Annotated in this window: 86 protein-coding genes, 1 tRNA gene and 13 pseudogenes; 58 read left to right on the forward strand and 42 right to left on the reverse strand. The window is 67.2% G+C overall.

Features of this window, described 5'->3' with window-relative positions:
- Positions 1–365 precede the first annotated feature (365 nt).
- A pseudogene (locus CDN38_RS33030) lies at positions 366–1,106 on the reverse strand (transposase).
- 104 nt (positions 1,107–1,210) lie between these two features.
- Positions 1,211–3,529, reverse strand: coding sequence for a DEAD/DEAH box helicase (locus CDN38_RS15755; protein WP_075510277.1), 2,319 nt, complete (start codon positions 3,527–3,529; stop codon positions 1,211–1,213).
- Positions 3,530–3,778: 249 nt separating this feature from the next.
- Here CDN38_RS15755 and cspA point away from each other — a divergent pair, with 249 nt between their 5' ends.
- From cspA to CDN38_RS33035, 7 genes and pseudogenes are all read left to right on the forward strand, one after another.
- Complete coding sequence (cspA, locus tag CDN38_RS15760; protein ID WP_007772268.1) at positions 3,779–3,982, forward strand: cold shock protein CspA; 204 nt, start codon at positions 3,779–3,781, stop codon at positions 3,980–3,982.
- 211 nt (positions 3,983–4,193) lie between these two features.
- Positions 4,194–4,772 (forward strand): hypothetical protein, encoded by a 579-nt coding sequence (locus tag CDN38_RS15765; protein WP_075510252.1) that lies wholly within the window; start codon positions 4,194–4,196, stop codon positions 4,770–4,772.
- A gap of 194 nt (positions 4,773–4,966) precedes the next feature.
- Positions 4,967–7,771: a type I DNA topoisomerase gene (topA, locus tag CDN38_RS15770; RefSeq protein WP_075510251.1), complete on the forward strand. Its 2,805-nt coding sequence runs from the start codon at positions 4,967–4,969 to the stop codon at positions 7,769–7,771.
- A gap of 434 nt (positions 7,772–8,205) precedes the next feature.
- A pseudogene (locus CDN38_RS15775) lies at positions 8,206–8,472 on the forward strand (alpha/beta fold hydrolase); the annotation flags it as partial.
- Positions 8,473–8,551: 79 nt separating this feature from the next.
- A complete protein-coding gene (locus CDN38_RS29495; RefSeq protein WP_161951613.1) occupies positions 8,552–8,728 on the forward strand; it encodes a hypothetical protein in 177 nt (58 codons plus the stop codon).
- A 27-nt stretch (positions 8,729–8,755) separates the two neighbouring features.
- Complete coding sequence (locus CDN38_RS15780; protein ID WP_075510250.1) at positions 8,756–8,995, forward strand: hypothetical protein; 240 nt, start codon at positions 8,756–8,758, stop codon at positions 8,993–8,995.
- Positions 8,961–9,239 (forward strand): annotated as a pseudogene (locus tag CDN38_RS33035) (response regulator transcription factor); the annotation flags it as partial. The gene CDN38_RS15780 and the pseudogene CDN38_RS33035, both read left to right, overlap by 35 nt.
- Before the next feature lie 21 nt (positions 9,240–9,260).
- Here the strand turns inward: CDN38_RS33035 and CDN38_RS15790 are convergent.
- Positions 9,261–10,865 carry an adenylate/guanylate cyclase domain-containing protein gene (locus CDN38_RS15790; protein WP_075510249.1) on the reverse strand — a complete coding sequence of 535 codons (1,605 nt, stop codon included), beginning with the start codon at positions 10,863–10,865 and terminating at the stop codon, positions 9,261–9,263.
- Between the two features lie 155 nt (positions 10,866–11,020).
- Here CDN38_RS15790 and CDN38_RS15795 point away from each other — a divergent pair, with 155 nt between their 5' ends.
- The 3 genes from CDN38_RS15795 (at position 11,021) to CDN38_RS31875 (ending at position 12,679) form a co-directional block, all read left to right on the forward strand.
- Positions 11,021–12,235, forward strand: coding sequence for a DNA polymerase III subunit delta' (locus tag CDN38_RS15795; RefSeq protein WP_099319408.1), 1,215 nt, complete (start codon positions 11,021–11,023; stop codon positions 12,233–12,235).
- 55 nt (positions 12,236–12,290) lie between these two features.
- Positions 12,291–12,366: transfer RNA gene (locus CDN38_RS15800), tRNA-Thr, on the forward strand.
- A 187-nt stretch (positions 12,367–12,553) separates the two neighbouring features.
- On the forward strand, positions 12,554–12,679 hold the full coding sequence (locus CDN38_RS31875) for a hypothetical protein (RefSeq protein WP_267888236.1): 126 nt from the start codon (positions 12,554–12,556) through the stop codon (positions 12,677–12,679).
- Between the two features lie 35 nt (positions 12,680–12,714).
- On the opposite strand, the gene CDN38_RS15805 is transcribed toward CDN38_RS31875, so the two are convergent.
- The gene (locus CDN38_RS15805; protein WP_075510247.1) at positions 12,715–14,529 is read right to left on the reverse strand and encodes a hypothetical protein; all 1,815 of its coding nucleotides are present in this window, start codon (positions 14,527–14,529) and stop codon (positions 12,715–12,717) included.
- On the opposite strand from CDN38_RS15805, the gene CDN38_RS15810 reads away from it, so the two are divergent.
- Positions 14,495–15,439 (forward strand): NAD-dependent epimerase/dehydratase family protein, encoded by a 945-nt coding sequence (locus tag CDN38_RS15810; protein WP_075510246.1) that lies wholly within the window; start codon positions 14,495–14,497, stop codon positions 15,437–15,439. The genes CDN38_RS15805 and CDN38_RS15810 overlap by 35 nt on opposite strands.
- Positions 15,440–15,449: 10 nt before the next feature.
- Here CDN38_RS15810 and CDN38_RS30895 read toward each other — a convergent pair whose 3' ends face one another.
- The 8 genes and pseudogenes from CDN38_RS30895 to CDN38_RS33040 all read right to left on the reverse strand — a co-directional run.
- Positions 15,450–16,079: a hypothetical protein gene (locus CDN38_RS30895; protein ID WP_233026899.1), complete on the reverse strand. Its 630-nt coding sequence runs from the start codon at positions 16,077–16,079 to the stop codon at positions 15,450–15,452.
- Positions 16,080–16,112: 33 nt separating this feature from the next.
- A complete protein-coding gene (locus CDN38_RS33565) occupies positions 16,113–16,964 on the reverse strand; it encodes an ATP-binding protein (RefSeq protein ID WP_497755997.1) in 852 nt (283 codons plus the stop codon).
- A gap of 127 nt (positions 16,965–17,091) precedes the next feature.
- Entirely contained in the window at positions 17,092–18,132 is a 1,041-nt protein-coding gene (locus CDN38_RS30900) for an AfsR/SARP family transcriptional regulator (RefSeq protein WP_244307470.1), read from the reverse strand.
- Positions 18,129–18,371: an AfsR/SARP family transcriptional regulator gene (locus CDN38_RS30905; RefSeq protein WP_233026901.1), complete on the reverse strand. Its 243-nt coding sequence runs from the start codon at positions 18,369–18,371 to the stop codon at positions 18,129–18,131. The genes CDN38_RS30900 and CDN38_RS30905 overlap by 4 nt, the downstream gene beginning before the upstream one ends.
- A gap of 220 nt (positions 18,372–18,591) precedes the next feature.
- Positions 18,592–18,930 (reverse strand): DUF2304 domain-containing protein, encoded by a 339-nt coding sequence (locus CDN38_RS15820; RefSeq protein ID WP_023368557.1) that lies wholly within the window; start codon positions 18,928–18,930, stop codon positions 18,592–18,594.
- Complete coding sequence (gene ppgS, locus CDN38_RS15825; protein ID WP_075510245.1) at positions 18,927–19,622, reverse strand: polyprenyl-phospho-N-acetylgalactosaminyl synthase PpgS; 696 nt, start codon at positions 19,620–19,622, stop codon at positions 18,927–18,929. The genes CDN38_RS15820 and ppgS overlap by 4 nt, the downstream gene beginning before the upstream one ends.
- Positions 19,623–19,657: 35 nt before the next feature.
- Complete coding sequence (locus CDN38_RS15830; protein WP_099319043.1) at positions 19,658–20,941, reverse strand: hypothetical protein; 1,284 nt, start codon at positions 20,939–20,941, stop codon at positions 19,658–19,660.
- A gap of 170 nt (positions 20,942–21,111) precedes the next feature.
- Positions 21,112–21,213 (reverse strand): annotated as a pseudogene (locus CDN38_RS33040) (hypothetical protein); the annotation flags it as partial.
- A 281-nt stretch (positions 21,214–21,494) separates the two neighbouring features.
- Between CDN38_RS33040 and CDN38_RS15840 the strand changes: the two are divergent.
- Positions 21,495–22,565, forward strand: a complete 1,071-nt coding sequence (locus tag CDN38_RS15840) for a DUF475 domain-containing protein (protein WP_075510275.1) — start codon at positions 21,495–21,497, stop codon at positions 22,563–22,565.
- Between the two features lie 11 nt (positions 22,566–22,576).
- Here the strand turns inward: CDN38_RS15840 and CDN38_RS15845 are convergent, their stop codons facing one another.
- Positions 22,577–23,065, reverse strand: coding sequence for an inorganic diphosphatase (locus CDN38_RS15845; RefSeq protein WP_075510244.1), 489 nt, complete (start codon positions 23,063–23,065; stop codon positions 22,577–22,579).
- 164 nt (positions 23,066–23,229) lie between these two features.
- Here CDN38_RS15845 and dacB point away from each other — a divergent pair, with 164 nt between their 5' ends.
- The 4 genes and pseudogenes from dacB to hpt all read left to right on the forward strand — a co-directional run bounded on the left by dacB (position 23,230) and on the right by hpt (position 27,262).
- Positions 23,230–24,615 (forward strand): D-alanyl-D-alanine carboxypeptidase/D-alanyl-D-alanine endopeptidase, encoded by a 1,386-nt coding sequence (gene dacB / locus CDN38_RS15850; RefSeq protein WP_099319045.1) that lies wholly within the window; start codon positions 23,230–23,232, stop codon positions 24,613–24,615.
- Positions 24,612–25,673, forward strand: coding sequence for a zinc-dependent metalloprotease (locus tag CDN38_RS15855; RefSeq protein WP_075510273.1), 1,062 nt, complete (start codon positions 24,612–24,614; stop codon positions 25,671–25,673). Before dacB ends, CDN38_RS15855 begins: the two co-directional genes overlap by 4 nt.
- On the forward strand, positions 25,652–26,626 hold the full coding sequence (tilS, locus tag CDN38_RS15860) for a tRNA lysidine(34) synthetase TilS (RefSeq protein ID WP_075510243.1): 975 nt from the start codon (positions 25,652–25,654) through the stop codon (positions 26,624–26,626). Before CDN38_RS15855 ends, tilS begins: the two co-directional genes overlap by 22 nt.
- Positions 26,623–27,262: pseudogene (hpt, locus tag CDN38_RS15865) on the forward strand (hypoxanthine phosphoribosyltransferase). The gene tilS and the pseudogene hpt overlap by 4 nt, the downstream one beginning before the upstream one ends.
- 3 nt (positions 27,263–27,265) lie before the next feature.
- Here the strand turns inward: hpt and CDN38_RS15870 are convergent.
- The 3 genes from CDN38_RS15870 to CDN38_RS15880 are packed head-to-tail and all read right to left on the reverse strand — an operon-like array spanning position 27,266 to position 29,545.
- On the reverse strand, positions 27,266–28,015 hold the full coding sequence (locus CDN38_RS15870; protein WP_075510242.1) for an SIMPL domain-containing protein: 750 nt from the start codon (positions 28,013–28,015) through the stop codon (positions 27,266–27,268).
- 3 nt (positions 28,016–28,018) lie between these two features.
- A complete protein-coding gene (locus tag CDN38_RS33045; protein ID WP_099319047.1) occupies positions 28,019–29,230 on the reverse strand; it encodes a PPE family protein in 1,212 nt (403 codons plus the stop codon).
- Between the two features lie 15 nt (positions 29,231–29,245).
- Positions 29,246–29,545 carry a PE family protein gene (locus CDN38_RS15880; RefSeq protein ID WP_075510240.1) on the reverse strand — a complete coding sequence of 100 codons (300 nt, stop codon included), beginning with the start codon at positions 29,543–29,545 and terminating at the stop codon, positions 29,246–29,248.
- 1,119 nt (positions 29,546–30,664) lie between these two features.
- On the opposite strand from CDN38_RS15880, the gene CDN38_RS15885 reads away from it, so the two are divergent.
- The gene (locus CDN38_RS15885; RefSeq protein WP_075510239.1) at positions 30,665–30,964 is read left to right on the forward strand and encodes a PE family protein; all 300 of its coding nucleotides are present in this window, start codon (positions 30,665–30,667) and stop codon (positions 30,962–30,964) included.
- 13 nt (positions 30,965–30,977) lie between these two features.
- Entirely contained in the window at positions 30,978–32,216 is a 1,239-nt protein-coding gene (locus CDN38_RS15890) for a PPE family protein (protein ID WP_082277060.1), read from the forward strand.
- A gap of 159 nt (positions 32,217–32,375) precedes the next feature.
- Here the strand turns inward: CDN38_RS15890 and CDN38_RS15895 are convergent.
- Positions 32,376–32,874: pseudogene (locus CDN38_RS15895) on the reverse strand (adenylate/guanylate cyclase domain-containing protein); the annotation flags it as partial.
- Positions 32,875–32,879: 5 nt separating this feature from the next.
- Here CDN38_RS15895 and CDN38_RS15900 point away from each other — a divergent pair.
- Positions 32,880–33,060 (forward strand): annotated as a pseudogene (locus CDN38_RS15900) (type VII secretion protein EsxI); the annotation flags it as partial.
- On the opposite strand, the gene CDN38_RS15905 reads toward CDN38_RS15900, so the two are convergent.
- From CDN38_RS15905 to CDN38_RS15915, 3 genes are read right to left on the reverse strand one after another with little or no spacing between them, the layout of a single operon-like run.
- The gene (locus CDN38_RS15905) at positions 33,057–34,076 is read right to left on the reverse strand and encodes a zinc-binding dehydrogenase (RefSeq protein WP_075510236.1); all 1,020 of its coding nucleotides are present in this window, start codon (positions 34,074–34,076) and stop codon (positions 33,057–33,059) included. The pseudogene CDN38_RS15900 and the gene CDN38_RS15905 overlap by 4 nt on opposite strands.
- Entirely contained in the window at positions 34,076–35,269 is a 1,194-nt protein-coding gene (locus tag CDN38_RS15910) for an LLM class flavin-dependent oxidoreductase (protein ID WP_075510235.1), read from the reverse strand. The genes CDN38_RS15905 and CDN38_RS15910 overlap by 1 nt, the downstream gene beginning before the upstream one ends.
- Entirely contained in the window at positions 35,263–36,228 is a 966-nt protein-coding gene (locus CDN38_RS15915) for an alpha/beta fold hydrolase (protein WP_075510234.1), read from the reverse strand. The genes CDN38_RS15910 and CDN38_RS15915 overlap by 7 nt, the downstream gene beginning before the upstream one ends.
- Positions 36,229–36,414: 186 nt before the next feature.
- On the opposite strand from CDN38_RS15915, the gene CDN38_RS15920 reads away from it, so the two are divergent.
- The 19 genes from CDN38_RS15920 (at position 36,415) to CDN38_RS16015 (ending at position 55,095) form a co-directional block, all read left to right on the forward strand.
- Complete coding sequence (locus CDN38_RS15920) at positions 36,415–36,828, forward strand: VOC family protein (protein ID WP_075510271.1); 414 nt, start codon at positions 36,415–36,417, stop codon at positions 36,826–36,828.
- Positions 36,829–37,185: 357 nt separating this feature from the next.
- Positions 37,186–39,447: an ATP-dependent zinc metalloprotease FtsH gene (gene ftsH, locus CDN38_RS15930; protein WP_075510233.1), complete on the forward strand. Its 2,262-nt coding sequence runs from the start codon at positions 37,186–37,188 to the stop codon at positions 39,445–39,447.
- A 17-nt stretch (positions 39,448–39,464) separates the two neighbouring features.
- A complete protein-coding gene (folE, locus tag CDN38_RS15935) occupies positions 39,465–40,073 on the forward strand; it encodes a GTP cyclohydrolase I FolE (RefSeq protein WP_075510232.1) in 609 nt (202 codons plus the stop codon).
- Positions 40,070–40,912: a dihydropteroate synthase gene (gene folP / locus CDN38_RS15940; protein WP_082277059.1), complete on the forward strand. Its 843-nt coding sequence runs from the start codon at positions 40,070–40,072 to the stop codon at positions 40,910–40,912. The genes folE and folP overlap by 4 nt, the downstream gene beginning before the upstream one ends.
- A complete protein-coding gene (gene folB / locus CDN38_RS15945; protein ID WP_036415847.1) occupies positions 40,905–41,306 on the forward strand; it encodes a dihydroneopterin aldolase in 402 nt (133 codons plus the stop codon). The genes folP and folB overlap by 8 nt, the downstream gene beginning before the upstream one ends.
- Complete coding sequence (gene folK, locus CDN38_RS15950) at positions 41,303–41,830, forward strand: 2-amino-4-hydroxy-6-hydroxymethyldihydropteridine diphosphokinase (RefSeq protein WP_075510230.1); 528 nt, start codon at positions 41,303–41,305, stop codon at positions 41,828–41,830. The genes folB and folK overlap by 4 nt, the downstream gene beginning before the upstream one ends.
- Complete coding sequence (locus tag CDN38_RS15955; protein ID WP_099319049.1) at positions 41,830–42,306, forward strand: DUF3180 domain-containing protein; 477 nt, start codon at positions 41,830–41,832, stop codon at positions 42,304–42,306. The genes folK and CDN38_RS15955 overlap by 1 nt, the downstream gene beginning before the upstream one ends.
- A 110-nt stretch (positions 42,307–42,416) precedes the next feature.
- Positions 42,417–43,784, forward strand: a complete 1,368-nt coding sequence (locus CDN38_RS15960; RefSeq protein ID WP_075510228.1) for a DUF6779 domain-containing protein — start codon at positions 42,417–42,419, stop codon at positions 43,782–43,784.
- An 83-nt stretch (positions 43,785–43,867) separates the two neighbouring features.
- Positions 43,868–44,779, forward strand: coding sequence for a Rossmann-like and DUF2520 domain-containing protein (locus CDN38_RS15965; protein WP_075510227.1), 912 nt, complete (start codon positions 43,868–43,870; stop codon positions 44,777–44,779).
- A complete protein-coding gene (gene panC / locus CDN38_RS15970; protein WP_075510226.1) occupies positions 44,776–45,714 on the forward strand; it encodes a pantoate--beta-alanine ligase in 939 nt (312 codons plus the stop codon). The genes CDN38_RS15965 and panC overlap by 4 nt, the downstream gene beginning before the upstream one ends.
- Entirely contained in the window at positions 45,714–46,133 is a 420-nt protein-coding gene (gene panD / locus CDN38_RS15975; RefSeq protein ID WP_075510225.1) for an aspartate 1-decarboxylase, read from the forward strand. The genes panC and panD overlap by 1 nt, the downstream gene beginning before the upstream one ends.
- Positions 46,134–46,135: 2 nt before the next feature.
- Complete coding sequence (locus tag CDN38_RS15980; RefSeq protein WP_075510224.1) at positions 46,136–46,954, forward strand: type III pantothenate kinase; 819 nt, start codon at positions 46,136–46,138, stop codon at positions 46,952–46,954.
- Positions 46,955–47,060: 106 nt separating this feature from the next.
- On the forward strand, positions 47,061–48,560 hold the full coding sequence (lysS, locus tag CDN38_RS15985) for a lysine--tRNA ligase (protein ID WP_075510223.1): 1,500 nt from the start codon (positions 47,061–47,063) through the stop codon (positions 48,558–48,560).
- Between the two features lie 115 nt (positions 48,561–48,675).
- Entirely contained in the window at positions 48,676–49,014 is a 339-nt protein-coding gene (lsr2, locus tag CDN38_RS15990; protein WP_036419552.1) for a histone-like nucleoid-structuring protein Lsr2, read from the forward strand.
- A gap of 300 nt (positions 49,015–49,314) precedes the next feature.
- Positions 49,315–51,861: an ATP-dependent protease ATP-binding subunit ClpC gene (gene clpC1, locus CDN38_RS15995; protein WP_075510222.1), complete on the forward strand. Its 2,547-nt coding sequence runs from the start codon at positions 49,315–49,317 to the stop codon at positions 51,859–51,861.
- A 142-nt stretch (positions 51,862–52,003) separates the two neighbouring features.
- A complete protein-coding gene (locus CDN38_RS16000) occupies positions 52,004–53,293 on the forward strand; it encodes a PE family protein (RefSeq protein ID WP_099319050.1) in 1,290 nt (429 codons plus the stop codon).
- A gap of 277 nt (positions 53,294–53,570) precedes the next feature.
- A complete protein-coding gene (locus CDN38_RS16005) occupies positions 53,571–53,780 on the forward strand; it encodes a CbtB domain-containing protein (RefSeq protein WP_075510220.1) in 210 nt (69 codons plus the stop codon).
- 8 nt (positions 53,781–53,788) lie between these two features.
- Positions 53,789–54,574: a CbtA family protein gene (locus CDN38_RS16010; RefSeq protein WP_075510219.1), complete on the forward strand. Its 786-nt coding sequence runs from the start codon at positions 53,789–53,791 to the stop codon at positions 54,572–54,574.
- Positions 54,575–54,591: 17 nt separating this feature from the next.
- Positions 54,592–55,095, forward strand: a complete 504-nt coding sequence (locus CDN38_RS16015; protein WP_075510218.1) for a histidine phosphatase family protein — start codon at positions 54,592–54,594, stop codon at positions 55,093–55,095.
- Here CDN38_RS16015 and CDN38_RS16020 read toward each other — a convergent pair whose 3' ends face one another.
- Together CDN38_RS16020 and mhuD are read right to left on the reverse strand one after the other, a co-directional pair.
- Positions 55,096–56,472 (reverse strand): serine hydrolase, encoded by a 1,377-nt coding sequence (locus tag CDN38_RS16020; protein ID WP_408633018.1) that lies wholly within the window; start codon positions 56,470–56,472, stop codon positions 55,096–55,098.
- Positions 56,435–56,752, reverse strand: a complete 318-nt coding sequence (gene mhuD / locus CDN38_RS16025) for a mycobilin-forming heme oxygenase MhuD (protein WP_023368509.1) — start codon at positions 56,750–56,752, stop codon at positions 56,435–56,437. Before mhuD ends, CDN38_RS16020 begins: the two co-directional genes overlap by 38 nt.
- A gap of 14 nt (positions 56,753–56,766) precedes the next feature.
- Between mhuD and CDN38_RS16030 the strand changes: the two genes are divergently transcribed.
- The 3 genes and pseudogenes from CDN38_RS16030 to CDN38_RS16040 all read left to right on the forward strand — a co-directional run bounded on the left by CDN38_RS16030 (position 56,767) and on the right by CDN38_RS16040 (position 58,649).
- Positions 56,767–57,543 (forward strand): alpha/beta fold hydrolase, encoded by a 777-nt coding sequence (locus CDN38_RS16030; protein WP_099319051.1) that lies wholly within the window; start codon positions 56,767–56,769, stop codon positions 57,541–57,543.
- Between the two features lie 150 nt (positions 57,544–57,693).
- A pseudogene (locus CDN38_RS31880) lies at positions 57,694–58,123 on the forward strand (PE family protein); the annotation flags it as partial.
- 202 nt (positions 58,124–58,325) lie between these two features.
- Entirely contained in the window at positions 58,326–58,649 is a 324-nt protein-coding gene (locus tag CDN38_RS16040) for a helix-turn-helix transcriptional regulator (protein WP_063468853.1), read from the forward strand.
- Positions 58,650–58,687: 38 nt separating this feature from the next.
- Here the strand turns inward: CDN38_RS16040 and CDN38_RS16045 are convergent, their stop codons facing one another.
- From CDN38_RS16045 to CDN38_RS16065, 5 genes are all read right to left on the reverse strand, one after another.
- Positions 58,688–59,449, reverse strand: a complete 762-nt coding sequence (locus CDN38_RS16045) for a hypothetical protein (RefSeq protein ID WP_201258265.1) — start codon at positions 59,447–59,449, stop codon at positions 58,688–58,690.
- Between the two features lie 79 nt (positions 59,450–59,528).
- Positions 59,529–60,467, reverse strand: a complete 939-nt coding sequence (locus CDN38_RS31885) for a putative inorganic carbon transporter subunit DabA (protein WP_267888237.1) — start codon at positions 60,465–60,467, stop codon at positions 59,529–59,531.
- 65 nt (positions 60,468–60,532) lie between these two features.
- Positions 60,533–61,453, reverse strand: coding sequence for a putative inorganic carbon transporter subunit DabA (locus CDN38_RS31890; protein ID WP_075510214.1), 921 nt, complete (start codon positions 61,451–61,453; stop codon positions 60,533–60,535).
- Positions 61,450–63,012 (reverse strand): proton-conducting transporter transmembrane domain-containing protein, encoded by a 1,563-nt coding sequence (locus CDN38_RS16060; RefSeq protein WP_075510213.1) that lies wholly within the window; start codon positions 63,010–63,012, stop codon positions 61,450–61,452. The genes CDN38_RS31890 and CDN38_RS16060 overlap by 4 nt, the downstream gene beginning before the upstream one ends.
- A gap of 246 nt (positions 63,013–63,258) precedes the next feature.
- Positions 63,259–64,170: an HhH-GPD family protein gene (locus CDN38_RS16065; RefSeq protein WP_075510269.1), complete on the reverse strand. Its 912-nt coding sequence runs from the start codon at positions 64,168–64,170 to the stop codon at positions 63,259–63,261.
- Here CDN38_RS16065 and CDN38_RS16070 point away from each other — a divergent pair.
- Both CDN38_RS16070 and CDN38_RS16075 read left to right on the forward strand, forming a co-directional pair.
- Positions 64,169–64,792, forward strand: coding sequence for a carbonic anhydrase (locus CDN38_RS16070; protein WP_075510212.1), 624 nt, complete (start codon positions 64,169–64,171; stop codon positions 64,790–64,792). The genes CDN38_RS16065 and CDN38_RS16070 overlap by 2 nt on opposite strands.
- A gap of 117 nt (positions 64,793–64,909) precedes the next feature.
- Positions 64,910–65,704 (forward strand): hypothetical protein, encoded by a 795-nt coding sequence (locus tag CDN38_RS16075; RefSeq protein ID WP_099319409.1) that lies wholly within the window; start codon positions 64,910–64,912, stop codon positions 65,702–65,704.
- A 4-nt stretch (positions 65,705–65,708) separates the two neighbouring features.
- On the opposite strand, the gene disA is transcribed toward CDN38_RS16075, so the two are convergent.
- Genes disA through CDN38_RS16090 form a run of 3 tightly spaced genes read right to left on the reverse strand, consistent with a single transcriptional unit; the run spans position 65,709 to position 68,834 of the window.
- Entirely contained in the window at positions 65,709–66,785 is a 1,077-nt protein-coding gene (disA, locus tag CDN38_RS16080; RefSeq protein ID WP_099319053.1) for a DNA integrity scanning diadenylate cyclase DisA, read from the reverse strand.
- Positions 66,786–66,805: 20 nt separating this feature from the next.
- Entirely contained in the window at positions 66,806–68,218 is a 1,413-nt protein-coding gene (gene radA / locus CDN38_RS16085; RefSeq protein ID WP_075510209.1) for a DNA repair protein RadA, read from the reverse strand.
- A gap of 58 nt (positions 68,219–68,276) precedes the next feature.
- A complete protein-coding gene (locus CDN38_RS16090) occupies positions 68,277–68,834 on the reverse strand; it encodes a copper chaperone PCu(A)C domain-containing protein (RefSeq protein ID WP_075510208.1) in 558 nt (185 codons plus the stop codon).
- A gap of 671 nt (positions 68,835–69,505) precedes the next feature.
- Between CDN38_RS16090 and carD the strand changes: the two genes are divergently transcribed.
- Genes carD through rlmB form a run of 5 tightly spaced genes read left to right on the forward strand, consistent with a single transcriptional unit; the run spans position 69,506 to position 73,569 of the window.
- Positions 69,506–69,994: an RNA polymerase-binding transcription factor CarD gene (gene carD / locus CDN38_RS16095; RefSeq protein WP_007166539.1), complete on the forward strand. Its 489-nt coding sequence runs from the start codon at positions 69,506–69,508 to the stop codon at positions 69,992–69,994.
- Between the two features lie 17 nt (positions 69,995–70,011).
- Positions 70,012–70,692, forward strand: a complete 681-nt coding sequence (gene ispD, locus CDN38_RS16100; RefSeq protein WP_075510207.1) for a 2-C-methyl-D-erythritol 4-phosphate cytidylyltransferase — start codon at positions 70,012–70,014, stop codon at positions 70,690–70,692.
- Positions 70,689–71,186: a 2-C-methyl-D-erythritol 2,4-cyclodiphosphate synthase gene (gene ispF, locus CDN38_RS16105; protein ID WP_075510206.1), complete on the forward strand. Its 498-nt coding sequence runs from the start codon at positions 70,689–70,691 to the stop codon at positions 71,184–71,186. Before ispD ends, ispF begins: the two co-directional genes overlap by 4 nt.
- A gap of 43 nt (positions 71,187–71,229) precedes the next feature.
- Complete coding sequence (gene cysS / locus CDN38_RS16110; protein ID WP_075510205.1) at positions 71,230–72,636, forward strand: cysteine--tRNA ligase; 1,407 nt, start codon at positions 71,230–71,232, stop codon at positions 72,634–72,636.
- On the forward strand, positions 72,637–73,569 hold the full coding sequence (rlmB, locus tag CDN38_RS16115; protein ID WP_075510204.1) for a 23S rRNA (guanosine(2251)-2'-O)-methyltransferase RlmB: 933 nt from the start codon (positions 72,637–72,639) through the stop codon (positions 73,567–73,569).
- Positions 73,570–73,729: 160 nt separating this feature from the next.
- Here rlmB and CDN38_RS16120 read toward each other — a convergent pair whose 3' ends face one another.
- The 7 genes and pseudogenes from CDN38_RS16120 to CDN38_RS16150 form a co-directional block, all read right to left on the reverse strand.
- On the reverse strand, positions 73,730–75,217 hold the full coding sequence (locus CDN38_RS16120) for a PE family protein (protein ID WP_099319054.1): 1,488 nt from the start codon (positions 75,215–75,217) through the stop codon (positions 73,730–73,732).
- A 272-nt stretch (positions 75,218–75,489) separates the two neighbouring features.
- Positions 75,490–75,923: pseudogene (locus CDN38_RS16125) on the reverse strand (VOC family protein).
- A gap of 10 nt (positions 75,924–75,933) precedes the next feature.
- A pseudogene (locus CDN38_RS16130) lies at positions 75,934–76,221 on the reverse strand (helix-turn-helix domain-containing protein); the annotation flags it as partial.
- A gap of 53 nt (positions 76,222–76,274) precedes the next feature.
- Positions 76,275–77,005, reverse strand: a pseudogene (locus tag CDN38_RS16135) (SLC13 family permease); the annotation flags it as partial.
- A 94-nt stretch (positions 77,006–77,099) separates the two neighbouring features.
- Entirely contained in the window at positions 77,100–78,020 is a 921-nt protein-coding gene (locus CDN38_RS16140; RefSeq protein ID WP_075510201.1) for an MBL fold metallo-hydrolase, read from the reverse strand.
- Positions 78,020–78,778, reverse strand: coding sequence for a LamB/YcsF family protein (locus tag CDN38_RS16145; RefSeq protein ID WP_075510200.1), 759 nt, complete (start codon positions 78,776–78,778; stop codon positions 78,020–78,022). The genes CDN38_RS16140 and CDN38_RS16145 overlap by 1 nt, the downstream gene beginning before the upstream one ends.
- 37 nt (positions 78,779–78,815) lie before the next feature.
- Positions 78,816–79,526 carry a sensor domain-containing protein gene (locus CDN38_RS16150; protein WP_075510199.1) on the reverse strand — a complete coding sequence of 237 codons (711 nt, stop codon included), beginning with the start codon at positions 79,524–79,526 and terminating at the stop codon, positions 78,816–78,818.
- A 174-nt stretch (positions 79,527–79,700) separates the two neighbouring features.
- Between CDN38_RS16150 and CDN38_RS16155 the strand changes: the two genes are divergently transcribed.
- Complete coding sequence (locus CDN38_RS16155; RefSeq protein WP_075510198.1) at positions 79,701–80,786, forward strand: Rv3575c family transcriptional regulator; 1,086 nt, start codon at positions 79,701–79,703, stop codon at positions 80,784–80,786.
- 5 nt (positions 80,787–80,791) lie between these two features.
- Here CDN38_RS16155 and kstR read toward each other — a convergent pair whose 3' ends face one another.
- On the reverse strand, positions 80,792–81,391 hold the full coding sequence (gene kstR / locus CDN38_RS16160) for a cholesterol catabolism transcriptional regulator KstR (RefSeq protein ID WP_161951610.1): 600 nt from the start codon (positions 81,389–81,391) through the stop codon (positions 80,792–80,794).
- A gap of 278 nt (positions 81,392–81,669) precedes the next feature.
- On the opposite strand from kstR, the gene CDN38_RS16165 reads away from it, so the two are divergent.
- From CDN38_RS16165 to CDN38_RS16180, 4 genes are all read left to right on the forward strand, one after another.
- Entirely contained in the window at positions 81,670–83,829 is a 2,160-nt protein-coding gene (locus CDN38_RS16165; protein WP_075510196.1) for an acyl-CoA dehydrogenase family protein, read from the forward strand.
- 254 nt (positions 83,830–84,083) lie between these two features.
- Positions 84,084–84,620 (forward strand): fasciclin domain-containing protein, encoded by a 537-nt coding sequence (locus CDN38_RS16170; RefSeq protein ID WP_233026902.1) that lies wholly within the window; start codon positions 84,084–84,086, stop codon positions 84,618–84,620.
- 93 nt (positions 84,621–84,713) lie between these two features.
- Positions 84,714–86,468, forward strand: a complete 1,755-nt coding sequence (locus CDN38_RS16175; protein ID WP_099319055.1) for a cytochrome c biogenesis protein DipZ — start codon at positions 84,714–84,716, stop codon at positions 86,466–86,468.
- Between the two features lie 112 nt (positions 86,469–86,580).
- Entirely contained in the window at positions 86,581–87,156 is a 576-nt protein-coding gene (locus tag CDN38_RS16180) for a fasciclin domain-containing protein (protein ID WP_075510193.1), read from the forward strand.
- 208 nt (positions 87,157–87,364) lie between these two features.
- On the opposite strand, the gene CDN38_RS16185 is transcribed toward CDN38_RS16180, so the two are convergent.
- The 4 genes and pseudogenes from CDN38_RS16185 to CDN38_RS16200 all read right to left on the reverse strand — a co-directional run bounded on the left by CDN38_RS16185 (position 87,365) and on the right by CDN38_RS16200 (position 91,123).
- Positions 87,365–88,729, reverse strand: coding sequence for a flavin monoamine oxidase family protein (locus tag CDN38_RS16185; RefSeq protein ID WP_075510192.1), 1,365 nt, complete (start codon positions 88,727–88,729; stop codon positions 87,365–87,367).
- A gap of 90 nt (positions 88,730–88,819) precedes the next feature.
- Positions 88,820–89,431: a TetR/AcrR family transcriptional regulator gene (locus tag CDN38_RS16190; RefSeq protein WP_180276339.1), complete on the reverse strand. Its 612-nt coding sequence runs from the start codon at positions 89,429–89,431 to the stop codon at positions 88,820–88,822.
- A gap of 248 nt (positions 89,432–89,679) precedes the next feature.
- A pseudogene (locus tag CDN38_RS16195) lies at positions 89,680–90,519 on the reverse strand (phytanoyl-CoA dioxygenase family protein); the annotation flags it as partial.
- The gene (locus CDN38_RS16200; protein WP_075510268.1) at positions 90,488–91,123 is read right to left on the reverse strand and encodes a TetR/AcrR family transcriptional regulator; all 636 of its coding nucleotides are present in this window, start codon (positions 91,121–91,123) and stop codon (positions 90,488–90,490) included. The pseudogene CDN38_RS16195 and the gene CDN38_RS16200, both read right to left, overlap by 32 nt.
- A 154-nt stretch (positions 91,124–91,277) precedes the next feature.
- On the opposite strand from CDN38_RS16200, the gene CDN38_RS30040 reads away from it, so the two are divergent.
- The 5 genes and pseudogenes from CDN38_RS30040 to CDN38_RS16220 form a co-directional block, all read left to right on the forward strand.
- Entirely contained in the window at positions 91,278–91,787 is a 510-nt protein-coding gene (locus tag CDN38_RS30040) for an isocitrate/isopropylmalate family dehydrogenase (RefSeq protein ID WP_201258264.1), read from the forward strand.
- On the forward strand, positions 91,678–92,547 hold the full coding sequence (locus CDN38_RS16205) for an isocitrate/isopropylmalate family dehydrogenase (protein ID WP_204903244.1): 870 nt from the start codon (positions 91,678–91,680) through the stop codon (positions 92,545–92,547). The genes CDN38_RS30040 and CDN38_RS16205 overlap by 110 nt, the downstream gene beginning before the upstream one ends.
- Before the next feature lie 29 nt (positions 92,548–92,576).
- Entirely contained in the window at positions 92,577–92,996 is a 420-nt protein-coding gene (locus CDN38_RS16210) for a 2,4'-dihydroxyacetophenone dioxygenase family protein (protein ID WP_075510190.1), read from the forward strand.
- Positions 92,997–92,998: 2 nt separating this feature from the next.
- Entirely contained in the window at positions 92,999–93,202 is a 204-nt protein-coding gene (locus CDN38_RS16215; RefSeq protein WP_142361289.1) for a hypothetical protein, read from the forward strand.
- Positions 93,189–93,615 (forward strand): annotated as a pseudogene (locus CDN38_RS16220) (PE family protein); the annotation flags it as partial. The gene CDN38_RS16215 and the pseudogene CDN38_RS16220, both read left to right, overlap by 14 nt.

The following is a 93,615-nucleotide window of genomic DNA, read 5'->3' on the forward strand; positions in this document are numbered from 1 at the left end:
ACCTGAGCTAGGAAGCACTCACGACGACACAGGCCCTGCCCAACAGCCCAACCGGTCAACCAGCGTCCCCGCAATGGCCGTAAAACACCACCCTCCTAGGCCTCAAATAAGCGAGTCGGCGGCGGCTGGCCCCGGGATTGCGCGGGATGCGGATCAGGTTGGTGGCGGCGGCGGTTCTTTGAGGTGTTGGACGGCTGTCAGGGGTGTGTGAGCGGCCGTGGTTCAGCTGGATTCCCGCTTGTGCGTGGCTTTTTCGGGTATGTGGGCATGCGGGGCGACGCGGAGTGTGCCGGTGCGGCACGGGCGAGGGCGTCCGCCGGGTGCGGGCGTGGCATGGGGCGAGAAGTGAAGGGGCGGCGCGGGTGTCAGCCGTAGCGGGTGCGTTCGATGGTGCTGAAGGCGCTGAAGAATCGGTCCAGGGCGGGGTGGTAGCCGATGATCCGGATGGTGATGCCGCGGGCGCGGTGGATGACCATGGCGGGGATGAGGATGTCCTGGGTGCAGAAGCGGCGGAACTCCATGCCGATCATGTCGCGTCGGTCGGTTTTGCGGTGCAGCATCATCGCGAACCAGGACTTGATGTTCCAGGCCAAGGCGGCGATGACCATGTAGGCCCAGTTGGAGACCAGGTCATAGAGCGGCATGCGCAGCGCGTTCACCCCGTTTTTCAGCTGCTCGATGACATTTTCCTGGTCGCAGCGGTCGTGGGCGCAGGCCACGACCTGGGCGGGGGTCAGCTCGGTGCGGGTGGGCAGTGTCGCGGCGCAGCCGCTCGATGTCTTCGAGCCGGATGCCGCCGCAGGCCACGTTGTAGGCCAGGTTCAACACGTGGTCGGATTCGTGATAGGGCAGGTGCACCTTCAACACTGCAGGTCCTGGTCGATCCGTTCGACCAGCCCCAACCGGGTGACCAGCCGATGCACCGCGGCGATCCCCCCGAAGGCGGTGGCATCGATGTTGGCGCCGACCTCGTAGCGCACCGCGCCCGAGTTCAGCATCGGCGCGGGCTGCGCGCCCCAGTGCCCCGCCCGCGCATGGCGCACTGCCACCCTGCCCCGCCGGCGCGTGATGTTCCGCCGACCCTGTTCATGCGTTATCTTCTTCACCACAAAGGCCTTTCCCGCTGAGCTGCGTTGAGGTCGCAAACCCAGCCAGGGTAAAGCCTTTGCCCTATCCTCCCCAGCCGACACGCTTACTCAAGGACTACGCGCTAGCTCAAGGCTAGCTCCGCAAGCACCAGTCGTAGCACCGACACAGCCCCCGCCTTGTCTAGTGGGTCGTTGCCGTTGCCGCATTTGGGCGATTGCACACACGACGGGCATCCGTTCGGGCATTCGCAGGCCTCGATGGCCGCGGCGGTGGCTTCCAGCCAGGTGCCGGCCCGACGGAAGCCGCGCTCGGCGAACCCGGCTCCGCCCGGATAGCCGTCGTAGACGAAAACTGTTGGCAGCCCGTCGGGCCCGATCGCGGTGGACAGCCCGCCGATATCACCGCGGTCGCAGCTGGCCAGCAACGGCAGCAGCCCGATGGCCGCGTGTTCGGCGGCATGCAATGACCCGGGAATCCGTGGCGCATCAATCCCCTTGCGGGCCAGGGAATCCGGGGCAATCGAGTACATGACCGCAGTCGTGGGCAACACCTGTTCGGGCATATCCAGCTCGACGAAGTCGATCACCTCTCCGTTGAGCCGGCGGCGCAGATATCCCACGACCTGATGAGTGACGGTCACCGGCACCAGGCCCAGCGTGACGGCGCCATATTCCAACCGCTCACCGGTTCCGGTCACGCCAATATCGGTGACCTCGCGCGCGAATGTGGCATACCCCGGATCTTCGGCGCGGACGAAGGCGATCCCTTCCTCGAAATCCAGCGAGTCTACGACGTAGCTTTCGCCCTGGTGCAGATAAACCGCGCCTGGATGCACGCAAGTCGGTGCCCGGCCCGTATCGACACTGCCCAGCAGCCGCCCGGTGCCGGACTCCACGATGACGATCTGGCCGCCGATCGAGCCCCGAATGTCCACTGCCGCATGGGGTTCCACTCCCGGGGCAGGGAAGTACTTGCCGCCCCGCCGGCGCAGCAGCCCGTCGTCGACCAGTCCAGCAGCCACCTCCACCGCGCCCAGCGAGCGTACCTCGGCCTCTTCGAGGGGTAATTCGACTGCGGCGCACAGCAATTGCGGACCCAGAAGATGGGGGTTGCCCGGGTCGATCACCACCCGCTCGACCGGCTTGCCCAACAACGCGGCCGGATGGTGCACCAGATACGTGTCCAACGGATCGTCGCGGGCGACCAATACCACCAGCGCGCCCTGACCGCGTCGGCCGGATCGTCCCGCTTGCTGCCAGAACGACGCAACGGTCCCGGGGAAGCCGGCCAGTACCACCGCGTCCAGCCCGGCGATGTCGACACCCAACTCCAAAGCGTTGGTGGTGGCCAGCCCCCGCAACCGGCCCTCGGCCAGCGCGTGCTCCAACGCGGTGCGGTCCTCCGCCAGATATCCGGCCCGATACGACGCCACCAGGCCGGACAACTCCGGGGCGACGTCGTCGAGCCGCGCCCGGGCGCACAGCGCGGTCAGCTCCGCAGCGCGGCGTGACCGCACGAACGTCAGCGTCTGTGCGCCCTCGGCGATCAGGTCGGCCATCAGCCGCGCCGCCTCGGCGCCCGCGGATCGTCGAACCGGGGCGCCGTTCTCCCCGGTCAGATCGGTGCGCAGGGCGGGCTCCCACAACGCCACCGTGCGCGCCCCCTGGGGCGACCCGTCGTCAACCACCTCCGCGACCGGCTGGCCGATGAGTTCCGCGGCGGTCTGGCCGGGGGAGTCCGTTGTGGCGCTGGCGAATATCACCGTCGGGCCGCAACCCGGCTCGGCCGAGTACCGGGCGCACAGCCGCAATAGCCGGCGCAGCACCATCGCCACATTCGAGCCGAAAACTCCACGGTAGTAATGACATTCGTCAACAATCACAAAACGAAGCCCGCGCAGCAGCACCGCCCAGCGGGCATGGTTGCGCAGTATCGACAGGTGGACCATGTCCGGATTGGAGAACAGCCAGCGCGATCGTTCGCGCGCAAAGCGCCGCACCTCGGCGGGACTGTCGCCGTCGTAGGCGGTGGGGGCGACGTCGTTGACCGGGACGGCGGCGGTCAGCGCATGGGCCGCGCGCAACTGGTCGTGGCCCAGCGCCTTGGTCGGCGACAGGTACAGCACCCGGGCCCGCGGATCCGTCGCCAGCGCATTGAGCACCGGCAGCTGGTAGGCCAGTGACTTTCCCGACGCCGTGCCGGTGCTGACCACCACGTGCCGGCCCTCGTGCGCCAGTTCGGCGGCCTCGAGTTGGTGCGACCACGGCACGGTGATACCGCGGTCGACGAACGCGCGAACCACGTTGGGGGCGGCCCATTCCGGCCAACCGGTTGGTCGGCCAGGCTGCGGCGGCAGCTCGGCCAGGTGGCGCAGCGGAGACTCGCCGGGCGGGGTACCGGCGAGTGCAGCGGCGAGCAGTTCGCTGCCGAAACTCGCCATTAACACACCCTTCGACAACTCGTCCACGACAGAAGTCTGTCGCCGACGCGACGAACATGGTTGACTGATTGCGGTCGCAGCTTCTGTGTTCGTGTCAAACTTTCGCAGGATCGACGTTGCGGCCGCGGTTCCTGCGAGGTTATCGGTCGGGTTAAGTTCCGGCGACTCTGCGAGGTATGGCGGTCGCAGCTTGGCCCGGGGCACCGAGAGGCGGTGCACCGCACCCAGAAGAAAAGGAAAGATCGAGAAATGCCACAGGGAACTGTGAAGTGGTTCAACGCGGAGAAGGGGTTCGGCTTCATCGCCCCCGAGGACGGTTCCGCGGATGTGTTTGTCCACTACACGGAGATCCAGGGTTCGGGCTTCCGCACCCTCGAAGAGAACCAGAAGGTCGAGTTCGAAATCGGCCACAGCCCTAAGGGCCCCCAGGCCACCGGAGTCCGCTCCCTCTGATCCGAGCGGTTCTGACGAACCCCCCGGCGCAGCCCGCACAGCGGGTCGGGCCGGGGGGTTTTCGTTACCTCAGGTGCACCAGGTCGCGCGAGGCGCAAGCGGCTGCTGTGTCTGCTCGGCAAGCTCGGCCGGGGCCCAGCGGCACCGCACCTGGCCGCCGCGCCGGATACGCAGCAGCCGCGGATCGACTCGCTGGCCTACTGTCGGTGGCGTGAGCCAGCTTTCCTTCTTCGCCGCGGAGTCCGTGCCGCCCGCGGTGGACGATCTTTCCGGAGTGCTGGCGGCCTCGGGCCAGATCGTCATGGTCGGCACGGGTGCCCGGCTGTCGGTGGTTGTCAGCGAACTGTGGCGAGCCGTCGGTCTCGCCGAAATGATGCGCGAGGCCGGCCTGGTCGCTGAGATCGCCCGTACCGACGAGGACACCCCCCTGGTGCGCACCGCCGCGGATCCGACGCTGCGCCCGATCGCCGCGGCCTGGACCCGCGGTGCGGTGAAGACGGTGCCCCCGCGATGGCTGCCCGGGCCGCGGGAGCTGCGGGCGTGGACGCTGGCGGCCGGCAGCCCGGAAGCCGACCGCTATCTGCTGGGCCTCGATCCGCACGCTCCCGACACCTATTCGCCGCTGGCGTCGGCGCTGATGCGGGTCGGCATCGCGCCCACCCTGATCGGCACCCGAGGCGCCCGGCCGGCGTTGCGGGTCAGTGGCCGGCGCAGGCTATCGCGCCTGGTAGAGAACGTGGGGGAACCTCCGGACAGCCCCGATGCGTTGGCTCAGTGGCCACGGGTCTGAGGGCCCGCCGACGCTGGTGTCTCAGGTAGCCGGTTTGCGCAGGCGCGCCCAAGGGTGCGAAATTGTCAGGTGCCCACGGGCGAGGGGACGGTGGCGTACCGGAATTTCACCTGAGATTCAGTGCCGGTCTGGCACTCTTCCTACCGGGGGCGGTTCCGTGGGGAGCCAGGATCAGAGATGGAGCGTAACCGCAGTTGGCTGAGCCGAAGACTAGGGGCCCTCGAAGCTCCGGCAGCCGTAGTAGCAGCGGCAACGGGAGCGGCCGGCGACTTGTCATTGTCGAGTCGCCCACCAAGGCGCGCAAATTGGCCGGCTACCTGGGGCCCAGATACATCGTCGAGTCGTCGCGAGGCCACATCCGCGACCTGCCTCGGGCGGCCGCCGACGTGCCCGCCAAGTACAAGTCCGAGCCGTGGGCCCGGCTCGGGGTCAACGTCGACGCCGACTTCGAACCGCTCTACATCATCAGCCCGGAGAAGAAAAGCACCGTCAGCGAGCTGAAAGGCCTGCTCAAAGACGTCGACGAACTCTATCTGGCCACCGATGGTGACCGTGAGGGTGAAGCGATCGCCTGGCATCTGCTGGAAACCCTGAAGCCGCGCATACCGGTCAAGCGGATGGTCTTCCACGAGATCACCGAGCCGGCCATCCTCGAGGCCGCCGCCAACCCCCGCGAGCTGGACATCGACCTGGTCGACGCGCAGGAAACCCGGCGCATCATGGATCGGCTCTACGGCTACGAGGTCAGCCCGGTGCTGTGGAAGAAGGTCGCGCCCAAGCTGTCGGCGGGCCGGGTGCAGTCGGTGGCGACCCGAATCATCGTCCAGCGCGAGCGCGACCGGATGGCGTTCCGCAGCGCGTCGTATTGGGACATCGTTGCGATGCTGGACGCCAGCGTGTCCGACCCGAAGGCCCAGCCGCCCACCTTCGCCGCCCGACTGACCACTGTGGACGGCCGCAGGGTCGCCACCGGCCGCGACTTCGACTCACTGGGTCAGCTGCGCAAAGGCGCGTCTAGTTCGGCGGAGGTCGTCGTCCTCGATGAAGGGAGCGCCACCGCGCTGGCCACGCGTCTGGACGGCGCGCAGCTGACCGTGGCGTCGGTGGAGGAAAAGCCCTACACCCGCCGGCCGTACGCGCCGTTCATGACGTCGACGCTGCAGCAGGAGGCCGGGCGCAAGCTGCGATTCTCCGCCGAACGCACCATGAGCATCGCGCAGCGGCTCTACGAGAACGGCTACATCACCTATATGCGTACCGACTCGACGACGCTGTCGGAGTCGGCGATCAACGCCGCGCGTACTCAGGCGCGTCAGCTCTACGGCGAGGAGTACGTGGCCGCGGCACCGCGTCAGTACACCCGCAAGGTGAAGAACGCCCAGGAGGCGCACGAGGCCATCCGGCCGGCTGGTGAGACGTTCGCCACCCCGGACGCGGTCCGCCGCGAACTCGACGGTGACGAATTCCGGCTCTACGAGCTGATCTGGCAGCGCACGGTGGCCTCGCAGATGGCCGACGCGCGCGGTACCACGCTGAGCCTGCGGATCGAAGGCATGGCCGGCCAGCAGCAGGTGGTGTTCGCCGCCAGCGGCCGCACCCTGACCTTCCCGGGCTTTCTCAAGGCCTACGTGGAGACCGTGGACGAATTGGTCGGCGGCGAAGCCGACGACGCCGAGCGGCGGCTGCCGCAGCTGAGTCCGGGCCAGCGGCTGGCCGCCGTCGAGTTGACGCCCGACGGTCACGCCACCAATCCGCCCCCGCGCTACACCGAGGCCTCACTGGTCAAGGCGCTCGAGGAGTTGGGTATCGGGCGCCCGTCGACGTATTCGTCGATCATCAAGACCATCCAGGACCGCGGCTACGTGCACAAGAAGGGCAGCGCCCTGGTGCCGTCCTGGGTGGCGTTCGCCGTAACCGGTTTGCTGGAGCAGCATTTCGGCCGCCTGGTCGACTACGACTTCACCGCGGCGATGGAAGACGAGCTCGACGCGATCGCCGCCGGCACCGAGCGACGCACCAACTGGCTCAACAACTTCTACTTCGGCGGCGAGCACGGCGTGGCTGATTCGGTGGCCCGCTCCGGGGGGTTGAAGAAACTCGTCGGCATCAACCTCGAAGGCATCGACGCGCGAGAAGTCAACTCCATCAAGCTGTTCGACGACGCCGAAGGCCGTCCGGTCTACGTTCGGGTGGGCAAGAACGGGCCGTACCTGGAGCGCATGGTAACCGGCGACAACGGTGAGCCGGCACCGCAGCGCGCCAACCTCGACGACTCGCTCACGCCCGACGAGCTGACCCTCGAGGTGGCCGAGCAGCTTTTCGCCACCCCGCAAGAGGGACGCGTGCTGGGTGTCGACCCGCAGACCGGCCACGAGATCGTCGCCAAGGACGGGCGTTACGGGCCGTACGTGACCGAGGTTCTCCCGGAACCGGCGGCCGAGCCGGCCAAGAAGGGCAAGAAGACCGCCGCCAAGCCCCGCACCGGCTCGCTGCTGCGCAGCATGGATCTGCAGACGGTCACGCTCGAGGATGCGCTGAGGCTGCTGTCGCTGCCCCGGGTTGTGGGCGTGGATCCCGAGTCGGGTGAGGAGATCACCGCGCAGAACGGACGTTATGGGCCATACCTGAAGCGCGGCAAGGATTCTCGTTCGTTGGCGACCGAAGACCAGATCTTCACCATCACCCTCGACGAAGCGCTCAAGATCTACGCTCAGCCGAAACGCCCTGGGCGGCAAAGCGCTTCGGCTCCGCCGCTGCGTGAACTGGGCACCGATCCGGCGTCGGGCAATCCGATGGTGATCAAGGACGGGCGGTTCGGTCCCTACGTCACCGACGGTGAGACCAACGCCAGCCTGCGCAAGGGTGACGACGTCGCGACGATCACCGACGAACGCGCCGCCGAACTGCTGGCCGACCGACGGGCCCGCGGCCCGGTCAAGCGGACCGCCAAAAAGACCGCCCGCAAGGCGCCGGCTAGGAAGGCTGCCAAGCGTCCTTAGCGCCAGGTTCGCAAGTGAGCCAACAGCTGTGGGTTCTCGGAGGCTTTCGCAGGTGATCTGCCTGGTCCGGGCCGCCGCGATCAGATCTTTCACATGGATCTCAGGCGGAGTCGGTACCCAGTTTGCCCGTCTTTGAGCGACAAGCCAAGGTGACCACGAATGGGGCTGGTCAACGATGTCCTCTTGCGCAGCCTTGGCTGCCCACGCACACCTTGGGCTCTGTTATCGGCACGCCGATACCGCTCCTTCGCTCGAACCTCTTGTGACGGCGGGCGTTCGGGGGATGTCTTACGTGCTCACCGAATCGGCTGTCATGTCGCCGGATCGAGTGTGCCGTGGCGGCTTTGAGAGTGTATGGAGGGCGGGAACCGCCGCGATCGGCCGCCCTGACGGCACGCTCGGCGCCGTCAGCGCACAGTCGATGCCGCCAGCGCCGCGTGATCCTGTCGCTGTACCGCTCGGCGCGCCAACCCGCGATGGCCGAGGCGGGCCGTGCACTGGAGAATGCTGCGGCCCGGCCGGATCTGTCGCTACTTGCCACCGAGGACCCCTACATCGGCTCCGAGGAACTCCGTCGCCGTGCCGCGCGCCAGGCCGGAGCCCGCACCGAGGTGCTCGATGGGCTCGGACACTGGTGGATGGTGCCGGACCCGGCTCGTAGCGCGGAGGCTCTTACCCACTTCTGGGAGACGCTTGGCTAGGCTGCACCGGCTCGATTGCGATCACGGCAAATCGACGAGATTTGTGGTGACTTTACCGAGGTGCTCCTATGCTGTCCCGGTGCGTTTGTCGTGGCCGCTTTCGGGCCGCGCCGAGGAGTTGCGGAGCATCGGGGCCGCGATTGCGGATCCGGACTCAGCGGGCATTCCCGTGTGCGAGGCCGCGGGCGTCGGCAAGAGCCGAGTAGCCCGCGAGGCGCTGGAGGCTGCCGCATCCGAAAGCTGCATCGTGCGTTAGGTTGTCGGCACCACGGCGGGTCAGAATTTGCCATTCGGCGCCCTCTCCTCATGGGCGGTACCGGCCGACGGCGGTAATTTGCAGCTGGCCCGTGCCGTGATCGAGGCGCTGATCGCCGCACCGGACGGCGCCCCCGTCGTTGTCGGTGTCGACGACGCGCATCTGCTGGATGGGCTGTCGGTATTCGCCTGGCAGCAGATCGCCCAGCGCGCCGCGGCGAAACTTGTGCTGACTGCGCTGCTCGACGCGAGCAGCGGCGCTTGCTGAACAGTGCGGCGGCGCCAGCACCCCGGCGCTATGCCGGACTAGTGAACGGTTGCCGCTCACCGACAGGGAACGCGAGATCGCGATGCTACTCGGGCAGGGGTTGTCGGGCCGCGCGGTTGCCGAGCGACTGATCCTATCCGTTCGCACCGTCGAGGGACATATTTATCGCGCGATGGCCAGAACAGGCGTGACAAGCCGCGAGGAACTCGCGGCGCTGTTGTGCCAGCAGCGATCGCGTCGGTAGTGCGGACGGTGTCGGGCCATCCTAGCCGCGCATCTCGCTGGACACCTCTTCGCTCGAAACCTCTTCGGGCGCAGCCAGATTCAGCGGTCTAGCCAACTGGGTGGGTGCGGCGCGCCCCCGCAGCTCGACGACTTCGCCGACATCCCAGCACAGCGCCTCGGCGTCGAGCGCGCCGCTGACCGCGATGGCCGACGCCAGCACGTGGCCCGCTTCGAGCTTGGCCAGTTCGGTGAGTCGCGCGGCCTCGTTGACCGGGTCGCCGATCACGGTGTATTCGAAACGGGCTTGCGCGCCGATGTGGCCGGCGATGGCCCGTCCCGCCGACACCCCGATTCCGAATTCGGCCGACCCCAGCACCGGGATGAGCGCGTCGTGCAGTTCCCGCGCGGCGCACAACGCGGCGCCGGCACCGTCGGGGTGTTCGATCGGTGCGCCGAAGATCGCCAGCGCGGCGTCGCCCTGGAATTTGTTGACGAAGCCGCCGTGCCGGCCGACGGTATCGACCACCACCTGGAAGAACTCGTTGAGCAGATGAACCACCTCGGCGGGCGGTCGCGTGGCGGCCAGCTGGGTGGAGCCCACCAGGTCCACGAACAACACCGCGACGTCGCGTTCCTGACCGCCCAACTCGGTGCCGCGCTCGATGGCGCGGCGGGCCACGTCTTCGCCGACATAGCGACCGAACAGGTCACGCAGCCGCTGCCGCTCGGACAGGTCCCGGACCATGTCGTTGAAGCCGGCCTGCAGCAAGCCGAGCTCGCTGGCGTCATAGATCTGCATGTGAGCGTTGTAGTTGCCGCGCTGTACCTCGGAGAGGGCCCAGCGCAGCTGGCGCAGCGGATCGGCGATCGACATGGCCACCAGCAGGGTGCTGACGAACCCGATGCCCAGCGCCGCCAATGCCAGCAACAGGATGGGATCGAACAGCTTCTCCGGTGTGGTGTGCAGCAACGCGATCTTGTCGGAGACCACCGCCAGCACGATCGCCAGCAGCGGCACCGCGGTGGACAGCACCCAGGCCAGCATCAAGCGCAGGATGACGCCGGGTGTCCGCAGGTTTTCCGGCACGCCGCTGCGCAGCGCGGCCACCGCGACGGGCCGCAGGACCCGCTCGGACTGCAGGTAGCCGATGATCGCGGTCGCGGTGGCCCCCAGCGCCGTGGCGACCACGACGACGGGCGCGGCGTAGCGGGCCACCGACCAGCTGGCGACGATGAAGACCACACTTCCGATGGCCCACACCACGAGGCTGATCGCGGTTCGGTAGAAGGGCATCCGCAATACGCGCCTGCGGGCCAGCTCGGTGGCGGCCGGATCAGCCTCGGCGAGAAGGTTGTCGCGCCGCTGCCATCGGAAAACTGGTACCAGCAGTTTGAAGTTCGCCGCGACCCCGGCGAAAAACACGACGTGCGCCGACAGTACGAAGATGACCAGGTTGAGGCGCGGCAGGTCCTGCAGCTGGATCCGATCACCCGGTGGCAGGCCGTAGCGGAGGAAGCCGAGGACGAAGAGCGCCCCAATGATGTCGGACTGCAGCATGCTCAGCGAAAACACCGGCCACGGGGTGCGCACCACCCACCGGACGAACGCGCTGATCCGCCTGGGCAATGCTGCCACGGTAGCCACGAGCCCACCGTATCCGGCGGTAGTGACTGGCCGGAAACTTACGGCCGCCCCGGCACGTCGCCGCGGACCGGCCGAAGCGTCGAAAGGTTACGAGATGGTCGCGAAACGGCGGCCAATCGGTCTCTGTCGGCAGGGACTAATAATGTGCACCAATGATGTCCGGGGTGTTTACGAGGCTGGTAGGCCAGGACGCGGTGAAAAACGAGCTGATCGCCGCCGCCAGGTCGGCTCGTGGTGACAACCGTCACAGCCTCGCCGGCGACGGAAATATGACACACGCGTGGCTGATCACCGGTCCACCGGGTTCTGGCCGGTCGGTGGCGGCATTGTGCTTCGCGGCCGCGCTGCAATGCACCGGGGATCCCGAGGACGGGGGTCCCGGATGTGGACGCTGCCGGGCCTGCGCGACGACGATGGCCGGCACCCATGCCGACGTACGACGCGTCATTCCCGAGGGCCTGTCCATCGGCGTCGACGAGATGCGGGCCATCGTGCAGATCGCATCCCGGAAGCCCACCACCGGACACCGCCAGATCGTGCTGATCGAGGATGCCGATCGGCTGACCGAAGGTGCCGCCAACGCGCTGCTCAAGGTGGTGGAGGAGCCGCCGGCATCGACGGTGTTCCTGCTGTGCGCGCCCTCGGTGGACCCCGAAGACATCGCGGTCACGCTGCGATCCCGATGTCGGCATGTCGCGCTGGTGACGCCCTCGACCGCGGCGATCGCCCAGGTGCTGGCCGACAGCGACGGTTTGGATACCGAAACCGCGGCGTGGGCGGCGTCGGTCAGCGGCGGTCATGTGGGACGGGCCCGGCGGCTGGCCACCGACCCGGAGGCCCGGCAGCGACGGGAGCGGGCGCTGGGGTTGGCGCGTGACGCCGTGACGCCGTCGCGCGCCTACGCCGCTGCCGAGGAGCTGGTCGCCGCCGCCGAGGCCGAGGCGCTGGTGCTGACCGCGGACCGGGCCGAGGCCGAGACGGAAGAGCTGCGCACGGCGCTGGGGGCCGGCGGCACGGGTAAAGGAACCGCCGGGGCGATGCGCGGCGCCACGGGTGCGATCAAAGAGCTGGAACGACGCCAGAAATCCCGTCACACCCGCGCCTCGCGGGATGCGCTGGACCGGGCGCTGATCGACCTAGCGGGCTATTTCAGGGACGCGTTGCTGGTGTCGGTGAACGCGGCCGCGGTAGCTGCCAATCACCCGGACATGGCCGACCGGGCCGCGGCGTTGGCCGCACATGCCACACCCGATCGGCTGTTGCGTTGTATTGAGGCCGTGTTGGCCTGCCGCGAAGCGCTGGCGATCAACGTCAAACCCAAGTTCGCGGTCGACGCCATGGTGGCCACCATCGGCCAACAGCTTGGGTGATTTGCCCGCCTGCCGTAGACTCGTGCCGCCCGGCGCGATGGCGTCATCGGGTACAGCCGCCTTAGCTCAGTCGGTAGAGCGATTCACTCGTAATGAATAGGTCGGGGGTTCGATTCCCCCAGGCGGCTCCATCTTTGCAGGTCAGACTGGGCAATGACCCTGCCTGTTCGTGTTCGACGGCTTGAAGGGCGCGGATAGGTATCGCGGTTAAATTAATACCGATACCGCCTGATTCTTGCCGACAGCGCGGGCAGTCGTCGCACCGCTGAGACGGTCCCGTGCTGAGCGGGATGAGCTAGTGAGGCGTTGAAGCTCACGGTGACCGTTTATCCCGGCCTGGTCAGAGGGCCCGGCCGGGCCCGCAAGTCCGCCGTGGCCGCCGAACGTGCCGTTGCCGTCGTTGCCGACGTCCACTTTGTCGAACCCGGCAAACGCGTGGCGTAGCTGGGTCGTCACCCCCGTTTGTCCGGTTTGCACCATCAACTGGGCGCCAGGTAACCCACCGGACCCGACGCGATGCACAGCGACAGCGCGGTGGTGTTGGCCCGCACCGTGATCGCGTCCCCGGCGCCGGGCAGCCGGGCGTAGACGCGGTTGAGGCCCGGATGCACCGGGACCTTCCGCTCGGGTCCGTCGGACAGCGACAGCGTCATCGATCCGTCGCTGTTGGCCAGGTAGTTGAGTTCGACGGTCCAGTCGGCCGGCAGCAGCGGGCCGTCGAGAAGCAGCCGTGTCGGCTGGTCCGGCTGGGTGAAATAGCCGCAGTGCGGCAGCGGGCCGGGAACAATCGTGCGGACCCAGGTCACTCGCGCGTCGACCAGGCTGCCGGAGCTGGTGAACATGCGTAATCGTGTTGTCGCCGTTTCGAATTCGGGCCGGCCGCGCAGCAGGGCGAACATGTGGCTGGCCAGGTTCTCCGGCCAGGCCACCCGCTGCAGCACCAGCGGGTCGACTTCCTGATCCAGCAACGGCGCATTCGAATCAGCCTGTGCCGCAGCCAGACTGGCCTTCGCGTTCTGCAGGTACACCTTGGTTGGGTTGTCGCGCCACCTGGCCAGGAATGTCGCCGTGGAATACAGGCTGCTGGCCAGGAACAGCACAGTCAGGCCGGTCGTCACCCCAGCGCGCAGCGGTGAGGGGTCCAGCCAGTCCAGCCAAGGCGTTTCCCGGTTTGGCGCGGCGAACGCGACAGCGCCCAGCAGCGCCAGCACAACCACGAGATCCGGGAAATACCTTAGAGTTTGGGCCAATTCGAGCGCGGTGAACCGTGACGAGCGCATCAGATAGATCGGGACCTGGCAGGCGACGGTATAGCCCGCCGCGGTCAACCAGACCGCGCCGATGCGCCGCTTGCGGATCAACGAAAGCCCCAGCATGCCAAGCAACACCAACCAGCCGAGGGCCATCACCGCCGGCGGTGGCGTGCCCCACGGCGACGACGGTGCCCAGCGATCCCAGCGCCAGGGCCCGCCGGCCAGGCCCGGCACGATGCCGTGGGTAATCGAGCGGCACAGCAGATTCCACGTCATCGAAAGGTCCGAACTCCACCGTTTCTGGTTGACCACCGCCAGATACAGCCCCACCCAGGTTGCGGTCAGGGCCAGTGCCGGCGTCCACAGCCGCAAGCCCGCCCGCCATACCGTCCGCAGCGCCCTCGGGTCGCCGCCGACGTGACGCAACAGGGCGGCCACCGCGAACGCGACAAACGGGATTACCGCGGCCTTCTCGAAGAACAGCAGACCGACGAGGTAAACCAGTACGCCGGTCACCGCGTATCGCGGGTTGCCGGTGCGGATCAGCAGGACCGCGTCGGCGCACACCCAAGCGAGCGCCGCCAGCATCGGCAAGGAGTTCAGCGCCGCCGCCCACCACGCGAACCCGGGCACCCCCAGCGGGGTGAACAACGCGAACGTCAAGGGAATCAACAGAACCGGACGCCAGCCCAGGATCACTCGCAGCGCCCGCAGCAATGCCAGCGAAGCCAGCAGCTGCAGCACCATCAGGCTGATTGCCGGGCCGGTCCAGATCAGTGGCGCCGCCCGGATGATCGCGCCGCCAACCAGGAAAGCACCCGGCATCACGTGTCCGTCATGGTCGTCGAACAGATACGACGGCGACAACAGGCCCTGGGTGCCGGCCTTCCCGACCAGGACCAGATCGTCCCAGTAGAAGTAACCGCCGAATGCCAGCACCGCACGAACCGCCAGCTGTGCCGCGATGAGCAGCGCGGCCGCCAACGCCACTCTGTATGGTGGGCCGGTGCGCGCACTCGTCACCGGGGCAGCCGGTTTCATCGGATCGACGCTAGTCGACCGTCTGCTCGCCGACGGTCACACCGTGGTCGGGCTGGACAATTTCGCGACCGGCCGGGCCACCAACCTCGAGCACCTCGCCGAGCACCTCGGACACGTTTTCGTCGAGGCCGACATTGTGACCGCCGATTTGCAGGACATCCTCGACCAGCACCGACCGGAGGTGGTGTTTCACCTGGCGGCGCAGATCGACGTCCGACATTCGGTGGCCGACCCGCAATTCGACGCAGAGGTGAACGTCATCGGCACGGTGCGGCTGGCCGAAGCGGCACGCCGCACCGGGGTCCGCAAGATCGTGCACACCTCCTCGGGCGGGTCCATTTACGGCGTCCCGCCGGTGTACCCGACTCCCGAGACGGTGCCCACCGATCCGGCGTCGCCGTACGCCGCGGGCAAGGTGGCCGGGGAGATCTACCTGAACACCTTCCGGCATCTGTACGGTCTGGACTGTTCGCACATCGCGCCGGCCAACGTCTACGGCCCCCGCCAGGACCCGCACGGCGAGGCGGGCGTGATGGCGATCTTCGCCCAGGCGCTGCTGTCGGGCAAGCCCACCAAGGTGTTCGGCGACGGCGGCAAGACGCGCGACTACGTGTTCGTCGACGACGTGGTGGACGCCTTCGTCAAGGCCTCCGGCGAAGCGGGCGGTGGGCAGCGCTTCAACGTCGGTACCGGCATCGAAACGTCGGACCGGCAACTGCATTCGGCGGTGGCGGCGGCCGTCGGCGGACCCGACGACCCGGAGTTCCACCCGGACCGCCTCGGCGATCTGCAGCGGTCCTGCCTCGACATCGGCTTGGCCGAACGGGTTTTGGGGTGGCGTCCCCGGGTGGAGCTGGCCGAGGGTGTGCGTCGCACGGTGGAGTACTTCCGGCACAAGCACTCCGGGTGATCTGCAGGTCCTAGCTGGCCGAGCTGGCGCGCCTCACCCAACGGGAGTGACGTATCGGTGCAGACTCGACCGAGCCCGAGCCACCATCGCGGCGCTGTCGCTGACTGAGACGCGGTGCGCCTCGAATCCATCCGTGCCCAAACGGTCGACCAGAATCTCCCATTGTTCGTCGCGCAACGGCGACGGCATGCCCGCCTTGATAAACGCGCAGTGGAGGAAGGCGGCATCGTCGTCGGCGCCCAATCGGACCAAACAACCGCGTGATGTACCGCAGCGCCGCCCCTTGCTCGAACCAGTCTCCGACCCGGTCCAAATGGTCGAGCACCTCGATGAACATCCGCGCCGCCTCGATGGGATCACCGTGTACGGCGCGGGTAGCTGCGGCCGACATCAATGCGGTGCCGCTATGCCAGAAGTTCTGCACCGCCGCAGCCAGCTGCGCCGCCTTGTCGAACAGGGCCGTCGCGCGCACCGGCTCCGATCTCTTGAGCAGGTAGCCCAGGGCAAAGTAGGCCATCGACCGTGCCGTCGGGTTGCCGGTGCGCTCGGCGAGCGTCACCGCCTCCAGCGCAGCGGGCAGGCCATAGTCCGGTTTGCCCAGCGCACCCGAACAGACCGCAACCTCATACAGCGTCCACACCAGTCGGATCGGGCCGGCATCAGCGCGCGCGGGTCACCTCGCCGTCCCAGTAATCCAGGGCCCACTGCGAATCGCCTTCAAAGAAAATGACGTCGGCCAGTACATCTGCCGGGTAGGCCACCCGTGCGGTACCCGGGCCGGGCACTCGCCCCTGGGCGACCCCCGCCAGCGACCGCGCGTGAGGGCATAGTCGCCGCGGGCCCAGGCGCCGCGTGCCGCCACCCCGACGGCTGTGGCGAACAACGGATGCTCGGGTCGAGTGACAGTGATCAGGCGTTCGGCCCACTCGGCCATTTCGTAGCCAATGCGTAGCCCGAGAAGCTCGGGTAATGCCGCGACCAGACGAAGGGCAAGCTCGGTGTCGGTGTCGGCCATCGCGTGCTCGAACGCGGCGCGAAGGTTGTCGTAGTCCGGCATCATCCGCTCGACCCAGTCCCGCTCCTGGCTATCGTGCAGTCCGGTCGCGGCGCGCTCGGCCAATTCGGTGTAGTAGGCCGCATGCCGGGCGGCATAGGTATCGGCGAGTCCGGCCTCGCGCAGGTGCTCGCGGCCGAAGGCCCGAAGGGTTTCCAGGACGCCGTAGCGCGTCCGGTCGGTGACGCTGCGCACCACCACCATCGACTTGTCGACCAGACCGGCGAGCAGGTCCAGCGTGTCCTCTGCGACGTCGCCGTCCGAGCCGCACACGCCGTGCGCGGCATCCAGGTCGAAGCTCCCGGCGAAGACGGACAGCCGCACAAACAGGGCTTGTTCAGCCTGGGTGAGCAGCTGATACGACCAGTCGATCGCGGCGGACATGCTTTGCTGGCGCGGCAGGCTGCCGCGTGCGCCGCCGCGCAACACACCAAGAGTGTCGAGACGCCGGATGACGTCGGTACTGCTCATCACCCGTATCCGGGCCGCCGCCAGCTCCACTGCCAGCGGTAGGCAATCCACCAGCCGGCAGATCTCCGCGACCGCGCCTTCCGGCTGATCTTGGAGATGAAAATCCGGCCGGCCCGCTCGGGCTCGGTCAGCAAACAAGTGGGTGGCATCGTCGACGGTCAGCGGCGGAACCACCACAATCCGCTCGCCGTCGATCGCAAGTGGTTGGCGACTGGTCGCCAGCACCGCCACTTTCGGGCAGTGCCGGATGATCCGCGCCAGCAGTTTGGCGACCGCTTCCACGACATGCTCGCAGTTGTCGGCGACCAGAAGCACCTCGCGGGACCGCAGGTATTCGATCACCGATTCCTTTGATGCCCAACCCCGGCTGTTGCTGCAGATGCAAGGCGGTCGCGACGGCGTGGCTGACCGCTGCGCCATGCTCCAGCGGGGGCAGTTCGCAGGTGGCTACGCCATCACTGAAACAGTCTTGCTCGCGCCGCGCGACCTCCAGCGCAAGCCGGGTCTTGCCGACGCCGCCGACTCCGGTCAACGTCACCAGCGGACCTTCGGCCATCGACTCGATCACGCGCGCCACTTCGTGTTTGTGGCCGACGAAGCTGGTCGCTCGCCGCAGCAGCGCCGAATGCGGCCGATCCGGCACCAGGTGGGGCGTCAATGCCCGGCCCGGCGGTTGCTCGTCGCCGGAAAGAATCTGCTGGTGCACCCGGTCCAGCGAGGCGCCGGGATCGACACCGAGCTCGTCGGCAAGCCGCTGCCGCATCTGCCGGTAGGTGTCCAGCGCATTCGCCTGTCGGCCACCGCGGTACTGGGCCAGCATCAGCTGTCCGGCCAGGCGCTCGTCGAGCGGGTGAGCGGCATGCGCTGCGGTGAGTTCCACCAGCACCTCGCTGTGGCGTCCCACCCGGAATGCGACGTCATTGCGGTCCAACACCACGGCCAGCCGCTCGCCCGGCAGCGTGCTGCGCAGGCCGTTGATCCATGGTGTGTCCAGCGCGGCGAACGGCTCACCACGCCAGATGCTCAGAGCGCGTTCGAACAGGTCGGCGGCTTGCAGCGGCTCCCGGCTGCCCCGAGCTTGACGTACCACGTGCCGGAACCGATGCAGGTCCACTGACATTGCGTCGGTCCGTAGCACATATCCGCCCGGCTCGCGGGCAAGCGTCACTCCCTGGGTGTCCGAAAACAGACTCCGCAGTCGAGACACGTACCCGGCCAACGAGTTCGAGCATGGTGCGGCGGATGATCCGACCACACGTGATCAACCAAATGGTCCACCGCAACCGGGTGGTTGACGTCCACTAGCAACGCGACCAGCACGCAGCGCTGCCGCGCGTGACCGATGTCGAGCCGCTGCCCGTCGACGTGCACCGCGACGTCGCCGAGCAAACAGAACTCGACTGACATGCAGTGCACCTTCTCCCCGTGCCCGTACCCGCGCCGGGCAACATCAGGGACGAACGCCGGCAACTCCCGGTGACTTCACGACGAAGTCGGAGAGCCCGCCAAACACCTGGACTTGAGCGGCAATGTACACCCAGCAGGGCGGCGACGCCGACAAATTGACGAGGCCGTTAGGTGAAGCTCAACTCGCCGAACTGCTGAATCCGCCGCTGCTGCGTTGCAGTCAGGCCTGCGGCGCTTGAGCGCCCTCGAGCGCGACTGCCCGGGCCAACCGCGCGTAGCGCAACTCCAGGTCCTTGAACCGCATATAGGTGCTCAGGGTGGTGAAACTGAACGCCATGATCAGCGCGTAGAGCATCAGGTCGGTGCCGCGGCGCACCCCGAACCAGTGGGCGACCACCGTGGTGTCGTCCGGCCGCAGCACCGCGTAGACGCCGCCCAGCACGAACAACACGTACCCCACCTTGACCCACGCCCGCGAGCGCGCGCTGCGGCGCGACCGCAGCAGATACACCAGCAGGACGACGATCGACCCGATCAGCAACACCTGGATCCAGTTCAACGCCGTATCCTTCCTCGCAAGAACCCGTCGAAAATGATGTTGACGCCGTTGAGCAGCGGCTGGCCCTTGGACTTCGAATACTCGGTGTAGAGCACCTCGACGGGCTCTTCGGCTACCCGCCAGTGGTTTTCGGCGATCAACATGATGAATTCGGTGGCGTGGCTCATGCCGCTCATGGTGAAGTTCAGGCCGTCGGCCACCGTCTTGTTGAACACCCGCAGCCCGTTGTTGGTGTCGGTCAGGCCCAGCCGCCGTCCGCGGCGGCTCAACCGCGCCGCCGTCTGCAGCACGAGTCGCTTGAGCAGCGGTGGACGGTGGGTCACGGAGCCGCCGAACCGCGTCCCGATCACCACGTCCACGTCACCGGCGGACAGCCGGTCGATCATGGCGGCCACGTCCTTGACGCGGTGCTGGCCGTCGGCGTCGAACGTGGCGAATACCTGAGCTCCGGGCTGGCTGCGGGCGTACTCGACGCCGGTCTGGATGGCCGCGCCCTGGCCCAGGTTCACCGGATGGCGCACCAGGTGGGCGCCGGCCCTCAGGGCGATGTCCCCGGTGCCGTCGGTGCTGCCGTCGTCGACGCAGACGACGTGGTCGAAGACGGACCGCACATCGGCAATCACGTCGCCGATCACAGCGGCTTCGTTGAAGGCGGGGATGACGATCCAGACGTCGGAGTAATGCGAGGTCATTTAAGTCCACAAGTTACACGTTGGGCCTGCCGTGATCATCGGCTACGCGCCAGCGCCGCCAGATGAACGCCGATGCCGATCAGCGGGCCGCACAACAGCGCGACCACCGTGCGGGTCTCCAGCGGCGTCGGCAACAATAGCAACAACCCCGAGGCCACCGTCGCGCCGACCCAGCCCAGCGAATACGCCCGGTGCAGCGCGGCCGCCACCGCCGCGGCACCGGTGAGCGTCAGCATGGCGATCGCCACCGCGGCCGCCGTCAGCCAGGCCAGCAGCGCGCCGCTGGCCTGGTACTGGGCGCCGAACAGGGCGCGCAGCAGCCACGGGCCTACCACGCCGGCCGCCGTTACCCCGATCGCGCCGATGCCGCCGATCACCGCGCCCGGCGACAGCAGCGCGCGAATCCGGTGCGTGCTTTCGTCGACGAAATGGGCGATGAGATTTCCCTGCATGGCCGTCAGCGGCACCAGCAGTGGGGCCCGGGTCAACGTCACCGCCAAGATGACCACCCCGCCCCCGGCGCCCAGCTCGTCGGAGGTCAGCTTCAGCAGCACCGGAAAACCCATCACCAGGATCGCGCTGGCACCCGCCGCGGTGATCGAATGAGCCGCGCCCCGCAGGAACGTGGCGGTGCTGCCGGGCGTCAGCAAGCGTGCGGTAACGCGCGTGGTGGGCGACGCCGCCAGCATGATCAGCCAGGCCACCGAGCCGGCCACGGTGGCCCACAGGAAACCGGCCAGGCCCCATCCGACGACGAACGTGCCCGCGGCCACCGCCACCCTGATGACCGCGTCGGTCACCATCAACGCTCCGTATTGAGTCCACCGGTTCATGCCGGCCAGCATGCCCATCAGCGTGGCGTGCAGGCAGAATCCGGCCAGCCCGACGCTGAGCAGTCCCACCGACAGCCACCGCGCCTCGACGAACATCCGCCCGCTCCACAGCGGCGCGCTCCCGGCGATGACGACGGCTGCGGCGACGCCGACCAGTGCGGCGGCCCGCAGCGGATGAATACGACCGCCGTCCGGCAATACGTCCAGGTACTGCATCGACCGGACTTCCCGGGTGGTTTCTTGCAGCAATCCGAAGGCAGCCCCGGTGACCAGCCCGAAAGCGCCCCAGAACACCCCGAAGACCGAGAAGCCGATCGGTGCGAGATTGCGGGCGGCCAAGTAGATCACCGCGTAGCCGCACAGGCCGGTGACGGCAGTGGCTATGCCGACCCGCGCAACGCTGCCGCGGGTGATTGGCCTGCCAGGGCCTGGAGCCGTGCCCGCGGAACCCCCGACGTCGGTCACCGTGGCCGCATTAGCGGCCAACCGACCCGATGCGTGCCACGTTCGCACATCTTAGGCGGGCCGGCCGCCCGCGTTCGTGAGGCTGGTTAGGCCCTGCCTTATCCGATCCCGGTGCGCGGGATCACACTCGGGCGCGCCTGCACCACATGCGGATTAGCCCCGCCACGGCCCATCATCCCGCCGGGCATCCCCGCCCCGGCACCACCGGCGCCCATCGGCATCGGCATCATCGGCATTTCCCGAGCAAAAATCCGCGCCGAATTGATCTCTGGCGGCAACCACGCGAAATCCATCACATTCTTCTCATCGTCTCGAGAGCCGCAGGGGACCCGGCTCCGGGTGACATGGCCAAACTGGTTGACAAGGGATGCTCCTTCACAAAGTTGCGGCGCCGTGGTCGCTCAGCAGGTCCACGAGAGCTTGCGACCAGGCCGCGGCGTTGCGGACCAGCCTTTCAGGGATTCATTGAGCGGCTATTGGGTAAAAATGAAATGGGCGGCCAGTCGGTATCCGGGCCGCCATCGTGAAGCCGACATCCGGCCGCGGCATTCCGGGCGGCGCTCGGAAAGGAACCATGACAACGATCCGCATTTTCGGGTTGTCGCTGCTGTTCACCGCGGGCGCGCTGGCCATCGGCTACTGGCACGGCGGGCCGACGGCGCTGTTCTTGCTGGTGGTGCTGGCCGTGCTGGAGGTGTCGCTGTCGTTCGACAACGCCATCATCAACGCCACGATCCTGAAGCAGATGAGCCGGTTCTGGCAGCAAATGTTCCTGACCGTCGGGATTCTGATCGCGGTGTTCGGGATGCGGTTGGTGTTTCCGTTGGCCATCGTGTGGGTCACCGCCGGGCTGGACCCGGTACAGGCGATGGACCTGGCGCTCAATCCACCGCCCAACGGCGCGCCGGAGTTTCCGGACGGGTCGCCCAGCTACGAAAAGCTGATCAAGGACGCCCATCCGCAGATTGCGGCATTCGGCGGCATGTTCTTGCTGATGTTGTTCCTGGACTTCGTTTTTCACGACCGAGACATCAAGTGGCTGAAGTGGATCGAAGCGCCGTTCGCCCGCGTCGGCCGGCTCGGGCAGGTGCCGGTGGTGGCGGCGTGTGTTGCGCTGGTCCTCGTCGGCACGGAGTTGACGCACTCGGGTGAGGATCGGGCGACCGTGCTGATCGCCGGGTTACTTGGTCTGGTGACCTATCTCGTCGTCAACGGTTTGAGCCGGGCCTTCCGGCCCCCGGAATCAGCAGCGTCGGACGTCGGGGGAGCGGGGGCGGTCGGCAAAGCCGGCTTCACGCTCTTCCTCTATCTCGAGGTGCTCGATGCGTCTTTTTCCTTCGACGGTGTCACCGGAGCCTTCGCGATCACCAGCGACCCGATCATCATTGCGCTGGGCCTCGGCCTGGTGGGCGCCATGTTCGTCCGGTCGATCACCATCTATCTGGTCCGACAAGAAACCCTGGACCGCTACATCTACCTCGAGCACGGCGCCCACTGGGCGATCGGGGCTCTCGCGGTGATCATGCTGATATCCGTCGACCACCGCTTACAGCTGCCGGAGTGGATCACCGCATCGATCGGGGTGCTCTTCATCGCGGCCGCCATCACCAACAGCGTGCTGCGCAATCGGCGAATCGCCAGGTGATGCCCCGATAATCAGTGCCCGCCGGCCTGGAATCGCTCCACCGAGCGCTGCACCTCGGCTTCGGCTTCCTTGCGGCCCACCCAGTCGGCGGCCTTGACGAACTTGCCCGGCTCCAGGTCCTTGTAGTGCACAAAGAAGTGCTTGATCGCGTCCAACTCGAAGGCCGGAACGTTCTCGATGTCCTGGATGTGGTCCCAGCGGTGGTCGCCGGCCGGAACGCACAGCACCTTGTCGTCGCCACCCTTCTCGTCGACCATCCGGAACATGCCGACCGGCCGGGCCGCCACCAGCACCCCCGGGAACACCGCCTCGGGCAGCAGCACCATCGCGTCCAGCGGGTCGCCGTCCTCTCCGAGGGTGTCCTCGATGAAGCCGTAGTCGGCCGGGTAGGCCATCGGGGTGTAGAGGTAACGGTCCAGGTGGACCCGGCCCGTCTCGTGGTCGATCTCGTACTTGTTGCGCTGGCCCTTGGGAATTTCGATGGTCACGTCGAATTGCACCGCGTGGCTCCTTTGGATAAGCGAGTGGATAAGCGAGGCCCAGGACAGGCTTGAGTAGGTCAAATGCCGTCGCGGGTACACCCTAGTCCAGCGATACCGTGACGCCGCCTCCCGGCTCGTTCGGCACAATAGGTCCGGAAAGGGTCCGGAAAGGCAGGAGAGTCATGGGTCCCAAACGCTGGCGGAAGACCACCCACATGTTCATCGGGGTGGCTGTGCTGGCGTTTGTTGCCGCCGTGGTCGCGGCAGCCGCTTTCTTCACGACCGGAAGTCACGGAGCCGGTGCGCGCCCGCCGGTGCCGCCACCGCGCCCGCCCACGGTCAAACCGGGGGTGACTCCGGTGGCGGACACGGCTCCGGCGCCCAGCGCGGCCGGGGTGGCCGCGGCGCTGGCCCAGGCCGCGGCGGACCCCAACCTGGGCAGGCTGGCCGGCCGGGTCACCGACGCCTTGACCGGCCAGGAACTGTGGCGCCAGCTCGACGACGTGCCGTTGATCCCGGCGTCGACCAACAAGGTGCTGACCGCGACGGCGGCACTGCTCACCCTGGACCGGCAAGCCCGGGTCAGCACCCGGGTGGTGGCCGGCACCCGCGACAGCCAGGGGCCGGTGGTTCTGGTGGGTGCCGGGGACCCCACACTGTCGGCCGCGCCTCCGGGTGTCGACACCTGGTACCGAGGCGCGGCGCGGATCAGTGACCTGGTCGAGCAGATCCGCCGCAGCGGCATGACGCCAACGGCGGTGCAGGTCGACATCTCCGCGTTCACCGGCCCGACCATGGCGCCGGGCTGGGACCCGGCCGACGTCGACAACGGGGACATCGCCCCGATCGAGGCGGCCATGATCGACGCCGGTCGGATCCAGCCCACGACCGTCAACTCGCGGCGGTCGCGCACCCCGGCGCTGGACGCCGGACGGGAGCTGGCCAAAGCCCTCGGGCTGGACCCGGCGGCCGTGACGATCGCCACGGCACCGGCCGGCGCGCGGCAGCTGGCCGTGGTGCAGTCGGCGCCGTTGATCCAACGGCTGTCCCAGATGATGAACGCCTCCGACAACGTGATGGCCGAGTGCATCGCCCGGGAGGTGGCCGCCGCCATCAACCGGCCGCAGAGCTTTACCGGCGCTATCGACGCGGTGCTCACCCGGCTGAACAGCGCACACATCGACACCGCCGGCGCCGCGCTGGCCGATTCCAGCGGGTTGTCAGTCAATGACCGGCTCACCGCCCGCACGCTCGACGGCGCGATGCAGGCCGCGGCGGGCCCGGACCAGCCGGCGTTGCGCCCGCTGCTGGATCTGCTGCCGATTGCCGGTGGCAGCGGCACGCTGGGCGAGCGCTTTCTCGACCGGGCCACCAACCTGGGCCCAGCCGGTTGGTTGCGGGCCAAAACCGGCTCGTTGACGGCCATCAACTCGCTGGTCGGTGTGCTCACCGATAGCAGCGGACGGGTGCTCACGTTTGCGTTCCTGTCCAACGATGCCGGGCCTAACGGTCGCAATGCGATGGACGCCCTGGCGACCAAACTGTGGTTCTGCGGGTGCACGACGTGACAGCACCCTCGGAGCTGACCCTAGGCAACACGGTCGATTGGCGATTTGCGGCCGCAGTGGGGGAGCGGCTGGCCCGCCCGGGCCCGCCGTCCACCGAATACACCCGCCGCCAGGTGATCGGCGAGCTGATGCGGGCGGCGGAGAAGGCAGAACCGCCGGTTCGCGACGTGACGGGGCTCCTCACCGCGGGCGCGGTGCCGCCGGCGCGCGTCTTGGACCGGCCGGCATGGGTGCGGGCGGCCGCCGAATCGATGCGGGCGATGACCAATGGCAGCGACAAGCCCCGGGGTTTTCTCACCGGCCGGGTCACCGGCGCCCAGACCGGGGCTGTGTTGGCGTTCGTGGCCTCGGGCATCCTCGGCCAGTACGATCCGTTTGCCACCGCCGACGGCGCCGGAATAGGCGGTCTGCTGCTGGTGTATCCCAACGTCATCGCGGTCGAGCGGCAACTGCGGGTCGACCCTTCGGATTTCCGGCTGTGGGTGTGCCTGCATGAGGTCACGCACCGGGTGCAGTTCACCGCCAACCCCTGGCTGGCCAGCTACATGCAGGAAGCGCTGGGTCTGCTCACCCGAGAACCGGCTGACGATCTCGGTCAGGTGGTGAGCCGGCTGGCAGACTTCGTTCGCAACCGCGGTGACTCGTCCGACGATTCCGGCGGCCACGTGTCCGGCATTCTGGGCGTGGTGCGCGCCGTGCAGTCCGAGGCCCAACGCCGGGCCCTGGATCAGCTGTTGGTGCTCGGCACGCTGCTGGAAGGCCACGCCGAGCACGTGATGGATGCGGTGGGGCCGGTGGTGGTGCCGTCGGTGGCCACCATCCGCCGTCGCTTCGACGAGCGACGTGCGCGCAAGCAACCGCCGCTGCAGCGGCTGCTGCGGGCATTGCTGGGCTTCGACGCCAAGCTCAGTCAGTACACCCGCGGCAAGGCGTTCGTCGACGAGGTGGTGGGCCGGGTCGGGATGAAGCGGTTCAACACGATCTGGACGGGTCCGCAGACACTGCCCCTGCCGGCCGAGATCGAAAACCCGCAGCGATGGATCGACCGGGTGCTGTAGCGCAGCTGCGCAGGGCTGTCGAGAAATTCGTCGCCCAATACCTCGGCTCCATCGACCGGTGGTGCGTCGGGCTGTCCGGCGGCCCGGACTCGTTGGCGCTCACCGCTGTTGCGGCGCAACTGCGGCCCACCACCGCACTGATCGTCGACCACGGTTTGCAGCCGGATTCGGCCGTGGTCGCCGAAACCGCACGGGCACAAGCTATTTCGTTGGGCTGTCGGGACGCGCGGGTGGCCTGCGTTCAGGTAGGGACTGACGGCGGGTTGGAGGCCGCGGCCCGTGCCGCCCGCTACGCCGCGCTGGAGGCCCGCCGCGACGGTCCGGTCTTGTTGGCCCACACGCTCGACGACCAAGCCGAGACGGTGCTGCTGGGGCTCGGCCGCGGTTCGGGGCCCCGGTCGATCGCCGGCATGCGCCCTTACGATCCGCCGTGGTGCCGGCCGCTGCTGGGGGTGCGTCGCAGCGTGACGCACGATGCCTGCCGGGAGCTGGGTCTGACCGCCTGGCAGGATCCGCATAACGACGACCGGCGCTTCACCCGGACCAGGCTGCGTCAGGAGGTGCTGCCGCTGCTGGAGGACGTCTTGGGCGGCGGCGTGGCCGAGGCGCTGGCCCGCACCGCGACGGCGTTGCGCGAGGACACCGACCTGATTGACACGATCGCCGCCGGGGCGCTGACCGCCGCGGCAGCCGGTTCGGGACTGGACACCGCGGCGCTGACCGCGCTGCCGGGCCCGGTGCGACGCCGGGTGATCCGCAGCTGGCTGCTGGCCGGCGGCGCGACCGGGCTGACCGACAAGCAGATCCGCGGCGTCGACGCGCTGGTCACCCATTGGCACGGCCAGGGTGGCGTGGCGGTCGGGTCGGCATCTCGGGGTCAGCGCTTGTTCGCCGGACGACGTGACGGCGTGCTGACGTTGCGGCTCGACGAGCCCGTCATGAAACCGAGTTGACGCCTGCGTTGGTTGCCGGTCGGTCGACGTCGCTACGCTGTGGTCGTGGCTGAGACCTTCACGAGACAGATAGCGGAGCTGTACTCGGGGGATATCAAGTCCGTGCTGCTCACCGAGGAGCAGATTCAGCGCCGCATCGCCGAGCTCGCCGCCCAGATCGGCGACGACTATCGCGAGGTGTCCGCGACGACCGACCAGGATCTGTTGTTGGTCACCGTGCTGAAGGGCGCGGTGCTCTTCGTCACGGACCTGGCGCGTGCGATTCCGTTGCCCACCCAGTTCGAATTCATGGCGGTGAGTTCCTATGGGTCCTCGACGTCGTCGTCGGGCGTGGTGCGCATCCTCAAAGACCTCGACCGCGACATCCACGACCGTGATGTGCTGATCGTCGAGGACGTCGTCGACTCGGGTCTGACGCTGTCCTGGCTGTTGCGCAACCTCAAGAGCCGCCATCCTAGGTCGCTGCGGGTGTGCACGCTGCTGCGTAAGCCTGATGCGCTGGGAGCCAACGTCGATATCGCCTACGTCGGCTTCGATATTCCCAACGATTTCGTGGTGGGTTACGGCCTGGACTACGACGAGCGCTACCGCGACCTGTCATACATCGGGACGCTGGACCCCCGGGTCTATCAATAGCGTCTAGTCCAACTCCCACACCGCGGTCACCGAGAAGCTGACTGTCTGTTGGCCGGGTTCCAGGGGCACCGGGGTCGCCGCGCGCGGCGGCGCCGGCGGAGCAGACCTCGTCGGCGCGGTGGAACCGGACCCCTCCGAGATGGACAGCACCTTGCCCAGGCGCAGCCCCGATAACTGCGCGTACTGCTGGGCACGGTTCTTGGCGTCGTCGAAGGCGCGGGCCCGCGCATCCTTCACCAGCTGCGAGTCGTCGGCGATGGAATAGCTGACCGAACTGATCCGGGTGGCGTCACCGCCGGTGGTGACGATCAGGGCCAGCAGCCGCGAGGCGGCATCGGTGGGGTGGATCTTGACCTCGATGGCGTTGTCGGCACGGTAGCTGGTGATCGTGGCGGTTCCGCCCGGCTCCGCGCTGCTGTACTGGGGTTGCAGGCTGACCTCGGTGGTGCGAATGTCCTTGCGGTCCAGCCCCGCTCCCACCAGCGCATTGATCACCGCCTGCTGGCGGTCGTTGGTCTGGTTCATCGCGCTGGTGACGTCGGCCGCGGTGAACTCGATTGCGACGTCGGCGGTCAACGTGTCCGGAACACCTTGCACCTGCCCCGACCCGAAGACGGTCACCTGACGCGGATTTGCTCCGGGCGGCGAGGCATCGTGGGAATCGCACGCTGACAGCGACGCGGTGACCAGTCCCGCGACGGCCAGGGCAACCGACGTGCGGACGACCCGTGGGGCGCTTTGTGTGAACGGCATGCGCTACCCTAGCGCCGCTTCGACGCCGGGAAGCGAAATCCGCGCCGTCGCTTCGGCTCTGCTAACCGCCGGCGGGCGTTCGGGGGGCGAACCTTGTCCGGGCCATCGGCGCGGCACCCGCGCGGGCGACCCCGGTTCCGGCCAGGCTGGACATGGCCATTTGGACCCACGGCGTTCGGGAGTCTGGACTGGCCGCAACCGCGCCGGGCAACAGGTCGGCGTCGGGAAGGATTGCCGGGGCTTTGACAGCCCAGCTCGGCGGTACCGACAGCCTTCCGATCGAGTCCGCGCTACCCACCGCCGCGCTGATGTGGTGAGCCGGGGCGGTGATGGGCACGATGTGGGTCGCCGCGGCGGCACCACCCAGCGCGCCTTGGCCAGCGACTTGGTCGCAAAGCTTGGCATCATGCTGCCGATGTTCATCCCGTCCATGACGGACAGGGAGAAGATGGTCGGTTCGAACGCCACCTTGCCCCTAGCAATCCCCACTCGGTCGTCTTTCGTATCGCACTCGCGGCGTCGGTTATCGCGGTCCACACTTTCGACCAAGTGCCGGACCCAGCCGGGGGAAGCGAGTGCCTGCAGTGCCGAGGGGGTCAGCTCGTGCAGCCGCGCCACATGCTGAAGTACCTCACCCGAAGCGTGTGCGGCACCGACTGCGCGCGCGGCGAACTGGCGGGCGAGTCCGCCCGGATCGGTGGTCGGCGCCGGCGCGGTGAATGGTGTCAATCGTGGTGCGGCGGCCGACGCTTCGGCATATGCATACGTGGCGGCGGCGTCCTGCGCCCACATCCTGCCGTAATCCGCTTCGTTGAGCATGATTAGCGGGGGGTTCTGGCCGAAGAAGTTGGTAGCGATCAGCACGTGGCGCACGAGCCGGTTGGTCAGGACTTCGGCCAGCGCCACCGTCATCAGGTGCGCGATCTCGTAGGCTGCTGCAAACAGCCGCGCGTGCTGTCCAGCGCGCGCGGCTTCCGCAGCGCTCGCCGTCGACCATGTCACGAAATGCGCGGCTGCTGCAGCCATTTTTATCGCCGACGGTCCTCGCCATGACATGGCCAGGTTGGCCAGCATCGACCCATACGAACCGGCCGCATCGTAGAGATTGCCCGCCATCTCGTCCCAGGCGGCTGCAGCGTCATGCAGTGAGCCGGCGCCCGGGCCGGCCCACATCCGGCCGGAGTTGACCTCCGGTGGCAACAGTGCGTAATCCATTGCGGCACTGCTCTTCTACGCCAAATCGACTTTGTTCGTGGCCTCAACGACGGTGTACGAATCCCCACAAGCGGCCAGCGTGGCAACAAACGCCTGGTGAATCGCGATGGCCGGGGTGTAGACCGCCTGAAACGCTTTCGCGTGAGCTGCGAAATGCATCGCGCTCAACGCCGAAACCTCATCGGCCGCAGGCGGAATCACATTCATGGTGGCTGCGGCCGCGGCCGCGTTACGAGAGATCATCGACGAGTCGAGCGCTTGCAGCTTGGTCGCCGCTGACTGCAGCATTTCCGGCTCTGTGGTGAGAATCGACATTAAATTTAATTTAGTGACTAAAACCTCCGCGACTTATCCAGGCGGGTAGCCGAATGGGCATCGGCGGCTACGGCGCCGTCAAGCCCGATTGGCCATACCCTGCCGAAGGTCCGTGGGGTACAGGTATGTTGGCGCGACTTCGTTTTCGGAGACTGACGCTTTCGTCCGAAAGTCGTTGTGAGCAAACCGCTTAACTAGACTGCCGCCGGTGCGGAGAATTCGGCGTCGACGCACTGGCCTAGGGGCCGTGGATGGTGTTGTGTCGTTCGATCTCGCACCAGCGTTGCGCACGGCTGGGCCGTTTGGTACGGAGCGCATACCGATGCCTCCTGGACTAGTGCGAGCTCATTGGCAACCGTCGGGTGCTGGACCTATCGTGAGCCCGATCACAACGATGCTGGAGGCGAAGGTAGCACTAGGACATGATTTTTGTCAACCGCAGTTGTCCAATGATTAGGATCGCTGCGCCGGGTGAGCCGGGGCGCGCGCCGGCTCGGCACGCGGCGGCCAGCGCCCCGGTCGCTTCGCGAACCCGGACTGCGCATTGAGCAACAATTTCCGACAGCAAATTTCCGATCGGGCATTCATGCCGAAAATCGGAGGCGTAAAGGGTGACCGCATCGGCGCACCGCGCAGGCTAGGCCCGCTGACACCGGTCGCCGTGTGCCAACCCGCAGCGCCGGAGTTCCGCGGCCATAACTTGTCACCTTGGTGGGCGCACCTTGATTGGGTCCCAGGGTGGAATGGCGATCTCAGATGGCGGTGTGTCCAGCGAGTGTGGCGCATCTGGGGCCCGATAACGCGTTGGCTGGACGGTCAATAAGGACGAGGATGCGCTGTCCAAGCTAATTACCATATCGCGCGAGCCGACGTCGCCCCGAACTTCATATCAAACTCTAATCTTATTTGATTCAGATATGTTTCATAGAATGGTTTCAACGGCCTGCATGTTTGTCTCAGCAAATGAATTGTTATCGACACAGCAGTGAACAGGCTGGGTAAAACCTGTGTTGTTCCTATCTGGCTGGCTTAGCGTGTCGTGCGATGTGCTTCAGCGATGAGCGGCGTCACTGCCCGTGAAAGTCGTTGACGCAAGGTGATATTGGGGAAGGGATATTCATGTCGATCATGCTCGCGCAGCCGGACATGCTGGCTGCGACCGCTACGGAACTGCAATCCATCAACTTCGCGGTCAGTGCCGGGAATGCCGCCGCGGCAGGCCCGACGACCGGGGTGGTTCCGGCGGCAGCCGATCTGGTGTCGCTGCTGACCGCCACGCAGTTCGCCACGCATGCACAGCTGTACCAGCAGATCAGTGCCCAGGCCGTAGCGGTGCAGGAGCAGCTGGCGACCACCCTGGGCATCAGCGCCGGCTCGTATGCGGCTACCGAGGCTGCCAACGCGGCCACCATCGGCTAGGAGACCGACAGTCATGGACTTTGCACAGTTACCACCGGAGATCAACTCCGCGCTGATGTATTCCGGGCCTGGCTCGGGGCCGATGCTGGCTGCGGCGGCTGCCTGGGATGCCCTGGCCGCCGAACTGCAATCCACCGCGTCCTCCTATGACGCGCTGGTCACCGCACTGACCGACGGGCCGTGGCAGGGGCCGTCCGCGGCGTCCATGGCGGCCGCCGCCATGCCGCAGGTGGAGTGGCTGAGGAGCACCGCCGCACAGGCAGAGCAGGCGGGTAGCCAGGCCGTGGCCGCCGCGACTGCCTACGAGGCGGCGTTCATGGCGACGGTGCCGCCGGCAGAGGTCGCAGCGAACCGAGCCTTGTTGATGGCGTTGTTGGCCACCAACTTTCTCGGCCAGAACACCGCGGCGATCGCGGCTACGGAGGCGCAATACAGCGAGATGTGGGCCCAGGACGCGGCCGCGATGTACGGCTATGCCGGCGCATCGGCGCAAGCCACGACTTTGACGCCGTTCAGCCCGGCGCTCCCCACGGTCAACTTGGCCGGGGTAGTCGCCCAAGCCAATGCGGTGGCGCAAGCGGTGAGCACGTCGGCGCCCGCGCAAGGGATGACCGAGATCACCAAGTCGCTGTCGCAGATGGCCGGCCTGACGAACGAACCACCCTGGCTCAAAAACCCTTTGGGGGCACTCGGCCTCGGCGGGAACACCTGGAATTCCAACGGCGACGGGATCGTCGTGGGCGGAGCCCTCGGCGATGTGGTTGAGGGCTTGACCGGTTCGGCAACGGTGGACGGCAGCTTGCCCATGGACGTGTTCAATAGGTGGGTTTCTCCGGCTCGGCTCGTGATCACCCAGATGAAGGACTACTTCGGCCTCGCGCACGACCTGCCGAAGTGGGCCAGTGAGGGCGCCGAATCCGCCGCCAAGGCGGCCAAGGGGGCTATCGAGGCATTGCCTGCCGCCCTGCCGAGTGCCGGGCTGGGCGGGATAGCGGGAGCTGTCGGCAAGGCGGCGTCGGTCGGCGGATTGGCGGTGCCAGCTTCCTGGGCCAACACGGTCGGGGCGGCCAACCCCATCGTGACGATCAGCAACCTCGGCGCCGCGGCGGCCGCAGAACCCGCCGCAAGCGCGTTCGGCGGGATGCCGGTGCTGCCTGGTTCTGGCGTCGGGCGCGGCATGGCGGCCCACTTCGCCGCTCCCCGATACGGATTCAAGCCGACCGTGGTGCCACAGCCGCCGGCCGGGGGATGACGGAGTCGGGCAAGAGGCAGTTCTTTGTAGCGCGGCGTAGCCGAGGCAGCGGATCTTGCGCGAAGTGGCGATGGATGACGCCTGGTCGTCGATGGCGCCCGGCTTTCCAGTCTGCTAACGGTGGTAAACGTAACCGTATTGCGGCTCAACGCAACTCGGTTATCTGCGACCGGTGGCCGCGGCGAACCGGGCCATCCCGCGCAGTATCCAGGGTGTCCGTTTCGCGATCACCGCCACTGCCCGATCCGAGCGGCGCATCGTGGAGCGAGGGCCGGGCGTGGGAGTTGACACCAGTCGCGCCTCGGCCGATCCAGCCCGCGCGCCGTGACGCTCGACCGCCAGTAGTTGCCAGGCGCCGGGCACGCCGCGCAGCTCAACGCTGCCGCGATCCTCGAAGCCGGTGCCGGAGCCGACCACGAGGTCGCGGACCCGTGCAGGAGACCAGGATGTCGCCCGCTCCTGCGTGCCCGAGGATTCGCGCCGCGATGTGTACCGCGATCCCGCCGATGTCGCAGTCCAGCAGTTCACACTCGCCGGTGTGGATGCCTATGCGGATCTCGATGCCCAGCGTCTCCGCGCCAGCGCGCAACGCTTCCGCGCAACGAATGGCCTGTGTCGGGCCGTCGAACGTGGTGAGATGCCCATCGCCGGTGCCATCACCGACTTGCCGCCCGGGGACTCTGGGGCGGCGCCGGGTCGGTGGCCTGCCAGGAGTTCATCACGCAATTGGGCCGCAACTTCCCAGGTCATCTACGAGCAGGCCAATGCTCATGGCGCCAATGTGCAAGCCAACATGGCCAACATGGCCAACACCGACGGCGGGGTCGGCTCCAGCCGGGCCTAAGCCTGGGGCGTGACCAGAATCTTGCAGTGCCGCTCGGGGTCGGTGAGGTCGTCGAAGGCCGCACCGACCCCGTCCAGGCCGACCTCCCCGGTGATCAGCGGGCTGACGTCGATATCACCCTCGGCGATCGCACGCAGTGACTCGGCGAATTCATCCGGGCCATAGGCGAGCACGAATTGCACGCTGATCTCTTTGGCAATCGCGAAGAACGGATGCATCGTGTCGGTCTGCATGCACACTCCTGCGACCACCAGCCGCGTGCCCGGCCGTGCCCGTCGCAACACCTCATCAATGATCCCCGGTACGCCGATCGCCTCGAAAACCACTGCAGCCTTGACGGTATCGAATGGCGAGCCCTGTGCGGGGTCTACCGTCCGATAGGCGCCCATCGTCGTGGCCAGTTCCCGTCGTTTCGACGAAAAATCGGATGCCACAATGGTTTCGACCCCACGCAACCGAAGTGCTGCGATGATGGACATACCGATCGGGCCGCAACCAAGCACCAGGGCCGCCTCGCCGGGGGCAATGGCCGACTTGTTGACGGCGTGCAACCCGACCGCCATGGGTTCGGCGAGGGCGGCATGTTTGGGGTCCAGGCCATTCGGAATGGGCAATAGCAGCGGGGCCGAGAGCAGCATCCGTTCTGCATAGCCGCCGATTGTGTCGTTGCTGTAGATGATCGGCTCGAAGCCCTTGGCCGACAGCAACACCGGAATCGACGTGACCAACGTTCCGGGTGGCTGGCTTTCGGTATCGGGTCCCGCTTCGAGTATTTCGGCGCTGAATTCGTGACCCATGAAGACGTCACTGTTCAGATCGACACGGGGTCCGCCGGCGCCACGTGTCATCTGATCGGTGAGCGCCAGCATTTCCTCGCCGTGCGCGGCGAAATGCAGGTCGGAACCGCAGATACCGCATGCCAGCACCTTGACCAGTACCTGGCCCGGGCCGGGCGCCGGGTCGGGCACGTCATCCCGGTACACCATACGTCCATTGCGTAACACCGAGGCGCGCATCAGCTTTCACCGCCTTGGTGCTCGGCCACGTGCTCGTTGATGGCCTTGACGACCGCCTGGCCCGCGCGGCCGATCAAGTCCTCACGCTTGCCCTTGGCCCACTCGTGCGACGCGCGGGGTGCTTCGAGCTGACCTTTGAAATATGGGATCACTTTGCGGGCGAACAGATCATAGGAGTGGAAAGTCGCCTGCGGTGCGGCCCAGTCGTGGCCGAGCAACAGCAGGGTTCCGAAGCCACCCGAGCGGTCCAGCAGGTCCTCGATGTGGGCGATAGCGTCCTCAGGTGTGCCGATGCAGCAATTCCCCTTGACGGCATACTCTTCGACGAATTCCCGGGTGGATTGCGCGCCCTCGACGGTATTGGATAGCGGGACAAACCCTGCTGCGCCAAAGTACTTCGAGAAATCGGGCAGCCCGTAGGTGCAGTCGTCGAGAGCCTGGTCGCGGGTGTCGGCCAAATGCATGATGGACAGCACCCGCCAGTCGCGACGATCGGGCTCGTCCCGTCCGACTTTGGCGGCCTGCTCGCACACCACTCCCCAGGTGTTCTCCAGTGCCGCATACCCGCCGGGAACCGACATCGACAGCGACAGCAGCGACGTGCCCAGCGCTCCGGCCAGCCTTGGCCCAGACGGCGAAATCATTGCCGCCGTTGAGATCTCAGGGTACGGCCAGGTGTACGGCCGGATGTGCAGTTGCGCCTCACGCAAGGTGAACCAGTCGGAATGACGGTCGATACGTTCGTCTGGCGCGGCACGGAACAAGGCGAGAATCGCCTCGAGAGACTCCTGCATCATCCGGCGCTGGTCGATGGGATCAATGCCCATCATGTAGGCGTCCGACGGCAGCGCGCCGGGGCCCGTGCCGAACATGACCCGGCCACGGGTCAGGTGGTCCAGCAATACCCAGCGGTCGGCCACCATCAACGGGTGGTGGTAGGGCAACGAGACCACTCCGGTGCCCAGCCGGATGTGCTTGGTCCGTTCGGCCGCGGCCGCGATGAAGACCTCCGGGCAGGCGATCAGCTCGTAGCCGCCGGAGTGATGTTCGCCGAACCAGGCCTCGTCGAAGCCCAGCCGGTCCAGCGCGACCACCCGGTCCATGTCGTATTCCAGTGCCACCGTGGGGGATTGGCCTGTCGGGTGAAACGGCGTGATGAAGACGCCGAAGCGAAGCGGTGCACCCGTCACCATTGCACCCCGTTGAGGAACTCGAGCAGTATCGCGTTCACGTCGTCGGGCCGCTCCTGCTGCAACCAGTGCCCGGCGCCATCGATCAGCACCTCCCGGTAGGGGCCGGTGATCAGCTCCGACGCGCGGTCGGTGCGGGTGAAGGACAGCACCGGATCCGCGGTCCCGGCGATAAACAGTGACGGTACCGAGATTTTGGCGTCAGCGAGTGCGGCCGTTGTCTCCCAGTTGCGGTCGAAATTGCGATACCAGTTGAGCCCGCCGGTAAAACTGGTGCGGGCGAATTCGCTGATGTAGTGGTCCAGTTCGTCCTGGCTGATCCAGTCCGGCAGCCCACCCGGTTCCGGCAGCCGGTCGATGAAGCCCTCCGGTCCGGGCGCCAGCATGCGCAATGCCGAGCTCTGGTCGCCCGGTGGCCGCAAACCGCCGATCATTCGGCGCATCGTGCGAGCCGGGTCACCGTCGAGCTCCGCATCGGCCACACCCGGTTGCTGGAAGTAGAGAATGTAGAAGAAGTTCTCGCCGAACGTCTTACGAAACGCCTCAGTGGGTGGCACCTGGGCGCGGGGCAATGGCGGAACGCTCAACGCGGCGACTCCGGCGACCCGGTCGGGGTGCAGCAGCGGCGCATTCCACACAACGACGGCACCCCAGTCGTGACCCACCCAGACCGCGCGCTCGGCACCCACGTCGTCGAGCAGTCCCACCAGGTCCGCCGTCAACTGGTGAATGTCGTAGGCCTCGATCGCCTCCGGGCGCGACGAGCCCCCATAGCCGCGTTGATCCGGAGCCAGCACGTGGTAGCCGGCGTCGGCCAGTGCGGGAATCTGGTGCCGCCAGGAGTAGGCCAGCTCGGGAAAGCCGTGGGCCAGTATCACCACGGGTGCGCCGCGATCTCCGGCCTCGATCACGCGCAGCTGCACACCATTGGTATCGACTAACCGTTCGGTTGATAGACCCACCGTCTCACCAAATCACAACGGCACCGGACCGGGGAAGGCCTCGTCGGGCTAAGGCTTCGCCGAGCGTGTACCTGCTGCGAAAATCTGCCTGGAATTTCGCAGCAGGTACACGCTGGGTGTAAGAGTCAGCACGTCGGCCGGTATGGCGGACTGGATATCGTGGCCGGCACCGCGCATCATCGGCTGATGCGGCTGGACCACATAGTGCTGTGGACAAATGACCCGCGGGCGGCGATGGACTTCTATTCCAGGGTGGTCGGGCTTACGCCGGTGCGGTTCGACGAGTTCGAGGCGGGAGAAGCACCGTTTCCCAGCGTGCGGGTGTCCGACGACTCCATCATCGACCTGATGCCCGTGCATACTGCCGCCGCTACCGAGTCGATGACGAGGGTCGTGGGCAGCGCCGGCCATCCGGTCAACCATGTCTGTCTGGCCCTGTCGAAGACCGAGTACGACGCCCTCGACGGACGTCTGCAGGCAGCGGGCATCGACACCAGCGCGCGGCTGAACCTAAGCTTCGGCGCCCGCGGGTGGGCGCCGCAGGCCTACTACTTCGCCGATCCGGACGGCAACGTGATCGAGGCGCGCTATTACGAGTAAACCACCCGGAGGTAACTCAATACGACTTTGGCCACTCACAGCCGCGCCGGTGTGACCAACGTCTTGGCATAAGTCGCCGTATTCGGGATCTGGCGGGAACCGCCGGTCGTTGACGCAGCAGGACTATGGCGACCCGCTGCGCCCGGCCAGACACATCGAGCCGGGCTGGCGATCGCCACGGGAACGATGGTGGCGACCCGCTGCGCCCAGCTGCGCTGGGCTGGCGATCGCCACGGGAACGATGGTGGCGACCCGCTGCGCCCAGCTGCGCTGGGCTGGCGATCGCCACGGGGCGGTAACCTTGACATTTCCAGCTGCGTGAATCCGGAAGGACCAGGCCGGCACGGCCGATGATCGATGAACCGAAAAAACGTGATCCGTACCATCACGGCGATCGCCGTCGTGGTGCTGCTGGGCTGGTCGTTCTTCTATTTCAGTGACGACACCCGCGGTTACAAGCCAGTCGACACCTCGGTAGCGGTGTCGCAGATCAACAGCGACAACGTGAAGAGCGCGCAGATCGATGACCGTGAACAGCAGCTGCGGCTGGTCCTGAAGAAGGGCAACAACGACACCGACGGATCCGACAAGATCATCACCAAATACCCCACCGGCTACGCCGTCGACCTGTTCAACGCGCTGACCGCGAAGAACGCCAAGGTCAGCACGGTCGTCAACCAGGGCAGCATTCTGGGGGAGCTGCTGGTCTACGTACTGCCGCTGCTGTTGCTGGTGGGGCTGTTCGTGATGTTCTCCCGGATGCAGGGCGGCGCCCGGATGGGCTTCGGTTTCGGCAAGTCCCGCGCCAAGATGCTCAACAAGGACATGCCCAAGACGACGTTCGCCGACGTTGCCGGCGTCGACGAAGCCGTCGAGGAGCTCTACGAGATCAAGGATTTCCTGCAGAACCCCGGTCGTTACCAGGCGCTCGGCGCCAAGATCCCCAAAGGTGTACTGCTGTACGGGCCGCCCGGGACCGGCAAGACGCTGCTGGCCCGCGCCGTCGCAGGTGAGGCAGGCGTGCCGTTCTTCACCATCTCCGGGTCCGACTTCGTCGAGATGTTCGTCGGCGTCGGCGCCTCGCGCGTAAGGGACCTCTTCGATCAGGCCAAACAGAACAACCCCTGCATCATCTTCGTCGACGAGATCGACGCGGTGGGCCGCCAGCGCGGCGCCGGCCTGGGCGGCGGCCACGACGAGCGCGAGCAGACGCTCAACCAGCTCCTGGTCGAGATGGACGGCTTCGACCCGCGTGCCGGCGTCATTCTGATCGCGGCCACCAACCGGCCCGACATCCTGGACCCGGCGCTGCTGCGCCCCGGCCGCTTCGACCGGCAGATCCCGGTCTCCAATCCCGACTTGGCGGGACGGCGGGCGGTGCTGCAGGTGCATTCCAAGGGTAAGCCGATCGGCCCGGACGCCGACCTCGACGGGCTGGCCAAGCGCACCGTCGGCATGACCGGCGCCGACCTGGCCAACGTCATCAACGAGGCGGCGCTGCTGACCGCCCGGGAGAACGGCACCGTCATCACCGGTCCCGCCCTAGAGGAGGCGGTGGACCGGGTGATCGGCGGTCCACGCCGCAAAGGGCGGATCATCAGCGAGCACGAGAAGAAGATCACCGCCTATCACGAGGGCGGCCACACCCTGGCGGCCTGGGCGATGCCCGACATCGACCCCGTCTACAAGGTGACGATCCTGGCCCGGGGACGCACCGGCGGCCACGCGGTGGCGGTGCCCGAGGAGGACAAGGGTCTAAGGACCCGCTCCGAGATGATCGCGCAGCTGGTGTTCGCGATGGGCGGGCGGGCCGCCGAGGAATTGGTTTTTCGCGAGCCGACCACCGGCGCGGTGTCCGACATCGAGCAGGCGACCAAAGTGGCCCGCGCGATGGTTACGGAATACGGCATGAGCGCCCGCCTCGGGGCCGTGAAGTACGGCACCGAGCACGGCGACCCGTTCCTGGGCCGCTCGATGGGCATGCAGTCCGACTACTCGCACGAGGTTGCCCGCGAAATCGACGAAGAAGTGCGCAAGCTCATCGAGGCGGCGCACACCGAGGCGTGGGAGATCCTCACCGAATACCGCGACGTCCTCGACACGCTGGCCGGTGAGCTGCTGGAAAAGGAAACCCTGCACCGGCCCGAGCTGGAGGCGATCTTCGCCAACGTCGAAAAGCGGCCCCGGCTCACCGTGTTCGACGACTTCGGCGGCCGGATTCCCTCGGACAAGCCGCCCATCAAGACACCCGGCGAGCTCGCCATGGAACGCGGCGAGCCGTGGCCGCCGCCGCTGCAAGAGCCGGCGTTCAAGGAAGCGATCGCCCGGGCTACCCGCGCGGCTGAAGCAGCACAGGCTGCCCAGTCAGGAGTCGACCGTTTCCCTGGCGGCGCCAACGGCTTGGACCGGGACAGATCCGCCTACCAGCCCGACTACGGTGCACCGGCCGACTGGCACGCTCCAGGATGGCCACCACCACCACCGCCGCCGTCGTCGCCCAGCCGGCCACAGCCGGCGCCGGGTTATCGCGTGCCGGAAAAATCCGAACCGGACTCCGACGAGCCGTCCGACCAGCAGAATAAGGACGTCAGCCGGTCCAACCCGTCGGCGCACGGCTGACGAAACGGAGGACCCTCATGACGCAGCTGGATTCCCGCCCCAAGCCGTCTGCTCCGCGGGCTTTCGACCAGCCGCGCGCCGAGGCCGCCGTGCGCGAATTGCTGTGCGCAATCGGTGAGGACCCCGATCGCGACGGTTTACGGGACACTCCGGCACGCGTCGCCCGCGCATATCGGGAGATCTTCGCCGGCCTCTACACCGAGCCCGAAACGGTGCTCAACGCCATGTTCGACGAAGATCACGACGAGCTGGTGCTGGTCAAGCAGATACCGATGTATTCCACGTGCGAACACCATCTGGTGTCGTTTCACGGTGTTGCCCACGTCGGCTATATCCCGGGCGAGGACGGCCGGGTGACCGGGCTGTCCAAGATCGCGCGGCTGGTGGACCTCTATGCCAAGCGGCCGCAGGTGCAGGAGCGGCTCACCAGCCAGATCGCCGATGCCATGGTGAAGAGGCTGGAACCAAAGGGCGTCATCGTCGTCGTCGAGGCCGAACATCTGTGCATGGCGATGCGCGGGGTCCGCAAGCCCGGCGCCGTCACGACGACGTCAGCGGTGCGTGGTCTGTTCAAAACCAATGCCGCTTCTCGAGCCGAAGCGCTCGATCTCATCCTGCATAAGTGAGCCCGGCGCCTATGCAGGTCATGGGTGTCGTCAACGTCACCGAGGACTCGTTCTCGGACGGCGGGCGTTACCTCGATCCCGGCGGCGCCGTCGAGCACGGTCTGGCGCTGGTTGCCGACGGGGCGGACATCGTCGACGTCGGCGGTGAATCCACTCGGCCCGGCGCGGCCCGCGTCGACCCGGGTGTCGAGACGGCTCGGGTCATCCCGGTAGTCAAAGAGCTTGCCGCACAAGGTGTTACGGTCAGCATCGACACCATGCACGCCGCCGTCGCGCGCTCGGCGCTGGAAAATGGCGCGCGGCTGGTCAACGATGTGTCCGGCGGCCGGGCCGACCCGGCGATGGCGCCGTTGGTGGCCGAAGCCGGGGTGGCGTGGGTGCTGATGCACTGGCGGCCGGTGTCGGCGGCCAACCCGCACCAGGTGCCCGACTACGGCGACGTGGTGGCACAAGTGCGCGCCGAGCTGATGGCGGCCGTTGACGACGCGATAGCCGCCGGCGTCGACCCAGCGAACCTGGTGATCGATCCGGGGCTCGGCTTCGCCAAGACGGGACAACACAATTGGACACTTCTTCATGCCTTGCCGGAGTTGGTCGCCACCGGGTTTCCGGTGTTGCTGGGTGCGTCGCGCAAGCGCTTCCTCGGTAGCTTGCTGACCGGGGCCGACGGCACCATCCGCCCGCCGGCCGGGCGCGAGACGGCCACGGCGGTGATTTCGGCGCTGGCGGCCCTGCACGGGGCCTGGGGCGTGCGGGTACACGATGTGCGGGCAACGGTCGACGCCCTCAAGGTGGTCGAAGCGTGGCAGCGAGTTGAAGGGACCGGGCGCGATGGCTGACCGAATTGAGCTGCGCGGCTTGATCGTTCACGGTCGACACGGGGTCTACGACCACGAGCGGGTGGCCGGGCAGCGCTTCATCGTCGACATCACCATGTGGATCGATCTGGTCGACGCCGCCCGCAGCGACGATTTGGCCGACACCTACGACTACATCGGTTTGGCGCAGCGGGCCAGCGAGATCGTCAGCGGGCCACCGCGCAACCTGATCGAAACGGTCGGGGCCGAGATCGCCGACGAGGTGATGGAAGACCAGCGCGTGCATGCCGTCGAGGTGGTGGTGCACAAGCCGCAGGCCCCCATCCCGCTGCCGTTCGCCGACATCGCGGTGGTGACCAGGCGGTCACGGCGTGGTGGCCGCGGTGCGGTGGTCCCCGCGGGCGGGGCGGTATGACGCGGGTAGTGCTGTCGATCGGCTCGAACCTCGGTGACCGCCTGGCGCATCTTCGGTCGGTCGTCGACGGGCTCGGCGATGCGTTTGTCGCCGCGTCCCGGGTGTACGAGACCGACCCGTGGGGCGGCATCGAGCAGAATCCGTTTCTCAACGCGGTGCTGATTGCCGACGACCCCGAGCGCGATTGCCACGCATGGCTGTGCCGGGTTCACGAGTTGGAGCGCGCCGCGGGCCGGATGCGCGACGAACGCTGGGGTCCGCGAACGCTGGACATCGACCTCGTCACCTGCGCCGAGATCACCCCGTCCGGCCGGGTGGACGTGCTCTCCGACGACGACGATCTGACGCTGCCGCACCCGCTGGCATACCTGCGGGCTTTCGTGATGATCCCGTGGCTGGACGTCGATCCGGCGGCTGAACTGCCGCTGCCGGATGGTCCGCGGCCCGTGGCCGAGCTGCTGGCTGAGTTGGAGCCCGCCGATCGGGCGAGTGTCCGGTTGACGCCCCTGGCCTTGGGAAACTGATGGGCCCCACCCGCAAACGCGATCTGATGGCCGCGGTGATGGCGGCTGCGGTGGTGGGTTTTCTGCTGGTCGTGGTGTTGTTCCGGTGGTTTCCGCCGATCACGGTGTGGACCGGACTGTCGTTGCTCGGCGTCGCCGTCGCCGAGGCGCTGTGGGCTCGCTACATCCGGGCCAAAATCGGTGACGGCGAGATCGGCGACGGACCCGGCCGGCTGCACCCGCTCGCGGTGGCCCGCAGTCTGATGGTCGCCAAGGCGTCGGCCTGGGTGGGCGCCCTGGTGCTGGGTTGGTGGATCGGGGTGTTGGTGTATCTGTTGCCGCGCCGGTCCTGGCAGCGGGTTGCCGTCGAGGACACCACCGGAACGGTCGTGGCGGCCGGCAGCGCACTGGCGTTGGTGGTTGCCGCGCTGTGGCTGCAACATTGCTGCAAGTCTCCGCAGGATCCCACCGAGGGCGGTGAGGGGGCCGAAACCTAACCGGTTGCTCGCCATTACTTGCTGACGTTGCTGGCGGCCCCGTCGAATCGGCCGAAGAATCGCCGGACCGGCGCGACACGCGGACGGCGCTGCCCGGGTACAGTCAGGCCATGACCGTTCTGTCCCGCGGCGCCCGGGTCCGGCGCGGCGGCCGCAGGCCGGGTTGGGTGCTCTTGACGACGTTGCTGGTTCTTGCGATTGCGGCCAGTTCGGCACTGGTTTTCACCAATCGCGTGGAACTGCTCAAGCTCGCGGTAATCCTGGCGCTGTGGGCCGCCGTCGCCGGCGCGTTCGTGTCGGTGCTGTACCGCCGGCAAGCCGATGCGGAGCAGGCACGGGCGCGCGATCTGAAGCTGGTTTACGACCTGCAGTTGGATCGGGAAATCTCGGCTCGCCGCGAGTACGAGCTGTCGGTGGAGTCGCAGCTGCGCCGCGAGCTGGCCGTCGAGCTGCGCGGTGCGGCCGCCGACGAGGTGGCTGCGCTGCGAGCGGAACTGACCGCGTTGCGGACCAGTCTGGAGATCTTGTTCGACACGGACTTCGAACACCGCCCGGCGCTGGAGCCCATGGACAAGACGGGGGCAACAGAGGCACGCCGCTCACGAGCGGTGGCCGATCGGGTCCAGAATGGCCGGGGCCCGGCTGCCGACTGGGTGTCCCTCGACCGGGTCGCGATGGTTCGCCCGGGCGACGCGGTCAGCCGTGCCGAGGAAGCGATCATCGACGTGCCCGAGGTGGGAATGCCCCCGTACGACGACCGGGATATCCCACCAGCGGGACCGCTGCCGCCGCCTGCCGAGCCCGCAGCAACGAAACACTCCGCCGAGCGGGTCGGACTGCACTACGAAACCGCGCCGGCTCCGCCCGGTCCGCGGTACGAGCCTCGTCATCGGCCACCGCCCCCGCCGGCTCCGCCGCCACAGCCGGAGCCGCAATCGGAACCGCCGTGGGCGCCCGTCGCCGCCGATGGACAGTGGTTACCCCCCGGGGCGCCCGGGAGCCACTGGGCGTCCGGGGACCCCGCCGCCGCGCCGCCTGCCCAGCCGTCGGGCCGCCGACGCCGTTACCGGCATACCGGACTGGAGGAAGACCAGGGTGACATCGGGCTGGGCCACGTCAAGGTGCCCGGAGAATCCGGTGGTCGCCGATCACGATCTCGCCATTCGACGGAGTACCGCGACCATGGCGTGGCGAGCCTGGGAGCCGTCCCCAGGGCCGACGGCACCGGGCCGGCTGCTGCTCCGCCGCCGTCCGCCGCCCCACCTCCGCCTGCGCGGCCCACTGCCCCGCCGCCACCCCGCCTGGCCGCGCCGCCGCCTCCGGAACCGGCTGCCCGCCATCGCAGCCCGGAGCCGGAGCCCGCGGCGGGAGCACATGGCTCCGACGCCCAAACCGGTGGCCAGTCGGTCGCGGACCTGCTTGCCCGACTGCAGGTCCAGCCGTCGGGTGGTGGGCGGCGTCGCCGCCGCGGCGGCTGATCGACTACAGTTCTAGTGACCGTCCGGTACCCGTTCAGCCAAGGGACTGGAACGAACGAAAGAAACCTGTGAGGTCGTCTGCGATGGTGCAGTTCGACGGATTGCGCCCGGCCAGGCTCAAAGTAGGAGTCATCTCCGCCGGCCGGGTAGGCACCGCGTTAGGAGTGGCGCTGGAGCGCGCCGACCACGTTGTGGTGGCATGCAGCGCCGTCTCCCATGCGTCGCTGCAACGCGCCGAGCGCCGGCTGCCCGATACCCCGGTATTGCCGCCGCCGGACGTCGCTGCCGCAGCCGAGCTGCTGCTGTTGGCGGTGCCCGACAGCGAACTAGCGGGTTTGGTATCCGGCTTGGCAGCCACCTCGGCGGTGCGGCCCGGGACACTTGTGGCGCACACCTCCGGCGCCAACGGGGTCGGGATCCTGGCACCGCTGACCCGGCAGGGCTGCATACCGCTGGCCATTCACCCGGCGATGACGTTCACCGGGTCCGACGAGGACATCAGCCGGCTGCCGGATACCTGCTTCGGGATCACCGCGGCCGACGGCGTCGGCTATGCGATTGCCCAATCGCTGGTGCTGGAAATGGGTGGGGAGCCGTTCAGTGTCCGCGAGGACGCCCGCATTCTCTACCATGCGGCGCTGGCGCACGCGAGCAACCACATCGTGACGGTGCTCGCCGACGCTCTCGAGGCGTTGCGCGCCGCGCTGCGCGGCAGCGAACTGCTCGGCCAACAGTGCGTCGACGACCAGCCCGGGGGGATTGCCGAACGCATCATCGGACCGCTGGCCCGCGCGGCGCTGGAGAACACACTGCAGCGCGGTCAGGCCGCGCTGACCGGGCCGATCGCCCGTGGTGATGCGGCCGCGGTCGCCGGGCACCTGGCCGCGCTGACCGATGTCGACCCGCAACTGGCCCACGCCTACCGGGTGAACGCGCTGCGGACCGCGCAGCGGGCGCATGCTCCCGAGGATGTCGTCGAGGTGCTGGCGCGGTGAAAGTCAGCTTCCGCCCGGGCGAACTCAACCGGTACTCGGTGCCGCGTGAGGTCAGCGACGTCTGCCGCGCGCTGCGGCACACCGGCCGGCGAGTGATGTTGGTGCCCACGATGGGCGCCCTGCACGAGGGCCATCTCGCGCTGGTGCGCGCGGCCAAGAGGACGCCCGGCTCGGTGGTCGTGGTGTCGATCTTCGTCAATCCGCTGCAATTCGGCACCGGGGAGGATCTCGACGCCTACCCCCGAACCCTCGAGGACGACGTGGCGCAGCTGCGTGCCGAAGGCGTGGAGATCGTGTTCGCGCCGACGGCCGCGGCGATGTACCCAGACGGCATGCGTACCACGGTGCAACCCGGGCCGTTGGGCGCCGACCTCGAAGGCAGCGTGCGGCCGGGCCATTTCGCCGGGGTGCTGACCGTGGTGCTCAAACTGCTGAACATCATCCGGCCCGATCGGGCCTATTTCGGCGAGAAGGACTATCAGCAGCTGGTGCTCATCCGGCAGATGGTCGCGGACCTGAACGTCGACGTGCAGGTGGTTGGGGTGCCGACCGTGCGGGAGGCCGACGGGCTGGCGATGTCGTCGCGCAACCGCTACCTGGACCCGGCGCAGCGGGAAGCGGCGGTGGCGCTGTCGGCGGCGCTGACGGCCGGTGCACATGCGGCTGCATTAGCGGGCGCCGGGGCCCGGGCCGCGGTGGACGCGGCTCGCGCTGTGCTCGACGCGGTGCCCGGGATCGCGGTCGATTACGTGGAGTTGCGCGACGCCGGGCTCGGCCCGGCGCCTGCTAGCGGATCAGCCCGGCTGCTGGTTGCGGCGCGCGTCGGCGCTACCAGGCTGCTGGACAACGTTGAAATCCAGATCGGAAACTTCGCCGGCACCCTCGGGCCGGACGAGTCGCGGGCTCACTATGCCCAATCACCTTGGAGGAATTGATGTTACGGACCATGCTGAAGTCGAAGATCCACCGCGCGACGGTGACGCAGGCGGACTTGCATTATGTCGGGTCGGTGACCATCGACGCCGATCTGATGGAGGCCGCCGATCTGCTCGAGGGCGAACAGGTGACCATCGTCGACATCGACAACGGGGCCCGCCTCGTCACGTATGCGATCACCGGCGAGCGCGGCAGCGGCGTCATCGGGATCAACGGTGCCGCCGCTCATCTCGTGCACCCGGGCGACCTGGTGATCCTGATCGCCTACGGGGCCATGGAGGATGCCGAGGCGCGCGCCTATAAACCGCGGATCGTGTTCGTCGACGCCCGGAACAGGCGGATCGACCTGGGCAGCGATCCGGCTTATGTGCCCGCTGACGCGGGGGAGCTACTAGACCCGCGGATCGGTGTGCGGTAGCCGTGCTGCTGGCGATCGACGTCCGCAACACCCACACCGTCGTCGGCCTGCTGTCCGGAGCCAAGCAGCACGCAAAGGTGGTGCAGCAGTGGCGGATTCGCACCGAATCCGAGGTCACCGCCGACGAATTGGCGCTCACCATCGACGGCCTGATCGGCGAGGACTCCGAGCGGCTCACCGGCGCGGCCGGTCTGTCCACGGTCCCGTCGGTGCTGCATGAGGTCCGGATCATGCTCGACCAGTATTGGCCGTCGGTCCCGCACGTGCTGATCGAACCGGGGGTGCGAACGGGTATCCCGCTGCTGGTCGACAACCCCAAAGAAGTGGGCGCAGACCGGATCGTGAACTGCCTGGCGGCCCATCACAAGTTCGGCAAGGCCGCCATCGTCGTCGATTTCGGCTCGTCGATCTGCGTGGACGTGGTGTCGGCCAAGGGTGAATTCCTCGGCGGTGCCATCGCGCCCGGAGTGCAGGTGTCTTCCGATGCTGCGGCCGCCCGCTCGGCGGCGCTGCGCCGCGTGGAGCTGACCCGGCCGCGTTCGGTCGTCGGCAAGAACACCGTCGAATGCATGCAGGCCGGCGCGGTGTTCGGCTTTGCCGGGCTGGTCGACGGCTTGGTCGGACGCATCCGCGAAGACGTCAAGGGTTTCTCCGCCGCCGACGATGTCGCGGTCGTGGCCACCGGCCATACCGCGCCGCTGCTGCTGCCGGAACTGCATACCGTCGACCACTATGACCAGTACCTGACCCTGCATGGGCTGCGGCTCGTCTTCGAACGAAACCGCGACGCCCAGGCGGGCCGGTTGAAGAGCGCGCGCTAGCACTCGCCGCGAGTCTGCGCACAGCGCGAACCGCGAGCCGGTAGTCACGCCGTCAGCGCAGGCTCACTGCCGTGAGCGCAGAGTCGACCCCTTAAGCTGGCACGTCGTGAGTGCCGCTGACCCAGACCTCCCCGAGCAGTTCCGGATCCGTCGGGACAAGCGCGCTCGGCTGTTGGCAGAAGGGCACGACCCTTACCCGGTCGCCATCGAACGCACCCACACCCTGGCCGAGATCCGCGCCGCCTACCCGAACCTGCCCGTCGACACCGCGACCGACGACATCGTCGGTGTTGCCGGCCGGGTGGTCTTCGCGCGCAACGCCGGAAAGCTGTGCTTTGCGACACTTCAGGACGGCGACGGCACCCGCCTGCAGGTGATGATCAGCTTCGATAAGGTCGGCCGGGAAGCGCTCGATGCGTGGAAAGCCGATGTCGATCTCGGCGACATCGTGTACGTGCACGGCACCGTGATCAGTTCACGCCGCGGCGAATTGTCGGTTCTCGCCGACTCCTGGCGGATGGCCGCCAAGTCGCTGCGGCCGCTGCCCGTCGCGCACAAGGAGATGAGCGAGGAGGCACGGGTACGGCAGCGCTATGTCGACCTGATCGTCCGTCCGCAGGCGCGGGAGGTGGCCCGGCAGCGGATTGCCGTCATCCGAGCGATAAGGAATGCGCTGGAACGCCGGGGGTTCGTCGAGGTCGAGACGCCCATGTTGCAAACGCTGGCCGGCGGCGCGGCAGCCCGGCCGTTCGTCACCCATTCCAACGCTCTCGACATGGACCTCTACCTTCGTATCGCGCCGGAACTGTTCCTCAAGCGTTGCATAGTCGGCGGCTTCGACAGGGTCTTCGAACTAAATCGGGTGTTCCGAAACGAAGGTGCCGATTCTACACATTCGCCGGAATTCTCGATGTTGGAGACCTACCAGACCTATGGAACCTATGACGATTCCGCGGTGGTCACCAGGCAGATTATTCAAGAGGTAGCCGACGAGGCGATCGGCACCCGACAACTTCCGATGCCCGACGGCAGTGTCTACGACATCGACGGAGAATGGGCGACAATCCAGATGTATTCCTCCCTGTCGGCGGCACTCGGCGAAGAGATCACACCGCAGACCTCGGTCGATCGGTTACGCGAGATCGCGCGTCGACTCGATGAAGAGATTCTGGACAAGGGTGGCTACCGTCACGGCAAACTCGTCGAGGAACTCTGGGAGCACACCGTGGGCAACACGTTGACCGCGCCCACATTTGTGAAGGATTTTCCGGTGGAGACAACGCCATTGACCCGCCAGCACCGCAGTATCGCCGGAGTAACCGAGAAGTGGGACCTCTACCTGCACGGAGTCGAACTGGCCACCGGGTACTCTGAATTAAACGATCCGGTGGTACAGCGGGATAGATTCGCTGACCAGGCCCGCGCCGCGGCTGCGGGCGACGACGAGGCCATGTTACTCGACGAGGATTTTCTGGCAGCCCTGGAGTACGGGATGCCGCCGTGCACCGGAACCGGAATGGGTATCGATCGGTTGTTGATGGCTTTGACCGGCCTGTCAATTAGGGAGACAGTTTTGTTCCCGATTGTTCGACCGCACTCCAACTGAACTGCCCGCCGATGTGTCCAGATTGTATAATTCACGTTCTTATGGCAGATTAGTGAGCGGGGAGTCTATCCATCCTGCACGGTAACTGCACGGGAAGAAACGCGAGGGTAAGCCAATGGCGAAGAAAGTAACCGTCACCTTGGTCGACGATTTCGACGGTTCCGGCGCCGCCGACGAAACGGTCGAATTCGGGCTTGACGGGGTGACCTATGAGATTGACCTTTCTTCTAAGAATGCCGCGAAACTGCGCGGCGACTTGAAGCAATGGGTCGAGGCCGGCCGTCGTGTCGGCGGTCGCCGGCGCGGGCGTTCCGGCTCCGGCCGCGGCCGCGGCGCGATCGACCGCGAACAAAGCGCCGCGATCCGGGAATGGGCGCGTCGCAATGGACACAACGTGTCGACCCGCGGCCGCATCCCGGCCGACATCATCGACGCGTTCCACGCCGCAACCTAGCAATCGCTCACACCGGCGCCCAGGCTCCAAGCCTGGGCGCCGGTGCTGTGTCGCTTTCGCTGGTGGCGAACCCGCCGCCGTCGGCGCCGGAAACATATCGGCGATCCTCCTCGTTGACGTGGTGCGGTTCTGAAGTAAGAGGTGCCACGCGGACATGGGTCCGCGCCCCGGAACCGCTAGGTACCGCAAGGTTATGAACCCTGGCGGGCCGACCATTACAGTGGACAGCAGGTACGCGGGGCCGAGCCGGACCGGCTCGGGGCCGACCAAAGTACCGATGAGGAGAGCAGGTAACCGCCGATGTTCGAACGATTTACCGACCGTGCCCGCCGGGTCGTCGTCCTGGCGCAAGAAGAGGCCCGGATGCTGAACCACAACTACATCGGCACCGAGCACATTTTGTTGGGTCTTATTCACGAAGGCGAAGGCGTAGCCGCCAAGTCGCTGGAGTCGCTGGGTATCTCGCTGGAAGGGGTCCGCAGCCAGGTCGAGGAGATCATCGGCCAGGGGCAGCAGGCGCCGTCCGGGCACATCCCGTTCACGCCGCGGGCCAAGAAGGTCCTCGAGCTGAGCCTGCGGGAGGCGCTGCAACTGGGCCACAACTACATCGGCACCGAGCACATTCTGCTGGGCCTCATCCGCGAGGGTGAGGGTGTAGCGGCTCAGGTTCTGGTGAAGCTGGGCGCCGAGCTGACCCGGGTGCGTCAGCAGGTGATCCAGCTGCTGAGTGGCTACCAGGGCAAGGAGGCGGCCGAGGCCGGCACCGGTGGCCGGGGTGGCGAATCGGGCACACCGTCCACCTCGCTGGTGCTCGACCAGTTCGGCCGCAACCTGACGGCGGCCGCCATGGAGGGCAAGCTGGACCCGGTCATCGGCCGCGAGAAGGAAATCGAGCGGGTGATGCAGGTGCTGAGCCGGCGCACCAAGAACAACCCGGTGCTGATCGGCGAGCCCGGTGTCGGTAAGACAGCCGTCGTCGAAGGTCTCGCCCAGGCCATCGTGCACGGCCAGGTCCCCGAGACGCTCAAGGACAAGCAGCTCTACACGCTGGACCTGGGATCGTTGGTGGCGGGCTCACGCTATCGCGGTGACTTCGAGGAGCGCCTCAAAAAGGTGCTCAAGGAGATCAACACCCGCGGCGACATCATCCTGTTCATCGACGAGCTGCACACCCTGGTGGGTGCCGGTGCCGCCGAGGGCGCCATCGACGCGGCCAGCATTCTGAAGCCGAAGCTCGCTCGCGGGGAACTGCAAACGATCGGCGCCACCACGCTCGACGAGTACCGCAAGTACATCGAAAAGGACGCCGCGCTGGAGCGCCGCTTCCAGCCGGTGCAAGTCGGCGAGCCGACGGTGGAGCACACCATCGAGATCCTCAAGGGTCTGCGGGACCGCTACGAGGCCCACCACCGGGTGTCCATCACCGACAGCGCGATGGTGGCCGCGGCGACGTTGGCCGACCGCTACATCAACGACCGGTTCCTGCCGGACAAGGCGATCGACCTGATCGACGAGGCCGGGGCCCGGATGCGGATCCGCCGGATGACCGCGCCGCCGGACCTGCGCGAGTTCGACGAGAAGATCGCCGAGGCGCGCCGGGAGAAGGAATCGGCCATCGACGCCCAGGACTTCGAGAAGGCCGCCAGCCTGCGGGACCGGGAAAAGCAACTGGTCGCCCAGCGTGCCGAGCGCGAAAAGCAGTGGCGCTCAGGGGATCTCGACGTGGTCGCCGAAGTCGACGACGAGCAGATCGCCGAGGTGCTGGGTAACTGGACCGGTATCCCGGTGTTCAAGCTCACCGAGGCCGAGACCACCCGGCTGTTGCGCATGGAAGAAGAGATCCACAAGCGGATCATCGGACAAGAAGATGCCGTCCGCGCTGTTTCTAAGGCGATACGTCGCACGCGCGCCGGGCTGAAAGACCCCAAGCGCCCGTCGGGCTCGTTCATCTTCGCCGGCCCGTCCGGCGTCGGTAAGACCGAGCTGTCCAAGGCGTTGGCCAACTTCCTGTTCGGCGACGACGACGCGCTCATCCAGATCGACATGGGCGAGTTCCACGACCGGTTCACCGCGTCGCGGCTGTTCGGTGCTCCGCCCGGATATGTCGGCTACGAGGAAGGCGGCCAGCTCACCGAGAAGGTGCGGCGCAAACCGTTCAGCGTGGTCTTGTTCGACGAGATCGAAAAGGCCCACCAGGAGATCTACAACAGCCTGTTGCAGGTGCTCGAGGATGGCCGGCTCACCGACGGTCAGGGCCGCACGGTGGACTTCAAGAACACCGTGCTGATCTTCACGTCGAACCTGGGGACATCCGATATTTCCAAGCCTGTCGGCCTCGGGTTCACCAAGGGTGGCGGTGAGAACGACTACGAGCGGATGAAGCAGAAGGTCAACGACGAGCTCAAGAAGCACTTCCGACCGGAGTTCCTCAACCGCATCGACGACATCATCGTGTTCCACCAGCTGACTCGTGACGAGATCATCCAGATGGTCGACCTGATGATCGGCCGGGTCGCCGGCCAGCTCAAGAGCAAGGACATGGCGCTGGAGCTGACCGACAAGGCCAAGTCACTGCTGGCCAAGCGCGGCTTCGACCCGGTGCTGGGTGCCCGTCCGCTGCGGCGCACCATCCAGCGCGAGATCGAGGACCAGCTGTCCGAGAAGATCCTTTTCGAGGAGGTCGGGCCGGGGCAGGTCGTCACGGTCGACGTGGACAACTGGGACGGCGAAGGCGCCGGCGAGGGTGCGGTGTTCACCTTCACCGGCACCCGCAAGCCGCCGGCCGAGCCGGATCTGGCCAAGGCCGGAGCACCTGGCGCCGGCAGTCCCGGGCCGACCGCGCCGTAGTAGCGGGCACGGTGCCCAGCGGTTACGGAATCTGATCGGTAACAGCCAGTCGACTGCGGAACATTGGGCGAAAATCCGGTCTGTCGGGCTGGGGGGCGATACCCTCTCGCCAGGTGATTACTCGATGTGGCCGGAGGTACCCATGTCGTTTGTGATGGTGGCGCAGGACGTGGTGGCGGATGCGGCTTCGGACCTGGCGAATCTCGGTTTGACGATCCGCTCGGCCAACGCGGCGGCAGCGGTGCCGACGACCGGCGTAGCTGCAGCGGCAGCCGATGAAGTGTCGGCGGCCATCGCGGCGTTGTTTGGGGCGCACGCCCAGGAGTATCAGGCGCTCAGCGCTCAAGCGTCGGCGTTTCACACACAGTTCGTGCGGTCATTGACTACAGCTGCGGCTTCGTATGTCGGCGCCGAGGCTGCCAATACTTCAGGGTTGCCGGACTTGCTGGGTCTGATCAACGCGCCCTCCCAAGCGCTGTTGGGCCGCCCGCTGATCGGTAACGGCGCCAACGCGGCGACGCCCGGCGGTAACGGCGGTAATGGAGGGATCCTGTGGGGCAACGGCGGTAACGGCGCGCCCGGCGTTGCCGTGGGCCAAGCGGGCGGTAACGGCGGGGACGCTGGGCTGTTCGGCAACGGAGGCAACGGCGGGGCCGGCGGTCCCGGCAGCAACGGCGGCAACGGCGGCAACGCCGGGCTGTGGGGCAACGGCGGATTCGGCGGGGCCGGCGGCGCCGGCGTGGCCGGCGCCAACGGGGTCAACCCCGGTACCAGCCCGGCGGCTGCTGGCTCACACGGCGCGCTTCCCCCAAACCAACCCAACGGCGGCCCCGGCCAAAATGCCCCGCTCGCTGACGTCGGGCAGGCCGGTGGCCCCGGCGGCAGCGGCGCCGACAACCCTAACCTATCGCAGGTTGGTGGCAGCGGCGGCGCCGGCGGGAACGGCGGCTCCGGCGCGCCCGGGGGTAGCGGCACCGCTGGCGGCAACGGCGGTGTCGGTGGTCGTGGCGGGTTGTTGGTGGGCGACGGCGGCGACGGCGGCATAGGTGGCGCTGGCGGGTCGGGCGGTGCCGGCGCGCCCGGCGGCCCCGGCGGGGCCGGCGGCATCGGCGGCGACGATATCGCCGGCGCCGGCAGCAAAGGCGGCCCAGGCGGCCAAGGCGGCCAAGGCGGCATCGGCGGTGTCGGCGGCAACGGCGCCAACGGGGGCAACGGGGGCGCGCCCGGCGCGGCCGGGCTGTTCGGCCGCTCCGGCAGCGCCGGGTTCGGCGGCGCCGGCGGCGCCGCCGGCAGCGGTGGTCCCGGCGGCGACGGCGGAGCATCTGGTCCCGGCGGCTCAGGGGCTCCCGGCCCCGGAGCCGCCGGGGCACCCGGTGTTCCCGGTGCCACCGGAGCCAACGGCACACCCGGCACGGACGGCAACCCTGGCTGACACCAGGCCCCGTCACCGCGGCGCCCGGGTACTGGTGAGCGCAGTGCCCAGCAGCCACTGAACAACGGCAACCAGATGTCTGCGGTGCCGGCACCGCAGACATCTGGTTTGATCATCGGCGCGGCTCACGGTCTACACTGACGGTTGTTGTCAGTTGTTGTCGATGAGCAACGGAATCTGGTGAGAATCCAGAACGGTCGCGCCACTGTACACAGTCAGACCCGGCGCTCGTCATCAGCACCCAAGGTGGGACGCGAGATCCCAGAAGGAGTGGACGGTGGCGAATCCCCAAACAGCCCAAGTCGGATCGGTTGATCTTTCGGCGGCAAGCGCTGCGCTCTGGTTGGCGGGCACCGCCTTCCTGGCGCTCTTGGCGCTCTACTTCGTCGGCATCGACCAGGGTGCGGTCTCGTTGTTCGGCAGCGACTCACACGTGCACGAGTTCTTCCACGACGCAAGGCATCTGCTCGGCTTCCCCTGCCACTGACCGTCATCGTGGAGAAGCGTCTGATCGTACGCGGTCTTCTGGCGGGTGCGGTAGCCGCGGTGCTGGCGTTTGTTTTCGCCCGCGTGTTCGCCGAGCCCGTGGTGGGCCGCGCAATCGACTTTGAGGACCGCCGCGCCGACGTCGCACACGCTCTGGGCCTGCCGCACGAGCACCGCGCTGAGCTGTTCACCCGCGGCGTGCAGGCCAATGCCGGATTGGGTTTCGGTGTGCTAATTTTCGGCGTCGCGATGGGTGCCTTATTTGCCATCCTGTTCTGCCTCGCTTATCGGCACGCGGAAGGCATTCCGCCACGGGATCTTTCGCTCCGGCTGGCGGCGGGAGCGTTTACCGCGGTGTATCTTGTGCCGTTTGTGAAGTATCCGCCCAATCCGCCGGCCGTCGGTGAGTCGGACACGCTCGGGACACGCACTTTGTGGTATCTGGTGGCGGTGCTGGCGTCGGTGGTGGTGGCGATATTGGCGGCGTGGCTGGGCCGGCGGCTAGCGGGGCGACTTGGCGCATTCAACGCCGGGCTGTCGTCGGCCGGTGCCTATGTAGTGGTGATCACGCTGGTAATGCCGGCATTGCCGGCGGTGAACGAGACGCCCGAACCGATGCGTGACGCCTCTGGTGCGATCGGCTATCCCGGTTTCCCGGCCGACGTTCTCTACGAATTCAGGCTGGTTTCGCTGGGCACGCAGCTGGTGCTGTGGGTGACCATCGGGCTGGTGTTCTCGGTGCTCGCGGGCCGGCTCCTGGATGAGGGTGCCGAAAGGGTCAAGTCATCCGGTTGACTCTGGTGTCGCATGCGATGACTGATGCGATGGCTGCCGCGCGCTTTCCCGTCGATGAGCCGCTCAGCGACATTGGCCGTCGGCAGGCCGAAGCCGTTGTCGGCCTTGATATTCGGGAAACCACGTCCCAGCTCTCCGGGCCCGAGCAGCGCGCCCGGCAAACTGCCGAGTTATTGGGGCTCAACCCAACAACGGAGTCGCGACTGGCCGACCTCGATTGCGGACGGTGGTGTGGTGAAACCCTGGCGAGCGTCGACGCCGAAAAGCTGACCGCTTGGCTGACCGACCCGGCTCAAGCGCCACACGGCGGCGAGTCGATCGTCGACCTGATCGACCGGGTGGCCGGATGGCTCGCGTCGCTGGCCGGCAACACGGTGGCGGTCACGCATCCAGCGGTGATTCGCGCGGCGATCCTGGTGGCACTTGATATTCCACCACAATCCTTCTGGCACATAGACATTGCGCCGCTTAGCCGCACGGTGATGCATTTCCGTGAACGGCGCTGGACGTTGCGGCTCTAGCTATTTCGGGCCCACCAGCGCGAAGACCTGTTTGGCGACCTCTAGCATCCATCCGGTCACCGTCGGTCCGTGATCGCGGGGCCAGTTCAGCTGAAAGCTCGCCACCCACGGCTGACCGGTCCTGTCCTCGGCATACCAGCTGAAGGTCAGGTCCCCTGGTAGGCCACCGGCTTTCGCGCCGATGTAAGGCCATTCGTTGCGATCCAGTTGGATGCCCGCGACAGCGGACAGGATCTGTCTGACGGGCGCGGCCGGGCCAACCGCATCGGCCTGCAAAGCCAGGTGCACCCGGCAGATATCCTCCGCGCTGCCGTACCACTCCGCGCCGTACGTGGAGGCCGGAGTGTGGGCACGCATCGGATCAGGTTGGTAGGGAGTAGTATTCGCCTGCTGCAGCAACTGAGCGCGGACTTGCTGGGATGCGTGCTTCCATTGGTCACGCACATCCGGTTGACCCCAGCCGACGGAGAACAGCTCGTACATTGTGGGAAACGGTGTCATGCTGGCCGGATCGTGATGGCCGGCGGTGGCCAGCGCCTCCTCGATAGCGTGGGTGCCCAGCCGCTCGATCAGTAAGTCGGTGGCCATGTTGTCGCTGGTGGCGATCATCTTCTCGGCGGCGGTGCGAACCGAAACATGCGCTCCGGGCGGCAGTTCCAGGCCCGACGAGCCCACCGCTTTGCTCTTGGCGGTCACGGTGAGCATTTCGTCCCAGGACACCGTGCCGCCCTTCACCGCGTCCGCCAGGGCGTGTAACACGTACAACTTGAAAATCGAAGCAAGCGGCAAGGATTCACGGGTATTGGTGCCCGCTACCGGGTCGCAGTTGCCGTTGGTCACCTTGGCGACTTGGTACGAGTAGCGGGCGCCGGTTCGGCTCAATACGGCGTCGACGTCGCGCCACGAGCTGACCGACGGTGGCTGGGTCTCGAGATCGAACCGATCGACCTGGCCCTGGTCGTCGGTATGGATCCGAATGTCTTGCCGCGCACCGTAAGACGAAATGAGATGTAGCGTGGCCACACTGGCGCCGATGGCTACGCCCTCGACGGTGAACGGGCGGTCCCACCACAGCTCTGCCATGGTGTGCTCGACGGAGCCGATCTGCCCGGGCGTCGCCAGGGTGCCGACGCCCACCGGACCGATCGGCCAATCCGAGTTGAGCATGTCCACCGTCTGCTGGGCGCGCAGGCCGGGTGGTGTTCTGGTGTCGACGCGGCGTCCAGGATCGGCTGCGTTAGCGGTGGGGGTGGGCGAGTGCGCGCAACCGGGAGCCAGGGTGACCACTAATGCGGCAGCGGCGCCCAACGCTAACGCACGGCGCGGCGCCGCCTGCCGGCTATTTCGCTTCGCCAGTCCCGGCAACGTCGAGTACAACCTCGAATTCCAGCAGCGAAGCGCCTGTCGCCACGGGGTTCGCCCGGTGGCCGGCATGGGCTTCGATGGCCGGCCCGTTCGCCCAGGCCTGGAATGCTTCATCGGACTCCCAGTGTGTCACCACGAAGTAGCGGTCTTCGCCCTTGACCGGACGTAGCAACTGGAAGCCGAGGAAACCGGGAGAATTCTCCACCGCATGTGCGCGGTGGGCGAAACGCTTCTCCAGTTCCGGGCCAGCGCCGGCGGGCACCTCGATTGCGTTGATCTTCACCACTGGCATGTCGCTAGGTTACCGTGCCCGGCATGCCGAGCGATCTGTTGACCCATCGGGGAGGGCGAGGTGAACCGCTGGTCCTGGTACATGGGTTGATGGGCCGGGGTAGCACGTGGTCGCGGCAGCTGCCCTGGCTGACCCGGTTGGGCAGTGTCTATACCTACGACGCGCTGTGGCATCGAGGCCGTGACGTCGACGATCCGTACCCGATCAGCACCGAACGCTTCGTGGCCGACCTGGGTGATGCGGTTGCTCCGCTGGGCGTTCCGGCGGGACTGGTCGGGCATTCGATGGGTGCTTTGCATTCGTGGTGTTTGGCCGCGCAGCGTCCGGATTTGGTTTCGGCGTTGGTGGTCGAGGACATGGCACCGGACTTCGTTGGCCGCACCACCGGTCCGTGGGAGCCGTGGCTGCATGCGCTTCCCGTCGAATTCGCCTCTGCGGAGCAGGTTTTCGCCGAGTTCGGCCCGGTCGCCGGTCAATACTTCCTGGAGGCCTTCGACCGCACCGCCACCGGTTGGCGGCTGCACGGAAATACCTCACGGTGGATCGAGATCGCCGCCGAGTGGGGCACCCGCGACTACTGGGCGCAGTGGCGGGCGGTGCGGGCCCCGGCGCTGCTGATCGAGGCCGGCAACTCGGTCACACCGCCCGGGCAGATGCGCGAGATGGCTGAAAGAGACCGTCCGACAACGTATCTGAAAGTCCCTGAAGCGGGTCATCTGGTCCACGATGAAGCGCCGCTGGTGTATCGCCACGCGGTCGAATCCTTTTTCGCTGACCTCGGTGCCGGCTGAGCCGACGCCGACGGAGATAGCGCCGAGATACATCCGCAGTCGGTCGAGCCCCTTGACCGCATTTCACCCGCGCACCTGAATCGGCTCCGATGCCACGGCGGCGACGATACGATGTGATTTGCTGTCGGTGTCGTCAATTAGGAGCGTCGGATGTTCTTCGCAATCGTAGTGCCGGAGACGCTGACGGCATCGGCTTCGGATGTCGCAAGGATCGGATCGTCACTCAGTACCGCCAACGCCGCGGCAGCCGCCCCGACCATAATTGTGCTCACGGCCGCTGCGGATGAGGTTTCCGCGGCTATCGCGACGCTGTTCGGCGCACATGCGCAGGAATATCAGCGAAGCTCAGCGCGCCGGCGGAGGCCCAATGCCTCGCCCTTGCAAACGGTAACAGCAGCTACTCAACGCGATCAATGCGCCGGCGCAAACCCTGCTGGGGCGCCCGTTGTTCGGCAATGGCACCAATGGGGCGCCTGGGACGGGGCAGAACGGTGGACCCGGTGGATTGCTGCGGGGCAATGGCGGTAACGACGGCTCAGGTGCCCCCGGTCAGGCCGGTGGGGCCGGCAACCCGGGCGGTTTCGGTGCACCGGAGCCGACGGTCAACCTGGTTGACCGGGCGGTCGCCTGCGCCCGCCGCAGCAGACGACCGTCGCCGAAGCGACCGACCCAGCGGCACTCCGCCGCCCTTACCCGTCCGGGGCTTGGGCACCCGAGCCGCTAATCCGATGGTCAATTAACGAAGTGGTTTACGCGAATCTCAAATGTCCTATAATGAGGGAATGGACGCTGCCGAAAAGCGGAGCGCGGCCGCCCAACCTGCTGTCGAAGCTCCCGACCGAACCTGGACCTTCCTGACGAACCACGCCCATGTGTTGCTGTGCGTGTCGACCGGCGAGCCCCTGACAGCTCGCGAGCTGGCGCTGCGAATCGGCATCACCGAGCGTTCTGTGCAGGCGATATTGACCGACCTGACCGAGGAGGGCTACCTCATCAAGTCCAAGGTTGGTCGTCGCAACGTATACGAGCTCAATCCGCAGGGTCGGCTACGCCACCCACTCGAAGCCAGCCATACCGTGGGTGAGCTCGTTACGGCTTTGTCCTGAACGCCTTGACATGGCCGGATGACCGCCGCGCCGGTCCGTCATGCCGACGTCCGGGCGAGCTGATGCCGCCCTGCCCGCTTGGGTAGGGGTAGCCCGGCCAGACGGCGCCATGACTGGATCGCCTCGGAGGTGACGTGGGCGTATCCGATTGGCGAATCAATCCCGGTACCGAGCATGTGGGCGCGCAGGGCGCTGCCGGTGACGGCGTCCAGTGTCGCCTGGCGGCGACCTTCGACGAGCTCGGTCGACTGGTGTGCCGCCTGCAGGGCATAGAACCCGGCGGGATTCGACGCGGGAACGAAGGCATTGGCTTCGCCCATCGCAATGTCATACGCGGTATGCCAACGGGCGAGCGACGGCATAGTGCCTCGCGCAACGCGCCGGTGCAGTTCCGCGATATCGGCGATCGCCTTGATTGTGGTGATTCTGGCGTATCGGACGAGTCCCCAGGTCGGACTGGTCAACAGCTCGGCCGCCCAGGCATGAACGACCCGGCGGGAAACCCCGGCGGTTCCCACCGTCTGCCAGCCTAGGTCGAGGGCGATAATGCTGTTTTCAGGCGTCAAGTAACCGCCCGGACCGGCCAGCAGGTCATTGCACGATTGGACGAATGCGGCCAACGGGCGGGCCGAACACGCAGGGTAGTCGGTGATCTTCGAGTCGCCGTTGATGTATGAGATGACGTTCATGGCGCAGCCGGCGCCGCTTCCCGGCTGGTGAGGGCCTTTGGCCAACCTCAACGGGTTGGTGATGCGGTCGAGATCCATCTGCCCTTCCTCCGGCGTTCGCCACTCCCTCATGCGAAAGGTATATAGCCGAAGCATTTTTCATCAATGGCATTTCGTATGAGTTTGCTATGAGTGGGGAAGTGGGAGGCCGCTAAGACGGGCCGTCGCCATCGGCGCTCATGGCCTGCGCACCTCGGCGGTGCACGTCCGGGAGATGGCTAGCCGGAACCAGGTGCTGGTCCAACACGGTGACCCGGTCGGTGGCGGTGTCGTGCTGAGCCGCGACGAACCAGGTGTCCTCGGGAATCGTGATCCCCAAGGTGCTCAATTCGGCCCGGACAGCCGCGTCGTTGAGGATCGCCGCAGCGGTACGGGCGTTGGGTCCGCCGGCCTGTCCGCCGCAGGCGCCACAGTCCAGTGCCGCCTGGTACGGGTTGTTCTCGGTGACGCTGCCGTGCCCGCACAGGACAACCAGCCGGGCGAATTCCTCCGTGAGGCCCATGGTGGTGAGTGCGACCTGTGCGTAAAGGGCGCGATGGGCCAGTGCGACGGTGTCGTTGATCGACAGCACGGTAGGAGCCGGGGGTGCCAGCCGATCGCGTAGGCGTCGCCGTAGTTTCCCGCTGCCCGTCGGGCTCAGCGTTTTGACCGCAGCCCACGGACCGGTCGCCCAACCGGCCGCCTCGGCCAAGGCGAATGGGGCGATCAGCGCCTGCTTGGCGGCATGAAATGCCGCTTCGGCGCCGGCCATGATGGTGTTTCCGTTGCGCAGCCGCTGCGCCGCAGCGGCAGCCGACGGCACCGGGCGTTCGACGACTTCATGCTCGGGACGGATCAGCACCGGGCACAGGTCGTTGGGGGATCCACCGAGCACGCTGGTGTACCGGATGGCGACGGCGAAGAAGCCGGCGAAGCCGAAAGCCCGGTATTCGCCGAGGAATTCGATGTGGCGGCGCAGCCCCTCGGAGCGGGTGTCGATGCAGCACACGATCTGGGCGGCGGCGCGCCCAATCCCGGGCGTCGGGGGGTTTTCCGCCAAGGCTCGCAGTAGCGCGTCCCGATAGTGCGCCTCGTAGGCCTGCTGCCACACCAACTGCCGTGCCGTAACCGGCAATACCGACAAAACCCTTGCGGCAGCGCCCAAGTCGGCGTCGCTTACCTCGTCGAGCCTCCATTCTCGTCCAGTGCGGCGGCCCGTTCGCGGGCCGATGGAATGCGCGGCCGGGTAGCCGCCACCGGTTCGTCCGGCACGCTGAAGGTGTTGTGGGACAGCAATACTGCTTCGTACGTCAGCCGCATGGCGAGGTAGTCCAGTAGGTCCACACCGGTGCCGCGCTCGGCAGACCAGCGGACGTGGGCGGCCCAGCCCGGAAGCCGTGTCAAGTGGGCCTGCAAGTAGATGATCCGGTCGTCGTCGGCCACGCCGAGCTGGTGCAGGGCTTGCAGCGCGGCGTCGTCGGCCCGGGTGGGCGCCTTGCGCAGCGAGGCCCGCACCCGTCGGCTCAGCTTGTGGTCGCCGGGGGCCAATGTCCGCCAGGCGCGGTAAAAGCCCAAGTGGTGGTCGGGCATCGGCCAGCCCGCTGCCGGCGATCCGAAGAAAGCCGCACACCATCTGGCGGCTTGGGCGTCGACCTGCCCGGCTACCTGTGGTGCCACCTGCTCGCTCTGAGTCATGTTGCGGCGTAACGGTTTCGGAGCCAAGCTGCCGTGCAGCAGGTCGCCGCGCAACAATTGCGAAGGTGTCAGCACGCGGGTTCCCATCCGGACGGGCTCGCCGTCCAGCAATGTGGGGTAGCGCAGCCGCAGCGTCGACTCGAGATCGGCGTCGGTGATCCGTCCGCTGCGGTACAGGGCGCGGAACGTCGTCTCATCCAGCACGCCGGCGCTGCCGTAGAGGTCGCCGGCCCGGCGGACCGCCTGCTCGAAGGGCATCGACTCCAGCCCGGCCAGCGGGTTGACCGCGATAAAGGTCTCCAGCGGGTAGTGGGTCGGTATCACGCGGGCGGCCAGGTTCACGTCGCTGCGTAACTGCGCGCGGCGGGTTTCGGTCGAGACGTTGTCAGCCACGATGGTCACTGGAGCGCTCCTGTCAGTTGTGTGGTTGGTTGGGGACGGGTCGCCGGAACATGGCCGGCGACAAGCGCTTTCGCGTACAGGGCGCGCTGCAGTCGACCGAACCAGCCGTTGGCGGGGGCCTGGGGCAGCAGCGTCAGTGCCGCAAGGACGACCGCGACCGCGACGATGCCCGCAGAAGAGGCGGACGGTACGGTGACCGCGGGTAGATCGGGAGCCAGGAATCCGGTTACCGCGCCGACCAGTGCGACGTATCCAATGGCCGCCACGAGCAGTGCGACGGCTCCGATGAGAGCGGCCCGTGCGCCCGGGCTTCGTGCCAACCAGCCCGTCAACGCCGCCGCTGCGGTCGCCCAGGTGAAGACCAGCAGCACCTGCGCCGAGCCGTGCTCGACGTTCGGCAGTCGCACGATGTTGCTGGCCGCATACAGCGCGGCAGCCGGCAGCAGCAGCGCCGAGGCATGGATTGCCGACCACCGGGTCCGGGTCAGCGTCGGCGCCGGTGGCCGAGCCGCCTTTTGGCGGCGCTTGGCGATCGCCGAGCCGGACGACAAGAACAGGGTGGCTTTGTAGAAGCCGTGGCCCACCAGGTGGAATACCGCGGCTGCGGACAGGCCCAGCCCGCAGGTCAAGATCATGAAGCCCATCTGGGCCATCGTCGAATACACCAGCGAGCCCTTGATGTCGGATTTGGTGAGCATCACGACGCCGCCGTAGAGCATGCTGAGCGTCCCGGCGGTGAAGGCCAGGCCCATGGCGATGGCCGATCCGCTGACGATCGGGCTCAGCCGCACCAGCAGCACGCCGCCGGCGTTGACGACACCGGCGTGCAGCAGCGCCGAGACGGGTGTGGGCGCGGCCAGGGTGGCCGGCAGCCAGCGGTGAAACGGAATCTGCGCCGATCGCGACAGAGCCGCCACCACGATCAGGCCCGCTGCCGCCGACAAGGCCGGTGACCAGCCCTGGTATCGGTTGGTTCCGAGGTCGAACAGGCTGACGTTGCTCCATTGCATGGTGATCAAGCCGACCGCCAACCACAGGGCTAGATCGCCCAGCAGGAACGCTGTCGCCGTCCGCAGGACGCCGTCGCGGGCGGCGGGCAGCTCCCAGTAGGTGGCCTGCAGCAGACACAGTGCGGTGCCGGCCAAGGTCCACGAGACGGCCAAGCCGATCAGAGTTCCGGAGGTCATGAGGCCGGCAGAGGCCGTCGTGAGCAGGCCGGTACCGGCGGTGAACCACCCCGATCGCCGGTCACAGGCAAGGTAGCGCAGCGCGAAAACCTGTACGACCGTGCTCACTCCGTACACCAACACCAGCAGCAGCGCGCTGAGCCGGTTGGCTCCCAGCTCGGCGATCAGGGTGCCGCGTGCTGACCGCAGGGTGGCCGAGATGGGGCCGTCGACCGCTACGTGCAGCGCCATCAGCAATGCGGAAACCAAGCCCGCGCCGGCGGCCACGACGCCCAATTGGCCGACGAGGCGTGGATGCCGAGTACCGGCCAGGAGCGCACTCAGCGACGCGAGTAGGGGCAACGTCAAGGCACCGACGAGGACGGCGTTCACCGGCCATCACCGCCGGTGCCGGTAGCGGTACGTCTGGAGTTCATGCGAAGCAAACGACGCGATATAGAATACCGCTGTTCAAACATCATGAAACAGATTTCATATCTGTTGGATCGGGAGATCTGCGAGGCGCGGCGGGATGAAGCGGCACCGCCCGTACCGCTGCGCCGCCTTACCATTCTGCTGCCGGGAACGTGACGCACCGCGAAAGAACTTGGCCCGCAGCGGGTTAACCGGCTAAGCGAGCTACTCCTCGCCCGCCAGCGCGAACCGTCCGTCGAGCGTCCGGGTCACCAGGCCGTCGACAAGCAACGAATCCAGCGCCCGGTCACGCTGCGCGGTATCGATCAGCCATGCCATGTCGAGCTCGGCGCGGGTTGCTGGAGAATCCTTGGCGCGCAATATATCTAGTAATCGCCCGCGGACCTGTCGGTCGGTTCCCGCGTACGCCTGCACGCGCCGCGGCGGACCGTCCGCAGCAGGATATCCAGCGGTCCGCCATGCGCAGCCGCCCACCGGGCACAAACCGCAGCGCAGCGCGCGGGCCGTGCACACCGTCGCGCCCAGTTCCATGAGGGCCACCGAAAAGCGTGGCGCCGACTCATTATTCGGCAGCATCGCCAGGACGTCGGCGTAGTCCCGGGCGGCGGACGGCGCACCTGCATCGGCGCGCCCGTGCACCGCACGAGCCACTACTCGGCGCACGTTGGTGTCCACCACCGGCATCCGCTGGCCGTACGCGAAACACGCCACCGCGCGTGCCGTATAACTACCGACACCCGGCAGCCTCACCAGGGTTCCGACGTCGTCGGGGACCACGTCACCGTGGTCCCGCGCGATGATGGTCGCGCATTCGTGCAAGCGTTTAGCCCGGCGCGGATAGCCAAGTTTCCCCCAGGCGCGCAGCACGTCGGCGGCAGTCGCCGCGGCCGTGGCCGACGCGGTGGGCCAGCGCCGCACCCAGTCCGGCCATATCGACAGTACCCGCGACACCGGCGTCTGCTGCAGCATGAACTCGCTGACCAGAATCTGCCATGCACTGACGTCTGGCCGGCGCCACGGCAGATCGCGACGCGATCGCTCGTACCAAGCGAGAAGATTGGCGGATGATATGTGCTGCGGAGCGGTCACCGGCCGGTACGGCAGAATACGTGACATGCCCAACACCAACCCGGTAGCCGCGTGGAAAGCACTCAAAGAGGGTAACGAGCGATTCGTCGCCGGCAAGCCCGAGCATCCCAGCCAAAGCGTCGAGCATCGCGCCAGCCTCGCCGCTGGGCAGCAGCCGACCGCAGTAATCTTCGGCTGCGCCGACAGCCGGGTGGCAGCGGAGATCATTTTCGACCAGGGCCTCGGCGACATGTTCGTGGTCCGCACGGCCGGGCACGTCATCGACTCGGCGGTGCTGGGCTCCATCGAGTATGCGGTGACCGTGCTGAACGTGCCGCTTGTGGTCGTCCTCGGCCACGACAGCTGTGGCGCGGTGAATGCTGCCCTAACGGCGCTGGACAGCGGCGCTCTGCCAGAAGGCTATGTCCGCGATGTGGTGGAGCGGGTGGCTCCGTCCATTCTGTTAGGCCGGCGCGACGGACTGAAGCGGGTCGACGAGTTCGAAGAGCGCCACATCCACGAGACGGTGGCGCAGCTGATGGCCCGTTCGACGGCCATATCGCAGCGGGTGGCCGCGGGCACGCTGGCCATCGTGGGTGTGACCTACCAGCTCTCCGACGGCCGGGCGGTTTTGCGCGATCACGTTGGTGACGTCGGCGAGGAAGGCTGACATTTCCGCCGCCAACACGGCCTCTAACACGGCCCGCTCTCGATAGGGCCCAGCTAACCTCGCGACACGCCGAGGCAGGTCAAACAGGTCGGCGTGACCTGGGCCTACGGTGTGAATGTGCTGGATCTGGAACCGCGTGGCCCGCTACCAACCGAGATCTACTGGAGGCGCAGGGGACTGGCCCTGGGTGTCGCGGTCGTGGTGATCGGAATCGCGGTTGCTGCCGTCGTCGCCTTCGTCGGCAACACCGCCGGCGCCAAACCCGTCAGCGCCGAGAAACCGGGCTCCGCGCAAAGCCATCCGGGCTCAAACGCGCCGCAGACGCCGGAACCGGCTGGGCAAAACGCCGCCAACGCTCCGGCAGCTCCGCAGGGGCAAAACCCGGAGATGCCCACTCCCACCGCCGCAGTGCAACCGCCGCCGGTGCTGAAAGAGGGGGACGACTGCCCGGATTCCACGCTCGCAGTCAAGGGACTGACCAACGCCCCCCAGTACTACATCGGCGACCAGCCGAAATTCACCATGGTCGTCACCAACATCGGACTGGTGGCCTGTAAACGCGACGTCGGGGCCGCGGTGCTGGCGGCATACGTCTACTCGCTGGATAACAAGCGGTTGTGGTCCAACCTGGACTGCGCGCCCTCCAACGAGACCCTGGTCAAGATGTTCACTCCGGGGGAGCAGGTGACAACTGCCGTGACCTGGACCGGGATGGGGTCGGCGCCGCATTGCCCATTGCCCCGGCCGGCGATCGGTCCTGGCACCTACAACCTCGTCGTCCAGCTGGGCAACCTTCGGTCGCTTCCGGTTCCGTTCGTGTTGAACCAGCCGCCGCAGCCGCCGGGGCCGCTGCCGGCCCCTGGCCCGGCCGTGGCGCCGCCGCCGGAGGCCCCGCCCGCTCAGGGCGGTTAACGCTTTACTGGTCAGCGATCGTCGACTCAGCCAACTGTGACAGGCCCTCGCGCACATGACGGGCCCACATCGCGCCGATGCCGTCGACGGATTGCAGATCGCCGGCACTGGCGGCCAATAGACCCTGCAGCGTTCCGAAGGAACGCACCAGCAGATCGGCATGGGCGAATTGCAGTCGCGGGATGACTGCCATCGCGCGGTAGCCCCGCGGGCTCAGCGCCGAGTCCTGTGCCTCCGCCGTCGTGGGATAGCCGAAAACCTTTGCCAGCGCGGTGAAATCGAGCAGCTCGGTGTCCGAGAGCGCGTCGAGCTCATCCAGGGTGGCGTCGATTTGGGCTTTAGTCGGCGGTTCCGGGTTGGCGTGGTAGTCACGGACGATCAACTCGCGGGCGGTGTCGTTGCCGCCGAGCAGCTCCTCGAGCTGCAGCCGCAGCTGGCGCCCATCGGTGCCGAGTTCCACGGCGTCGTAGTCGATCACTAGGCCGATTCGCCGGACCAGCTCGAGCCGCTGCACCACCGTCATCACGTCGCGCAGCGTGACGAAGTCTTCGATCTCGGCCCGGGAGAGTTGCCGGCTGACCTCATCGAGCCTGGTCTTGTAGCGTTCCAGCGTCGCGATCGCCTGATTGGCCCGGGACAGGATGGTCGCCGAGTCGGTCAAAACGTGACGATCACCGCCGACATAGACCGTCACGATGTTCATCGAGTGGCTCACCGAGATCACCGGGTAACCGGTCTGGATCGCCGATCGTTCCGCCGAGCGGTGGCGCGTGCCCGATTCGTCGGTCGGTATCGACGGATCCGGGACCAGCTGCACGTTGGCCCGCACTATGCGGCTGCAGTCAGTGGAGAGCACCACGGCTCCGTCCATTTTGGACAGCTCGCGCAGCCGGGTGGGGGCATAGCGGACGTCGAGGGAGAAGCCGCCGTCGCAGATGGCCTCGACATTCTCGTCGTAGCCGAGCACGATCAGGGCGCCGGTGCGGCCGCGCAGGATACGTTCCAGGCCGTCCCGTAGCCCGGTGCCGGGCGCCAGGCGGGCGACAGCCTCACGCAGGGTCGGACGTGTCACAGCGTGCATTCTGCTATGGGCGCGACCACTTAGTGACGAGTGTCCAGACGACACACGTTCGCGGGGGCGCTGGTGCGGTGGTCGGCAATGTCGATCATGTGCTCGAGCGCCGCCACGATCGTGGGCGCGCGCAGTGCTCGCAGACCCGCCGGCACCGTTTCGCGACCGGGCGGGACCAACGCGATGTTGAATCCCTGACGAGCTGCCTCGGCGAGCCGCCGGTCCATACCGTTGACCGGCCGCAGGTCGCCCGCCAGCCCGACTTCGCCGATCATCACCGCCGTGGTGGGCAGCGGCAGGTTCGCGTACGCCGAGGCCAGCGCGATCGCAACAGCCAGATCGGACGACGGATCGGTCAATCGCATCCCGCCGACGGTTGACAGATAGATGTCGTTGACACCGATGCTCAGCCCGGCGTGCTTTTCTAGTACGGCGGTGATCATCGCCGCGCGGGCGTGGTCGATGCCGCTGACGGCCCGCCGCGGCGAACCGCCGGCGGGAGTGGCCAGCAACGCCTGGACTTCCCCGATCAGCGGCCGCTTCCCGTCGAGTGTCACGGTGATGGCGGTACCGGGCACGGGAGCTGACCGCTGGTCGAGAAACAGGTTCGACGGGTCGGCGATTCCCTCGATACCGTTGTCGTGCAACAGGAAACACCCAACCTCGTCGGCGGCGCCGAATCGGTTCTTGATCCCGCGAACCATTCGTAACCCGCCGTTGCGGTCGCCTTCGAAATGCAGCACCACATCGACGAGATGCTCGAGCGAGCGCGGTCCGGCAATCGACCCTTCCTTGGTGACGTGACCGACCAGGATCAGCCCGAACCCGTCAGCCTTGGCGGCCGCGGTCAGGGCGGCCGTGACCGCGCGCACCTGGGTGACCCCGCCGGCTACGCCGTCGGCCTCGCTGGTGGACATCGTCTGCACCGAGTCGATGACCACCAGCGACGCCTGCACGGTCTCGATGTGGCCCAGTACCGCCTGCACGTCGGATTCGGCGGCCAGATACACCTGTTCGCCTTGACAGCCGATCCGGTCGGCGCGCAGCCGGATCTGCCCGGCGGACTCTTCGCCGGAGATGTACAGCGCGCGCTGCCCCGACTGCGCCCAGCGATGGGCGACCTCGAGCAGCAGCGTCGATTTGCCGACACCGGGTTCGCCGGCCAGCAGCGTCACCGACCCCGGCACCACGCCGCCGCCCAGCACCCGGTCGAGCTCGTCGATGCCGGTCGGACGGTGCCGGTTCAGGTTGGGCTGCACCGAACTGATCGGAACGGCGCGCGACGCCGGCACCGGCAGGCGGCGACCACTGCCGCCGACCCCGTTTCGTATCGACACCTCTTCGACGGTGCCCCAGCTGCCGCATTCCAGGCACCGCCCCACCCACTTGGCGGTGAGATGACGACAATCCGAGCAGCGGAATTGCGAACGCACATTGGCCACGCCGTGACCGTATCCGTCGGGTACGACAGCCCCGGCGCGGCAGGCTGCGTGGGGGCGGTCAGTGCCGGACCGGAGTGGTTGCCTGCTCGTGTGGCTGAGCCAGCGGCGCCGCGATCGGCACCATCAGGGTGCCCTGTCCGGCCTTCTCGAAGTTGAAGGTGAAGCTGTACGTCAAGCCGTTCGTGATGGGCTTGGTCAAGACGACGCTTGCCCTGGCCGCCTGATTCGACCCCAGCGGGCCCGGCGCGACCAGTTGGCCGTCCGGCGTACCGACAAACAGCATCCCGCCGGCGGGCAGCCGCGCGTCACCGGTCACCGTCACCGTGCCGACGTCGCTGCCGATGCTCACCAAACGATCCGCCACATCCGGGGATTGGTTGACGGCCACCAGCACCAAGTCCACTTTCCTGCCGGGCTGCAGGAAATCACCGCTGCGCTGCAGGGCTTGGATCCGGACGTCGCGCAGCACCACGTTGTTGATGGCCAGCCGGTTGCCATTGACGGCGGGCTCTTGGTTGGCGGTCTGGGAGATCTGGCCGGTCCCGCAGGCACTCGCCAGTGTGGCAATCAGTGCGACCAGGCCCACCACGGTGAGGCGGATCTTGAAGCGGTTCACTCAATGCCTCCTGCTGGGTTCGGAGCATGGCAGGTCGCATGATGGCCTGCTGACTGCGATTCGACTATGCACAGTAGTAGGTTGCTGCCGCCGGCGGTAGCGCCGGTGTCGATGGCGGGTGCGATTCGCGATCTAGGTGTGATCTCGTAGGCGCGATCTTCACGAAGACCTCACGCTGGTGGCATGTCCGGTGCCCATACCGGCAGGTGGGCGGCGGCGACGGCGGTGACGGTGGTGCCGGCGGTAGTAATGCCAACCCCTTGTTCGGCAGAGGTGCTGACGAGCTGACGGCCCGTCCGGCGCCAACGGAGTCCGGGGCGCAGACGGGTTGGGCGGGCGTCCCTAGTCAACCCGGACTGGCGGTACTTGAACTCTTTCCTGGCAGCGTCGACCAATCTTCCGGCACCGGGTGAGCATGCTCCATCGAGTTGGCCGGCGGGCCCCGCCTCACCCGGCTGGAGCCGGCGGCGCTGCCGAGGGGTGGGCCAACGGCTACCACACCACAGAACGCTTTGAGACTGCGGCGACAGGCGGCAATCGGCGCGGCGATGCACGTCTTGCATCGCCTGTCAACCCCCAATCTCCAGCTGCGGTGCCCCTGACCTGCACCGTTGATCCGCACACGTCAGGGAGGCGTGTTAGCATAGAGTGACGAAAGGGGCTCAAATCAGATGATCTTCAAGGTCGGTGACACCGTCGTCTATCCACACCACGGTGCAGCGTTAGTCGAGGCGATCGAAACCCGAACCATCAAAGGGGAACAAAAAGAGTATCTCGTCTTGAAAGTGGCGCAGGGCGACCTGACCGTTCGTGTGCCTGCTGATAACGCTGAGTACGTTGGAGTCCGCGACGTCGTCGGCCAAGAAGGCCTTGACAAGGTTTTCCAGGTGTTGCGTGCCCCGCACACCGAAGAGCCCACCAACTGGTCACGTCGTTACAAGGCCAACCTCGAGAAGCTGGCTTCCGGCGACGTGAACAAGGTCGCCGAAGTGGTGCGTGACCTATGGCGTCGGGACCAGGAGCGGGGTTTGTCCGCAGGCGAGAAGCGGATGCTGGCAAAGGCTCGGCAGATACTGGTCGGGGAACTGGCGCTGGCCGAGAGCACCGATGACGCCAAAGCAGAGACCATCCTCGACGAGGTCCTGGCCGCCGCGTCCTGACGACCCCGAGACTCTGGGTGACTGGAGCCACAGGCGCCGTAGTCGCGATCGTTCCGGCCGCGGGGTCGGGTGAGCGGTTGGCCGTTAGCGTGCCCAAGGCGTTTTATCAACTCGACGGGCAAACCCTGGTCGAGCGCGCCGTCGAGGGCCTGCTGGAATCCAAGGTCGTCGACCATGTCGTCGTGGCGGTCCCGCCGGATCGCACCGACGAAGCGAAACTGATCCTCGGGCATAAAGCCATGATCGTTGCCGGCGGCGCCAACCGTACCGAGACCGTGCGCCTGGCGCTCTCCGCGCTGGAGACCCCCGAGCCCGCGTTTGTGCTGGTGCATGACGCAGCGCGGGCGTTGACGCCACCTTCGTTGGTCGCGCGAGTGGTCAACGCATTGCGGGCCGGCCACGCCGCCGTAGTGCCCGCGCTACCACTTACCGACACCATCAAGGCCGTCGACGCCAACGGGGTGGTCTTAGGCACCCCGGAACGGGCCGGCCTCAGAGCGGTGCAGACCCCGCAGGGGTTCGCCGTCGATCTGCTGCGCCGTGCCTACCAGCACGCGGGCACCGCCGACTTCACCGACGACGCATCACTGGTCGAGCACATCGGCGGCCAGGTTCAGGTGGTCAAGGGTGACCCGCTGGCGTTCAAGATCACCAACCGACTCGATCTGTTGTTGGCCCAGGCGGTGGTGCGCGGGTGAACGGACTGCCGCGGGTGGGTTTGGGTGTCGACGTGCACCCGATCGAGCCCGGACGCCCATGTTGGCTGGTGGGCCTGCTGTTTCCGAGCGCCGACGGCTGCTCCGGCCACTCCGACGGTGACGTTGCGGCGCATGCGTTGTGTGACGCCGTGCTGTCGGCTGCCGGGCTGGGCGACATCGGCGACGTGTTCGGAGTCGACGATCCACGTTGGGCAGGGGTCAACGGAGCCAACATGCTGCGTCATGTCGTCGAGCTGATCACGCAGCACGGCTATCGGGTGGGGAATGCCGCCGTGCAGGTGGTCGCCAATCGACCCAAGATCGGTTGGCGCCGTCTCGAGGCGCAGGCCGTGATGTCGCGGCTACTCAATGCGCCGGTATCGGTGTCAGCAACCACCACCGACGGGCTCGGCTTGACCGGACGGGGCGAGGGCCGGGCCGCCATCGCGACGGCATTGGTGATTTCGCTGCGCGACCCGTTCCCAGCCCAGTAGGGCCGGGCGGCCGTTGCGGTTGTAGGCAGTAAGCTGGCACGTCGTGACCGATCGCGCTCGCTTGCGGCTCCATGACACGGCGGCCGGCGCCGTGCGCGATTTTGTTCCGCTGCGCGACGGACACGTTTCGATCTACCTGTGCGGCGCCACCGTTCAAGGCCTGCCGCACATCGGGCACGTCCGCAGCGGGGTGGCATTCGACATCCTGCGGCGCTGGCTGATCGCACGCGGCTTCGACGTCGCGTTCATCCGCAACGTAACCGACATCGACGACAAGATCTTGAACAAGGCCGCCGCCGCGGGCCGCCCGTGGTGGGAGTGGGCGGCCACCTACGAACGGGCGTTCACCGCCGCCTACGACGCCCTGGATGTCATGCCGCCGTCCGCGGAGCCGCGAGCCACCGGGCACATCACCCAGATGATCGAATTGATGGAACGTCTGATCGAAACGGGCCATGCCTATACCGGCGGCGGGGACGTCTACTTCGACGTGCTCAGCTACCCGGATTACGGCCAGCTGTCCGGGCACAAGATCGACGACGTCCACCAGGGCGAAGGCGTGGCCGCGGGCAAACGCGACCAGCGCGACTTCACCCTGTGGAAGGGCGAAAAGCCCGGAGAGCCGTCCTGGCCGACGCCCTGGGGCCGGGGCCGTCCCGGCTGGCACCTGGAATGCTCGGCGATGGCCCGTACCTACTTGGGGTCTGAGTTCGACATCCATTGCGGCGGAATGGATTTGATCTTCCCGCATCACGAAAACGAGATCGCGCAGAGCCGCGCCGCCGGCGACGGGTTCGCCCGCTACTGGCTGCACAACGGCTGGGTGACGATGGGCGGGGAAAAAATGAGCAAGTCGTTGGGCAATGTGCTGGCCATACCGGCGATGTTGCAGCGGGTCCGGCCGCCCGAGCTGCGCTACTACCTGGGCAGCGCGCACTACCGGTCAATGCTGGAGTTTTCCGACACCGCCCTCCAGGACGCCGTCAAAGCCTATGTCGGAGTGGAGGATTTCCTGCACCGGGTGCGCAGCCGGGTGGGTGCCGTCCTGCCCGCTGAATGGACGCCGCGTTTCGCCGAGGCGCTCGACGACGATCTGTCGGTTCCGATCGCGCTGGCCGAAATTCACCACGCCCGTGCGGAAGGCAACCGGGCACTCGACGCCGGTGACCATGAAGGCGCATTGCGAAGCGCCGGTTCGATCCGCACGATGATGGGCATCCTGGGCTGCGACCCGCTCGACGAACGCTGGGAATCGCGGGACGAGACAACGGCTGCCCTGGCGGCTGTCGACGTGCTGGTACAGGCCGAGCTGGACAACCGCGAGAAGGCGCGTGAGCAGCGTAACTGGGCGCTTGCCGACCAGATTCGGGATCGCCTCAAGCACGCCGGAATCGAGGTCACCGACACTGCCGACGGGCCACAGTGGACGCTGGGCGGTGACGGCAAGTAGATGGCCGGCAACTCGCAGCGCCGGGGGGCGGTACGCAAATCCGGCACCAAGAAGGGCGCTCCTGTCGGGTCGGGCGGGCAGCGCCGTCGCGGTCTGGAGGGCCGCGGTCCCACCCCGCCGGCGCATCTGCGGCCCAACCATCCCGCAGCCAAGCGGGCCAAGGCGGCGCCGCGCCGCCCGGCACGGAGTCGCATCGACGAAGCCGAGACGGTGCTTGGCCGTAACCCCGTGCTGGAATGCCTGCGCGCCGGAGTGCCTGCCACCGCGTTGTACGTCGCGCTCGGCGCCGAAGCCGACGAGCGTCTCAATGAATCCGTCTCTCGGGCAGCCGATTCCGGGGTCTCGATCCTCGAGGTACCGCGCGCCGATCTGGACCGGATGACGGCCAACCACCTGCATCAGGGCATCGCGTTGCAGGTGCCGCCGTATCACTACGCCCACCCCGACGATCTGCTCGCGGCAGCCATGGACACGCCGCCCGCGTTGCTGGTGGCGCTGGACAACATCTCCGACCCGCGCAACCTCGGCGCGATCGTGCGATCGGTGGCGGCGTTCGGTGGTCACGGTGTGCTGATCCCGCAGCGCAGATCGGCGTCGGTAACGGCGGTCGCATGGCGTACCAGCGCGGGCGCCGCCGCCCGTATTCCGGTGGCTCGGGCTACCAATCTCACCAGGACACTGAAGGATTGGGCCGACCGCGGGCTGCGGGTGATCGGGCTGGATGCCGCCGGTGAGACCGCAGTCGACGACCTCGACGGTAGCGACCCGTTGGTGGTGGTCGTCGGCTCCGAAGGCAAAGGGCTGTCGCGGCTGGTGCGGCAGAACTGTGACGAGGTGGTGTCCATCCCGATGGCCGGGCATGGGGAGTCGCTGAATGCCTCGGTGGCCGCCGGCGTGGTGCTCGCCGAAATCGCCCGCCAGCGCCGGACTTAGCCCGACTTAGCCCGACTTAGCCCCGCGAGCAGACACAAACTCGCATGAATCGGCATGGATCCGTGCGATTTTGTGTCTGCTCGCCACAGGGCGGCGGTGTCAGGGCAGTGCAGCCACGCGTTTTCGCCGACCTGGCGACGCGATATGGCGCCGCGCGCGGTCACGGCAAACCGTTGAGTCCGTTCTGGCCCAGCAGCCGTCCGCCCGTGCCGCCGTCGCCACCCGCACCCGGAGTCTGGGCGACCCCGCCGTTACCGCCGTTACCGCCGTTACCGATCAGATTGGCACTGCCGCCATTACCGCCCTGGCCGCCGACCGTCGGCGCGATCGACACGGCATTCCCGCCGGCGCCGCCGTTACCGCCGCTGCCGATGAACAACGCCATTCCCCCGAACCCGCCATTACCGCCGGCGGCGTTGCCGTCTCCGCCGGCGCCGCCGGCGCCACCGGAGCCGATGAGTCCGCCGAACCCGCCGGACCCGCCGGGCCCACCGATATCGCCGAAACCGCCTGCGCCGCCCGCTCCGCCGGAACTGAAGAGGCCGCCACTGCCGCCGCTACCGCCGAACCCGCCGAGTTGACTCGTACCGGCCCCGCCGGTGCCGCCGGTACCACCGGAACTGAAGATGCCGCCGGCGCCGCCGCTGCCGCCGCTGCCTCCATCGGCGGTCACGCTGGTCCCGCCGTTCCCGCCGGTCCCGGCGGAGCCGAACAGCCCACCGCTGCCGCCGGTCCCGCCGTCGCCGCCGTTGCCGTTGGCGCTGAACCCGCCGGCGCCGCCGGGGCCGGCCGTGCCGAACAACCCAGCGGCACCGCCTTGCCCGCCGGTACCTCCGCGGCTGTTGCCCTCGCCGCCCGCGCCGCCGGCGCCGCCGCCGCCGAACAGGCCGCCGGCACCGCCCTGCCCGCCGGTCCCGCCGTGGTCGTTGAGACCGATTCCGCCGGTGCCGCCCGCGCCGGCGCCGCCGAACAGCAAGCCGCCGCGGCCGCCGATTCCGCCGGCTCCCCCGTCGGTGATTCCCTGCCCGCCCGTGCCGCCGGCGCCGCCGGCACCGAAGAGACCGGCGTTACCGCCCTGACCGCCGGTTCCGCCGACACCCGAATCGGAAGCAGCGCCCGCCCCGCCCGCTCCGCCGTAGCCGAATAGCAACCCGCCGGCTCCACCTCTGCCGCCGGGTTGGCCGGTGCCGCTCTTGCCGGACCCGCCGGCGCCGCCGTTGCCGAGCAAGATGCCCCCAGGGGCGCCGTTCTGGCCGGTCTCCGGTGTGCCATTGGCGCCGTTGCCGATCAGCGGGCGTCCCAGGACGGCCTGGCTGGGAGCGTTGATCAGGGCCAGGATGTCCTGTCCCAGGGTCTGCAGGGCGGCGTTAGCGCTTTCTGCGGCGGCGTATGAGGCCGCACCGGCGTTCAGGGCCTGGATGAACTGGTCGTGGAATGCCGCCGCCTGGGCGGTCAGCGCCTGAAACGCTCGGGCGTGGCCGGAAAACAGCGCTGCCACCGCGGTCGACACCTCGTCGGTGGCCGCGGCGGATATCCCGGTGGTGGGGACTACCGCAGCGGCATTGGCCGTAGCAAGCGCCGAGCCGATTCTGGCCACGTCGTCGGCCGCCGCTGCGACCATCTCCGGAATCGCGATCAGAAACGACATCCGACACCTCGTCAATAGCTATCGCCTCCCCCAGAACAAGGAGAGCTACCGCGAGACAGACCCGCAGCACGCCTCACCGTATCGCGTGGGCGGCGGCTGTTTGGCGTAATCCGATGAGCCCGTGGCGATCCCGCGGCGGGCGGCGCGGCCCGCCCGGGACCACGGCCGAACGTCGTGCTGATTGCCACCCGCAGGACACCCGAGACCTGTTGGGCCGCAACGATGACATCGCCGACCGCAGCCGTGCGCGGACGAGGGTCAGAGGCAATCAGCTAGCTGGCCCAGGCCGACATGTCCGTCAACTGGGTGAGCCGGATGCTGTTGCCCGACGGGTCGCGGAAGCCGGAGTCGATGCCGTACGGCCGCTGTTCGGGCGGCTCGGTGAACTCGACACCACGAGCCGCTAGCTCCTGATAACTGGCCGGGCAGTCGTCGGTGGTGAGAAATACGGTGCCGGCGAAGCCTTTTGCCGTCAGATCGAGGACTTGTAGGCGGGTGGGCTCGTCCAGCATCGGCGGGCCGGAACATCCATCAAGACGATTGATACGTCATCTTGACCGGGCGGTCCGACGGTCAGCCAGCGGAAGCCGCCAAGCTCCGGCAGCGAAACATCCTGGCGCACTTCCATGCCGACCTTCTCGGCCCAGAATTTCAGTGCCTCGTCCTGGTCGTGTACCCAAAGCTGGGCGCTTGCGATTTTCAACATGGAGAAGACGCTAAATGGTCACCGCGCCCGGCGTCTTCTCCCCGTGTGCCGTCTTGGGGTACCACCCGGCTATCGGCCGACGGCCGGGTATGCGCCCGCAAGATGCAGTGGGCACTCGGGCGTGCAGCGCCGCCGGTGGCAGGCTGGCGCGGTAGGCGGCCGGCGGCTTGCCGTACACCCGGGCGAAACTGCTGGTGAAGGAGCCGACGCTCTGCAGACCGACCATGACGCAGACCTCGGCGATTGACCTGTCGGTGTAGCGCAGTAGCGCCGCGGCCCGCTCCAGCCGTCGGGTGGCCGGACGAGGCTGCGGCATGACATCCAGTATGGCGCGTTGCTGAGCGCAATTCATCAGACGCCGAGCAGTTGCACGCTCCCGCACAGCGCAAACACCGCCGCCAGCAGCGCGGTGGGTACCGCGCACAGACCCAGGCGGGTGTACTCGCCGACGCCGGCCTCGACGTGGTGACCCGCAGCACCCGTCGCCACAGCAGGTTGGACAGCGAACCGACGTAGGTCAGGTTGGGGCCGATGTTGACCCCGATCAGCACAGCCAGCACCGCAGCCGGCCCGCCGGCCGCGACCAGCGGCAGCAACACCAGGGTCGCCGGAATGTTGTTGACCAGGTTGGCCCGCGCGGCGGCCACCGCCGCGATACCGAGCAGCGCCGGCAGCCCGGAACCCGACGGCAGCACCGTAGACATGGCGGTGCCCACCCCGTTGAGCATGACCGCTTGCCCGACGACGCCCAGCGCCAGCACGAAGACCAGGAACGCCACGTTCGCCGAGCGCATGATCTCCGTCACCGACGTGTGGCCACGGCCGAGGCTGCGCAGCGCCAGTAGCGCCACCCCCGCCGCCTCGGCGATCACGAACCCGGCCAGGGTCAGCGCCACCACCACCAACACGAACACCGGCGGCCGCGGCGGCGGCCCGAGTTGCTCGGGGTCCGGCGCAACGCGCAGGTCCCGGGCGAAGAACCACCGGAACACCACGTAGACCGCCGCCACCGCGGCCAGTCATGGCAGCCCCATCACCAGCGTGAACTTGATGAACGAGATCCCGGCGACGTGGTAGGCCAGCGCCTCGGGCCAACCGCGCGGGCGGGCGACCGCGAAACCCAGGACCACAGCAAGCAGCGCCAGCGCAACGACGACGGTCAAGGCGTAGAGTTCTTCACTCCCACGGGTCCTCGCGCCGCCACACCGTCGGCAGCTGTAACGAGATGCCGTCCGCGGCGGCCAGCTCGTCGAGGATGCGCATCGACACGTCCAGGTCGTCGGCTGCATACGGTATGGCGCGCAATGGTTTTGACAGCGGACGGAAGAAGTCGTCCCAGTGGACCAGGATCACCCGGCGGGCGCCGACCGCGCGCACCACCTCGGTCCAGTAGTCGACCAGATAGGACCGCGGTTGCAGGCCCAACTGGCCGACACCGAGGTAGACGACCTCGGCCCGGTATCCGTCCAGTGCACCCTTGACGAAACCGGCGCTGCCCTGGATCAATAGCCGCCGGCCCGACGGGCGGTGGTGCACCAGCGTCGACCATGCTTCACCGCAGCGGTAGGCCGACGCCCGCACCGGCGGCACCACCGGCGCGCCGATCACCCCGGGAAATCGGTCCGGCGGGCAGTGGTGCGACTCCACCAGCGTGACGTCGTAGGTGCCCAGCTCGACCGGCTGCCCGGGGACCGCGACCACCAGCCGGTCTTCGGCCAGCCCGTAGCCGCGCCCGACGTTGGCCGCCGACTCGCCCCCGACCAGCTGCGCGCCGGTGCGGTCGGCCACGAGTGCGGAATCCATCGCGTGGTCGATGTGGGTGTGCACCGGGATGACGGCCGCGAGCCGCGACACCTTGGCGCGGGCCAGGCAGCCGTCCACCCGCGCCGGCGACGGCGCCACTTTGGCCGCGGCCACCTGCGCCAGCCCGGGGCGGGAGAAGTAGCCGTCGGTCAGCAACGCCGACGAGCCGTCGTCGAGCAGCAGTGTGCTCACGCCCATCCACAGCACCGACAATGGCGAATCCGGTTGGGCCGCAGGGACACTGAACCGGCTGGAATAGCGGGCCAGGTCGGGACGACCGAGTTTCAGCCGCATCAGCAGAACGCCTTGATCTCGGCGCCGGAGGCCGCCAACCGCTCCCGCACCGCGGTCGCAATCTGCACCGCACCCGGCGAATCCCCGTGCACGCAAAGCGATTCCACGGTGATGGGCAGGTAGGTGCCGTCGACCGCGGTGACTGCGCCGGTGGCCACCATGGCGACCGCGCGCTCGGCGATCGCCGTGGGGTCGGCCAGTACCGCACCGGGTTCCCGACGGGACAGCAGTTGCCCGTCGGGCCGGTAGGCGCGATCGGCGAACGCCTCGGCCACCGTGCGCAGGCCGAGGCGGTCGGCCTCTTCGAAAAACACCGAACCCGTCATACCCAGCACCGGCAGCGCCGGGTCGACCATCCGCACCGCCGCCGCCACCGCAGCTGCCTGCTCGCGGTGGGTGACGATCGTGTTGTACAGGGCGCCATGGGGTTTGACGTAGGACACCGTTGAGCCGCCGGCCTGGGCGATGGCCTGCAGCGCGCCGATCTGATACACGATTTCGGCCAGCAGGTCCTCGGGGTCGACGTCGATGAAGCGCCTGCCGAACCCGGACAGGTCGTGGTAGCCGACCTGGGCTCCGATCCGCACGCCGCGCTCGGCGGCCGACCGGCAGACCCGCAGCAGTCCGGCCGGGTCTCCGGCGTGGAAGCCGCACGCCACGTTGGCGCTGGTGACGATCTCGAGCATGGCGTCGTCGTCACCCAGCTGCCAGGCGCCGAACCCTTCACCAAGGTCGGCATTGAGGTCGATGGAAGCCACCTGCCCAGCTTATTGCGGGATGGCCGGCGAGGCCCGGTCAGTGTCGAGCGGCCTTCGCCGCGATCTGCTCGGCGATGTGGACTGCCGCCGAACCCTTTTGACTGTAGGCGCACGTCGCCACGTCGATGGAGACATTGTTGCGGACGGTCAGAGCACGCTGGCAGGCCCAGCCGTCGCCGCCTTCCTGCAGTTGCGAGGCGCTGAGCGTGTCGTTTTCGGTGACGACGTCGGTGACCGTCCACACGGTGGTGGGCTCACCCGGAGCGACATCGTCGAACCGGCGATTCGAGCAGCTTTTCCAGCTCTGCACCGATGTGTTGTAGAACGGGGTTGCGTCGTGAGCGGTGGGGAAAGCGACGACCGCCTGAATGGCGTAGTGCTGGCGATTCTTCGAATCGTCGACGCTGTCGTCGAGCCGCTGGCCGCGCACCGCGGTCCAGCCGCTACCGGCGTACACGGTGTCCTGCGCCGGGCCGTCCACCGCGAGGCAATTCTTGTCGGCGACGTTCCGGCTCCAATCCCACATCGCCTTGGCCCGGTACCACACCTTCATCGACGTCGCACCCAGCTCGCTGTTGACCTGGCCCACGTCGAGCAGCAGCTCGTCGAGCGCGCTCACCGATATCGGAGTCTGGATCGGTCCCGACGTGTCGGCCGCCACGGCGTTGCCGTCGACAGTGCTGGTGCAACCGGCGACGACGATGCACGCACCGGCCAGCGCGGCGAGCGCGGCCATCTGCTGGCGCACTGTCTTCTCCCCCTCGCGAACCTTGCGACGCCTGAACCTGGCTGCGGCGGCTCCCTGCCGACCGCCTCGGGACCAGGCGCGACCAGCATAAAGGCCGCGACGTCGAGGCCGCCCGAGCCCTCGGCGTAACGGCCGCGTAGCCGCGCCGACGGAGCCGCTGTAGCCTCACCGAACGTGGGCCCCACACCTCGCCGGCGGGCGACTCTGGCGTCGCTGGCTGCTGAGCTCAAGGTGTCGCGCAGCACCATTTCGAATGCGTTCAACCGACCGGATCAGCTTTCCGCCGAACTGCGGGAGCGGGTGCTGGCCACGGCCAAGCGGATGGGTTACGCCGGACCCGACCCGGTGGCGCGATCCCTGCGGACCCGCAAAGCGGGAGCCGTCGGCTTGGTGATGGCCGAGCCGTTGACCTACTTCTTCAGCGACCCGGCGGCGCGCGATTTCGTGGCGGGGGTCGCGCAATCGTGCGAGGAGCCGGGGCAGGGCCTGCTGCTGGTAGCCGTCGGCGCCAGCCGCAGCCTCGAGGACGGCATGACCGCCGTACTCAATGCCGGGGTGGACGGCTTCGTCGTGTATTCGGTGTGCGACGACGATCCTTACCTGCAGGTGGTTTTGCAGCGGCGGTTGCCGGTTGTGGTGGTCGACCAGCCGAAGGACCTGCCGGGAGTGTCCCGGGTCGGCATCGACGACCGGGCGGCCATGCGCAAGGTAGCCGACTACGTGCTCGGGTTGGGGCATCGCGACATCGGGCTGCTGACCATGCGGCTGGGCCATGACCGGCGCCAGGGCCTGGTCGACGCGGAGCGGCTGAAGTCGCCGGCCTTCGACGTGCAGCGTGAGCGCATCATCGGCGTCTGGGATGCGATGACGGCAGCCGGGGTCGACCCGGATTCGCTGACCGTGGTGGAAAGCTACGAGCACCTGCCGACGTCGGGCGGTGCTGCCGCCAAGGTGGCGCTGACGGCCAACCCGCGGATCACCGCGCTGATGTGCACCGCCGACATCTTGGCGCTGTCGGCCATGGATTACCTTCGCGGACACGGCATTTACGTGCCGGGTCAAATGACGGTGACGGGGTTCGACGGAGTACCGGAAGCGATCAGCCGCGGGCTCACCACGGTGTCGCAGCCGAGTCTGCAGAAGGGCCGACGGGCCGGTGAACTGCTGCATCAGCCACCGCGGTCCGGTCTGCCCGTCGTCGAACTGCTCGCTACCGAGCTGATCCGGGGCCGTACCTGCGGGCCGCCCGCTTGGGCTTAGCTTGTTTAGCCGCTTTCCTGGCCACCGAGCAACAACCGCACGGCGAGGTCCAGCCGCTTGCTGACGTCGGTGGCCGACGCGCGACGGGTAAGCCACGCAAGCAGATTCGACAACCACACATCCGATATCACCCGGGCGATGTGGTACTGATCCTCGCTCGGCTCACCGTCGGCCATGGCGCGGGCGAACATGCTGTCGATGAGTTTCTCCACGTGGTCGACCTCGCTGGCCGCCGAAGCGTCGGCGAAGACGTAGGCACGCGTCATCGCCTCGGTGAGCAACGGATTGCGCTGCATCGCGCGATTGAGCTTGCCGACCATGAAGCTCAGCCGCTGATATGGAGTGCCGCCGGCCAGCGCGGAGCGGTCGGTCTTGGCGTCGATGCGGCTGAATTCCCGGCCCAGCGCCGACACCAGCAGATGCACCTTCGACGGGAAGTACCGGTACAGCGTGCCGACCGCGACGTCGGCCCGATCGGCGACCGCGCGCATCTGCACCGCCTCGTAACCGCCCTTCGACGCGATGGCCATGGTGGCATCCAGGATGCGCTTGCGACGCTCTCGCTGCGCCTCCGAACCCAGCTCGGACTCAGCCAATACGGCCACGTTCATGACCTCGCGCGGTTGAGTGTCAGAAACGCGGCCCGGACTCGTGTTCGCTGCAGACATGTAACGCGCAACTCCTCTCCCGGGCGGTTCGCCAAACGATACGCATGCTGTGCGTGAATTTCCCACCTCCCGGTCGCGGCGACAACGTCGTGTACTGGCCTAATAGCCGTCGACTTGACGGTTGATCATTTTCACTATTAGAACACGTTCTAGTGGCTGTGAATGTTCCTCGGACGTTTCCGGCCAGGTGAATTTCCCGACGGGAAGGGCTGAAGGTGGTAGCGACCGTCACCGACGAACAATTCGCGGCTCGCGAGTTGGTGCGCGACTGGGCTCGCACTTCGGCCTCCGGAGAGGCTGCGACAGCCGCCACCCGCCAAGTCGAGCAAGGCGACCCCGACGCCTGGCGACCGGTGTTCGCGGGTCTAGCCGAATTGGGACTGTTCGGCGTTGCCGTCCCAGAGGATCGCGGCGGTGCCGGCGGCAGCATCGAGGACCTGTGCGCCATGGTCGAAGAGGCCGCCAAGGCTTTGGTGCCGGGGCCGGTGGCGACCACCGCGCTGGCCGGCCTGGTGGTGCCGGATCCCGAATTGCTGACCGCACTGACCGCCGGCGAACGCGTCGCCGGGCTCGCGCTGGAAGGCGATGTGCGGTTCGACGCCCAGGCCCGACGAGTATCGGGCACGGTTCCGTGGCTACTGGGCGCCGTCGCCGACGCCGTGCTGCTGTTGCCGGCCGAGGGCAGGTGGCTGCTGGTCGATGCCGCCGGCGACGGCGTGCAGCTGGAGCCGTTGCGGGCCACCGATTTTTCGCGGCCGTTGGCGAAAGTGGTGTTGACTTCGGCGCCGGTGGCGCCGGTGGCGCCGGTGGCGCCGCTGGCGCCGGCGGCCGTGATCGCCGATTCCCGGGAGCGCGTCGAGAACCTGGCCGCCACCCTGCTGGCCGCCGAGGCCGCCGGAGTGACCCGCTGGGCGCTGGACACCGCGGTGGCCTACGCCAAGGTTCGTGAGCAGTTCGGCAAGCCGATCGGCAGCTTCCAGGCCGTCAAACACCTGTGTGCGGAAATGCTGTGCCGCGCCGAGCAGGCCGAGGTGGCCGCCGCGGATGCGGCCCGGGCCGCCGGGGACCCCGACGACCGCCAGTTCGCCATCGCGGCCGCCGTAGCCGCCGGCCTCGGTATCGCCGCCGCCAAAGCCAACGTCAAAGACTGCATCCAGGTGCTCGGCGGCATCGGCTGCACCTGGGAGCACGATGCGCACCTGTACCTGCGCCGGGCCCACGCCAACGCCCGGTTCCTCGGTGGTGCCGAGCGCTGGCTGCGCCGTGTCGCCGCGCTCACCCGCGACGGCGTTCGCCGCCGGCTGACTATCGACCTGACCGGGGTGCAGGAGCTGCAACCCGAGATCGCCGCCGCGGTAGCCGAAGTCGCGGCGTTGCCGGAAGAGAAGCGGCAGCCTGCCCTGGCCGATGCCGGGCTGTTGGCCCCACACTGGCCGCCGCCGTATGGGCGCGGCGCGTTCGCGGCCGAGCAGTTGCTGATCGATCAGGAGATGGCGGCAGCCGGTGTGGTGCGGCCGGATTTGGTGATCGGCTGGTGGGCGGTGCCGACCATTCTCGAGCATGGCACACCCGAACAAATCGAGCGTTTCGTACCGGCTACCCTGCGCGGCGAAGTCCTTTGGTGCCAGCTGTTTTCCGAACCGGGCGCCGGTTCCGACCTGGCATCGCTGCGCACCAAGGCGGTGCGCGCGGACGGCGGTTGGCTGCTGACCGGGCAGAAGGTGTGGACGTCCAAGGCGCACCTGGCCAGTTGGGGGGTGTGCCTGGCGCGGACCGACCCGGACGCTCCAAAGCACAAGGGCATCACCTACTTTCTGGTGGACATGACATCGCCCGGGATCGAGATCCGGCCGCTGCGCGAGATCACCGGCGACGCGCTGTTCAACGAGGTCTTTCTGGACAACGTATTCGTGCCGGACGAGATGGTGGTCGGCGCGGTCAACGACGGCTGGCGGCTGGCGCGCACCACGCTGGCCAACGAGCGGGTGGCGATGGCCACCGGCACCGCGCTGGGTAATCCCATGGAGAAGCTGCTCGAGGTGCTGTCCGAGACGGAGCCCGACGTCGCCCAGCAGGATCGGCTGGCGAGGTTGATCGTCATTGCTCAATGTGGTGCGCTGCTGGATCAGCGCATCGCCCAGCTGGCCGTCGGCGGACAGGATCCGGGCGCCCAATCCAGCGTGCGCAAACTCATCGGGGTTCGCTACCGCCAGGCGCTGGCCGAATTCACGATGGACGTGTCCGAGGGCGGCGGCCTCGTGGAAAACCAAGCGGTATACGACTTCCTCAACACTCGCTGCCTCACCATCGCCGGCGGTACCGAGCAGATACTGCTCACGCTGGCCGCCGAGCGGCTGCTTGGCCTGCCGCGCTAAGTACCCGTCGCCGGTTCGCGGAGCTGGCAGCCATCGCACCCGTCCGGGGCGGCCGTGTCTCCGAATGGCTTATGTCCGACAGGAGCGGCACACGGCCGTCTGGTGACGAAGGAGTCGAAACGCACATGATGAACGCTTGGGCCAGAACAGTCGCGGCGACTAGCCTCGCGGCGATCGCAATCGGGGGTTTCGCCGCTTGTTCGAGCAACAAGTCGGCCAGTGGGCCGTCGACGAGCAGCAGCGCGCCGACCAGCATGGCGGCACCCGCGTCGACGTCGGCGATGGCTGATCCGGCGGCCGACCTTATCGGTACGGGCTGCTCGGAGTACGCCAAGCAGAATCCCAGCGGTCCTGGATCGGTAGCCGGCATGGCGCAGGATCCGGTGGCGACCGCGGCGTCGAACAACCCGATGTTGACGACGCTCACGTCGGCGCTGTCGGGCAAACTGAACCCGAACGTGAACCTGGTCGACACCCTCAACAGCGGCCAGTACACGGTGTTCGCGCCCACCAACGCGGCCTTCGACAAGCTGCCCGCGGCCACGGTCGATCAGCTGAAGACGGACTCACAGTTGCTGAGCAGCATCCTGACCTATCACGTGGTGCAAGGTCAGGCGAGCCCGAGCAAGATCGACGGCTCGCACAAGACCCTGCAAGGGGCCAACGTGACCGTGACCGGCCAAGGTAACGACCTGAAGGTCAATGGTGCGGGGCTGGTATGCGGTGGCGTGCGCACCGCCAACGCGACCGTGTACATGATTGACACGGTGTTGATGCCGCCGAGCCAGTAGGCTCGCCGAACCAGGAAAGCCCGGCTGCGGCCGGGCTTTCCTCGTTGCGGGGCCGGCACCAATCCGAGCCGGCAGCGGCGCCGAATACCAAACATGTTGACACTAACGCTGATCGGCTTGGTCGGGGGCCTCATCACCGGCGTATCACCGTGCATCCTCCCGGTGCTGCCGGTGATCTTCTTCGCGGGCGCGCAGCGCGGCAGCCCAGAGTTGGCCGCGCAGAACGATTCTGGCGGCGACGTCGTGGTGGCGACGAAACCGCGACGCGGGCTCTCGGAGACGTTGCGCCCCTACCGGGTGATCGGCGGCCTGGTGTTCAGCTTCAGTGTGGTCACTTTGACCGGCTCGGCACTGCTGTCGCTGCTGCATCTACCGCAGGACGCGATTCGCTGGGTCGCGTTGGTCGCATTGGTCGCGATCGGGCTGGGCCTGATGTTTCCCACGGTCGAGCAGTTGCTGGAACGGCCGTTCTCACGGATCCCGCAAAAGCAGGTCGGCAACCGCGGCAACGGTTTTGGCCTGGGGCTGGCGTTGGGTGTGCTCTACGTCCCCTGCGCGGGGCCGGTGCTTGCCGCGATCGTGGTGGCCGGGGCGACGGCGCAAATCGGTGTCGGCACAGTCGTTCTCACACTGGCTTTCGCGGCCGGCGCCGCGTTGCCGTTGCTGTTCTTCGCGCTGGCCGGCAAGCGGGTGGCCGAGCGGGTGAGTGCGTTTCGGCGTCGGCAGCGGGAAATCCGGGTTGCGGCGGGAATTGTGACGATTCTGCTCGCGGTTGCGCTGGTGTTCAACCTGCCCGCGGTGCTGCAGCGTGCCATTCCCGACTACACCAGCTCGCTGCAGGACAGACTGGGCAGTGATCAGCAGATCCGGGAAAAGCTCAACCTCGGCGGCATCGTCAACGACCAGAACGCGCAGCTGTCGAATTGCAGCAACGGCGGCAGAAAATTCGAAAACTGCGGCACAGCACCAGATCTCAAGGGTATTGCCGGCTGGCTGAATACACCCGGCGGCCAACCGCTCGACCTGCGATCGCTGCGCGGCAAGGTGGTCCTGGTCGACTTCTGGGCCTACTCCTGCATCAATTGCCAACGGGCCATCCCGCACGTCATCGGCTGGTACAACGCATACCGGGACCAGGGTTTCGAGGTCATCGGAGTCCACACACCGGAGTACGCATTCGAGAAGGTGCCCGGCAACCTCGCCAAGGGCGCCGCCGACCTGGACATCAAATACCCGGTCGCGCTGGACAACAACTACTCCACCTGGACCAATTACCGAAACCGATACTGGCCCGCGGAATATCTGATCGACGCCACCGGCAACGTGCGACACATCAAGTTCGGCGAAGGCGACTACGACGTCACCGAGAACCTGATCAGGCAGTTGCTCGTCAATGCCGATCCCGGGGTCAAACTCCCAGCGCCGGTGGACGCGACCGACCTCACCCCGCGGCAACAAACCACTCCCGAGACCTATTTCGGGGTCGGCAAGGTGGTCAACTACGGCGGCGGCGGTCAGTACGACGAAGGCTCAGCGACATTCGACTATCCGCCAGCCCTGGCCGCAGACAGTTTTGCGCTGCGCGGGCCATGGTCCCTGGACTACCAAGGGGCGACGGCCGAAAGCGATGAGTCGAGCATCAAACTCAACTACCACGCCAAGAACGTCTACGTCGTCGTCGGCGGAACCGGAACCCTCACGGTGACCCGGAACGGCCAGACCACCACGGTGCCGATCAGCGGACCGCCGACGTCGCACCAGATCGTCGGCGGCGACCGGGTCGAGAGCGGCACCGTGGAGGTGCGTCCCACCAAGGGGCTGCAGCTGTACTCCTTAACCTATGGCTGATTTTCGGTGATAGCCAATCCAAAACCGGTGCGGCTCCGAATCACCAATGTCCGGCATGAATCAGACGGCACAACAAAGTCGTCGTCGACAACACTGAAGGAGCCGATTAGCGATGAAAAGTTCAATTGCAGCAACGGGTTTGGTGGCCGCGGCTGTCGTGGGTCTTGCCGTGGCCACCGCGCCAAGTGCCGCCGCGGCTGATTTGGTCGGGCCGGGATGCGCGGATTACGCGGCCGCCAACCCCAGCGGCCCGGCATCGGTGGAGGGCATGTCGCAGGTTCCGGTGGCGGTGGCGGCTTCCAACAATCCGATGCTCACGACACTGACGTCGGCGGTGTCCGGCAAGCTCAACCCGCAGGTGAACCTGGTCGACACGCTCAACAATGGGCAGTACACCGTGTTCGCGCCGACCGATGCCGCATTCGGCAAGCTGCCGGCGTCGACGATCGACCAGCTCAAGACCGATTCAAACCTGCTGAGCCGCATCCTGACCTACCACGTGGTGCAAGGTCAGCTGAGCCCGGCCAAGGTGGTCGGCCCGCACAAGACGCTGCAGGGAGCCAACGTCATGGTCAACGGTCAGGGCAACAGCCTGAGCGTCAACAACGCCGGCGTGGTCTGCGGCGGGGTACCCACCGCCAACGCGACGGTGTACCTGATCGACACCGTGTTGATGCCACCGGCGTAGTTGCGCCGCAGCAAGCCACCCAGCACTGCTGATGGGATCCCCGGCCAGGAACTCGACGCTTCCTGGCCGGGTTCCGGCATAATCCTCCAATTTCCTTGTGCCGTTGAGCGGATTGGTGATCCAACGGTGATCCAGCCGCCACAGACCCCCGGCTCGGTACCACCCCTTGCGGTCCACCGTGGCTGCGGTCGGTTGAGTAAGCGCACTCTCAAACCGAGGCGAGGATCTCCTCGGCAGCGCGGCGGCCCGAGGTGATCGCGCCATCCATGTAACCACTCCACACCTGGGCCGTCTCCGCTCCGGCCCAGTGGATGCGGCCGACCGGCGCGGCCAGCGCCTTGCCATACTGAGTCAGTGCGCCGGCACCGAGACGGCCACCGTAGCAACCTCGCGTGAATTCCTCTGCAGCCCAGTCTTGTTCGACGATGTCGAACGGCTCAGCGGCTTGCGGCCCGAAATACTTCACCAGCGAGTCGATCACGAGCTGGTGGCGCTGCTCGGTCGGCAGCTCCGCCGCCTCGCGGGCGTGCGCGCCCTCCAAGAAGCCGACCAGCACACCGCAGGAAGCGTCGGGAGGGGAGTTGTCCATGACGACGTTGAACGCGTCGTCCAGGCTGGTCACGAAGCCGCTGAGACCGGCCTCGCGCCAGAACGGGGTCTGGTAGCCGATTTGGAACTTGATCACCGACCCCGCCGGGATTTGCTGGGTAAGGCCGTCGCGCGCGGCGGGCAGCGGCGGCAAGTAACGGATCCGGCCTGCCAGCGTCGGCGGGATCGCGACCACTACGTGGCCAGCCCTGAGCTTGCCCGTCTGGCCGGCGCCGGCGTCCTCGTAGGAGACGATGACACCCTGCCCGTCCTGGGTGATCGTGCGTACCACCGCCCCAAGCTGCACCCGATCGGCAAGATCCTCGGCCATCCGCTCGGAGATCCGGTGCGTCCCACCCACGACACGGCTCTCCTGTGCGCCTCCGGTGACGGCGAGCATGGTCGCCAAATTGTTGCCCGATCGGATGTAGAACAGGAAGTGCAATAACGAAAGCTCAGGTGTTTCCGCGGAGAACAGCGTTGGCACGATCAGCCGGAAGAACCGAAGTGCCACGGTGTCAGTCGTATTCGCGGCCAGCCAGGTGTCGAAATTCTGTCGGTCCAGCTCCGCCGCATCTTCCGCTCGCCAGGGCGCCGAGGTGGGTATCGAGGCCGCGAGCGTCTCGATAACCTCCAACAGGCGACCGATTTCGGCCAGGCTGTCGGCCGGGAGGCCGAACGTCGCGTCGGAGTACCGGACCACCTGTCCGTCGTAGAACGAGATCGCGTCGCCGGTGTCGTAGGTAGGGAAAGTCTCCAGTCCGAGTTCGTCGATCAGCTCGAGTACGGCGTGCTGACTCGGCCCCACCCACTGGCCGCCCATCTCGACCGGCACGCCGTTGCTCAGAAACCCGCCAAAGTTGCGGCCCGCCACCCGATCACGGGCCTCGAGGACGCGCACGGTCATCCCCGCTGCCACCAGCTTGCGAGCCGCCGAGAGCCCGGCGAGCCCGGCGCCGACGACAACGACATCCACGTCCGTCATCGAAAATTCTCCCCAACTAATACAGTCGTATGACTTATTTTGAGTTTAAGAGTAGAGCATGCGGCATGAGCCCACAAGGTTTAGTGCGGTTTAGTTCGACGCCGACCGGACCGCAGCGAGCGCGGTGACTGTCTCGATGATCGCCTCGAGATCCTGCGCGGAGCGCCTGACGTCCGGGTTGGCGATATGCTGCAGGATCAGCCCATCGATGCTGGCCACCAGCACGCGAGCGAGCCGATCGAAGGGAAGCGCGGATGTCTCCCCGGCCCGTGTCGCTGCCTCCTGGCACCACTGCGCAACGATCTCGGTATACCTCTCGTACTGCCAGCGCGGCAGCGCCTCCAAGCCGGGCGTACGCAGCGCGTAGGTGACGAGTTCGTACTGCACGAGTTGCAGATCGCGGTGGTCGACGATCAGCGTTTCCCAGAAATTGCGCAACCCGCACCTGATCGCGTGTTCCAGCCCGGCCTCGAGCTCGGCCGAACTCTTCAGGAGATCGGCAATCTCCTCCACGACATCCTCGATGACCGCGCGCAGCAGGCCTTGCTTGCTCGGGAAGACGTATTGCAGCGTCCCCAGCGGTATGCCGGCTTCCTCCGCCACGGCGCGCATCGTGGTGCAGCCGACCCCGTCACGCATCAGCACGACGCGCGCGGCAGCCACTGCCTGCTTGCTGCGCACAGCGGATTTGACGTAGGGCATCGAATCTCCCGTCTCGGATATCCTCCCGAATGGGGCCACGGTAGCCGCTTGTTGGCCACCCAATGCAATCCACGACTTTGCTACCGGTGGTGCAAACCGCTCATCGGCACCCGGTGCTTGATGACCGATCGGATGTGGGATCGCTTCCTGGCCAATCAATGTCCGCGGTCAGGAGTCGAGTCCGCGCTCTTAGCCGGCGGGCTAATCCGAGACTGCCGCTCCGCAGGCGTGCTGCTCGAGCAACCGGAGAGCAACCGGAGAGGATGCTGGCCGTCGACGGCCCCGACAAATGGGGGATGGATGCTGTAGCCAAGCATGCGCTGGATATCCGTGGAGACCATTTTGGCAATGCCGGTCGGCACTGACAGCGTGAAGGCTTCGAGTGGTCGCAGCCAGGGTTGGCAGTATTGTGCGGTCACTGCCAGGCGGGCGGCCTCGGTGTTGTTCGCACCGCCGCCGTGCCAGAGGGTTCCCAGGAAGAAGATGCACGAGCCGGCCGGCATGATGACGGACTTGCGGATGTCGGTGGGAGTCGGCCGACGGTCATCCCAGCGATGACTGGCGGGAATCACCACGGTGGCGCCGTTGGCTGCGGTGAAATCATCGATGGCCCAGATCGTGGCCGCTCCCAGCGCGGGCCGGGGCCGGGGGATTGGGTAAAAGGCATCGTCGAAGTGCAACAGCTGGCTGGATTCGCCCGGCTGAATGTTGATGACCTGTAGCGCAGAGAGCAGGTAATTGGGCATCAACAGCCGGTCGAGAACGGCCAAGGGTCGTGGATGATCCACCAGCCGGTCGCATACTCGGGTCTTGGACAAGACGCTATACAGCCGCTGCGTACGGTGTCCCTCAAAGGAATTGCGCCCGTGGTAGCCGAGCATCGGGGCCAGCGCGTCGCGGATTTTCCGACATTCGTTGTCGCTCAATAGGTTTTCCCATATTACGTAGCCGTCGCGGGCCAGCGCTGCCAAGTCTGCGTCAACCAGGTCGCTTTCCACCGAGGCGCCGGCGCTGGGCGTCCAGCGGTAGCGTCCGGCCAGGTCACCAGTCAAGTCGTCAAGCGTTGAAATGTCGCTCTTCGCGCTCATGTTCCCAAATCCCTTCGATGGCAAGGCCGACAGCGCCGGCCACAAACACCCACACCTGTTCGGCAACCTCGTCGGCGGGCGGGCGAGGTGACCGGCTTAGGGCGACGGTGCCCATGGCATGGACACCCGACAACGTCGCGACGGCCAGCAGGTGCGGGTCCCGGTCGGCCGGCAGCTCACCGAGGCGCTGAGCGTGCATGATGTTGTGTGCGGCGACGTCGGCCAGCTCCTGCAACAGGCGCGAGTTCTCGGCGACAACCGCGCCGTCGCCCAGCGGCCCGCCCAACATCAGCGGCGCCAACGGTTCGGCGTAGAGAAACGCCAACCAGTCACGAATGCGCTGGCGCTCACGTCCCGCCCAGGTCGGCGCGTCGTAGTTGCGGAGCGTGACGGCGGCGCCGAGCCGGTGATAGAAATCTTGAACCAGCGCGATCAGCAATCCGGCCCGGGTGCCGAAATAGCGGTACGGCAGACCGGCACTGACTCCCGCCCTGCGCGCGACGGCGGCAACTTCCAGCTCGCCGGTTTCCGCCCACTCTGCGACCGCGGCGTCCAGCAATGCCTGCTGTGTTGCCGACGCCCTTGATGTCGTGCCTACCGGCATGTGGCCCAGCATAAGTTGAGTTCAGCTCAATTACTAGAGCGTGATTCTGGTGCCGGCCCGACGCAGTTGTGGACTTTCCACGAAGCATATTACACGTTTTTAATTACAGGTTATTATTTTCATATTAGTCCACCGAGTCGGGAGCACCGCAACCATGACTACCGAATGCCGCGTATCCGACCTGTCCGAGCCGGTAAGCGCGCCGGCTACACCCAGCGCGGCGCCGGTGACGGTCGCCCACGGCGACGGCATCGGACCCGAGATCATGCGGGCGACATTGGATGTACTTTCCGAAGCCGGCGCCCGGTTAGTCATCGAAGAGGTGCAGCTCGGCGAGGCGGCCTACCTGCGCGGTCAGAACTCCGGCATCGAGCCGGAGGCTTGGGAATCTCTGCGGCGTACCCGGGTGTTCCTGAAGGCTCCGATCACCACGCCTCAGGGCCAGGGATTCAAGCCGTTGAACGTCACCGTACGTAAGACTCTGGGACTTTATGCCAACGTGCGTCCTTGCGTGGCCTACGCGCCGTTTGTGCCGACCCGCCACCCGGGCATGGATGGTGGCCGGCGACTACCCCGACATCGCCGCCGAGCACTGGATCGTCGACATTGGCGCCGCGAAGCTGACCGACACTCCGGAAAACTTCGACGTGGTGGTGATGCCTAACCTGTACGGCGACATCCTGTCGGATGTCGCAGCCCAGATCGCCGGTTCGGTGGGTATGGCGGGATCGGCGAATATCGGCGATGACGTCGCCATGTTCGAAGCCATTCACGGGTCGGCACCGCGTCGAGCCGGTCAAGACGTCGCAAATCCGTCAGGCCTATTGCTCTGCGCGGTGATGATGTTGGTGCACATCGGTCAGGGCGACGTAGCCGCCACGGTCCACAACGCCTGGCTGACGGCCCTCGAGGCGGGGGCGGCGACCTATGACATCGCAGGGCCAGGGCGGGCGCCGTTGGGAACCCGTGACTTCGCCAAGGCGGTGATCGCTCATCTCGGCCACCGGCCGCAGCGGCTCGCGGCTGTTGACTACCCCATCGTCGAACGCCGGCCGGCTGCTGCTCCGCACCCGGCGGTACGGGCGAAGAAGACCCTCGACGGCGTCGATGTGTTCCTGCACGCACCGCATGCTCGCCCGGACGGTCTGGCCGCCGCGTTGGTCTCGGCCGCTGGAGACGGCTGGCTGCGGCTGCAGATGATCACCAACCGTGGTGTGAAGGTGTGGCCGGACGGATTCCCCGAAACTTTTTGCACAGATCACTGGCGGGCGCGGTTTCAGTCTCCCTTCCCCGGAGCGGCCGCACCCAGCCACATACTGCAGTTGCTGCACCACCTGTATCGCGCCGGATTCGACGTCATCAAGACCGAGGGCTTGTATCGGTTCGACGGCCAACCCGCCTATTCGCTGGGCCAGGGGCAATGACGTGCTGTCACTTACCGGGAGGCTTGTCCATGACGATGGTTGATGTCCCTGCGGCGGTGCACATCGGCGCCGACGAGCTGCCGTTCGTCGACATCGGTGATGGCTCCATGCTGAAGGTGATCCAGGTCAAGGAGGCCGAGGGCTTATGGATCGTGGAGAACGTCTTCCGGGCCGGTTACGAGGTGCAGCGGCACAAGCACACCGGACCGGTTTTCGCGTATACGACGTCAGGATCCTGGCGGTACAAGGAGTACAGCTACATCAACCGGGCGGGCTCGTTCCTCTATGAACCGGCCGGATCGACCCATACCCAGATTTATGGCGCCAACCTGAATCTGGACGCAGCCGGCAACGTCGAGAGCGTGTTCGACGGACCCAGCACTCTGGCGAACTACCGTGCGCTATGTGAAGCCGCCGGCCTGCCCCGGCCCAACGTTCTGATCGGATGATCGTGGCCGCCGCATCGGATCTCGTAGACCTGGCCAGCCCGGACACCTTCGTCAAGGGTGTGCCGCATGAGGCGCTGACGCTGTTGCGGCGCACCGATCCGGTGCACTGGCAGCGCATGGACACCGAACCCGGCTTTTGGGCGGTGCTGCGTCACGCCGACGTGGTGCAGGTTGCCCGCCAGCCTGAGATCTTCTCGGCTGAGTGAGGTGAATGCGGCGGCGGCTCGCACCACCGGCATAGTGGCTGCCGGCGCTGACGACGTATCGGCCGCAGTGGCGGCGCTGTTTGCTGGGCATGCGCGGGCGTATCAGGCGCTAAGCGCTCAAGCGTCGGCATTCCATGCTCAGTTTGTGCAGGGTCTGATTGCGAGCGCAGCTGCGTATGCCAATGCCGAGGCCGCCAACGTGTCGCCGCTGCAGGCCCTGCAGCAAGGCATGTTCGGTGCGCTGAACGCACCCAGCCAGGCGTTGTTGGGACGCCCACTGATCGGCAACGGTGCCGACGGCACGGCGCCCGGGCAGGCCGGTGGCGCCGGCGGGTCGCTGTACGGCAACGGCGGCAATGGCGCGGCCGGGACGAATGCGGGGGTAGCCGGGGGAGCGGGCGGCGCGGCGGGGT

Source organism: Mycobacterium ostraviense (assembly GCF_002705925.1).
In the GTDB taxonomy this organism is placed as follows: Bacteria; Actinomycetota; Actinomycetes; order Mycobacteriales; family Mycobacteriaceae; genus Mycobacterium; species Mycobacterium ostraviense.

Coding starts and splice junctions, on each gene's coding strand:
- CDN38_RS15755 (WP_075510277.1), bottom strand. CDS start 3,529: ATGGCGAGTTTCGGCAGCGAACTGCTCGCCGCTGCACTCGCCGGTACC.
- cspA (WP_007772268.1), top strand. CDS start 3,779: ATGCCACAGGGAACTGTGAAGTGGTTCAACGCGGAGAAGGGGTTCGGC.
- CDN38_RS15795 (WP_099319408.1), top strand. CDS start 11,021: ATGTCCGGGGTGTTTACGAGGCTGGTAGGCCAGGACGCGGTGAAAAAC.
- CDN38_RS15805 (WP_075510247.1), bottom strand. CDS start 14,529: ATGAAACCGGCTGCCCCGGTGACGAGTGCGCGCACCGGCCCACCATAC.
- CDN38_RS33565 (WP_497755997.1), bottom strand. CDS start 16,964: ATGAGCAGTACCGACGTCATCCGGCGTCTCGACACTCTTGGTGTGTTG.
- CDN38_RS30905 (WP_233026901.1), bottom strand. CDS start 18,371: ATGTCAGTCGAGTTCTGTTTGCTCGGCGACGTCGCGGTGCACGTCGAC.
- ppgS (WP_075510245.1), bottom strand. CDS start 19,622: ATGACCTCGCATTACTCCGACGTCTGGATCGTCATCCCCGCCTTCAAC.
- CDN38_RS15840 (WP_075510275.1), top strand. CDS start 21,495: ATGACAACGATCCGCATTTTCGGGTTGTCGCTGCTGTTCACCGCGGGC.
- dacB (WP_099319045.1), top strand. CDS start 23,230: ATGGGTCCCAAACGCTGGCGGAAGACCACCCACATGTTCATCGGGGTG.
- tilS (WP_075510243.1), top strand. CDS start 25,652: ATGGATCGACCGGGTGCTGTAGCGCAGCTGCGCAGGGCTGTCGAGAAA.
- CDN38_RS15870 (WP_075510242.1), bottom strand. CDS start 28,015: ATGCCGTTCACACAAAGCGCCCCACGGGTCGTCCGCACGTCGGTTGCC.
- CDN38_RS33045 (WP_099319047.1), bottom strand. CDS start 29,230: ATGGATTACGCACTGTTGCCACCGGAGGTCAACTCCGGCCGGATGTGG.
- CDN38_RS15880 (WP_075510240.1), bottom strand. CDS start 29,545: ATGTCGATTCTCACCACAGAGCCGGAAATGCTGCAGTCAGCGGCGACC.
- CDN38_RS15885 (WP_075510239.1), top strand. CDS start 30,665: ATGTCGATCATGCTCGCGCAGCCGGACATGCTGGCTGCGACCGCTACG.
- CDN38_RS15890 (WP_082277060.1), top strand. CDS start 30,978: ATGGACTTTGCACAGTTACCACCGGAGATCAACTCCGCGCTGATGTAT.
- CDN38_RS15905 (WP_075510236.1), bottom strand. CDS start 34,076: ATGCGCGCCTCGGTGTTACGCAATGGACGTATGGTGTACCGGGATGAC.
- CDN38_RS15910 (WP_075510235.1), bottom strand. CDS start 35,269: ATGGTGACGGGTGCACCGCTTCGCTTCGGCGTCTTCATCACGCCGTTT.
- CDN38_RS15920 (WP_075510271.1), top strand. CDS start 36,415: ATGCGGCTGGACCACATAGTGCTGTGGACAAATGACCCGCGGGCGGCG.
- ftsH (WP_075510233.1), top strand. CDS start 37,186: ATGAACCGAAAAAACGTGATCCGTACCATCACGGCGATCGCCGTCGTG.
- folE (WP_075510232.1), top strand. CDS start 39,465: ATGACGCAGCTGGATTCCCGCCCCAAGCCGTCTGCTCCGCGGGCTTTC.
- folB (WP_036415847.1), top strand. CDS start 40,905: ATGGCTGACCGAATTGAGCTGCGCGGCTTGATCGTTCACGGTCGACAC.
- folK (WP_075510230.1), top strand. CDS start 41,303: ATGACGCGGGTAGTGCTGTCGATCGGCTCGAACCTCGGTGACCGCCTG.
- CDN38_RS15955 (WP_099319049.1), top strand. CDS start 41,830: ATGGGCCCCACCCGCAAACGCGATCTGATGGCCGCGGTGATGGCGGCT.
- CDN38_RS15960 (WP_075510228.1), top strand. CDS start 42,417: ATGACCGTTCTGTCCCGCGGCGCCCGGGTCCGGCGCGGCGGCCGCAGG.
- CDN38_RS15965 (WP_075510227.1), top strand. CDS start 43,868: ATGGTGCAGTTCGACGGATTGCGCCCGGCCAGGCTCAAAGTAGGAGTC.
- panD (WP_075510225.1), top strand. CDS start 45,714: ATGTTACGGACCATGCTGAAGTCGAAGATCCACCGCGCGACGGTGACG.
- lsr2 (WP_036419552.1), top strand. CDS start 48,676: ATGGCGAAGAAAGTAACCGTCACCTTGGTCGACGATTTCGACGGTTCC.
- clpC1 (WP_075510222.1), top strand. CDS start 49,315: ATGTTCGAACGATTTACCGACCGTGCCCGCCGGGTCGTCGTCCTGGCG.
- CDN38_RS16000 (WP_099319050.1), top strand. CDS start 52,004: ATGTCGTTTGTGATGGTGGCGCAGGACGTGGTGGCGGATGCGGCTTCG.
- CDN38_RS16015 (WP_075510218.1), top strand. CDS start 54,592: ATGACTGATGCGATGGCTGCCGCGCGCTTTCCCGTCGATGAGCCGCTC.
- mhuD (WP_023368509.1), bottom strand. CDS start 56,752: ATGCCAGTGGTGAAGATCAACGCAATCGAGGTGCCCGCCGGCGCTGGC.
- CDN38_RS16040 (WP_063468853.1), top strand. CDS start 58,326: ATGGACGCTGCCGAAAAGCGGAGCGCGGCCGCCCAACCTGCTGTCGAA.
- CDN38_RS16045 (WP_201258265.1), bottom strand. CDS start 59,449: ATGAGGGAGTGGCGAACGCCGGAGGAAGGGCAGATGGATCTCGACCGC.
- CDN38_RS16070 (WP_075510212.1), top strand. CDS start 64,169: ATGCCCAACACCAACCCGGTAGCCGCGTGGAAAGCACTCAAAGAGGGT.
- CDN38_RS16065 (WP_075510269.1), bottom strand. CDS start 64,170: ATGTCACGTATTCTGCCGTACCGGCCGGTGACCGCTCCGCAGCACATA.
- disA (WP_099319053.1), bottom strand. CDS start 66,785: ATGCACGCTGTGACACGTCCGACCCTGCGTGAGGCTGTCGCCCGCCTG.
- carD (WP_007166539.1), top strand. CDS start 69,506: ATGATCTTCAAGGTCGGTGACACCGTCGTCTATCCACACCACGGTGCA.
- rlmB (WP_075510204.1), top strand. CDS start 72,637: ATGGCCGGCAACTCGCAGCGCCGGGGGGCGGTACGCAAATCCGGCACC.
- CDN38_RS16120 (WP_099319054.1), bottom strand. CDS start 75,217: ATGTCGTTTCTGATCGCGATTCCGGAGATGGTCGCAGCGGCGGCCGAC.
- CDN38_RS16140 (WP_075510201.1), bottom strand. CDS start 78,020: ATGCGGCTGAAACTCGGTCGTCCCGACCTGGCCCGCTATTCCAGCCGG.
- CDN38_RS16170 (WP_233026902.1), top strand. CDS start 84,084: ATGGCGGCACCCGCGTCGACGTCGGCGATGGCTGATCCGGCGGCCGAC.
- CDN38_RS16175 (WP_099319055.1), top strand. CDS start 84,714: ATGTTGACACTAACGCTGATCGGCTTGGTCGGGGGCCTCATCACCGGC.
- CDN38_RS16180 (WP_075510193.1), top strand. CDS start 86,581: ATGAAAAGTTCAATTGCAGCAACGGGTTTGGTGGCCGCGGCTGTCGTG.
- CDN38_RS16185 (WP_075510192.1), bottom strand. CDS start 88,729: ATGACGGACGTGGATGTCGTTGTCGTCGGCGCCGGGCTCGCCGGGCTC.
- CDN38_RS16190 (WP_180276339.1), bottom strand. CDS start 89,431: ATGCCCTACGTCAAATCCGCTGTGCGCAGCAAGCAGGCAGTGGCTGCC.
- CDN38_RS16200 (WP_075510268.1), bottom strand. CDS start 91,123: ATGCCGGTAGGCACGACATCAAGGGCGTCGGCAACACAGCAGGCATTG.
- CDN38_RS30040 (WP_201258264.1), top strand. CDS start 91,278: ATGACTACCGAATGCCGCGTATCCGACCTGTCCGAGCCGGTAAGCGCG.
- CDN38_RS16205 (WP_204903244.1), top strand. CDS start 91,678: ATGGTGGCCGGCGACTACCCCGACATCGCCGCCGAGCACTGGATCGTC.
- CDN38_RS16210 (WP_075510190.1), top strand. CDS start 92,577: ATGACGATGGTTGATGTCCCTGCGGCGGTGCACATCGGCGCCGACGAG.